At 62.3% G+C, this 111976-nt stretch carries 108 protein-coding genes, 2 pseudogenes and 1 riboswitch (2 of these 111 running past the window's edge); of the genes and pseudogenes, 55 read left to right on the top strand and 55 right to left on the bottom strand.

The annotated features are described in order from the left end of the window. A protein-coding gene (locus tag LOY67_RS26585) for a class I SAM-dependent rRNA methyltransferase (protein WP_265065113.1) crosses the window boundary here: on the bottom strand, positions 1–582 show its 5' portion. The gene continues 615 nt to the left of window position 1, outside the view; the window shows 582 of its 1197 coding nt (coding positions 1–582); it begins with the start codon at positions 580–582; the stop codon falls past the left edge of the window. 282 nt (positions 583–864) lie between these two features. Here LOY67_RS26585 and LOY67_RS26580 point away from each other — a divergent pair, with 282 nt between their 5' ends. The 3 genes from LOY67_RS26580 to LOY67_RS26570 are packed head-to-tail and all read left to right on the top strand — an operon-like array spanning position 865 to position 2897. Then, positions 865–1680 (top strand): HDOD domain-containing protein, encoded by an 816-nt coding sequence (locus LOY67_RS26580; protein ID WP_265067831.1) that lies wholly within the window; start codon positions 865–867, stop codon positions 1678–1680. 29 nt (positions 1681–1709) lie between these two features. After that, positions 1710–2522, top strand: coding sequence for a bifunctional DNA-formamidopyrimidine glycosylase/DNA-(apurinic or apyrimidinic site) lyase (mutM, locus tag LOY67_RS26575; protein ID WP_265065112.1), 813 nt, complete (start codon positions 1710–1712; stop codon positions 2520–2522). A gap of 54 nt (positions 2523–2576) precedes the next feature. Further along, positions 2577–2897, top strand: coding sequence for a multidrug transporter (locus tag LOY67_RS26570; RefSeq protein ID WP_265065111.1), 321 nt, complete (start codon positions 2577–2579; stop codon positions 2895–2897). 159 nt (positions 2898–3056) lie between these two features. Here the strand turns inward: LOY67_RS26570 and LOY67_RS26565 are convergent, their stop codons facing one another. The 5 genes from LOY67_RS26565 to LOY67_RS26545 all read right to left on the bottom strand — a co-directional run bounded on the left by LOY67_RS26565 (position 3057) and on the right by LOY67_RS26545 (position 7783). Beyond that, positions 3057–3308 (bottom strand): YfhL family 4Fe-4S dicluster ferredoxin, encoded by a 252-nt coding sequence (locus LOY67_RS26565; protein WP_003206534.1) that lies wholly within the window; start codon positions 3306–3308, stop codon positions 3057–3059. A 135-nt stretch (positions 3309–3443) separates the two neighbouring features. Beyond that, entirely contained in the window at positions 3444–3923 is a 480-nt protein-coding gene (coaD, locus tag LOY67_RS26560; protein ID WP_040071510.1) for a pantetheine-phosphate adenylyltransferase, read from the bottom strand. 115 nt (positions 3924–4038) lie between these two features. Further along, positions 4039–5634 (bottom strand): GMC family oxidoreductase, encoded by a 1596-nt coding sequence (locus LOY67_RS26555; protein WP_265065110.1) that lies wholly within the window; start codon positions 5632–5634, stop codon positions 4039–4041. A 146-nt stretch (positions 5635–5780) separates the two neighbouring features. Then, positions 5781–6326: a twin-arginine translocation pathway signal protein gene (locus tag LOY67_RS26550; RefSeq protein ID WP_265065109.1), complete on the bottom strand. Its 546-nt coding sequence runs from the start codon at positions 6324–6326 to the stop codon at positions 5781–5783. Positions 6327–6352: 26 nt separating this feature from the next. Then, entirely contained in the window at positions 6353–7783 is a 1431-nt protein-coding gene (locus tag LOY67_RS26545; RefSeq protein WP_265065108.1) for a coniferyl aldehyde dehydrogenase, read from the bottom strand. Positions 7784–7929: 146 nt separating this feature from the next. Between LOY67_RS26545 and LOY67_RS26540 the strand changes: the two genes are divergently transcribed. Then, positions 7930–8601, top strand: coding sequence for a TetR/AcrR family transcriptional regulator (locus tag LOY67_RS26540; RefSeq protein WP_265065107.1), 672 nt, complete (start codon positions 7930–7932; stop codon positions 8599–8601). A gap of 50 nt (positions 8602–8651) precedes the next feature. Continuing rightward, positions 8652–9506 carry a sulfurtransferase gene (locus tag LOY67_RS26535; protein ID WP_265065106.1) on the top strand — a complete coding sequence of 285 codons (855 nt, stop codon included), beginning with the start codon at positions 8652–8654 and terminating at the stop codon, positions 9504–9506. Between the two features lie 194 nt (positions 9507–9700). Here LOY67_RS26535 and LOY67_RS26530 read toward each other — a convergent pair whose 3' ends face one another. Genes LOY67_RS26530 through LOY67_RS26515 form a run of 4 tightly spaced genes read right to left on the bottom strand, consistent with a single transcriptional unit; the run spans position 9701 to position 14180 of the window. Beyond that, positions 9701–10699, bottom strand: coding sequence for a hydrolase (locus LOY67_RS26530; RefSeq protein ID WP_265065105.1), 999 nt, complete (start codon positions 10697–10699; stop codon positions 9701–9703). Between the two features lie 31 nt (positions 10700–10730). Then, complete coding sequence (gene rsmD / locus LOY67_RS26525) at positions 10731–11342, bottom strand: 16S rRNA (guanine(966)-N(2))-methyltransferase RsmD (RefSeq protein WP_265065104.1); 612 nt, start codon at positions 11340–11342, stop codon at positions 10731–10733. After that, positions 11342–12832 carry a M16 family metallopeptidase gene (locus LOY67_RS26520; protein ID WP_265065103.1) on the bottom strand — a complete coding sequence of 497 codons (1491 nt, stop codon included), beginning with the start codon at positions 12830–12832 and terminating at the stop codon, positions 11342–11344. Before LOY67_RS26520 ends, rsmD begins: the two co-directional genes overlap by 1 nt. Then, entirely contained in the window at positions 12825–14180 is a 1356-nt protein-coding gene (locus LOY67_RS26515; RefSeq protein WP_265065102.1) for a M16 family metallopeptidase, read from the bottom strand. Before LOY67_RS26515 ends, LOY67_RS26520 begins: the two co-directional genes overlap by 8 nt. 345 nt (positions 14181–14525) lie before the next feature. Between LOY67_RS26515 and ftsY the strand changes: the two genes are divergently transcribed. The 4 genes from ftsY (at position 14526) to rpoH (ending at position 18593) form a co-directional block, all read left to right on the top strand. Next, positions 14526–15938 (top strand): signal recognition particle-docking protein FtsY, encoded by a 1413-nt coding sequence (gene ftsY / locus LOY67_RS26510; protein WP_265065101.1) that lies wholly within the window; start codon positions 14526–14528, stop codon positions 15936–15938. After that, positions 15935–16606 carry a cell division ATP-binding protein FtsE gene (gene ftsE, locus LOY67_RS26505; protein ID WP_024778908.1) on the top strand — a complete coding sequence of 224 codons (672 nt, stop codon included), beginning with the start codon at positions 15935–15937 and terminating at the stop codon, positions 16604–16606. Before ftsY ends, ftsE begins: the two co-directional genes overlap by 4 nt. Next, positions 16603–17625, top strand: coding sequence for a permease-like cell division protein FtsX (gene ftsX, locus LOY67_RS26500; RefSeq protein WP_265065100.1), 1023 nt, complete (start codon positions 16603–16605; stop codon positions 17623–17625). Before ftsE ends, ftsX begins: the two co-directional genes overlap by 4 nt. A gap of 113 nt (positions 17626–17738) precedes the next feature. Next, complete coding sequence (rpoH, locus tag LOY67_RS26495) at positions 17739–18593, top strand: RNA polymerase sigma factor RpoH (protein ID WP_024778906.1); 855 nt, start codon at positions 17739–17741, stop codon at positions 18591–18593. Positions 18594–18779: 186 nt separating this feature from the next. Here rpoH and mtgA read toward each other — a convergent pair whose 3' ends face one another. Further along, on the bottom strand, positions 18780–19502 hold the full coding sequence (mtgA, locus tag LOY67_RS26490; RefSeq protein ID WP_265065099.1) for a monofunctional biosynthetic peptidoglycan transglycosylase: 723 nt from the start codon (positions 19500–19502) through the stop codon (positions 18780–18782). Between the two features lie 73 nt (positions 19503–19575). Here mtgA and LOY67_RS26485 point away from each other — a divergent pair, with 73 nt between their 5' ends. The 4 genes from LOY67_RS26485 (at position 19576) to trmB (ending at position 21819) form a co-directional block, all read left to right on the top strand. Next, positions 19576–19947 (top strand): DUF423 domain-containing protein, encoded by a 372-nt coding sequence (locus LOY67_RS26485; RefSeq protein ID WP_265065098.1) that lies wholly within the window; start codon positions 19576–19578, stop codon positions 19945–19947. A 90-nt stretch (positions 19948–20037) separates the two neighbouring features. Then, positions 20038–20238 (top strand): sulfur carrier protein ThiS, encoded by a 201-nt coding sequence (thiS, locus tag LOY67_RS26480; protein WP_265065097.1) that lies wholly within the window; start codon positions 20038–20040, stop codon positions 20236–20238. A 51-nt stretch (positions 20239–20289) separates the two neighbouring features. Next, positions 20290–21084, top strand: a complete 795-nt coding sequence (locus LOY67_RS26475) for a thiazole synthase (protein WP_003177480.1) — start codon at positions 20290–20292, stop codon at positions 21082–21084. 9 nt (positions 21085–21093) lie between these two features. Then, entirely contained in the window at positions 21094–21819 is a 726-nt protein-coding gene (trmB, locus tag LOY67_RS26470; RefSeq protein ID WP_265065096.1) for a tRNA (guanosine(46)-N7)-methyltransferase TrmB, read from the top strand. Between the two features lie 130 nt (positions 21820–21949). On the opposite strand, the gene LOY67_RS26465 is transcribed toward trmB, so the two are convergent. From LOY67_RS26465 to metX, 6 genes are read right to left on the bottom strand one after another with little or no spacing between them, the layout of a single operon-like run. Beyond that, complete coding sequence (locus LOY67_RS26465) at positions 21950–22273, bottom strand: DUF3392 domain-containing protein (protein WP_024778900.1); 324 nt, start codon at positions 22271–22273, stop codon at positions 21950–21952. An 18-nt stretch (positions 22274–22291) separates the two neighbouring features. Beyond that, the gene (hemW, locus tag LOY67_RS26460; RefSeq protein WP_265065095.1) at positions 22292–23491 is read right to left on the bottom strand and encodes a radical SAM family heme chaperone HemW; all 1200 of its coding nucleotides are present in this window, start codon (positions 23489–23491) and stop codon (positions 22292–22294) included. Further along, positions 23488–24084, bottom strand: a complete 597-nt coding sequence (gene rdgB / locus LOY67_RS26455) for an RdgB/HAM1 family non-canonical purine NTP pyrophosphatase (protein ID WP_265065094.1) — start codon at positions 24082–24084, stop codon at positions 23488–23490. The genes hemW and rdgB overlap by 4 nt, the downstream gene beginning before the upstream one ends. Continuing rightward, positions 24081–24515 (bottom strand): DUF4426 domain-containing protein, encoded by a 435-nt coding sequence (locus tag LOY67_RS26450; protein WP_265065093.1) that lies wholly within the window; start codon positions 24513–24515, stop codon positions 24081–24083. Before LOY67_RS26450 ends, rdgB begins: the two co-directional genes overlap by 4 nt. Positions 24516–24541: 26 nt before the next feature. Further along, the gene (gene metW / locus LOY67_RS26445) at positions 24542–25162 is read right to left on the bottom strand and encodes a methionine biosynthesis protein MetW (RefSeq protein WP_265065092.1); all 621 of its coding nucleotides are present in this window, start codon (positions 25160–25162) and stop codon (positions 24542–24544) included. Between the two features lie 7 nt (positions 25163–25169). After that, positions 25170–26309 (bottom strand): homoserine O-succinyltransferase MetX, encoded by a 1140-nt coding sequence (metX, locus tag LOY67_RS26440; RefSeq protein ID WP_265065091.1) that lies wholly within the window; start codon positions 26307–26309, stop codon positions 25170–25172. Positions 26310–26586: 277 nt separating this feature from the next. Between metX and LOY67_RS26435 the strand changes: the two genes are divergently transcribed. Then, on the top strand, positions 26587–27756 hold the full coding sequence (locus LOY67_RS26435) for an IS4 family transposase (protein WP_265064268.1): 1170 nt from the start codon (positions 26587–26589) through the stop codon (positions 27754–27756). A 61-nt stretch (positions 27757–27817) separates the two neighbouring features. On the opposite strand, the gene LOY67_RS26430 is transcribed toward LOY67_RS26435, so the two are convergent. The 3 genes from LOY67_RS26430 to LOY67_RS26420 are packed head-to-tail and all read right to left on the bottom strand — an operon-like array spanning position 27818 to position 29966. Further along, positions 27818–28408 (bottom strand): YggT family protein, encoded by a 591-nt coding sequence (locus LOY67_RS26430; protein ID WP_265065090.1) that lies wholly within the window; start codon positions 28406–28408, stop codon positions 27818–27820. A gap of 10 nt (positions 28409–28418) precedes the next feature. After that, on the bottom strand, positions 28419–29237 hold the full coding sequence (gene proC / locus LOY67_RS26425; RefSeq protein ID WP_265065089.1) for a pyrroline-5-carboxylate reductase: 819 nt from the start codon (positions 29235–29237) through the stop codon (positions 28419–28421). Between the two features lie 36 nt (positions 29238–29273). Then, positions 29274–29966 carry a YggS family pyridoxal phosphate-dependent enzyme gene (locus LOY67_RS26420; protein WP_265065088.1) on the bottom strand — a complete coding sequence of 231 codons (693 nt, stop codon included), beginning with the start codon at positions 29964–29966 and terminating at the stop codon, positions 29274–29276. A 56-nt stretch (positions 29967–30022) separates the two neighbouring features. Between LOY67_RS26420 and LOY67_RS26415 the strand changes: the two genes are divergently transcribed. After that, positions 30023–31057 (top strand): type IV pilus twitching motility protein PilT, encoded by a 1035-nt coding sequence (locus LOY67_RS26415; RefSeq protein WP_265065087.1) that lies wholly within the window; start codon positions 30023–30025, stop codon positions 31055–31057. 147 nt (positions 31058–31204) lie between these two features. Here LOY67_RS26415 and LOY67_RS26410 read toward each other — a convergent pair whose 3' ends face one another. From LOY67_RS26410 to LOY67_RS26400, 3 genes are read right to left on the bottom strand one after another with little or no spacing between them, the layout of a single operon-like run. Next, a complete protein-coding gene (locus tag LOY67_RS26410; RefSeq protein WP_265065086.1) occupies positions 31205–31657 on the bottom strand; it encodes a transposase in 453 nt (150 codons plus the stop codon). Positions 31658–31716: 59 nt separating this feature from the next. Further along, positions 31717–32436 (bottom strand): IS4 family transposase, encoded by a 720-nt coding sequence (locus LOY67_RS26405; protein ID WP_265065085.1) that lies wholly within the window; start codon positions 32434–32436, stop codon positions 31717–31719. 55 nt (positions 32437–32491) lie between these two features. Next, positions 32492–33103 (bottom strand): C40 family peptidase, encoded by a 612-nt coding sequence (locus tag LOY67_RS26400; protein ID WP_265065084.1) that lies wholly within the window; start codon positions 33101–33103, stop codon positions 32492–32494. A gap of 249 nt (positions 33104–33352) precedes the next feature. On the opposite strand from LOY67_RS26400, the gene LOY67_RS26395 reads away from it, so the two are divergent. After that, positions 33353–33781 (top strand): NINE protein, encoded by a 429-nt coding sequence (locus LOY67_RS26395; RefSeq protein ID WP_265065083.1) that lies wholly within the window; start codon positions 33353–33355, stop codon positions 33779–33781. Positions 33782–33904: 123 nt separating this feature from the next. Here the strand turns inward: LOY67_RS26395 and LOY67_RS26390 are convergent, their stop codons facing one another. The 7 genes from LOY67_RS26390 to gshB form a co-directional block, all read right to left on the bottom strand. After that, on the bottom strand, positions 33905–35176 hold the full coding sequence (locus LOY67_RS26390; RefSeq protein ID WP_265065082.1) for a dihydroorotase: 1272 nt from the start codon (positions 35174–35176) through the stop codon (positions 33905–33907). Beyond that, positions 35173–36177: an aspartate carbamoyltransferase catalytic subunit gene (locus LOY67_RS26385; RefSeq protein ID WP_003177495.1), complete on the bottom strand. Its 1005-nt coding sequence runs from the start codon at positions 36175–36177 to the stop codon at positions 35173–35175. Before LOY67_RS26385 ends, LOY67_RS26390 begins: the two co-directional genes overlap by 4 nt. Positions 36178–36201: 24 nt before the next feature. Next, entirely contained in the window at positions 36202–36708 is a 507-nt protein-coding gene (pyrR, locus tag LOY67_RS26380; RefSeq protein ID WP_265065081.1) for a bifunctional pyr operon transcriptional regulator/uracil phosphoribosyltransferase PyrR, read from the bottom strand. An 82-nt stretch (positions 36709–36790) separates the two neighbouring features. Continuing rightward, entirely contained in the window at positions 36791–37228 is a 438-nt protein-coding gene (ruvX, locus tag LOY67_RS26375; RefSeq protein WP_265065080.1) for a Holliday junction resolvase RuvX, read from the bottom strand. Then, entirely contained in the window at positions 37228–37797 is a 570-nt protein-coding gene (locus LOY67_RS26370) for a YqgE/AlgH family protein (protein ID WP_265065079.1), read from the bottom strand. Before LOY67_RS26370 ends, ruvX begins: the two co-directional genes overlap by 1 nt. A gap of 184 nt (positions 37798–37981) precedes the next feature. Then, positions 37982–38878, bottom strand: coding sequence for an energy transducer TonB (locus LOY67_RS26365; RefSeq protein WP_265065078.1), 897 nt, complete (start codon positions 38876–38878; stop codon positions 37982–37984). Positions 38879–38954: 76 nt separating this feature from the next. Further along, positions 38955–39908 (bottom strand): glutathione synthase, encoded by a 954-nt coding sequence (gene gshB / locus LOY67_RS26360; RefSeq protein WP_139640867.1) that lies wholly within the window; start codon positions 39906–39908, stop codon positions 38955–38957. A gap of 222 nt (positions 39909–40130) precedes the next feature. Here gshB and LOY67_RS26355 point away from each other — a divergent pair, with 222 nt between their 5' ends. The 17 genes from LOY67_RS26355 to madM all read left to right on the top strand — a co-directional run bounded on the left by LOY67_RS26355 (position 40131) and on the right by madM (position 58909). Next, complete coding sequence (locus tag LOY67_RS26355) at positions 40131–40559, top strand: response regulator (protein WP_265065077.1); 429 nt, start codon at positions 40131–40133, stop codon at positions 40557–40559. A 48-nt stretch (positions 40560–40607) separates the two neighbouring features. After that, positions 40608–40973, top strand: coding sequence for a twitching motility response regulator PilH (gene pilH / locus LOY67_RS26350; RefSeq protein WP_024778880.1), 366 nt, complete (start codon positions 40608–40610; stop codon positions 40971–40973). A gap of 10 nt (positions 40974–40983) precedes the next feature. Next, positions 40984–41523, top strand: a complete 540-nt coding sequence (locus tag LOY67_RS26345; RefSeq protein WP_265065076.1) for a chemotaxis protein CheW — start codon at positions 40984–40986, stop codon at positions 41521–41523. A gap of 135 nt (positions 41524–41658) precedes the next feature. Beyond that, positions 41659–43713: a methyl-accepting chemotaxis protein gene (locus LOY67_RS26340; protein ID WP_265065075.1), complete on the top strand. Its 2055-nt coding sequence runs from the start codon at positions 41659–41661 to the stop codon at positions 43711–43713. 126 nt (positions 43714–43839) lie between these two features. Continuing rightward, complete coding sequence (locus LOY67_RS26335; protein ID WP_265065074.1) at positions 43840–49785, top strand: Hpt domain-containing protein; 5946 nt, start codon at positions 43840–43842, stop codon at positions 49783–49785. Continuing rightward, complete coding sequence (locus tag LOY67_RS26330) at positions 49778–50239, top strand: chemotaxis protein CheW (RefSeq protein ID WP_265065073.1); 462 nt, start codon at positions 49778–49780, stop codon at positions 50237–50239. The genes LOY67_RS26335 and LOY67_RS26330 overlap by 8 nt, the downstream gene beginning before the upstream one ends. 92 nt (positions 50240–50331) lie before the next feature. Beyond that, complete coding sequence (locus tag LOY67_RS26325) at positions 50332–50961, top strand: nucleotidyltransferase domain-containing protein (protein ID WP_265065072.1); 630 nt, start codon at positions 50332–50334, stop codon at positions 50959–50961. After that, complete coding sequence (locus tag LOY67_RS26320; protein ID WP_265065071.1) at positions 50924–51349, top strand: hypothetical protein; 426 nt, start codon at positions 50924–50926, stop codon at positions 51347–51349. The genes LOY67_RS26325 and LOY67_RS26320 overlap by 38 nt, the downstream gene beginning before the upstream one ends. 290 nt (positions 51350–51639) lie before the next feature. Then, positions 51640–53310: a malonate decarboxylase subunit alpha gene (gene mdcA, locus LOY67_RS26315; RefSeq protein ID WP_265065070.1), complete on the top strand. Its 1671-nt coding sequence runs from the start codon at positions 51640–51642 to the stop codon at positions 53308–53310. Then, positions 53310–54185: a triphosphoribosyl-dephospho-CoA synthase gene (locus LOY67_RS26310; RefSeq protein ID WP_265065069.1), complete on the top strand. Its 876-nt coding sequence runs from the start codon at positions 53310–53312 to the stop codon at positions 54183–54185. The genes mdcA and LOY67_RS26310 overlap by 1 nt, the downstream gene beginning before the upstream one ends. Further along, positions 54185–54484, top strand: a complete 300-nt coding sequence (locus LOY67_RS26305; protein ID WP_003206454.1) for a malonate decarboxylase subunit delta — start codon at positions 54185–54187, stop codon at positions 54482–54484. Before LOY67_RS26310 ends, LOY67_RS26305 begins: the two co-directional genes overlap by 1 nt. Then, complete coding sequence (locus LOY67_RS26300) at positions 54477–55328, top strand: biotin-independent malonate decarboxylase subunit beta (protein ID WP_265065068.1); 852 nt, start codon at positions 54477–54479, stop codon at positions 55326–55328. The genes LOY67_RS26305 and LOY67_RS26300 overlap by 8 nt, the downstream gene beginning before the upstream one ends. Then, positions 55325–56128 (top strand): biotin-independent malonate decarboxylase subunit gamma, encoded by an 804-nt coding sequence (mdcE, locus tag LOY67_RS26295; protein ID WP_265065067.1) that lies wholly within the window; start codon positions 55325–55327, stop codon positions 56126–56128. The genes LOY67_RS26300 and mdcE overlap by 4 nt, the downstream gene beginning before the upstream one ends. Next, positions 56122–56745, top strand: coding sequence for a malonate decarboxylase holo-ACP synthase (locus LOY67_RS26290; RefSeq protein ID WP_265065066.1), 624 nt, complete (start codon positions 56122–56124; stop codon positions 56743–56745). The genes mdcE and LOY67_RS26290 overlap by 7 nt, the downstream gene beginning before the upstream one ends. Next, positions 56742–57662, top strand: a complete 921-nt coding sequence (mdcH, locus tag LOY67_RS26285; protein ID WP_265065065.1) for a malonate decarboxylase subunit epsilon — start codon at positions 56742–56744, stop codon at positions 57660–57662. The genes LOY67_RS26290 and mdcH overlap by 4 nt, the downstream gene beginning before the upstream one ends. 64 nt (positions 57663–57726) lie before the next feature. Continuing rightward, positions 57727–58143, top strand: coding sequence for a malonate transporter subunit MadL (madL, locus tag LOY67_RS26280; protein ID WP_265065064.1), 417 nt, complete (start codon positions 57727–57729; stop codon positions 58141–58143). Between the two features lies 1 nt (position 58144). Then, entirely contained in the window at positions 58145–58909 is a 765-nt protein-coding gene (gene madM / locus LOY67_RS26275; protein WP_265065063.1) for a malonate transporter subunit MadM, read from the top strand. 108 nt (positions 58910–59017) lie between these two features. Here the strand turns inward: madM and LOY67_RS26270 are convergent, their stop codons facing one another. After that, entirely contained in the window at positions 59018–59938 is a 921-nt protein-coding gene (locus LOY67_RS26270; RefSeq protein ID WP_258628886.1) for a LysR substrate-binding domain-containing protein, read from the bottom strand. A gap of 160 nt (positions 59939–60098) precedes the next feature. Between LOY67_RS26270 and trhA the strand changes: the two genes are divergently transcribed. Further along, on the top strand, positions 60099–60716 hold the full coding sequence (gene trhA, locus LOY67_RS26265) for a PAQR family membrane homeostasis protein TrhA (protein WP_041021146.1): 618 nt from the start codon (positions 60099–60101) through the stop codon (positions 60714–60716). Here the strand turns inward: trhA and LOY67_RS26260 are convergent. Continuing rightward, the gene (locus tag LOY67_RS26260) at positions 60713–61630 is read right to left on the bottom strand and encodes a LysR family transcriptional regulator (RefSeq protein WP_265065062.1); all 918 of its coding nucleotides are present in this window, start codon (positions 61628–61630) and stop codon (positions 60713–60715) included. The two genes, trhA and LOY67_RS26260, sit on opposite strands and share 4 nt — an antisense overlap. Before the next feature lie 105 nt (positions 61631–61735). Here LOY67_RS26260 and LOY67_RS26255 point away from each other — a divergent pair, with 105 nt between their 5' ends. Continuing rightward, complete coding sequence (locus LOY67_RS26255; RefSeq protein ID WP_265065061.1) at positions 61736–62977, top strand: D-amino acid dehydrogenase; 1242 nt, start codon at positions 61736–61738, stop codon at positions 62975–62977. 24 nt (positions 62978–63001) lie between these two features. Beyond that, on the top strand, positions 63002–63904 hold the full coding sequence (locus LOY67_RS26250; protein WP_265065060.1) for a transporter substrate-binding domain-containing protein: 903 nt from the start codon (positions 63002–63004) through the stop codon (positions 63902–63904). Between the two features lie 135 nt (positions 63905–64039). On the opposite strand, the pseudogene LOY67_RS26245 reads toward LOY67_RS26250, so the two are convergent. Next, positions 64040–64750 (bottom strand): annotated as a pseudogene (locus tag LOY67_RS26245) (16S rRNA (uracil(1498)-N(3))-methyltransferase); the annotation flags it as partial. Between the two features lie 198 nt (positions 64751–64948). Continuing rightward, positions 64949–66355 carry an adenosylmethionine--8-amino-7-oxononanoate transaminase gene (locus LOY67_RS26240; protein WP_265065059.1) on the bottom strand — a complete coding sequence of 469 codons (1407 nt, stop codon included), beginning with the start codon at positions 66353–66355 and terminating at the stop codon, positions 64949–64951. Between the two features lie 211 nt (positions 66356–66566). Here LOY67_RS26240 and LOY67_RS26235 point away from each other — a divergent pair, with 211 nt between their 5' ends. The 3 genes from LOY67_RS26235 to LOY67_RS26225 all read left to right on the top strand — a co-directional run bounded on the left by LOY67_RS26235 (position 66567) and on the right by LOY67_RS26225 (position 69816). Then, positions 66567–68318, top strand: a complete 1752-nt coding sequence (locus LOY67_RS26235; protein WP_265065058.1) for a flavin monoamine oxidase family protein — start codon at positions 66567–66569, stop codon at positions 68316–68318. Between the two features lie 317 nt (positions 68319–68635). After that, complete coding sequence (locus LOY67_RS26230) at positions 68636–69187, top strand: cytochrome b (protein ID WP_265065057.1); 552 nt, start codon at positions 68636–68638, stop codon at positions 69185–69187. 32 nt (positions 69188–69219) lie between these two features. After that, positions 69220–69816: a YceI family protein gene (locus tag LOY67_RS26225; protein WP_265065056.1), complete on the top strand. Its 597-nt coding sequence runs from the start codon at positions 69220–69222 to the stop codon at positions 69814–69816. Between the two features lie 206 nt (positions 69817–70022). On the opposite strand, the gene LOY67_RS26220 is transcribed toward LOY67_RS26225, so the two are convergent. From LOY67_RS26220 to ahcY, 5 genes are all read right to left on the bottom strand, one after another. Beyond that, positions 70023–71876: a DEAD/DEAH box helicase gene (locus tag LOY67_RS26220; protein ID WP_265065055.1), complete on the bottom strand. Its 1854-nt coding sequence runs from the start codon at positions 71874–71876 to the stop codon at positions 70023–70025. A gap of 258 nt (positions 71877–72134) precedes the next feature. Then, positions 72135–72893: a substrate-binding periplasmic protein gene (locus LOY67_RS26215; protein ID WP_265065054.1), complete on the bottom strand. Its 759-nt coding sequence runs from the start codon at positions 72891–72893 to the stop codon at positions 72135–72137. Between the two features lie 79 nt (positions 72894–72972). Beyond that, a complete protein-coding gene (locus LOY67_RS26210; RefSeq protein WP_265065053.1) occupies positions 72973–74055 on the bottom strand; it encodes a hypothetical protein in 1083 nt (360 codons plus the stop codon). Between the two features lie 69 nt (positions 74056–74124). After that, positions 74125–74970: a methylenetetrahydrofolate reductase [NAD(P)H] gene (gene metF, locus LOY67_RS26205; RefSeq protein WP_265065052.1), complete on the bottom strand. Its 846-nt coding sequence runs from the start codon at positions 74968–74970 to the stop codon at positions 74125–74127. A 147-nt stretch (positions 74971–75117) separates the two neighbouring features. Further along, entirely contained in the window at positions 75118–76527 is a 1410-nt protein-coding gene (gene ahcY / locus LOY67_RS26200; protein ID WP_265065051.1) for an adenosylhomocysteinase, read from the bottom strand. A gap of 23 nt (positions 76528–76550) precedes the next feature. Beyond that, a riboswitch (S-adenosyl-L-homocysteine riboswitch) is annotated at positions 76551–76656 on the bottom strand. 190 nt (positions 76657–76846) lie between these two features. On the opposite strand from ahcY, the gene LOY67_RS26195 reads away from it, so the two are divergent. The 4 genes from LOY67_RS26195 to LOY67_RS26180 all read left to right on the top strand — a co-directional run bounded on the left by LOY67_RS26195 (position 76847) and on the right by LOY67_RS26180 (position 79746). Then, on the top strand, positions 76847–77251 hold the full coding sequence (locus LOY67_RS26195) for an acyl-CoA thioesterase (RefSeq protein WP_320109997.1): 405 nt from the start codon (positions 76847–76849) through the stop codon (positions 77249–77251). Positions 77252–77432: 181 nt separating this feature from the next. Further along, complete coding sequence (locus LOY67_RS26190) at positions 77433–78314, top strand: formate/nitrite transporter family protein (protein WP_265065050.1); 882 nt, start codon at positions 77433–77435, stop codon at positions 78312–78314. 163 nt (positions 78315–78477) lie between these two features. Beyond that, positions 78478–79311: an EamA family transporter gene (locus LOY67_RS26185; RefSeq protein WP_265065049.1), complete on the top strand. Its 834-nt coding sequence runs from the start codon at positions 78478–78480 to the stop codon at positions 79309–79311. A gap of 51 nt (positions 79312–79362) precedes the next feature. Further along, positions 79363–79746: an MAPEG family protein gene (locus LOY67_RS26180; protein WP_265065048.1), complete on the top strand. Its 384-nt coding sequence runs from the start codon at positions 79363–79365 to the stop codon at positions 79744–79746. A 151-nt stretch (positions 79747–79897) separates the two neighbouring features. Here LOY67_RS26180 and LOY67_RS26175 read toward each other — a convergent pair whose 3' ends face one another. Continuing rightward, complete coding sequence (locus LOY67_RS26175; RefSeq protein WP_265065047.1) at positions 79898–81085, bottom strand: murein transglycosylase A; 1188 nt, start codon at positions 81083–81085, stop codon at positions 79898–79900. A 125-nt stretch (positions 81086–81210) separates the two neighbouring features. Between LOY67_RS26175 and LOY67_RS26170 the strand changes: the two genes are divergently transcribed. Then, a complete protein-coding gene (locus LOY67_RS26170) occupies positions 81211–81660 on the top strand; it encodes a c-type cytochrome (RefSeq protein WP_265065046.1) in 450 nt (149 codons plus the stop codon). A 25-nt stretch (positions 81661–81685) separates the two neighbouring features. Here LOY67_RS26170 and LOY67_RS26165 read toward each other — a convergent pair whose 3' ends face one another. Together LOY67_RS26165 and ligB are read right to left on the bottom strand one after the other, a co-directional pair. After that, entirely contained in the window at positions 81686–82081 is a 396-nt protein-coding gene (locus LOY67_RS26165; RefSeq protein ID WP_265065045.1) for a DUF1090 domain-containing protein, read from the bottom strand. A gap of 90 nt (positions 82082–82171) precedes the next feature. Further along, positions 82172–83845, bottom strand: a complete 1674-nt coding sequence (gene ligB / locus LOY67_RS26160; protein ID WP_265065044.1) for an NAD-dependent DNA ligase LigB — start codon at positions 83843–83845, stop codon at positions 82172–82174. A 205-nt stretch (positions 83846–84050) separates the two neighbouring features. On the opposite strand from ligB, the gene LOY67_RS26155 reads away from it, so the two are divergent. Then, positions 84051–84671 (top strand): LysE family translocator, encoded by a 621-nt coding sequence (locus LOY67_RS26155; RefSeq protein WP_265065043.1) that lies wholly within the window; start codon positions 84051–84053, stop codon positions 84669–84671. Positions 84672–84755: 84 nt separating this feature from the next. On the opposite strand, the gene metK is transcribed toward LOY67_RS26155, so the two are convergent. Beyond that, on the bottom strand, positions 84756–85946 hold the full coding sequence (gene metK, locus LOY67_RS26150) for a methionine adenosyltransferase (RefSeq protein WP_047702401.1): 1191 nt from the start codon (positions 85944–85946) through the stop codon (positions 84756–84758). A 19-nt stretch (positions 85947–85965) separates the two neighbouring features. After that, a complete protein-coding gene (locus tag LOY67_RS26145; RefSeq protein ID WP_265065042.1) occupies positions 85966–86961 on the bottom strand; it encodes an ArsR/SmtB family transcription factor in 996 nt (331 codons plus the stop codon). Positions 86962–87217: 256 nt separating this feature from the next. Between LOY67_RS26145 and tkt the strand changes: the two genes are divergently transcribed. From tkt to fba, 6 genes are all read left to right on the top strand, one after another. Continuing rightward, positions 87218–89215, top strand: a complete 1998-nt coding sequence (gene tkt / locus LOY67_RS26140) for a transketolase (protein ID WP_265065041.1) — start codon at positions 87218–87220, stop codon at positions 89213–89215. A 149-nt stretch (positions 89216–89364) separates the two neighbouring features. Beyond that, positions 89365–90441 carry an erythrose-4-phosphate dehydrogenase gene (epd, locus tag LOY67_RS26135; protein WP_265065040.1) on the top strand — a complete coding sequence of 359 codons (1077 nt, stop codon included), beginning with the start codon at positions 89365–89367 and terminating at the stop codon, positions 90439–90441. Positions 90442–90465: 24 nt separating this feature from the next. Further along, positions 90466–91629 (top strand): phosphoglycerate kinase, encoded by a 1164-nt coding sequence (locus LOY67_RS26130; RefSeq protein WP_265065039.1) that lies wholly within the window; start codon positions 90466–90468, stop codon positions 91627–91629. Positions 91630–91660: 31 nt separating this feature from the next. Beyond that, complete coding sequence (locus tag LOY67_RS26125) at positions 91661–91882, top strand: hypothetical protein (protein WP_265065038.1); 222 nt, start codon at positions 91661–91663, stop codon at positions 91880–91882. Positions 91883–91939: 57 nt separating this feature from the next. Continuing rightward, a complete protein-coding gene (locus LOY67_RS26120; RefSeq protein ID WP_265065037.1) occupies positions 91940–92272 on the top strand; it encodes an MliC family protein in 333 nt (110 codons plus the stop codon). A 257-nt stretch (positions 92273–92529) separates the two neighbouring features. Then, the gene (gene fba / locus LOY67_RS26115; protein WP_024778835.1) at positions 92530–93594 is read left to right on the top strand and encodes a class II fructose-bisphosphate aldolase; all 1065 of its coding nucleotides are present in this window, start codon (positions 92530–92532) and stop codon (positions 93592–93594) included. 238 nt (positions 93595–93832) lie between these two features. Here the strand turns inward: fba and LOY67_RS26110 are convergent, their stop codons facing one another. The 3 genes and pseudogenes from LOY67_RS26110 to LOY67_RS26100 all read right to left on the bottom strand — a co-directional run bounded on the left by LOY67_RS26110 (position 93833) and on the right by LOY67_RS26100 (position 96199). After that, positions 93833–94117: a fructose-bisphosphate aldolase gene (locus LOY67_RS26110; RefSeq protein WP_265065036.1), complete on the bottom strand. Its 285-nt coding sequence runs from the start codon at positions 94115–94117 to the stop codon at positions 93833–93835. 456 nt (positions 94118–94573) lie between these two features. Further along, positions 94574–95241: pseudogene (locus tag LOY67_RS26105) on the bottom strand (polysaccharide lyase family 7 protein). A gap of 286 nt (positions 95242–95527) precedes the next feature. Beyond that, a complete protein-coding gene (locus tag LOY67_RS26100; protein ID WP_265065035.1) occupies positions 95528–96199 on the bottom strand; it encodes a polysaccharide lyase family 7 protein in 672 nt (223 codons plus the stop codon). 312 nt (positions 96200–96511) lie between these two features. On the opposite strand from LOY67_RS26100, the gene LOY67_RS26095 reads away from it, so the two are divergent. Genes LOY67_RS26095 through LOY67_RS26085 form a run of 3 tightly spaced genes read left to right on the top strand, consistent with a single transcriptional unit; the run spans position 96512 to position 99482 of the window. Then, the gene (locus LOY67_RS26095) at positions 96512–98635 is read left to right on the top strand and encodes a putative bifunctional diguanylate cyclase/phosphodiesterase (protein ID WP_265065034.1); all 2124 of its coding nucleotides are present in this window, start codon (positions 96512–96514) and stop codon (positions 98633–98635) included. A 42-nt stretch (positions 98636–98677) separates the two neighbouring features. Then, entirely contained in the window at positions 98678–99181 is a 504-nt protein-coding gene (locus LOY67_RS26090; protein ID WP_265065033.1) for a M48 family metallopeptidase, read from the top strand. A 4-nt stretch (positions 99182–99185) separates the two neighbouring features. Beyond that, the gene (locus tag LOY67_RS26085) at positions 99186–99482 is read left to right on the top strand and encodes a winged helix-turn-helix domain-containing protein (RefSeq protein ID WP_265065032.1); all 297 of its coding nucleotides are present in this window, start codon (positions 99186–99188) and stop codon (positions 99480–99482) included. A 97-nt stretch (positions 99483–99579) separates the two neighbouring features. On the opposite strand, the gene LOY67_RS26080 is transcribed toward LOY67_RS26085, so the two are convergent. Next, a complete protein-coding gene (locus LOY67_RS26080) occupies positions 99580–100032 on the bottom strand; it encodes a GNAT family N-acetyltransferase (RefSeq protein ID WP_265065031.1) in 453 nt (150 codons plus the stop codon). Between the two features lie 255 nt (positions 100033–100287). Here LOY67_RS26080 and LOY67_RS26075 point away from each other — a divergent pair, with 255 nt between their 5' ends. Continuing rightward, complete coding sequence (locus tag LOY67_RS26075; protein WP_265065030.1) at positions 100288–101025, top strand: substrate-binding periplasmic protein; 738 nt, start codon at positions 100288–100290, stop codon at positions 101023–101025. 119 nt (positions 101026–101144) lie between these two features. On the opposite strand, the gene yccS is transcribed toward LOY67_RS26075, so the two are convergent. The 7 genes from yccS to LOY67_RS26040 all read right to left on the bottom strand — a co-directional run. Beyond that, a complete protein-coding gene (gene yccS, locus LOY67_RS26070) occupies positions 101145–103328 on the bottom strand; it encodes a YccS family putative transporter (RefSeq protein WP_265065029.1) in 2184 nt (727 codons plus the stop codon). Between the two features lie 216 nt (positions 103329–103544). Beyond that, on the bottom strand, positions 103545–104723 hold the full coding sequence (locus LOY67_RS26065) for an NAD(P)/FAD-dependent oxidoreductase (RefSeq protein WP_265065028.1): 1179 nt from the start codon (positions 104721–104723) through the stop codon (positions 103545–103547). Positions 104724–104874: 151 nt separating this feature from the next. Next, complete coding sequence (gene dbpA / locus LOY67_RS26060) at positions 104875–106212, bottom strand: ATP-dependent RNA helicase DbpA (RefSeq protein ID WP_265067830.1); 1338 nt, start codon at positions 106210–106212, stop codon at positions 104875–104877. A 320-nt stretch (positions 106213–106532) separates the two neighbouring features. Then, a complete protein-coding gene (mdtD, locus tag LOY67_RS26055) occupies positions 106533–107960 on the bottom strand; it encodes a multidrug transporter subunit MdtD (protein WP_265065027.1) in 1428 nt (475 codons plus the stop codon). 237 nt (positions 107961–108197) lie between these two features. After that, complete coding sequence (locus LOY67_RS26050; RefSeq protein WP_265064183.1) at positions 108198–109529, bottom strand: IS110 family transposase; 1332 nt, start codon at positions 109527–109529, stop codon at positions 108198–108200. Between the two features lie 280 nt (positions 109530–109809). Further along, entirely contained in the window at positions 109810–111147 is a 1338-nt protein-coding gene (locus LOY67_RS26045; RefSeq protein ID WP_265065026.1) for a TldD/PmbA family protein, read from the bottom strand. After that, on the bottom strand, positions 111147–111976 hold the 3' portion of the coding sequence (locus tag LOY67_RS26040; protein ID WP_265065025.1) for a TldD/PmbA family protein. 613 nt of this gene lie beyond the right edge of the window; 830 of the gene's 1443 nt are visible here — the last part of the coding sequence; the start codon falls outside the window, past its right edge — the gene reads right to left on this strand; its stop codon occupies positions 111147–111149. Before LOY67_RS26040 ends, LOY67_RS26045 begins: the two co-directional genes overlap by 1 nt.

Genomic DNA, 111976 nt, shown 5'->3' with positions numbered 1-111976 from the left:
TGCTTCGAATTTCACCCCGTTCTCTTCCAGGGCAACCCATTCCGGCACCAGGCCGAACACGGTTTCGACGTAGCGCTCCAGGCCTTCGGCGTCGCGGGCGGCGGAGTCGTTCTTGAACAGAATGCCGCTGGGCTTGAGCACCTGGGTCAGGGCGGCGATCACGTCGTCCTTGTGGGCTTCCATGGTAGCGGAGGCGATCTGCACCACCAGGATGTCGCCAAAACGGTCGACCACCAGGCCCGGCAACAGGTCGGAGTCGCCGTAGACCAGCCGATAGAACGGCTTGTCGAACAGCCGCTCGCGCAAGGACAGCGCTACGTTGAGGCGATGCACCAGCAAGGATTTGTCCAGCGGCAGCTTCGCGTCACGGGACAGCAGGCGGGCGCAGATCAGGTTGTTGGGGCTCATCGCGACGATGCCCAGCGGCTTGCCGCCGGCGGCTTCGAGGAGCGCCTGGTCGCCAGCCTTGAAACCGTGCAGCGGGGTGGCGGCCACGTCGATTTCGTTACTGTAGACCCACAGGTGACCGGCGCGCAGGCGACGGTCGGCGTTGGCTTTGAGGCGCAGGCTGGGCAGGGACATGACGTCGCTCCGAAAAAAAGAGCGGGAGTATACCGTGTTGAGGTGATCGACGGGCCTGGAGGTCGATATGTGGCAGCCGGTCGCCGGGATGAAAAATCTGCTCAAGCTCAATGGGATGATTGCCGACTCAAGCGTGAGTCGTCATGAAAGTTTCGCCGATCTGCCCAGGCGGTGTGTCGGACCCGTCTTTCAGGGTTAGAATCCCTGCCTGTCCCAGAGTGTGTGCCCATGTCCAACGAGCTTTCCGCCGAACAGATCCAACAGTCCCTGCAAGGCATCAGCGTGCCGCCCCAGCCGCAGATCATGGTGGATCTGCAGATGGAGCAGTACATGCCCGATCCGGACCTGGAGACCATCGCCAAGCTGATCTCCCAGGACCCGGGCCTTTCGGGGGCGTTGCTGAAAATCGTCAACTCGCCGTATTACGGCCTGCGCAACAAGATCACCTCGATCCAGCGTGCGGTGAACCTGTTGGGCAGCCGTTCGATCATCAACCTGATCAATGCGCAGTCGATCAAGGGGGCGCTGCACGACGACGCCATCGTCACCCTGAACCGCTTCTGGGACACGGCCCAGGACGTGGCGATGACCTGCCTGACCCTGGCCAAGCGGGTTGGCGTGGAGAATGGCGATGAAGCCTATGCCCTGGGGCTGTTCCACGATTGTGGCGTGCCGCTGATGCTCAAGCAGTTTCCCAACTACATGGGCGTGCTGGAGGAGGCTTACGCCAGCGCGAGCGCCGAGTGTCGGGTGGTGGACACGGAGAACCGTGTGTTCAACACCAACCACGCCGTAGTCGGCTACTACACCTCCAAATCCTGGCGCCTGCCGGATCATGTCAGCCAGGCCATTGCCAACCATCACAATGCCCTGGCGATTTTCAGCGACGAGTCTTCACGCAACAATTGCCCGCTGAAGAACCTGCTGGCGCTCCTGAAGATGTCCGAGAATATCTGTGCGTCCCACCGGGTGCTGGGCAATCAGGCCGAAGACCATGAATGGGAGTGCGTCGGCCCCTTGGTGCTCGACTATATCGGCTTGTCGGAATACGACTTCCAGACCCAGAAACAGGAAATCCGCGACCTCGCCACTCGTTGAGTGCCCAGCTCGCCTGACTCGAGAGCCTCATGCCAGAACTGCCGGAAGTCGAAACCACCCGCCGCGGAATCGCGCCACACCTTGAAGGGCAACGGGTCAGCCGCGTGGTCGTGCGCGACCGCCGCCTGCGCTGGCCGATCCCGGAAGACCTCGATGTGCGCCTCTCGGGCCAGCGTATCGTCCAGGTGGAGCGGCGAGCCAAGTACCTGCTGATCAATGCCGAGGTCGGCACCTTGATCAGCCACTTGGGCATGTCCGGCAACCTGCGGTTGGTGGAGGTGGGCCTGCCTGCCGCCCGGCACGAGCATGTGGACATCGAGCTGGAGTCCGGCCTGGCCTTGCGTTACACCGATCCGCGACGCTTTGGCGCGATGCTCTGGAGTCTCGACCCGCTCAACCATGAATTGCTGGTGCGCCTCGGGCCGGAGCCGTTGACCGATCTGTTCGATGGCGAACGCCTGTTCCAGCTCTCCCGTGGGCGTTCCATGGCGGTCAAGCCGTTCATCATGGACAACGCGGTGGTCGTGGGCGTGGGCAATATCTATGCGACCGAAGCGCTGTTCGCCGCCGGTATCGACCCGCGTCGGGCGGCCGGAGGCATCTCCCGGGCGCGGTACCTGAAGCTGGCGATCGAGATCAAACGCATTCTCGCCCATGCCATCGAGCGCGGCGGTACCACGCTACGGGACTTCATTGGTGGCGATGGCCAGCCCGGGTATTTCCAGCAGGAACTGTTCGTATACGGCCGGGGTGGGGAGCTGTGCAAGGTCTGTGGTACGAGGCTGCGGGAAGTCCGCCTGGGCCAGCGCGCCAGCGTCTGGTGCCCGCGCTGTCAGAGCTGATTTGTCCTACGGTCTATAGTCAGTAGTCATACTGATCAGCCGAAGGATCGCCCCATGAATCTGCTTCGACCTGTTGTCCTTGTTCTGCTGCTGAGTGTCGGTTTGCCTGCCCTGGCGAACAGCGGCAGCGGCGACCCACGCTACACCATCCAGAATCCGCCTGCCTACGCCATGATCGGCGACCTGCTGATTGCCCGTCCCTTGCTGCTCGCCGCCACCGTGATCGGGGCGGGGGCGTTTGTGGTGTCGCTGCCCTTTACCGCGCTCGGCGGTGGGGTGGGTGATGCGGGGAAGGCGCTGGTGGTGGACCCGGCCAAGGCCACCTTTGTGCGGTGCCTGGGGTGTGTTGGGGAGGGGTTTGAGCAGCAGGAGTGAGGCTGTGAGGTGGATGGTGGTGCTGATGGCCTCATCGCGAGCAGGCTCGCTCCCACAAGGGATTTGCATCAGGCCCAAATGCTGTGAGCACAGCGAATCCACTGTGGGAGCGAGCCTGCTCGCGATGGGGGCGGTACAGGTGCTACAAGCCTTCCGGGCTCAAGCCTTGCCGGTAATCTTGCGATACTTCGCCATCAACTGTTCTTCGGTTTCCGGATGGGCTTCGTCCAGCGGAATGCAATCCACCGGGCAAACCTGCTGGCACTGGGGTTCGTCGTAATGACCGACGCACTGGGTGCACAGGTTCGGGTCGATGACGTAGATCTCTTCGCCTTGGGAAATGGCCTCGTTCGGGCACTCGGGTTCGCAGACGTCGCAATTGATGCAGTCGTCGGTGATGATCAGGGACATGCAGGCTCCTGCCGGGGCGTTGGGCCCGGGCATCTGAAAACGAATAGGCGCAATTGTGCCGCATTGGCGAGCGCAGTGCACGCGGGGGCGATGGACTGCGCTCGCTGTGCCGCGAAGTGGGTCGCAGCCGGCGGACTACTTCTTGAAGCGCAGGGTCAGCGCATCGGCCACGGCCGGATGGACGAACTTGGTGATGTCGCCGCCCAGGGCTGCAATTTCACGCACCAGGGTCGACGAGATGAACGAGTAGCGCTCCGACGGTGTCAGGAAAAGACTTTCGACGTCCGGGGCCAACTGGCGGTTCATGTTGGCCAGCTGGAACTCGTATTCGAAGTCCGAAACCGCCCGCAGGCCGCGCAGGAACACGTTGGCATTCTGTTCTTTGGCAAAGTGCGCCAGCAGCGTCGAGAAGCCGACCACTTCCACGTTGGGCAGATGCTTGGTGACCTCACGGGCCAGCTCCACGCGTTGTTCCAGCGGGAACAGCGGGTTTTTCTTCGGGCTGGCGGCAACGGCAATGATCACATGATCGAACAGGCGCGCGGCGCGTTCGACCAGATCGCCATGGCCCTTGGTAATAGGGTCGAAGGTACCTGGGTACAACACTCGGTTCATCGCGTCGTCCTGGCGGGAGTCCGTTGGGGAGTCGGATGGTATCGCAGCCTTCTCGGTCGGCCAAGTCGGCTGTGGGATAAGAAAGCACTATAGACGCTGCGAATAATCCGCATATTCATGGTTTTCCCAGGCGTTCGGCCAGGGATGTCGCCAGTTTTGCCGTCAGCCCATACACCGACAATTGCGGGTTGGCGCCGATGCTGGTGGGGAACAGCGAGCCGTCGTGGATCGACAGGTTGCTGAGCTGATGATGACGGCCAAGGCTGTCAGCGACAGCGTTCTGCGGCGCTTCGCCCATCGCACAGCCGCCCATCACGTGGGCGCTGCCCAGGCGCGTGCGATACAAGGCGAGGTCCAGCCCGTCGATCAGGGTTCGGGCTTCGGCCAGGGTTTTCACGTAGCGGGCATCGCTGTGCAACGGCATGACGGCCCTGGCACTGCCGGCGAACTGAATTTCGGCCATGCTGTGGAACGCACGGCGCAAGCCGTCCCAGGCGTAGGCTGACACGCTGTAGTCGAGCACCGGCGTGCCATCGCTGCGCAACTCGACGCTGCCGCCAGGGCTGTCCGGGTGAAAACCGTCGCGCAGCAAGGCCAGCATGGCGTGGGTATGGGGCAGTTGCGCCATGCGATCGGCGTTCTGTGTGCCGAAACCGCCCAGCAGCGTGGCGGCAAGGGCGGGATGCAGCGGTGGTACCTCGAGTTTGTAGGACATCTTGCCGGTAGCGCCGTCCTGCCATTGGAAGTGATCCGAATAGATCGACTGTGGCGCGCCGTAGAAGGGGTTGATGACTTCATCGAACTGCCCGGCCGACATGTTCGCCAGATGCAGGAATGTCCGCTTGCCCAGGCGTTGGTTGGGGTCTGGCGCATTGGAGCGCAGCAACAAGGCCGGGCTGTTGATGCCGCCGCCGGCCAGTACGTAGTGTCGCGCCTTGACGGTAATGCGCCGTCCGGTCGGCGTCACACAGCGCTCGTCCATGGCCAGGCATTGCAGGTCGACGACGGTATCGTTCTTGAGGGTCAGGCGCTCGGCCCGCGCCAGGTAAAGCAGTGTGCCGCCCTTGTCGAGCATGGCCGGGATGGTGGTGACCAGCATCGATTGTTTGGCGTTGGTCGGGCAGCCCATGCCGCAATAACCCAGGTTCCAGCAGCCGCGCACGTTGCGTGGGATGACGTGCCAGCTATAACCCAGTCGTTCACAGCCTTTGCGGATGACGTCGTTGTTGGCATTCGGCGGAATCAGCCACGGAGCCACGCCCAGGCGTTGTTCCATCCGTTCGAACCAGGGCGCCATTTCGGCGGGGCTGTGCCCCTTGACGTTGTGCTCGGCCGCCCAGTGATCCAGGGTCTGGTCCGGTGTGCGGAAGCTCGAGGTCCAGTTGATCAGGGTCGTGCCACCCACGGCCCGACCCTGGAGGATGGTGATGGCGCCGTCCTTGCTCATGCGGCCCAGGCCTTCCTGGTAGAGACTGGTATAGGCCTGGTCCTCGAGCAGCTTGAAGTCGCTGCTGGTCTTGAGCGGGCCTTCCTCGATCAGCAACACGTTGTAGCCGGCAGCGCTGAGGATTTCCGCCGTGGTCCCGCCACCCGCGCCGCTGCCGATGATTGCCACGTCTGCTTCCAGGGTCAGGTCCTGGGTCAGTTGAGCGCCGTTGCAGGTGGTCCAGCCGCGGGCAAGACCCTCGCGGAAGAGATCGGGTACGGGCATGTTCAGGTTCTCTTGTTGTTATGGATTGGCGATGGCCCCCTGTGGGAGCGAGCTTGCTCGCGAAAGCGGTGTGTCAATCAACAGCAATGTTGCCGATCTACCGCCATCGCGAGCAGGCTCGCTCCCACAGGGATTTCGGTTGGGTCTCAAACCGTGGGCGGTCCCGGATACCCGCAATGCGCCCAGGCCTCGGCCCGGCTGTACCACGCTATCATCACCATTTGCAGCAACGAGCTGTGGCCTTGGCGCAGCAGGTCCAGCGAGCTGTTTTCCCAGCGATCGAGAAACTGGCGGAGGTCATCGGCGCTGGCGTTTTCCCACGAGCCCCAGACGCCGGTCAGCGGTCCGCGGGTAATGCCCAGGGTCAGCACGTCGAACAGTTGGCGGGTGAGTTTGAGCATCGGCGGGGAAAAGTGGGCCAGCCCGCTATCCAGGTTGCCCAGGGTGGCGTCAGCAGCGGCTGGAAGTTGTTCGACCGTCACGGCGCCCTCCAGCATCACCGGGATGACGGCGCGTAAAAACGGTAGATCACTGTCCCGCAGGGCCGCAAGCCCCTTGGCCGGTTGACTTGGCGAACAGCCGCTCAGGCTGGCCCCCAGCCCGACGGTGCCGAGGAATATGCTGGCGCCGAGGCTGAATTTCAGCAGGCCGCGCCGTGACAGCGCGGGCGTATCGGTCAGGCTTGGGTTCACTATTGTTATTACCCGATCAGGTACTGTTAACGGACAAATAGCTTCTGGATCAACTTCTGGAGCGGTTTGCCATAGGGCGGATAAATCAGTTTGGCGGCGTTGAAGCGTTGCTTGCTCAGCACGCCCTTGGCTTTGCTGAAGGTCAGGAAACCTTCGTGCCCGTGGTAATGCCCCATCCCCGACGGACCAATGCCACCGAATGGCAGGTCATCCTGGGCAACGTGCAGCAAGGTGTCGTTCAGGCAGACGCCGCCGGAATGGGTCTCGTGGAGGACGCGATTCTGCTCGACCTTGTTGTAGCCAAAATAGTAGAGCGCCAACGGACGAGGCCGCTGATTGATGTAGGCAAAAGCCTGGTCCAGGTCGTCATAGGGCACGATAGGCAGCAGCGGGCCGAAGATCTCGTCCTGCATGACGGTCATGTCGTCGTTGACGTTGAGCAGCAAGCTGTGGGGCATGCGTCGTCCCTGGCCCAGCTCGAACAGCTCGATCAACAACCCGCCCTTGCTGGTGGCGTCGCTGATGTAGCCGTTGAGCCGTGCCAGTTGTCGTTCGTTGATGATCGCGGTGTAGTCCGGGTTGTCAGCCAGCGTCGGATAAAGCCTGCGAACCGCCTCGCGATAGGTATCGACGAATTCGCCGACGCGGTTCTGCGGCACCAACACATAGTCGGGCGCGACACAGGTTTGCCCGGCATTCAGCATCTTGCCGAAGGCGATGCGCTCGGCGGCATCCTTCAGGGGCACATCGGTGGACACGATAGCGGGCGACTTGCCACCCAGTTCCAGGGTGACGGGGGTCAGGTTCTCGGCGGCGGCTCGCATGACGTGCCTGCCGATGCTGGTGGCGCCGGTAAACAACAGGTGATCGAACGGCAACCTGGAAAAAGCCACGCCGACATCCGCCTCGCCAAGCACCACGCACACCAGGTCCTGGGGGAAGACCCGCGCCAGCAGTTGCTTGAGCAGCAGTCCGGTGGCGGGTGTGGCTTCGCTGAGCTTGAGCATTACCCGGTTGCCCGCCGACAACGCTCCGACCAACGGCCCGATGGCCAGGAACAAGGGGTAGTTCCAGGGCACGATGACCCCGACCACGCCCAGCGGCTGGTAGATCACTTTGGCCGAAGCCGGCTGGAAGGCCATGCCTACCTTGCGTCGGGATGGTTTCATCCAGCCCTTGAGGTGTCGGCTGGCGTAATGGATGCCGTGCAGGCTCGGCATCAATTCGGCCAACAGCGTTTCGTCGGCGCTGCGGTGGCTGAAATCCTCGCTGATGGCGTCGATCAGGGCCTGTCGTTCGCTGCTCAGCAGCTCCCGAAGGGACTTGAGCCATTGTTGGCGCTGCTCGGCCGCCGGCATCGGATGAGCGGCGTAGGCCTGGCGCTGCGCCTCGAAGAGTGACTGCAGCTCATCCAGTTGCTGTTGGGAATCGCGCAGATAAGCTATGTCGGCAGGCATCGTCAGGCACCAGTTCTTATTAGAGTGAGTGTTTTTAGAGCTTATACTCTAAAAAGTCAAATGACATCCTTGATGGCTTTGGGGTTGTCCTCCGGGCGATAGGTCGTAAGATGCCGGAATGCTTTCCTCGAATTAAAGCCCAAGCCATGGTCACACGAATGAAAACCAGCGAGCGCATCGTGCAAAACAGCCTCGAGCTGTTCAACCAGCAGGGCGAGCGCAGTGTCAGCACCAACCACATTGCCGCCCACATGGACATGTCACCGGGCAACCTCTACTACCACTTCCCTAACAAGCAGGCGATCATCGCCGTGCTGTTCAGTGAATACGAAAACCTGGTGGACAGTTTCCTGCGCCCGCCCCAGGGCCGGGCGGCCACGGTGGAGGACAAGCGCTTTTACCTGCAGGAGCTGCTGTCGGCGATGTGGAGTTATCGCTTCCTGCACCGGGACCTGGAACACCTGCTCGACAGCGATCCGGACCTCGCGGCTCGCTATCGGCGGTTTTCCCAGCGCTGCCTGATCCACGGGACCGCCATCTACGAGGGCTTCGTCGCGGCCGGCATCCTGAAGATGGACCGGGTGCAGATCGAGTCCCTGACCCTCAATGCCTGGATCATCCTGACGTCTTGGGTGCGGTTCCTGTGCACCACGCGGGAAAACTTCAATCATTTGAGTGAGCAGGCCATCAAGCGCGGGGTGTACCAGGTGTTGGTGCTGGAGGCCGGTTTCGTGACCGATCAGGCCCGCGAAGCGGTGGACGCACTGTTCAAAGAGTATTACGTCCCTCTGCCCCAGACCCTGGAGGAAGGGCAGTAGGATTCGGATCTGAGCCATATAGGCCACTCATTCCGCCACAGGAGCTCGCCATGCCCATTGCGCAACTCATCAGCCCTCAAGCCCTCGAGCAGAGGAGGACACAGCCCGGGCTGGTGATCCTCGATTGCCGTTTTGCTCTGGATGACCCGGATTACGGCCAGCGCAGCTACGCCGAGGGGCATATTGCCGGTGCATCGTTCGCGGACCTTGAGCGCGACCTGAGTGGCCCGGTGACCAAGGGTGTGACCGGGCGCCATCCGCTGCCGGCGCCCGAAGCGCTGATCGAACGCCTGCGGGCTTGGGGAATCAGCAACGACAGCGACATCGTGCTGTACGACGATGGTCCCGGTGCCTATGCGGCCCGGGCCTGGTGGTTGCTGGCCTGGCTGGGCAAGCGCGAGGCTGTGTACCTTCTCGACGGCGGTCTCAAGGCCTGGCATGCCAGTGGTTTGCCCTTGAGCCTCGATCCGCCGCTGGGCACTCGCGGGACGTTCAGCGGTTCGCCGGATGAGGCCCTGTTGCTCGACGCCCAGGCGTTGCAACAACGCCTCGGCCAGCCGGACATGACGCTTCTGGATGCTCGCGCGTTGCCGCGTTTCAAGGGCGAAGTCGAGCCGATCGACCCGGTGGCCGGACACATTCCGGGCGCACAATGTGCGGCATTTACCGACAACCTTGGCGCTGATGGCTGTTTTTTGCCGGCAGATCGGCTCAAGCAGCGTTTTGCCGGGAAATTGGGTGAGCGTTCGCCGACTGAGCTGGTGGCCTATTGCGGCTCCGGCGTCACGGCGTGCCATAACCTGTTTGCCTTGTGTCTGGCGGGGTATCCGTTAGGGAGGCTTTACGCGGGTTCGTGGAGTGAGTGGATCAATGATCCGCAGCGTGGGGTGGCAACGGGTGAATAACGCTGAATGGGTGTGAGGGCAAAGCTTGCTCGCGAGGCGGCCTTACAGCCGACCTGTTCCTTCCGGCTATACCTCAGTCCCCTTGTGGGAGCGAGCCTGCTCGCGATAGCGGAATGTCAGTCACTGCAAATGTAGTCTGACCTGACGCTATCGCGAGCAGGCTCGCTCCCACAGGGGCTTGTGTTGGCTGTAGTTCATCCGGGTCTCAGGCTCGCCAGCCAGCGGGGAATGCGCCGCTCCAGGTAGTATCCGGGCGAGCGCATGGTGCCTTCGACAAATCCCACATGGCCGCCCTTTGCATGCAGCTCAAGCCGGGTGGTGGCGGACAGTTCGTTGGGCTCGGGCAGGCTGTGGGGAAACACGAAAGGATCATCGGCGGCCTGGATGACCAGGGTCGGCGTGCTGATTTCGCTCATGAAATAGCGGCTGGAGGCGCGGCGGTAATAGTCCGAGGCATCGGAAAAACCGTGCAGCGGCGCCGTCACCCGGCCGTCGAAATCCCAGAAGGTGCGCATGTTTTCCAACGGACCCAGCGCCGTCAGGGTGGCCAGGTCTTCATGACGCCCGTCGTGCTCGAAGCGGTGTTGCTTGTTGCGCACGTAGGCCACCAGCGCACGCATGAAATGCGCCTGATAGAACCTGGAAAATCCTTGTCCGATGCGGTCGGCGCACTGGTCGAGACGAAACGGCACCGAAACCGCCACCGCTCCGAGCAGTTGGCTGTTGCTGCCGGTTTCTCCCAGATGCTTGAGCAGCACGTTACCGCCCAGCGAATAACCCACTGCAAACAGGGGCGCCAGGGGGCGTCGTGCCCGCAGGTGGGTAATGGCGGCAGCCAGGTCTTCGCTGACGCCGGAGTGGTAGCTGCGGGGCAGCAGGTTCGGCTCACCCGAACAGCCGCGCCAGTTCAGTGCGACACTGGCCCAGCCCTGATGGCCGAGGGCTTGTTGCAACCCGGCCACGTAAGGCGAGTTGGAGGAGCCGGTCAGCCCGTGAAGCACCAGCACCAGTGGCGCCTTGGCGCTATGGGGGCCATGCCAGTCGAGATCGAGAAAATCGCCGTCAGCCAGCCATAGCCGCTCGCGTTCACGCACGATGTGCGTGGTCTTGCGCCATAGCGGCCCCCACAAGGTCTGCAAGTGCGGGTTGCCAAGGCCCCGGGCCGGGACGAATCGTTCAGATGCGGCGGACATTATTATTGTTCTCGATACACCGGCCAGCCGTTCAGCCGACGGTTTCGGCCATACGTTGCCACAACGCGTAATACACCCGTCCGGATTTCTGTTCGCGATGCAAACGCCAATTACCCGGCAAACCGAGAGTGGACGGAGCGGTCTCGCTTTCAGTGTAGACCCAGGCATCCACGGCCAGCCACTGGCGTTCCTCGAGCAAGGCGCAAACCGACGGCAGGAGGTTCTGGTTGAACGGCGGGTCGAGGAATACCAGGTCGAAGGGGCTGGCCGGCTGGCTGTCCAGGTAGCGTAAGGCATCGGCCGTCTGCACCTGACCGACGGTGCAGCGCAGGGTGCCCAGGTGTTCTTTCAGGCTGGAGACCGCCAGGCTGCTGGCGTCCAGTGCCTGGCCCATGGCTGCACCACGGGACAGGGCTTCGAGAAACAGCGCGCCACTGCCGGCAAACGGGTCGAGCACCCGGGCGCCTGCCACGTAGGGCGCGAGCCAGTTGAACAGGGTTTCACGCACCCGGTCCGGCGTCGGGCGCAAGCCCGGGGCGTCGGGGAAGCTCAGGCGCCGGCTGCGCCATTCGCCGCCGATGATGCGCAACTGGTTGATGCCGTTGTGGGCGGGTTTCTTGCTGGAATTCGATGGACGGGCCATTAGTGCTCCGGAACCCCGAGCGGTTGCTCGGCAGGTTTGTCAGTGGGGGCCGGCAACGGCTTTTGCGGCACAGTCGGACCAGCGGTGACGATGACCATCCTGTCGGTGCTCAGGTGCTTGTTCAACGCGGTCTTGACCTGTTCGACCGTCAGTGCCTGGGACTGGCGCATGAAATCTTCCAGGTAGCTCAGCGGCAGGTCATAGAAGCCCATGGCCCCGAGTTGGCCGACAATGTCGGCGTTGCTGGCGGTGGACAGCGGGAAACTGCCGGCCAGTTCACGCTTGGCGTCATCGAGTTCCTTCTGGGTCGGACCGTTCTTCAGGTAGTCGGCGAACACATCTTGCACCAGCTTGAGTGTGCCTTCGCTCATTTCGGCGCGGGTCTGCAGGTTGATCATGAACGGGCCGCGGGCTTGCATCGGCGTGAAACCGGAATACACGCCGTAGGTCAGGCCACGTTTTTCCCGTACTTCAGTCATCAGGCGCGTGCCGAAACCGCCGCCGCCGAGGATCTGGTTGCCCAGGGACACGGCCGCATAGTCCGGGTCATCCCGGTCGATACCCAATTGCGCGAGCATCAGGTTGGTCTGTTTGGACGGGTATTCAATGTGGTTGACGCTCGCCTTCGGCTCCGTTGGCGATGGGGTTTTCACCAGGGCCGGCCCTTTGGGCAGTGCGGCGGACACCTGATTGGCAATCGCCTCGGCCTCGACGCGGGACAAGTCGCCTACCAGCGCAATCACTGCGTTACCGGCAGCGTAGGCCTTGGCGTGAAAGGCCCGGGCCTGGGCCAGGGTGATCGGTGGAATGCTTTCTGCGGTGCCATCGCTGGAGTGGGCGTAAGGATGGTCACCGTACAGGCGCTTCATCAGTTCCAGGCCCGCCAGTTTGCCCGGGTTCTGTTTCTGGTATTCGAAGCCGGCGAGCATCTGGTTCTTGATGCGGGCGAAGGAGTCGGCGGGGAAGGTCGGCTTGCCGACCACTTCGGCGAACAGCTTCAGTGCCGGCTCACGCTTGGCCACTGCGCTGAGGCTGCGCAGGGACGCAATGGCCATGTCCCGATAGGCGCCGTTGCCGAAGTCCGCGCCGAGGCTTTCGAACCCTTCGGCAATGGCGCTGACATCCTTGCCGGCCACGCCTTCGTTGAGCATGGCGTTGGTCAGCAGCGCCAGGCCGGGGGCGTTGCCGTCCTGGCTGCTACCGGCGGCGAAGGTCAGGCGCAGGTCGAACATCGGCAGTTCACGGGCCTCGACGAACAGCACCTTGGCGCCGTCAGCGGTTTTCCAGGTTTGCACATCGAGCTGGCGGTGGCCGGGTGCCTTGCCGTCCAGTTCCGCCAGCGATTGCAGCTTGTTGCCGGACTTGGCGTTATCCAGGGCCTGGCTGGCGGTGACGTCAGTGGCGGGGGATAGATAGACGGCCAGGGCAGCGACCAGGGCGATGAACACCAGGCCGATCAGTAGCAGGCGTGATGATTTGCGCTCACTCATGAGCTTTCTCCTCGGGCAGGACGTGCGCGACGCTCAGGCGCGAGCGGGTGAAATACAGCTGGGCTGCCTTCTGGATGTCTTGCGGGGTCACGCTTTGCAATTCGGCGAGCTCGGTGTCCATCAGCTTCCACGACAAGCCGACGGTTTCCAGCTGGCCGATGGCGGTGGCCTGGCTGGTGATCGAATCGCGCTCGTACACCAGGCCGGCGATTACCTGGGCGCGGACGCGTTCCAGCTCTTCGGCGGTCGGGGCGGTGGTTTTCAGTTGCTCCAGCAAGCGCCACAGGCCGGCTTCGGCCTGGGCCATGGTCTTGTTCTTCTGGGTGTTGGGCGCCGCCGACAAGGTGAACAGGGTATCGCCACGGGTGTAGGCGTCGTAGCTCGACGAACCGCCGGACACCAGCTCTTCGCCGCGCTCCAGCTGGGTCGGGATTCGGCCGCTGTAGCCGCCATCCAGCAAGGCCGAGATCAGCCGCAGCGCATTGACCGAACGCTTATCCGTCGCGGTGGCGATGCTCGGCACGTTGAAGGCCAGCATCAGGCTGGGCAGTTGGGTCTGCACATGCAGGGTGATCTGCCGCTCGCCGGGTTCGGCCAGCTCCAGGGGAATCTTCGCCGTCGGCACCTCACGTCGGGCAATCGGGCCGAAATAACGCTGGGCCAGGGCCTTGACCTCGTCCGGTGTCACGTCGCCGACCACCACCAGGGTGGCATTGTTCGGCGCGTACCAGGATTCGTACCAGTGGCGCAGTTCCTGGACGGTCATGCGGTCCAGGTCGGCCATCCAGCCGATGGTGGGCGTGTGGTAGCCGCTGGCCGGATAAGCCATGGCCTTGAAGCGCTCGAAAGCCTTGGACATCGGCTTGTCGTCGGTGCGCATGCGGCGCTCTTCCTTGATGACTTCGATCTCCCGGCTGAACTCTTCAGGGGGTAGGCGCAGGCTGGCCATGCGGTCGGCTTCCAGCTCGAAGGCCACGCCCAGGCGATCCCGGGCCAGCACCTGGTAATAAGCCGTGAAGTCATCGCTGGTGAAGGCGTTTTCCTCGGCTCCCAAGTCACGCAGGATCAGCGACGCTTCGCCGGGGCCGACTTTTTCGCTGCCCTTGAACATCATGTGTTCCAGGGCGTGGGACAAACCGGTCTGGCCCGGTGTTTCATAACTGGAGCCGACCTTGTACCAGACCTGGGAAACCACCACCGGCGCCCGATGATCTTCGCGCACGACGACCTTCAGGCCGTTATCGAGGGTGAATTCATGGGTGGGTTGTGGATCGGCAGCCAAGGCTGAAAGGGGCAGACAAACTGTGCTGAACAGCAGGCCTGCAACGCGGCGGGCAAGAGCATTCATTCGTGTTTAAACCTGTTGGGCTGCCCGCTAGGTCTTAGCGTCGGCGGGCGAGAGGGTGCTAGGATACTGATCCGTTTTACTGGCGGCCACGCCTATCGGGCCTTTTATCGGCCCAGGGTTGCCTGGGTTTTGCGCGCAACCGTAGGGTTTTCCCGTGGATCCCTGCGTTTTCGCCGACGATGCCTTGCCAGTCCTTCGAAAAAAATCGACGATGAGGTGTCACTGGGACATTTCGACAATCTGTTGCGCGTGAACAAGCTGGATGAAACGCAGTCTGTTCAGCATCGAATATTCATCACCGAGGCGCCCTCGTGGCGCGTCGCTACCGTGAGATAGCCGTCCTCCATGTTTGGTTCCAACGACGACAAGAAGACCCCAGCTGAGGCTGGCGAGAAAAAAGGCCTGTTCGGATGGCTGCGCAAGAAGCCGCAGGAAACCGTCGTCGAGCAGCCGCAACCGCTGCCCGAGCCTGCCGCTGAGGCCGTAGCCGAAGACGCTGCGCCGATCGTTCTGCCGCTGGCCGAGCCGGTGCTGCAACCGGCCGAGTCTGAGCCCGTTGTCGAGCCGGTGACCGAGCAGCCGCTGACGCCGCCCGTCGGGCAAAGCCCCTGGCTGACCCTGCCGGTGGCGGAAGAGCCGGTGGCACTGGTCGAGGATGCACAGGCCCTCCATGTCACACCGCCGATTCCAGCCCCGACGCAACCTGTCGTGGAGCCGGTCGTCGCGACGCCGCCAGTCGTGGTTGCGCCTATCTCTCCCCAGGCAGAAACGATCGTGGTTGAGGCACCGGCCGTCGCCGAGCCTGCCCTTTCTTCCGAACCAGGCAAGGTCGGTTTCTTCGCCCGCCTCAAGCAAGGCCTGTCCAAGACCAGCGCCAGCATCGGCGAAGGCATGGCCAGCCTGTTCCTGGGCAAGAAAGTCATCGACGACGAATTGCTGGATGACATCGAAACCCGCCTGCTGACCGCCGATGTCGGCGTCGAGGCGACGTCGGTGATCATCCAGAGCCTGACCCAGAAGGTCGCACGCAAGCAGTTGACCGATGCCGACGCGTTGTACAAATCCCTGCAGGGCGAGCTGGGCAACCTGCTCAAGCCTGTGGAGCAGCCGCTGGTGATCGCTTCGCAGAACAAGCCGTTCGTGATCCTGGTGGTCGGTGTCAATGGCGCCGGCAAGACCACCACCATCGGCAAGCTGGCGAAGAAGCTGCAACTCGAAGGCAAGAAAGTCATGCTCGCCGCCGGCGACACCTTCCGCGCCGCCGCGGTCGAGCAACTGCAAGTGTGGGGCGAGCGCAACAAGATCCCGGTGATCGCCCAGCACACCGGCGCCGATTCCGCTTCGGTGATCTTCGACGCCGTGCAGGCCGCCAAGGCCCGTGGCATTGATGTGCTGATCGCCGACACGGCCGGTCGCCTGCACACCAAAGACAACCTGATGGAAGAGTTGAAGAAGGTTCGCCGGGTCATCGGCAAGCTCGATGCCGACGCGCCCCATGAGGTGCTGCTGGTGCTGGACGCCGGCACCGGCCAGAACGCCATCAACCAGGCCAAGCAGTTCAACCAGACCGTCGAACTGACCGGGCTGGCGCTGACCAAGCTCGACGGCACCGCCAAGGGTGGGGTGATCTTCGCCCTGGCCAAGCAGTTCGGCCTGCCCATCCGCTACATTGGCGTGGGCGAAGGCATCGACGACCTGCGTACCTTTGAAGCCGAGCCTTTTGTCCAGGCGCTGTTTGCCGAGCGGGAGCATTCATGATTCGTTTCGAACAGGTCGGTAAACGCTATCCGAACGGTCACGTCGGCCTGCATGAGCTGAGCTTTCGGGTACGTCGGGGCGAGTTTCTGTTTGTCACCGGGCATTCCGGCGCCGGTAAGAGCACATTGCTGCGCCTGTTGCTGGCAATGGAACGGCCCACCACCGGCAAGTTGCTGTTGGCCGGCCAGGACCTGAGCACCATCAGCAATGCCCAGATTCCCTACCTGCGGCGGCAGATCGGCGTGGTGTTCCAGAATCACCAGTTGCTGTTCGATCGCACCGTGTTCAACAACGTGGCGTTGCCCTTGCAGATCCTCGGCCTGTCCAAGGCCGAGATCAACAAGCGGGTGGATTCGGCCCTGGAGCGGGTGGCCCTGTCGGACAAGACCGACCTGTACCCAGGCGACCTGTCCACCGGCCAGCAACAGCGCGTCGGCATCGCCCGCGCCATCGTTCACCGCCCGGCCTTGCTGCTGGCGGATGAACCCACCGGTAACCTCGACCCGCGTCTGGCGGCGGAAATCATGGGCGTATTCGAAGACATCAACCGTTTGGGCACCAGTGTGCTGATCGCCAGTCACGACCTGGCCCTGATCGCCCGCATGCGCCACCGCATGCTCACCTTGCAGCGCGGTCGTCTGATCGGTGACGGGGAGGCTGGCGTATGAGCGCAACCCGCAGCCCGAAAGTGGCCGAGCGTGTGGCCCCGAAAGCCTCCGATCCGCAGCCGCAAAAGAAAAAACGCGACGATGACGATGGCCCGGACTTCGCCACGCTGCTGCACGCCTGGATCGAAAGCCATCGCGCCAGTCTGCTCGACAGCCTGCGGCGCCTGGGTAAGCAGCCGATCGGCAGTTTCTTCACCTGCATGGTCATGGCGGTCGCCCTGAGCTTGCCGATGGGCCTGTCATTACTGCTGAATAATGTGGAGCGCCTGGGAGGCTCCTGGCAGCGCGCGGCGCAGATTTCCCTGTACTTGCAACTGGAGGCGACGCCGGGCGAAGGCCAGGCGTTGCGCGAGCAGATCCAGGCCATGCCGGGCGTGGCCGATGCCGAATATATCGGTCGCGACCAGGCGCTCGAGGAGTTCCAGCAGCAGTCCGGCCTGGGCGAGGCGCTCAAGGAACTGCCGGAGAACCCGCTGCCGGGGGTGGTGCTGGTGACGCCGAAAGAGGTCGACAAACCGACCCTTGAAGCATTAAGACAAAGACTTTCCGAATTACCGAAGGTACAACAGGCGCAACTTGATCTAGTCTGGGTCGAGCGTCTGGCGGCGATCCTCAAGCTTGGCGACCGGTTTGTCTTCGGTCTGACGGTGCTCCTGGTGTCTGCATTACTTTTGGTGATAGGCAATACCATTCGTCTTCATATTGAAAACCGCCGCACCGAGATAGAAGTGATTAAACTCGTCGGCGGCACGGACAGCTATGTGCGCAGGCCCTTCCTTTATATGGGCGCGCTGTATGGCTTCGGTGCCGGGATCCTGTCCTGGGGTGTATTAGCGTTCGGCCTGGACTGGCTGAACGATGCGGTGGTGGGGCTGGCCGGTTTGTACGGCAGTGATTTCGCGCTGGCCGGCGTGCCAGTCGCCGACGGTCTGTCGCTCTTGCTTGGCGCGGTGCTGTTGGGTTATATCGGTGCATGGATTGCGGTCGCACGCCACTTGCGTGAGCTTGCGCCAAAATAGAGTCTTTTTGCGCGTATTGACCTTTCAGTTTTTATGGGAACTTGTCTTTTGGTTCCCGGTCAATTTTCGCAGTGCTGAACTGCACGAGTTATGTGAGTCGGAGGTTTTTTCGTATGACCACTTCTTTGCAACCTGCGTATGCTCTGGTCCCGGGTGCGAACCTGGAGGCCTATGTGCACACGGTGAACAGCATTCCCTTGCTGACACCCGAGCAGGAGCGTGAACTGGCCGAGAGTCTCTATTATGAGCAGGATCTTGAGGCGGCTCGGCAAATGGTGCTCGCCCACCTGCGTTTTGTCGTACATATCGCCCGCAGCTATTCCGGCTACGGGCTGGCCCAGGCCGACCTGATCCAGGAAGGCAACGTTGGCCTGATGAAAGCGGTCAAGCGCTTCAACCCGGAAATGGGTGTGCGCCTGGTATCGTTCGCGGTGCACTGGATCAAGGCGGAAATCCACGAGTTCATCCTGCGCAACTGGCGCATCGTGAAGGTCGCGACCACCAAGGCCCAGCGCAAGCTGTTCTTCAACCTGCGCAGCCAGAAGAAGCGCCTGGCCTGGCTGAACAACGAAGAAGTCCATCGGGTAGCCGAGAGCCTCGGTGTGGAGCCTCGCGAAGTCCGCGAAATGGAAAGTCGCCTGACCGGTCAGGACATGGCCTTCGACCCGGCCGCCGAAGCGGACGACGACAGCGCCTTCCAGTCGCCGGCCAACTACCTGGAAGACCACCGGTATGACCCGGCGCGTCAGCTGGAAGACGCCGATTGGAGCGACAACTCCAACACCAACCTGCACGAAGCCCTGGAAGTGCTGGACGAGCGCAGTCGTGACATTCTCTACCAGCGCTGGCTGGCCGAGGAAAAGGCCACGCTGCATGACCTGGCGCAGAAGTACAACGTGTCGGCGGAGCGAATTCGCCAGCTTGAGAAAAGCGCGATGAACAAGCTCAAGCTGTCGATTGCGGCTTAATCAGGCGCAATAGCAATAAAAAACGCCCCGATCAGTGATGGTCGGGGCGTTTTCATTTCAGATCTGGGGCAGAACCTTGTGGGAGCGAGCCTGCTCGCGATAGCGGTATACCTGATACATGACTGCTGACTGACACACCGCTATCGCGAGCAGGCTCGCTCCCACAAGGGAACTGTGGTGTGGCGGCTATTGAGCCCAAGGCGCCCGTCGCGAATCGTTGAGCCCCAGCAGGTAACTGTCGCCCCCCAGTTGGCTCATCTGCTGACGGATCCAGCTTGCCCGTCGCAGTACATACGGACTTGGCCGGCTGGCGCTCCATTTGCGAGGGTTGGGCAACACCGCCGCCAGCAGGCTTGCCTGCTGCCGGGACAGGGCAGCCGCGCCAACGCGGAAATGATGTCGCGCCGCAGCTTCGGCACCGAACACGCCGTCATCCCACTCGACGCTGTTGAGGTACACCTCAAGAATCCGCTGCTTTGGCCAGAACACTTCGATCAGCGCGGTGAACCAGGCTTCGAAGCCCTTGCGCAGCCAGCTGCGGCCCGACCACAGGAACAGGTTCTTGGCGACTTGCTGGCTGAGGGTGCTGGCGCCTCGAATCGAACCGCCGCGGCCGTTATGGGCGAATGCGGCCTGGATCGCGCCGAGGTCGAAGCCCCAATGTTCAGGGAATTTCTGGTCTTCGCCGGCAATCACCGCGACCTTGAGGCTGTCGGAGATCTGGTCCCAGGGTTGCCAGGTGCGTTGCAGGTCAATCGGTTCGCCGTCGACCCAGGACTCAACCTTGCGCTCGATCATCAGCGCCGTGAACGGCGGCGGCACCACGCGAAACAGCAGCACCAGGACAACGCTGCCAACGGCGAACCAGAGCAGGGCTTTGAGGAATCGTCGAAACAATGAACGCAGCATAGAGATGGCTTGGCCGAACCGGTCGAGCGGGCCATTATACAGACCCTGTCCACCGAGTCTGACTGGAGTTCTCATGCTGCGTAGTTTTCTGATGCTGGCTGCCTTTTTCGGCTTCACCGGCGTGGCGCTGGGGGCTTTCGCTGCCCATGGCTTGAAGAACCGCCTGAGCGCCGACTACCTGGCGATTTTCCATACGGGCGTGACCTATCAACTGGTGCACACCCTGGCGTTGCTGGGCGTAGCGCTGCTGGCCACGCACATTCCCGGTCGCATCGTCACCTGGGCCGGGATTTCGTTTGTGCTCGGCATCCTGTTGTTCTCCGGCAGCCTCTACCTGCTGACCCTCACCGGCATCAGCAAGCTTGGCATCATCACCCCGTTCGGCGGCCTGGCATTCCTGATCGGCTGGCTGTGCCTGGGTATCGCCGCCTGGCGGCTGGGTTGACCGGCCGGTCCATTTCATGACGAATGGCTTGGGTCCCCCAGACTGATCGGGCTAGAATGCCAGCCCCTAAAAATGATGGCGGCATCCGGCATGCGCATTCAGTTGAATGGCGAACCCCTTGAATTGCCCGACGGTGAAACCGTTGCGGCCCTGCTGACCCGTCTGGACCTCGCCGGACGCCGTGTCGCGGTGGAGCTCAACCTGGATATCGTCCCGCGCAGCCAGCATGCCGACACCACCCTGAACGATGGCGACAGCGTCGAAGTGGTCCACGCCATCGGCGGCGGCTAGAGCCGGTTTCGCAGTATTTCGCAAGAACCTCACCCCAACAGAGGATTTCCCATGAGCATCGTTCGTAGCGACAAGCCCTTCGTCCTGGCCGGTCGTACCTACCAGTCGCGCTTGCTGGTAGGCACCGGCAAATATCGCGACATGGAAGAAACCCGCCTGGCCATCGAGGCTTCGGGCGCCGAGATCGTCACCGTCGCGGTGCGCCGGACCAACATCGGCCAGAACCCGGGCGAACCGAACCTGCTGGATATCCTGCCGCCGGATCGCTACACCATCCTGCCGAACACCGCCGGCTGCTTCGACGCCATCGAAGCCGTGCGCACCTGCCGCCTGGCCCGTGAGCTGCTCGACGGCCACAATCTGGTGAAGCTGGAAGTGCTGGCGGACCAGAAGACTCTGTTCCCCAATGTGATCGAAACCCTCAAGGCCGCCGAAACCCTGGTCAAGGAAGGTTTCGACGTGATGGTGTACACCAGTGATGACCCGATCATCGCCCGGCAACTGGCGGAAATCGGCTGCATCGCGGTCATGCCGCTGGCCGGCCTGATCGGCACGGGCCTGGGGATCTGCAACCCATACAACCTGCAGATCATCCTCGAAGAAGCCAAGATCCCGGTGCTGGTGGATGCCGGTGTCGGTACCGCGTCCGACGCCACCATCGCCATGGAGCTGGGCTGCGAGGCGGTGCTGATGAACTCGGCCATCGCCCACGCCCAGCAACCGATCCTGATGGCCGAAGCGATGAAGCACGCCATTGTCGCCGGGCGCCTGGCGTACCTCGCCGGCCGCATGCCGAAAAAACTTTACGCCAGCGCCTCCTCGCCGCTGGATGGTCTGATCAAGTAAGAGCCATTGATGACTGAATCGAACGACACGCCTGTCCAGCCGGACGAAGGCGAAGAGCGCCAACACCGCCGCATCAAGAGTTTCGTGATGCGCGCCGGGCGCATGACCGAAGGCCAGCAACGCGGCCTGGAGCAGGGCACGCCTCTGTTTGTCCTGCCCTTGGCCGATGCGCCGGTGGACTTCGACCAGGTGTTCGGCCGCTCGGCCCCGCGCTCCCTGGAAATCGGCTTTGGCATGGGCCACTCGCTGCTGGAAATGGCCGCCGCAGCGCCGGAACAGGATTTCATCGGCGTGGAAGTGCATCGCCCTGGCGTCGGCGCGCTGCTCAACGGCGTGCTTACCCAGGGGCTGACCAACCTGCGGGTCTACGATTGCGACGCCATCGAAGTGCTCAACCGTTGCGTGGCCGACAACAGCCTGGACCGGCTGATGCTGTTTTTCCCGGACCCTTGGCACAAGAGCCGTCACCACAAGCGCCGCATCGTCCAGGCTTCGTTCGCCGAGCTGGTGCGCAGCAAGTTGAAGGTCGGCGGTGTGCTGCACATGGCCACCGACTGGGAGCCCTACGCCGAATACATGCTGGAAGTGATGAACGTCGCGCCGGGTTATCGCAACCTCGCCGAAGACGGCAAGTGCGTACCGCGCCCGGCCGAACGGCCGATTACCAAGTTCGAGCGCCGGGGTGAGCGGCTTGGGCATGGGGTTTGGGATCTGAAGTTCGAGAAGCAGTCCTGAGCCATAAAGCAATTCAATGTGGGAGCGAGCCTGCTCGCGATAGCGGCCTGACAGTCAACATTGATGTTGGATGTTAAGGCCTCATCGCGAGCAGGCTCGCTCCCACAGTTGTTTTGGGGTGTGGCAGGGATCAGCGACGATCCGCCACCACCCCGATCAACACCAGCACCACCAACAAAACCGGCGCCAGGCTGTAGTTGTTGAACTGGCTCAACCCCCGAACCACCCACGGCGTGGCATAAATCAGCGCCGCGCCGCTGCCGATCATGCACAGCAGGGCGATCAATGGGACGCGCAACGCGCCGGCGATGCTGCCCAGGCGTTGTTCGACCCAGGCCTTGATGTCCGCGCCGAACAGCACCAGCAGGCAGCCCACCAGTGCCAGGGAGATTTCCGACAGGTTGCTGCGGCTCCAGCGGGACACGGTGGCGAGCAGGTCGAGTACCAGATCCATTCGATTTCCTTGTATTGATCAGCTCAGAAATTTCTGCAGCAAGTCATTGAGAAACAGCTGTCCGCGCTCGGTGGCCGCCAGACGTGACGGTTCGACCTGCAACAGCCCGCTTTGTTCGGCCTCGCGGCGGCCCTCGGCCAGGCTTTGCAGGGGCAGGCCGGTGCGCTCCGGGTACAGTCGCGCTTCCACGCCTTGGGTCAGGCGCAGGGCGTTCATCAGGAACTCGAAGGGCAGCTCTTCGTTAGCCAGGGTTTTCTCACCGGCCAGGAAGCGTTTGGCCGGGTTGAGGTAGTCCTTGGGCAGGCGAGTTTTCCAGGTGCGCACGATGCGCCCGTCCGGATGGCTGAGCTTGCCATGGGCGCCGGCACCGATGCCGATGAAGTCGCCGAAGCTCCAGTAGTTGAGGTTATGCCGTGCCGCCCGACCCGCTTGGGCGTAGGCCGACACTTCGTATTGGGCATAGCCGTGCTCGGCCAGCAGCGCTTGTCCAGCTTCCTGGATATCCCACAACGTGTCGTCTTCCGGCAACGTTGGCGGCTGGTTCCAGAACACCGTGTTCGGCTCCAGCGTCAGCTGATACCAGGAGAGATGGGTCGGCTTCAGCGCGATGGCCTGGCGCAGGTCGCTCAAGGCGTCGTCGAGGGACTGGTCGGGCAGGCCATGCATCAGGTCCAGGTTGAAGTTATCGAACCCGGCCTGGCGGGCCATGCCGGCGGCGCGTACCGCTTCGTCACCGTTGTGAATCCGTCCCAAGGCTTCGAGCTTGGCCTGCTGGAAACTCTGGATGCCGATGGACAGGCGATTGATGCCCAATGCCCGGTAAGCGACGAACTTCTCTTGCTCGAAGGTGCCGGGGTTGGCTTCCAGGGTGATTTCAATGTCGTGGGCGAACGGTATGCGTGCTTCGACCCCCTGGAGCAACCGGCCCAGGGCCTGGGCGCTGAACAGACTGGGGGTGCCGCCGCCAAAGAAGATCGAACTCAGTTCCCGGCCATACACCCCATGCAGGTCTTGATCAAGATCGGCCAGCAAGGCGTCGACGTATTCCTCTTCCGGCAGCTGCGGGCTGGCGGTGTGGGAGTTGAAGTCGCAATACGGGCATTTGCGCACGCACCACGGGATGTGGATGTACAACGCCAAGGGCGGCAATACCGGCAGCGGCGCCCGAGGCGTGTGTGCGCCGCCATGAATCAGCGGCGCGGGCACGTCATTGCTCATGGAAGGTCCAGGCGTTGACGCAGCAGGGCCATGGCGCGGGCGCGGTGGCTCAGTTGATTCTTTTCCACCGGGCCCAGCTCGGCGCTGGAGCAGTTGCGCTCCGGCACCCAGAACAGCGGGTCGTAACCGAAACCGTGCTCGCCGCTGGCCTCAGTGAGGATGCGCCCGTGCCACAGGCCTTCGCAGAGGATCGGCAATGGATCGTCGGCATGCCGCACCAAGGCCAGGACGCAAACGAACTGTGCGCCACGCTCGGCTTCAGGCACGTCCCTGAGGGCGTCGAGCAGCTTGGCGTTGTTCGCTGCGTCACCCTTGCCGTCGGCGTAGCGGGCCGAATAGATGCCCGGCGCGCCGCCGAGGAAGTCCACCGCCAACCCGGAATCGTCCGCCAGGGCCGGCAGGCCGGAGATGCGCGCGGCGTTGCGAGCCTTGAGAATGGCGTTCTCGACGAACGACAGGCCGGTTTCTTCCGGCTCCACCTGGCTGAACTCACCAATCGAGCGCAACTGCACCGACCCGCCGAGCATGGCCTGGAGTTCCTTGAGTTTGCCGGCGTTGTGGCTGGCGAGTACGAGTTGGGTGAGGTTCATCATTCGCCGGGGAACAGTTCCTGGTTGAAGTTGAGGGTGTTGACCTTGTCACCCGTCTTCACCTTGATCTCGAAGGTGCGGGTTTCCTGCTGGTTCACCGGATACTGGGCAATGTAGTAGATCGCGCCTTGTTCGTTGATCTGGCGGAACGTCAGCGGGTCCGTCTTGCTGGTCAGGTCCTTGATCGTGCCGCTGACCTCGGCCGCCAATGGCTTGCCATCCTTGATCACCGACACATTGATCACGCCCTGGTTCTTGCTGCGGACCAGTTCGGCGGCCTTGGCGATGTCCGGCGTCAGGAAGGTGGAATTGAAGGTGTTGTAGTGCACGGTGACGTCTCCGAACACTTCCTTGCGCTCGGCCTTGATGACATTCGCTGCCATGGCTGCGACGCTCAGGCAGGCGGTGATGAGAAACAACGCGAGACGTTTCATGGTGTGACTCCTGATAGGGTCGCGGTTCACACGGCGACCTGATGATCGGCAAGGCCTGGGCTGCTGACCCGATAGATGCCTATTTCACCTAACAGATTAGGCCATAGCTTGCTGGCCCACCCGTGGCGGTGCTGCTGATCCACCGCCAGGCGATCGATGACCTTGGCCTGGCGCTCGCGGCACAGCGCTTCGAAATCCGCGAAGGTGCAGAAGTGGATGTTCGGCGTGTTGTACCAGGTGTAGGGCAGGAACTCCGAGACCGGCATGCGCCCTTTGCTCGCCAGATACCAGCGGCAGCGCCAGTGCCCGAAGTTGGGGAAGGTGATGATGCACTGGCGCCCGACCCGGAGCATTTCGTCGAGGATCCTGTCCGGGTAGTGCACCGCTTGCAGGGCCTGGGTCATGACCACGATGTCGAAGCTGTTGCTGGCGAAGTTGCCCAGGCCCTTGTCCAGGTCCTGCTCGATGACGTTGATGCCCTTGGCAACGCACTCGGCGATGTTGTCCGGGTCGTTTTCCAGGCCGTAGCCGGTGACCTGCTTGTTGTCCCGCAGCCAGGTCAGCAGCTCGCCGTTGCCGCAGCCCAGGTCGAGCACGCGGCTGCCGGCGGGGATCCATTCCTGGATGATGTCCAGATCGGCTCTCATGGCGTCCTCACAGCGTAATACGGTTCATATAGTTGCCGAACGCCTGCAGGTAGCGCGGGATCGGAATCAGAAAGGCGTCGTGGCCCTGGGGCGCGTCGATTTCCAGGTAGCAGACGTCCTTGCGCGCGGCCATCAGCGCGTCCACCAGTTCCCGCGAGCGCGCCGGGGAGAAGCGCCAGTCGGTGGTGAACGACATTACGCAGAACCTGGCCGTGGCATTGGCGAAGGTTTTCGCCAGGTCATCGTCGAAGTTCGCCGCCGGATCGAAGTAATCCAGGGCCTTGGTCATCAGCAGGTAGGTGTTGGCGTCGAAGCGCCCGGAGAATTCCTCACCCTGGTAACGCAGGTAGCTTTCCACCTGGAACTCGACGCTGTGGAAGTCGTAGTTGAGCTTTTCGCTCTTGAGGCCACGGCCGAATTTCTCGCCCATGGAGTCGTCGGACAGGTAGGTGATGTGCCCGACCATCCGCGCCAGCATCAGCCCGCGCTTGGGGATCACGCCGTGTTCCTGGAACGAGCCGCCGTGGAACTCCGGGTCGGTGAGGATCGCCTGGCGCGCCACTTCGTTGAAGGCGATGTTCTGTGCCGACAACTTGGGGGCCGAGGCGATTGCCAGGCAATGGCGCACGCGGTCCGGGTAGGTGATGGTCCATTGCAGGGCCTGCATGCCGCCCAGGCTGCCGCCGATCACCGCCGCCCACTGGCCGATGCCGAGGCGGTCGGCCAGGCGCGCCTGGCTGTGGACCCAGTCTTCCACGGTCAGCACCGGAAAATCGGCGCCGAACGGCTTGCCCGTGTCCGGGTTGAGGCTGCTGGGGCCGGTGGAACCGTTGCAACCGCCGAGGTTATTCAGGCTGACCACGAAAAACCGGTTGGTGTCGATCGGCTTGCCGGGGCCGATGCAACTGTCCCACCAGCCGGGCTTGCGGTCGTCGACGCTGTGGTAACCGGCGGCATGGTGATGCCCCGACAAGGCGTGGCAGATCAGCACGGCATTGCTCGCCGTGGCGTTCAGCGTGCCGTAGGTTTCGTAGATCAGGTCATAGGCTGGCAACGAACGACCGCAGGCCAGGGCCAGGGGCTCGCTGAAATGCGCCATTTGCGGCGTCACCAGACCAACGGAATCGGCGGGAAAGGCAGCTGGCATCGACCCTGCTCTCGTTGAAATGAGGCGTAAGTCTAAAGACCGCTGGGGTTAGCGGCAACCAAGGAAATCGCCGACTGACGCCGATCGTTCCCACGCTCTGCGTGGGAATGCATCCCCTGACGCTCTGCGTCACCCCAAGGCAGAACGCGGAGCGTCCTTGGCAGCATTCCCACGCAGAGCGTCACTAGTGTCCGGTAAAAACTGAAGGGGGAGCTTGCTCCCCCTTGCTGTACCTGCCTTTGAGCGATACTCGGCTTTTTCAGACTCGATTCCGGCTATGTTCAGCAGCACTCGCTTTTCACAAATGCTCCAAGCACTCCCTCATCAGTTGTTCAAAAATGCAGTCAAACGCTGTGGCGCTGATCGTTATGCCAAGCAATTCAGCTCTTGGGATCTGCTCGTCACGCTGATCTTTGGTCAGATAACACAAGCCAGCAGCCTGCGCGCCTTGGCGACAGCATCGCAATCGCTGGAACCTCACCATTATCATCTCAACGCTCGCAGCATGGTTCGCTCAACGCTTTGTGATGCCTTGAGCAAACGCAGTTCAGAGCCTTTTCGGCTGGCCTGCGAGCACTTGCTGCAGGGCGTTGGCCGCAAGCAGCGCAAGTCCCTGGAAGCGATGGTCACGCTGATCGACTCGACCTCAATCACCTTGCGCGGTCCCGGCTTCGACGACTGGACCGCTGCGACGAAAACCCGCATAACACAAGGCCTGAAGGTGCATGTGGCAATTGATCCACGACAAACAGCACCCACTTACGTGAACATCACTGCCGCCAACGTCAATGACCTGAGTGACGCCCTGACCATGCCGCTTGAAGCAGGCATCACGTACGTTTTCGACAAGGGATACTGCGATTACAACTGGTGGCACCAGATTGATCAGGTGGGGGCGTTCTTCGTCACACGACTCAAAAAAAATGCCAATGTGAATCACGTAGAGGATCTGAACAGAGGGGAAAATGCCGACTTCATAGAGTCGGACGAAGCCGTGCGATTTGGCAAAAAACACCTGAATACACGACGGTTAAATCACTATCACGACCAAACCGTACGTCGGGTCCAGGTTCGTCGAGATGATCACGAAACGCCGCTGATCCTGGTGACTAATGATTTTTCACGCTCAGCTGAAGAAATTGCCGACCTGTACAAGCAGCGCTGGCAGATCGAGTTGTTCTTCAAGTGGATCAAGCAAAAACTCAAGCTCAAACGGTACTTCGGATTCTCTGAAAACGCGGTGCGTCTACAAATCTACAGCGCGCTGATCACATACCTTTTGCTGCTCCTGTATCAACAACGCTCGGCCTGCTCAGACTCACTTTCAAACTTCACTATCCGGCTGGCTCATAGCTTGTTTGAGCGCCCGCTCAGCGACACACACCGCGGATATCGAAGGCAAGAACGAACAGAGCTGAAGGCTGCCCAGGGTAGCCTTCAGCTATGAAAAGGTTTTACCGGACACTAGTGACGCAGAGCGTGGGAACGGATCAGGCCACAGGGTCAGGTCAGATCAGGACGCGCAGGATATCCGGCATCATGGTCATCGCCGCGAGGTTGTTGATCACCAGCATGTCGAGCAGCTTGAGCACCATGAACGCCAGGATCGGCGAGATATCCAGGCCGCCGAGGTTCGGCACGATACGGCGGAACGGCGCCAGGGCCGGTTCGCAGACCTGGTTCACCAGCTCGGCGCCCGGGTTGTGGCTGCCCGGGGCGACCCAGGACAGGATCACGCTGATGATCAGGGCGAAGAAGAAAATTTTCAGGAACAGCGCGGTCACGCCGATGATCGACCAGATCAGCAGTTGCAGCGGGTTGCCGGTGGTGCCGTAGGTCAACAGCAGGGTCAGGGCCATCAGCGCCATTTGCACGAGGATTGCCAGGACCAGCGACGACATGTCCAGGCCGAACAGGCTCGGGATGATCCGGCGCAGGGGCTTGAGCAACGGCTGGGTGGCCTTGACCACGAACTGGCACAGCGGATTGTAGAAGTTGGCGCGGACCAGTTGCAGCACGAAACGCATCAGCACGATCAGCAGGTACAGGCTGCCAAGGGTTTGCAGCACGTAGACCGCTGCGGTGTTCAATCCAATCATGAATGGCTCCTTATTGGCCCAGTTGTTCGGCCATTTCGGCCGAGCGGTGCGCGGCGGCGCCGAGTGCTTTTTCTACCAGGGCTTCGAAACCCCCGGCCTGGAACGATTTGATGGCGGCTTCGGTGGTACCGGCCGGCGAAGTCACACGGCGGCGCAGCTCAGCCGCATCGACGTCGCTGGAGGTCGCCATGTGGGCTGCACCGAGGGCCGTCTGCAAGGTTAGCTGCGCGGCAATCTCACGGGGCAGTCCCAGTTTTTCGCCGGCGGCGGTCATGGCTTCGATCAGCAGGAAGAAGTACGCCGGGCCTGAACCGGAAACGGCAGTGACCGCGTCCAGTTGCTGCTCGGTCTCCAGCCACAGCGCCAGGCCCACGGCCGACAGCAGCTCTTCGGCCTGCTGGCGTTGTCCGGTGCTGACCTGTGGGGTGGCGAACAGGCCGCTGACGCCCTGACGCAACAGCGCCGGGGTGTTGGGCATGCAGCGCACGATGGGCTGCTCGCCGAGCCACTTGTTCATGCTGGCGCAGGTGATGCCGGCGGCGATCGACACCACCAGTTGATGAGGTTTGAGGCTTGGGCGAAGGGCTTCGCACACGGCTTTCATCGCTTGCGGCTTGACCGCCAGCACGACGACGTCCGCGCCATCGATGGCCTGGGCATTGTCGGCAAAGGTTTCGATGCCGTGCTCACTGCTCACCCGGGTCCGGGTATCGACACCCGGATCGCTGGCGCGGATCTGCGCAGCCTCCAGGCCCTTGGCCCGCAGGCCACCGATCAGGCTGGCGGCCATGTTGCCGGCACCGATAAAGGCAATACGCGTGTTGCTCATGACAGGTCCTTGATTAAAGAGTTGAGTCGGCATGGCTTACGACGGGTTAGCGCTGTAGTCGCGAGCACCAAACAGGGCGGTACCGATCCTGACCCAGGTAGCGCCTTGGGCAATGGCGGATTCGAGATCGTGGCTCATGCCCATGGACAGCGTGTCCAGCGGCAGGGCCAGGCTGGCTTGCAGGCGCTGGACGGCGGCGAAGGCGGCGTCCTGGGCGGCGCGTTCCTCGGTCGGCTCGGGGATGGCCATCAGTCCGCGTAGCGTCAGGCGTGGCAATGCGCTGATGGCATCGACCAGGGCCGGCAGATCCTCCGGCGTGCAACCGGATTTGCTGGCTTCACCGCTGACGTTGACCTGAATGCAGATGTTCAGCGGCGGCAACCCGGCCGGACGCTGCTCGGACAGGCGTTGGGCAATTTTCAAGCGATCCACGGAATGCACCCAGTCGAAATGTTCGGCGATAGCGCGCGTCTTGTTCGATTGAATGGGGCCGATGAAGTGCCAGATCAAGGGCAGGTCGGTCAGTGCGACCTGCTTGCCCAGCGCTTCCTGCAGGTAGTTCTCGCCGAAGTCCCGCAGGCCGGCGGCGAAGGCTTCGCGCAGGGCCTGGGCGGGCTTGGTCTTGCTCACGGCCAGCAGTTGGACACTGTCTGCGGCGCGGTGGGCGGCCTGCTCCGCAGCGCGGATGCGCGATCTAACCTGAGCGATGTTGTCTGCTATCGTGGACATTAAAGAAGCGCCGGCGGTCTGAGGTTCGCGGCATTCTACTGGAATTGGGGAGCGCTATGGATATCACTGAACTGTTGGCGTTCAGCGCCAAACAGGGGGCATCGGACCTGCACCTGTCGGCCGGGCTGCCGCCGATGATCCGCGTGGATGGCGATGTGCGGCGGATCAACCTGCCGGCACTGGACCACAAACAGGTTCATGAACTGATCTACGACATCATGAACGACCGGCAACGGGTAGATTACGAAAAGTTTCTGGAAACCGACTTTTCCTTCGACGTACCGGGCGTGGCACGGTTCCGGGTCAATGCGTTCAACCAGAATCGTGGCGCGGGGGCGGTGTTCCGGACCATTCCGTCGAAAGTCCTGACCATGGAAGACCTGGGCATGGGCGAGGTGTTTCGCAAAGTGACCGAGGCCCCTCGCGGGCTGGTGCTGGTGACCGGGCCGACCGGTTCCGGCAAGTCCACCACCCTGGCGGCGATGATCGATTACCTCAACACCCATAAGCACCACCACATCCTTACCATCGAGGACCCCATCGAGTTTGTCCACGAACCGCGCAAATGCCTGATCAACCAGCGCGAAGTGCACCGCGACACCCAGGGTTTTTCCACGGCCCTGCGCTCGGCCCTGCGCGAAGACCCAGACGTGATCCTGGTGGGGGAGATGCGTGACCTGGAAACCATCCGCCTGGCGCTGACCGCCGCCGAAACCGGGCACCTGGTCTTCGGCACGTTGCACACCACTTCGGCGGCCAAGACCATCGACCGGGTGGTGGACGTGTTCCCGGGGGACGAGAAGTCCATGGTGCGCTCGATGTTGTCGGAATCATTGCAGGCGGTGATTTCCCAGACGCTGATCAAGAAGATCGGCGGCGGCCGGGTTGCGGCTCACGAAATCATGCTGGGCACGTCGGCGATTCGTAACCTGATTCGCGAGGACAAGGTGGCGCAGATGTACTCGGCGATCCAGACCGGCGGCTCCCTGGGGATGCAGACACTGGACATGTGCCTGAAGGATCTGGTGACCAAGGGCTTGATCAGCCGTGAACATGCGCGGGAGCGGGCGCGTACGCCGGATAGTTTCTGAAAATGCTGGCGCGGACCCTTGTCCGATCGTTCCCACGCTCTGCGTGGGAACGCAGCCCGGGACGCTCCGCGTCCCCTGAGAGCCGAACGCAGAGCGTCCGCAGAGGCATTCCCACGCAGAGCGTCACTAGTGTCCGGTAAAACCTTTTCATAGCTGAAGGCTACCCTGGGCAGCCTTCAGCTCTGTTCGTTCTTGCCTTCGATATCCGCGGTGTGTGTCGCTGAGCGGGCGCTCAAACAAGCTATGAGCCAGCCGGATAGTGAAGTTTGAAAGTGAGTCTGAGCAGGCCGAGCGTTGTTGATACAGGAGCAGCAAAAGGTATGTGATCAGCGCGCTGTAGATTTGTAGACGCACCGCGTTTTCAGAGAATCCGAAGTACCGTTTGAGCTTGAGTTTTTGCTTGATCCACTTGAAGAACAACTCGATCTGCCAGCGCTGCTTGTACAGGTCGGCAATTTCTTCAGCTGAGCGTGAAAAATCATTAGTCACCAGGATCAGCGGCGTTTCGTGATCATCTCGACGAACCTGGACCCGACGTACGGTTTGGTCGTGATAGTGATTTAACCGTCGTGTATTCAGGTGTTTTTTGCCAAATCGCACGGCTTCGTCCGACTCTATGAAGTCGGCATTTTCCCCTCTGTTCAGATCCTCTACGTGATTCACATTGGCATTTTTTTGAGTCGTGTGACGAAGAACGCCCCCACCTGATCAATCTGGTGCCACCAGTTGTAATCGCAGTATCCCTTGTCGAAAACGTACGTGATGCCTGCTTCAAGCGGCATGGTCAGGGCGTCACTCAGGTCATTGACGTTGGCGGCAGTGATGTTCACGTAAGTGGGTGCTGTTTGTCGTGGATCAATTGCCACATGCACCTTCAGGCCTTGTGTTATGCGGGTTTTCGTCGCAGCGGTCCAGTCGTCGAAGCCGGGACCGCGCAAGGTGATTGAGGTCGAGTCGATCAGCGTGACCATCGCTTCCAGGGACTTGCGCTGCTTGCGGCCAACGCCCTGCAGCAAGTGCTCGCAGGCCAGCCGAAAAGGCTCTGAACTGCGTTTGCTCAAGGCATCACAAAGCGTTGAGCGAACCATGCTGCGAGCGTTGAGATGATAATGGTGAGGTTCCAGCGATTGCGATGCTGTCGCCAAGGCGCGCAGGCTGCTGGCTTGTGTTATCTGACCAAAGATCAGCGTGACGAGCAGATCCCAAGAGCTGAATTGCTTGGCATAACGATCAGCGCCACAGCGTTTGACTGCATTTTTGAACAACTGATGAGGGAGTGCTTGGAGCATTTGTGAAAAGCGAGTGCTGCTGAACATAGCCGGAATCGAGTCTGAAAAAGCCGAGTATCGCTCAAAGGCAGGTACAGCAAGGGGGAGCAAGCTCCCCCTTCAGTTTTTACCGGACACTAGTGACGCTTCCGCGTGGGAACGATCATCAGCGCTGGACGACCCGCATCCCGCCCGGCTCTTTCGGCAACACCCGCTTGGCAACCACGTAGTGGGTGTCCCAGTACGGTTTGTTCAGGGTGTCGATGGTCACCGACTTGCCACGACGCGGTGCGTGGATGAAGCGGTCGTTGCCCAGGTAGATGGCCACGTGGTTGACCCGGCGGCTCTTGAGCTTGAAGAAAATCAGGTCGCCGGGCTTGAGGTCCTTGCGCTCGACTTTCTCACCGTGACCGGCTGCCATGGCATTCGAGGTGCGTGGCAGGTCGAAAGTGGCGTCGTTGAAGGCGTATTTCACCAGGCCGCTGCAATCGAAGCCTTTACTTGGGCTGCTGCCGCCCCAACGATAAGGTGTGCCGAGTACATTCACGGCACGGCTCAATACGTTGCTGCTCGCCTTGGTCGCCATGGGCGGAACCAGCTTGCTGTTGCCAGTGTTCGTATACTGGACGCTTGGCTTGTTCTTGCTCGAAGAAGCAGAAACATGGGATTTGGGGGTGTAGCCGTTGACGTTGGGAAGACGTTGCTCACGATTGGTGGCGTGGGCGGCCAGGGGCAATAATAGGCAGATGGTTAGCCATGTCTTGAAAAATGGACGCATTAGGCAGGGCTCTTAAAGGTTAGCGCGCAACTTTATAACAGCTTTTTTTGCGATTCCGAGGCCGTTGGTCGATTCGAAACCCTGGGTACAACCCCTGAAGTTGCGCCACTTTGACCCGACTGTCCGACACAGGCCCCGGAATACGGGGCTTCGCCACGCTCAAGTCGCCCAGGACCGCTTGTCGGCCAGACACACAAAAGTCACAAATAAACTGAACAAATTTATCTATCGAGGCAAAAGAGGCCATTCATGAACAGCTATCAGCTGGATGCCACCCGCGATACCCACAGCAAAATCATCGGGTATCTGCTCTGGATTTTCGGTTTCACCGGGGCCCATCGTTTCTACTACGGCAAGCCCGTCACCGGCACGATCTGGTTCTTCACCTTCGGCCTGCTGGGCATCGGCTGGCTGATCGACCTGTTCCTGATTCCAGCCATGGACCGCGAAGCGGACCTGCGCTTTATCCCGGGCCCCATCGAATACACGGTGGCGTGGATCCTGTTGACGTTTCTCGGGGTGTTCGGCGTGCATCGCATGTATCAGGGCAAATGGCTCAGCGGGATCATTTACCTGCTGACCGGCGGGGTGTTTTTCCTGGGGGTGCTGTATGACTTCTGGACGCTGAACGACCAGGTTTCGATTCGCAATGCGCAGAAGCGGGGGGCTTTTCAGTAAGGCCGGGTTGCGCCCATCGCGAGCAGGCTCGCTCCCACAGGGATCTCCAGTGCCCACAGTATCGTGTGAGCACCTCAAATCCAATGTGGGAGCGAGCCTGCTCGCGATAGACGCGACAGGGTGTCAGGCCTGGTGAGTAACCCGCCCATCCATCAGGGTATAACGCACCACACCCGGCAGGCTGTGGCCCAGGAACGGGCAGTTGTCGCCCTTGGAGCGCCAGGCCTCGCCGGCCACGGTGGAGGCCGCTGGATCAAACAGCACCAGGTCCGCTGCCGCACCCACCGCCAGCTTCCCAGCAGGCAATTGCAGCGCATTGGCCGGGCCGGCGCTCAGGCGCGCCAGCAGGGTCGGCAGGTCGAGCAGGCCGTCTTCCACCAGTGTCATCGCCAGCGGCAGCAGCAGTTCGACGCTGCTGATGCCCGGTTCGGTCGCGCCGAAGGGGGCCAGCTTGGCATCGCGCTCGTGGGGTTGGTGATGGCTGGAGATGGCTGAGATCACCCCGGATTTCACCGCCTCGCGCAAGCCATCCCGGTCGGCACGGGTGCGCAGCGGTGGCTGGACGTGGTAGACGCTGTTGAAATCGATCAGCGCTTCGTCGGTCAGAATCAGTTGGTACAGCGCCACATCGGCGGTGACCGGCAGGCCGCGGGCCTGGGCCTGGGCAATCAACGCTGCGCCGCGGGCACTGGTCAACTGGCTGAAGTGCGCACGCACGCCGCTTTGTTCCACCAGCAGCAGGTCACGGGCCAGGGCCACGGTCTCGGCGGTTTCCGGAATGCCCGGCAGGCCGAGGAAGCTGGCGGTCGGGCCTTCGTGGGCCAGGCCACCTTCGGCCAAGTCGTGGTCCTGGGAGTTGAAGATCACCGTCAGGCCGAAGGTCGCTGCGTATTCCAGGGCGCGGCACAGGGTACGGGTGTTGCGGAAGCTGTTCAGGCCGTTGCCGAATGCCACGCAACCGGCGTCACGCAACGCTATCAGCTCTGCCAGTTGCTCGCCGTCGAGGCCTTTGCTCAACGCGCCGATCGGGAAAACCTTGGTGTTGCCGGCCTCGCGGGCGCGGTCGAGGATCAGTTCGGCCACGGCCGAGGTGTCCAGCACCGGTTTGGTCTGCGGCGGGCAGCACAGGCTGGTCACGCCACCGGCGGCCGCTGCCCGGGTTTCGCTGACGATGCTGCCCTTGCGGCTGTAGCCGGGTTCGCGCAGGGCGACGTTCAGGTCGACCAGGCCGGGGGCGGCCACCAGGCCTTGGGCGTCGAGGGTTTCGACCGCCACGAAGCCGGCGGGTGCGACGCCCAGGGCGACGATCTTGCAGGCATCGATATGAATGTCAGTCACTTGATCCAGGCCGCTGGCCGGATCGATCACGCGTGCGCCGAGAATGCTGAGCTTCACTGGGCGTTCTCCTGGTCGAATTGGCGCTGGGCCGTTTGCCCGCTCATGGCCATGGACAGCACGGCCATGCGGATGGCGATGCCGTAGGTCACCTGGTTGAGGATCACCGAATGCGGCCCGTCGGCCACCGCCGACTCGATCTCCACGCCGCGGTTGATCGGCCCCGGGTGCATGACGATGGCATCCGGCTTGGCCCCGGCCAGGCGGGCGGTGGTGAGGCCGAACAGGCGGTAGAACTCGCCTTCGCTGGGCAGCAGGCCACCGGTCATCCGCTCACGCTGCAGGCGCAGCATGATCACCACGTCGACATCCTTGAGGCCTTCGGTCATGTCGGTGTAGACCTTCACGCCGTACTGCTCGACGCCGATGGGCAGCAGGGTCTTCGGTGCGATCACGCGGATGTCCGGGCAACCGAGGGTCTTGAGGGCGAGCATGTTCGAGCGAGCCACCCGCGAGTGCAGGATGTCGCCGACGATGGCCACCGAGAGGTTTTCGAAGCTGCCCTTGTGCCGGCGGATGGTCAGCATGTCGAGCATGCCCTGGGTCGGGTGGGCGTGACGGCCGTCGCCGCCGTTGATGATCGCCACCTGCGGGCAGACGTGCTCGGCAATGAAGTGTGCGGCGCCGGAGTCACCATGACGCACGACAAACATATCCGCGGCCATGGCTTCGAGGTTGCGCAGGGTGTCGAGCAGGGTTTCGCCCTTGCTCGCCGAGGACGTCGATACGTTGAGGGTGATCACGTCCGCCGAAAGCCGCTGGGCCGCCAGTTCGAAGGTGGTGCGGGTGCGGGTGGAGTTTTCGAAGAACACGTTGCACACGGTCTTGCCGCGCAACAACGGGACTTTCTTCACCGCCCGGGCGCCGACTTCGAGGAACGAGTCGGCAGTGTCGAGGATTTCCGTCAGCAGTTCGCGGCGCAGGCCGTCGAGGGACAGGAAGTGCCGCAGCTGGCCCTGATCGTTGAGCTGCAGCGGGCGCTTGGTTTCGAGAGGCGTCATCGCGATGGACTCTTACAAGGGCAGTTAAAGGGCAAGGTCTTGCAGTTCGAGTTGCAGCGGCGCGGGGCCGGAGAGCTTGACCCGCTGATGCGCGGCCAGTGCCAGCGTCGCGCCGACCACGTCCGGGCGGATCGGCAACTCGGCGGCGTCCAGGTCCAGCAGGCACACCAGGGTCACGCTGGCCGGGCGGCCGTAGTCGAACAGCTCGTTCATGGCGGCGCGGATGGTCCGCCCACTCATCAGCACGTCGTCGATCAGGACCAGGTGCTGGCCCTCGATCTCGAACGGCAGCGCCGAAGGACGTACCTGCGGGTGCAGGCCGTTCTGGCTGAAGTCGTCGCGATAGAAAGACACGTCCAGGGTGCCCAGCGGTGCTTGGCTGCCGAGTTCCTCGAGCAAGGCCTGGGCGATCCAGACGCCGCCGGTGCGAATGCCGATGTAGCGCGGTTCGCTGATGCCGCGTTGTTCCAGGTGTGCCGTGAGACGGATCGCCATCTGGCTGATCAGTTCGGCAGGATTGGGCAGGCTCATGCTGGCTCCTTCAGGTTCCCGGGCCGGTGGTGGAAGGCCCGGTCTATCGCTAAAAGAAAGCGCCTTGGCGGCGCTTTCAAAATCAGGTGTCGAACAGGGCGGTATTGGCATCTAGCCAGCCCTGCAGCAGCAGGGCGGCGGCGATGGCATCCACCGGGTTGTCGCGGTAACTGCCTTTCTGCCCGCCACGCTCCAGGCGTTCACCCTTGGCTTCGAACGTGGTCAGGCGCTCGTCGTGGGTGTAGAAGGGCAGGTTGTAGCGGCCATTGAGCCGGCGGGCGAATTTTTCCGCGCGCAGGCACATGTCGCTGGGTGTGCCGTCCATGTTCAGCGGCAGGCCGACCACCACGGCGTCGGGTTTCCATTCCTTGATCAGCGCTTCGACCTGGTTCCAGTCCGGAACGCCATTCTGCGCTTTGAGCGTGCACAGCTCGCGGGCCTGGCCGGTAACGACCTGGCCGACCGCGACGCCGATCTGTTTGGTGCCGTAATCGAAGCCCAGCAGCAAGCGCAGGGCCATCAGGCGTGTCCTGCCTGGCTGGTAAGCAGGCTGAGGTTGATCCCCAGGCGGTTGGCCGCCGCTTCCAGGCGCAGTTCGCTGCTGGTGTTGAACAGGATGTCGGCGTCGAACGGGCAGGTCAGCCAGGCGTTGTCGGCCAGTTCGGCCTCCAGTTGCCCGGCTTCCCAACCGGCGTAGCCGAGGGCGATCAGGCTTTTCTCCGGGCCGACGCCGTCGGCGATGGCGAATAACACGTCCTGGGAGGTCGACAGGGACACACCGTTGAGGTCCACGGTGGCCTGGTAGCTCGGCCCTGATGGGTGGAGTACGAAACCGCGGTCGGTCTGCACCGGTCCGCCGATGAAAATCGGCACGTGCTGGCACAGGACTGGCGGCTCTACCTCCGGGCGCAACTGCTCGAGAATGTCCGCCAGGTTCAGCTCCTGCGGGCGATTGATCACCAGCCCCATGGCGCCATTGGCCGTGTGCTCGACGATGTAGGTCAAGGTATGGGCGAAGTTCGGATCGGCCATGTGCGGCATGGCGATCAGGAAATGATGCTTGAGGTAGGTGGGGCTGACGTTTTTCATAGGCGATAGTGTGGCGGCGCAGGGGCGAACTGACAAGCTGGGGATGTGCAGGAAATGCCTGAGATGGGTGCAGAACCCCTGTGGGAGCGAGCCTGCTCGCGATAGCGGTCTGTCAGTCGACATTTATGTTGGATGATCAATAGCTATCGCGAGCAGGCTCGCTCCCACAGGGATTGGTGGTGTGTCAGTTGCTTGAGAGACGATCGCCCCGGGAGAATTTCCAGGTGCGGATGATCTCCAGCCGGTCGATGTCCGACAGGTCCCCGGTAAACGGCGCGAACGGCGCGGCCAGGCGCACGATGCGCTGGGCGGCCTGGTCCAGCAGCGGCTGGCCGGAGGACTCCAGCACCAGTACTTCATACAGGGAGCCGTCGCGGTTGATCGAGACCATCAGCCGCAGGTTGCCGTAGATCTGCTTGCGCCGGGCTTCGTCGGGGTAATTGAGGTTGCCGATGCGCTCGACCTTCTTGCGCCACTCGTCCTTGTACCAGGCGCCCTTGTCGCGCATGGTCGAGGCGGCGCTCAGACGGTGGATACGCGGGCGCTTGGCATAGAGCTGCTGTTCCTGGGCCAGTTCGGCTTCCAGGCTGGCGATGTCGCTGGATAATTGGGAGCTGTCGAAAGTCGGTGCCGGGGCCTTGGGTTTGGGATCGGGCTTGACCTCTTCCTTGACCGGGGCTTTTTTCGGCTTCGGCGCCACCGTGGTCACGGCGGCCTTGGGGGCGGTTTCCTGCACCTCGGGCTTGGCGGCCGGGGGCGGGGTGGCTTTCTGAACCTGGTTGTCCTGGAATGGAGCGATCTCGGTGGTCTTGGGAACCGCCTTCTTGTCCAGGGTGCCGCTGCCTTGCTGGTTGTCCTGGGCCAGGAAGTCTGCCTGTTTCGGCTTGGCTTCGCTCTTGAAGGTGGCCAGGGTGATTTCCAGGGTCTGGCTGATCTGCCTGGGCTCGACCGTGGCAAATCCGACGCCCAGCAGCAGGGCCAGGTGGATCAGCGCCGCCAGGAACAGGGTAAAACCGAGGCGATCGGCCGGGCGCACGCCACGATGGGCGAGCTCTAGGGGCAGATCGGACGGGAGGGTCATGACAAGGAAACCAACATCGCGTTTTTTTCAGGCCGGGCATGATAACGCAATGTGGGTTCCCTTCATCAGATCTGGATCAACGAGCCTTGAGCTTCTGATCGATGGCATCCATCAGCATCCCGCCGATGTCGGTGCCGAAGGCGTTGTCGATCTCGCGGATGCAGGTCGGGCTGGTGACGTTGATTTCCGTCAGGTGCTCGCCGATTACGTCCAGGCCTACGAACAGCAGGCCTTTTTCCCGCAGGGTCGGGCCGACCTGGGCGGCGATCCAGCGGTCCTTCTCGGTCAGCGGGCGGGCTTCGCCACGGCCGCCGGCGGCCAGGTTGCCGCGGGTTTCGCCCGCTGCCGGGATGCGCGCCAGGCAATAGTCCACCGGCTCGCCGTCGATCATCAGGATGCGTTTGTCACCATCGACGATGGCCGGCAGGTAACCCTGGATCATGATCTGCTGCTTGCCGTGCAGGGTCAGGGTTTCCAGGATCACGGAGAGGTTAGGGTGGCCGGCAGTGTGGCGGAAGATCGAAGAACCGCCCATGCCGTCCAGGGGCTTGAGGATCACGTCGCCGTGATGATCGGCGAACTCGCGCAGTACATCCGGGCGGCGGCTGACGATGGTTGGTGGCGTGCACTGCGGGAACAGCGTGGCGAACAGTTTCTCGTTGCAGTCGCGCAGGCTCTGGGGCTTGTTGACCACCAGCACGCCGGCGGTTTCGGCTTGTTCCAGCAGGTAGGTGGAATACACGAACTCCATGTCGAACGGCGGATCCTTGCGCATCAGGATCACGTCCAGGTCGCTCAGCAGCGCGTCGTTCTCGTCACCCAGTTCAAACCATTTTTCCGGGTTGGCGAAGACTTTCAGTGGTTTCATGCGCGCCCGGGCCTGGCCTTCGGCCTGGTAGAGGTCGCGCTGTTCCATGTAGAACAGTTCCCAGCCGCGCTTTTGAGCGGCCAGCAGCATGGCCAGCGAGCTATCCTTCTTGTAGGAAATGCTGGCGATAGGGTCCATGACAATGCCGACGCGTACGCTCATGGCTTGGTTCCTCGAAATCTGATGGGCACAAATGGCGTGAAAAAGTGGCGTCAGAGTGGCGCCCGGCGGATTCGCGGTCAAGGAAAAACCACCATGCCGCCCGGCCGATAGCCCGGCGCTGGAGACTGTGCTAAAAAGGCTGCCATGTGGCGCGCGGGCCTTGAACATCAAGGGCTTGCGCCGTCGGTCGCATTTACGCGTTTAAACCGGTTCGCAGTGGCAATGGCAGAGCATCTTACGCAGCAGCAACCCAGCGCCTTGAAGGTCATGGTCATCGACGACTCGAAGACCATTCGCCGTACCGCCGAAACCTTGCTGCGCAACGTCGGTTGCGAGGTGATCACGGCGGTCGACGGCTTCGATGCCCTGGCCAAGATTACCGATCATCATCCGGGCATCATCTTTGTCGACATCATGATGCCGCGTCTGGACGGTTACCAGACCTGCGCCCTGATCAAGAACAACAGCGCCTTCAAGGCCACGCCGGTGATCCTGCTGTCGTCCCGGGACGGACTGTTCGACAAGGCCAAGGGGCGCATCGTCGGTTCCGATCAGTTTTTGACCAAGCCTTTCAGCAAGGAAGAACTGCTGGGCGCGATACAAGCTCATGTTCCGGGCTTTGCCGCCGTCCAGCCGCACCAGGCACATTAAATGACGCCCGGCCGCAGAGCCTGGGGGTCGACAAGAATGGGGAACACCATGGCACGAATTCTGATCGTCGATGATTCGCCGACTGAAATGTACAAGCTGACCGGCATGCTGGAAAAGCACGGTCACCAGGTCCTCAAGGCCGAGAACGGCGCCGACGGCGTGGCCCTGGCCCGCCAGGAAAAGCCCGACGCGGTATTGATGGACATCGTCATGCCCGGCCTCAACGGTTTCCAGGCCACGCGCCAGTTGACCAAGGATCCGGAAACCGGCCACATCCCGGTGATCATCATCACCACCAAGGACCAGGAAACCGACAAGGTCTGGGGCACGCGCCAGGGCGCCAAGGACTACCTGACCAAGCCGGTCGACGAAGAAACCCTGATCAAGACCCTGAACAACGTCCTGGCGGGTTGACGGCGCGGCCATGAGCCCATCCCTGACCGCGTTCGAGCTGCTGCTGCAGATCGATCGACGCTGCCGGTCGCTGGCAGCGGACCTGCCGTCCCAACCGACCCACCGTCATGCCTGGAGCGGTATCGGCTTTCGCCTGGGCGAACGCTGGTACGTAGCGCCCATGGAAGAAGTCAGCGAAGTGCTGCACGAGCCACGCCATACGCATTTGCCCGGGGTCAAGCCGTGGGTTCGGGGCGTGGCCAACCTGCGCGGACGCTTGTTGCCGTTGATGGACCTGGGCGGTTTTTTCGGTCATGAACTGTCGACGGTGCGCAAGCAGCGGCGGGTACTGGTGGTGGATCATGGCGAGGTGTTCGCCGGGTTGCTGGTGGATGAGGTCCTCGGGCTGCAGCATTTCGCCCAGGACAGCCTGGAGCCGATGCACAAAGGCGACCTGGACTGCCCGGAAGCGGCCTTCGTCAAGGGCCGCTTCCGTGGCGAGCGGCAGTGGCAGGTGTTCAGCCCGGTTGCGTTGACGCAGTCGACGGGGTTCATGGATGTGGCGATTTAACAGACACAGCGCAGCCTCCTGTGGGAGCGAGCCTGCTCGCGAAAGCGATGTATCGGACACATGGATGTTGACTGATATACCGCTATCGCGAGCAGGCTCGCTCCCACAAAAAAGCAGTGGCGAGTTGGAGAACCGATGATCAAAGCAAACACAGGCAAGCCATTGGAAGCGTCGCGCAGTCGTTCGCAGATCATCGTGCTGTTCGTCGCGCTGATCGTCTTCATCATGCTGCTGTTCGCCAATTTCGCGTACCTCAACACCCAATCCACTTACGATAAACAGTACATCGGTCACGCTGGTGAGTTGCGGGTGCTGTCCCAGCGCATTGCCAAGAACGCCACCGAGGCGGCCGCCGGCAAGGCTGCGGCGTTCAAGTTGCTGAGCGATGCTCGCAACGATTTTGCCCAGCGCTGGGGCTACCTCAAGCAAGGTGACCCGGTGACCGGCCTGCCGCCGGCGCCCTCGACCCTGCGACCGCAGATGCGCGCCGTGCAACTGGACTGGGAACGCCTGCTCAAGAACACCGACGCCATCCTGTCCAGCGAGCAGACCGTGTTGTCGCTGCATCAGGTGGCGGCGACCCTGGCCGAAACGGTGCCGCAATTGCAGGTCGAGTACGAAAAAGTCGTCGAGATCCTGCTGCAACGGGGCGCGCCCGCGGCCCAGGTGGCCATGGCCCAGCGCCAGTCGCTGTTGGCCGAGCGCATACTCGGCGCGGTGAATACCGTGCTCGCGGGGGATGAAAACGCCAGCCAGGCCGCCGATACCTTTGGCCGCGATGCCGCGCGTTTCGGCCAGGTGCTCAACGGGATGTTGCAAGGCGACCCGGCCTTGAAGATCTCCCAGGTCCAGGATCGCGATGCCCGGGCGCGCCTGAGCGAAATCAGCGAACTGTTCGAGTTCGTCTCGGGCTCGGTGGACGAAATCCTCGAAACCTCGCCGGAGCTGTTCAAGGTCCGCGAGTCGGCGGGCAACATTTTCAACCTGTCGCAGACCCTGTTGGACGAAGCCTCGCACCTGACCACGGCACTGGAGAACCTGGCCGGCGGCCGCTCCGTCCACGCCATTGGCGGTTACGTGCTGGGGCTGCTGGCGCTGATGTCGATCATCCTGATCGGCCTGGTGATGGTGCGTGAAACCAACCGCCAGTTGCATGAAACCGCGGAGAAGAACGAGCGCAACCAGAACGCGATCATGCGGCTGCTGGACGAAATCGCCGATCTGGCCGACGGCGACCTGACCGTCACCGCTTCGGTCACCGAGGACTTCACCGGCACCATCGCCGACTCGATCAATTATTCGGTGGACCAGTTGCGTGACCTGGTCGCCACCATCAACCTCACCGCCGGCCAGGTCGCCGCCGCGGTGCAGGAAACCCAGGCCACTGCCATGCATCTGGCCCAGGCTTCCGAGCACCAGGCCCAGCAAATCAGCGAAGCTTCGACTTCAATCAATGAAATGGCCCAGTCCATCGATCAGGTATCGGCCAATGCCGCCGAGTCGTCGGCGGTGGCCGAGCGTTCCGTGGAGATCGCCAACAAGGGCAACGAGGTGGTGCACAACACCATTCATGGCATGGACAACATTCGTGAGCAGATCCAGGACACCGCCAAGCGCATCAAGCGCCTGGGCGAGTCGTCCCAGGAAATCGGCGACATCGTCAGCCTGATCGACGACATTGCCGACCAGACCAACATCCTGGCCCTCAACGCCGCGATCCAGGCGTCCATGGCCGGTGATGCCGGGCGCGGGTTCGCGGTGGTGGCCGATGAAGTGCAGCGGCTGGCGGAGCGCTCTTCGGCGGCGACCCGGCAGATCGAGACGCTGGTGCGGGCGATCCAGGCCGATACCAACGAAGCGGTGATCTCCATGGAACAGACCACCAGCGAAGTGGTGCGCGGCGCCCGGCTGGCCCAGGATGCCGGCGTGGCCCTGGAAGAGATCGAGGGCGTGTCCAAGACCCTGGCGGCGCTGATCCAGAGCATTTCCAACGCAGCGCAGCAGCAGACCACCTCGGCGGGGCAGATTTCCCTGACGATGAACGTGATCCAGCAGATCACCACACAGACCTCGTCCGGCTCCACCGCCACTGCCGAGAGCATTGGCAACCTGGCGAAAATGGCCAGCCAATTGCGTCGTTCGGTGTCGGGTTTTACCTTGCCGGCGGTTAAAAATGAGGATTCGGCGTGAACGGTGGTGTAGGCGCTGCCGAAGGCTGTGATCTTTTGATCTTTCGCTTGAGACTCAATTGTCAGGGGAAAGATCGCAGCCTCGTTGCACTCGGCAGCTCCTACAAGGGGCTGATTTGGAGCGGTTATGGGTGATCGGCACGACTATGTGGCCCTGGAATGGGTCAAGGGCGAGATTGCCGAAACGCTGAAGCAGGCCCATCTGGCCCTCAACCGGCTGGTGGATGATCCGCAGGCGGTGGATGCCCTTGAGCAATGCCTGGCCTGCATTCATCAGGTGCATGGCGGCCTGCAGATGGTCGAGTTCTATGGCGCGGCCTTGCTGGCCGAAGAAATGGAGCAACTGTGCAGCGCGCTGCAGGACAACCGCATCGCCCATCGCGACGAAGCCATCAGCCTGTTGAGCCAGGCCTTGGGCCAGTTGCCGATGTACCTGGACCGCATCCAGAGCGCCCGCCGCGACCTGCCGTTGGTGGTCTTGCCTTTGATCAACGACCTGCGCAGTGCCCGGGGCGAGAGCCTGTTGTCGGAAACCAGTCTGTTCAGCCCCGAACTGCCGGATATCGCGCCCCTCGGCGACGTGGTGCTGAAGCGGCTCGAGCCGGCGGACCTGCCCGGCACCTTGCGCAAATTGCGCCAGACCTTGCAAATGGCCCTGGTGGGTCTGCTGCGCGAGCAGGATGACGCCACCCACCTCGGTTACCTGGCCAAGGTCTTCCATCGCCTGGAAGGGCTCTGCGCCGACGCGCCGCTCAGTGCCTTGTGGCAGGTGGCCTCGGCGCTGGTCGAGGGCATGCGCGACGGACGCATCGCCAACAGCCCGGCGTTGCGCAGCCTGTTCAAGGAAGCCGACAAGGAGCTCAAGCGCCTGTTGGAGCACGGCATGCCGGGTATCAATGAACCGGCACCGCCGCACCTGCTCAAGAGCTTGTTGTTCTATATTGCCAAGGCCGAACACCCCAGCGGGCAAATGCAGATCATGAAAGAACGCTACTCACTGGACGACGCGCTGCCCGACAGCGCCATGCTCGACGAAGAACGTGCGCGTCTGGCCGGGCCTGACCGCGATGCCATGCGCTCGGTGCTCACCGCGCTCTGCGAGGAGCTGGTGCGGGTCAAGGAGCGGCTGGACCTGTTCGTGCGCAGCGACCGCCAGCACGCCTCGGAGCTGGACAGCCTGCTGGCGCCCCTGCGGCAGATCGCCGATACCCTGGCGGTGCTCGGTTTCGGCCAGCCACGCAAGGTCATCATCGATCAGTCGGCGGTGGTGCTGAGCCTCGCCCAGGGCCAGCGCGAGCCTGATGACGCGACCCTCATGGACGTCGCCGGTGCCTTGCTCTATGTCGAGGCCAACCTGGCCGGCATGATCGGCACCGTCGAACCTGAAAGTCGCGAAGACAGCCCGCTGCCCACCACCGACCTGACCCAGATCCACCAGATCGTCATCAAGGAAGCCCACACCTGCCTGCAACAGGCCAAGGACATGATCGTCGACTACATCGACGCCGACTGGAACAGCGAGCAATTACAGACCCTGCCCACCTTGCTGACCCAGGTCCGCGGCGCGCTGGCGATGATCCCCTTGAGCCGCGCCGCCGGCCTGGTGGAAGCCTGCAACGGCTTCATCCGCGACCACCTGCTGCTGGATCAGGCCCGGCCGGATTGGGAAGAGCTCGACCATCTGGCTGACGTGATCACCGGTCTCGAATACTACCTGGAGCGTCTGAGCGAAGACCCGGAGACCCCCGGTGAACCGTTGTTGGACGTGGTTGAGCGGAGCCTGGCCGCGCTCGGCTACTTCCCCGATGAAGCCCGGGTGCCGCTGCTCGATGATGTGCTCAGCCCCAACGAAGCCCAGGTCATGCAGGACTTGCAGGAGCTGGATGATCCGCAGACCGTGCAGTCCCTCGCCGACATGCTGGCCAGCCCGGTCTCGGCGGTCAACCCGCCGGCCAGGAGCACGCCGGGCAGCCTGCTGCCGCCCCCGCAGGATGAGCATCCGGTCGACGACGAGTTGCGCGAAGTCTTCCTTGAGGAAACCGGCGAGGTGCTGGAGGTGCTGCACGAGTACCTGCCGCGCTGGGCTGCTCACCCCGCTGACCAGGTCGCCCTGGGCGAAGTGCGCCGGGCTTTCCACACCCTCAAGGGCAGCGGCCGCATGGTCCGGGCACTGGTGCTGGGTGAGCTGGCCTGGGCGGTGGAGAACCTGCTCAATCGGGTACTGGAGCGCAGCGTCGAGCCGGGTACTGCGGTCCTGCAACTGGTGGACGACACGGTGCGGCTGCTGCCCGCGCTGGTCGCCGATTTTGCTGCCCATCACCAGCGCCAGCGTGACGATGTCGACCGGTTGGCCGCACGCGCGCACGCCCTCGCCAAGGGCAATGATGAACTCGATGAAGACGAACGGGACGTGGCTGCCCTCGACCCGCTGTTGTTGAAGATCTTCGACAATGAAGCCCAGGGTCATCTCGCCAGCCTCAACCGTTTTCTCGACCAGGCCGCCGAACACCTGCCCTTGCAGGCCAGCGACGAATTGCAGCGTGCCCTGCACACCCTCAAGGGCAGCGCATCGATGGCTGGCGTGCTGCCGATTGCCGAGCTGGCCGGGGCGATGGACCAGTTGGCCCGGGAATACCGGGTGCACCTGATTGCCCTCGACCTGGATGAAGTCGAATGCCTGCTGGAAGCCGAGGGCCTGCTGCGCCTGGGCCTGCGTCAGTTGCACGGCGACCCGTTGGCGCCGATTCCCGGGGCCGCGGACTTGATCCAGCGAGCCCAGGCCCTGTTGACCGAGCGTCTGCAGGCGGCCAACGACACCTCGGACAACGGCTCGCGGAACAAGCGCGACCCGCAACTGATCAACGATTTCCTGGCCCAGGGCATGGACATCCTGCTGGACGCCGAAAGCCTGCTGCAACGCTGGCAGCAGCACCCTGGCGAGGGCCAGGAGCTGAGCGCGCTGCTGGATGAATTGACCACCCTCGGCGAAGGGGCACACCTGGCTGACCTGCACCCGGTGGACGAACTCTGTGAAGCCTTGCTCGATCTCTATGGCGCGGTGGAAGAAAGCAGCCTGGCGGTCAGCGACGAATTTTTCCAGCAGGCGCAACGTGCCCATGAAGCGCTGATCGACATGCTCGACGAGTTGGCGGCCGGGCAACATGTGCATCCCCAGCCCGAGCGGATCCAGGCCCTGCACGCCTTGCTCGAGGCCGGTCTCGACCCGTCGGCCACGGGCCTGATCCGCAGCGACGGCAGCCGCACCTTAAGCATCCGCGAGCTGGGTCACGCCACCGCCGAGCTTGAACGCGACGTTCCCGCTGACACCTCGATGGACGACGACATTACTTCGATCTTCCTCGAAGAGGCCCAGGACATCCTGGAAAGCGCGGCCCAGGCCCTGCACCGCTGGCTGGACGACCCGGACAACGGGGCGCCGCTGTCCTCGTTGCAGCGGGACCTGCACACCCTCAAGGGTGGCGCACGTATGGCCGATATCCGGCCAATCGGCGATCTGGCCCAGGAACTGGAAAATCTCTACGAAGGCCTGGTGGATCGCCGCTACAGCTACAGCGATGAACTGGCGCACCTGCTCAACGGCAGTCACGAACGCCTCGACCTGCTGCTCGGGCAATTGCAGCAGGGCCAGACGCTGGGCGATCCGGTTTCGCTGATCGACGCCATTCGCCGGTTCCGTCAGGACAAGCCGAACGCTATCGAGGGCTCTGGCTCGACCCCGGGCGACGCCGCCGGTCATGATCCAGAACTGTTGGAAATCTTCCTCGAAGAAGGCTTCGACATCCTCGAAAGCTCCGGCGCGGCCTTGCTGCGCTGGCAGGCCGAACCGTCGAATCGCCAGGCAGTGGAAACCCTGCTGCGGGACCTGCACACCCTCAAGGGCGGTGCACGGATGGTGGAAATCGGGCCCATTGGCGACCTGGCCCATGAGCTGGAAAACCTCTATGAAGGCTTGTCCGCAGGCCTGCTGCAACCGACTCCGGCGCTGTTCGTCCTGCTGCAGAGCAGCCATGACCGCCTGGCCCACATGCTCGACGCGGTACGGGCCGGCCTGGCCTGCCCGCCGGCGGACCGGCTGATTGCGCAGATCCAGGCGGTCAATCACCCGCAGGACAGCGAAACGCCCGAAACCATCACGGCTCCGGAGCCCACCGTGATCCCGGCGCTGCCCGTGAGTGCGGCTCCGACGCCCGCGCCCGTCAAGCCCGAGCCAGGCGCATCGAGCGACGGCGCGGACATGGTCAAGGTGTCCGCCGAACTGCTGGACGAGCTGGTGAACCTCGCCGGTGAAACGTCGATCTTCCGTGGCCGTATCGAACAGCAGGTCAACGACGCACACGTGGCCCTGAGCGAGATGGAAACCACCATCGAGCGCATGCGCGACCAGTTGCGACGCCTGGACACCGAAACCCAGGGGCGGATCCTCAGTCGCCAGCAAGTGGAGGCCGAGCGCCTGGGCTACGAAGAGTTCGACCCGCTGGAGATGGACCGTCATTCCCAGCTGCAACAGTTGTCCCGGGCGCTGTTCGAATCCGCCTCGGACTTGCTCGATCTCAAGGAAACCCTGGATCGCAGCAACCATGACGCCGAGAACCTGCTGCAACAGCAGCGGCGCATCAACACCCGGCTCCAAGAAGGCCTGATGCGCACGCGCATGGTGCCGTTCGAGCGCATGGTGCCGCGGCTCCAGCGCATCGTCCGGCAGGTGGCGCAGGAGCTGGGCAAGGATGTGGAGTTCGTCGTCGATAATGCCGAAGGCGAGATGGATCGCAACGTGCTGGAGCGCATGGCCGCGCCGCTGGAACACATGCTGCGCAACGCCGTCGATCATGGCCTGGAGCCGGCCGACGTGCGCATCGCCGCGGGCAAGCCGGCCCGTGGACGGATCAGCCTCGACTTGTCCCGGGAAGGCGGCGACATCGTCTTCGACATCCGCGACGACGGTGCTGGTGTGCCGCTGGACGCGGTGCGGCGCAAGGCGATCAAGCGCGGGCTGCTGGCGCCGGACAGTGACATCAGCGACCGCGACGTGCTGCAGTTCATCCTGCAACCGGGGTTCTCCACCGCCGAAAAAATCACCCAGATCTCCGGGCGCGGTGTCGGCATGGACGTGGTCCACGAAGAAGTCCGGCAACTGGGTGGCAGCATGATCATCGACTCGACACCGGGGCAGGGCGTGCACTTCCGTATCCGCTTGCCCTTCACCGTGTCGGTCAACCGAGCCCTGATGGTGCAGTCTCACGAGGACCAGTACGCGATCCCGCTGAACACCATCGAAAGCATCGTGCGGGTGCTGCCCGCCGAGCTGGAGGCTTATTACCAACTCGATCCACCGACCTACACCTACGCCGGGCAGCGCTATGAATTGTGCTATCTGGGCGAGTTGCTGAAAACCGCTCCCCGCCCGAAACTGCTGGGCCAGAACCAGTCCTTGCCGCTGTTGCTGATGCAGTGCAACGAACGGCATATCGCGGTGCAGGTGGATGCTACGGTCGGAACCCGGGAGATCGTGGTCAAGAGCCTCGGCCCGCAATTCTCGGCGGTCCAGGGCTTGTCCGGCGCGACCATCCTCGGCGACGGCCGGGTGGTGCTGATTCTCGACCTGTTGGCGCCGATCCGCGCCATGCCCAGCCAGGCCCCGCGCGGCCCGGTACTGACCGACGGCGAGGGCGAGCATCTGCGGCCGTTGCTGGTGCTGGTGGTGGACGACTCGGTGACGGTGCGCAAGGTCACCAGCCGCTTGCTCGAACGGCATGGCATGCACGTGCTGACCGCCAAGGACGGCGTGGACGCCATGGCCGTGCTGGCCGAACACACCCCGGACCTGATGCTGCTGGACATCGAGATGCCACGCATGGACGGCTTCGAGGTCGCTTCGCAAGTACGCAACGATCCGCGCCTGGCGCACCTGCCGATCATCATGATCACCTCCCGCACCGGCCAGAAACACCGCGACCGGGCCATGGCCATCGGCGTCAACGACTACCTGGGCAAACCCTATCAGGAGTCGGTGCTGCTCGAGAGCATTGCCCACTGGAGCAAGACCCATGCATGACCACCGCACCCGCTACCTGACCGGGCTGCTGTTGCCCCTGGCCGACCGCTACCTGGTGCTGCCCAACGTGGCGGTGGCCGAGCTGATCGACTACCAGAGCGGCACCTTCGATATGGACACCCCGCCGTGGTTCCTGGGTTGGGTCACCTGGCGTGAACGGCAGATCCCGTTGTTGAGCTTCGAGTCGGCCTGCGACCAGAAAACCGTGATCGGCGAACGCGCCCGTATCGTCGTACTCAACGCCCTGGGCGGCCGTGCGCAACTGAAGTTCATCGCCCTGCTGGTGCAAGGCATCCCGCGCTCCTACAAGCTCGATAGCCAGTTGAGCTACGTCGACGTGCCGCTGTGCGGGCTGGAGCAGGCGGCTGTGCAGGTGGGCGAGCATGTGGCAAAGGTGCCGGATCTGTTGGCGTTGGAAGAACTGGTGATCGCCGCCGGGCTGGTAAAAGCCTAAATCAGACGCAGCCCCTGTGATGCCTTAATAAGGCTTGATAAGTCCCAAAAAGGGACTTATCGTTCCCTTTTTGGGACTTGTGGTTGCTCCTAATGAATTATCTCTCTCTCAGTGATGCGCTCTTCACGGCTACTCAGCAGCGGATCCTGGGTCTTTTGTTTGGGAAACCGGATCAGAGTTTCTACACCAATGAGATTGCTCGCTGGGCTCAAGTGGGCAAGGGCAGTCTGATGCGTGAGCTAGAGCGTTTGCATGGCTCTGGCGTTCTGATGATGACTCGTCAGGGTAATCAAACCCATTACCAGGCCAATGCACGCTGTCCGATTTACCCTGAACTGTTGGGCATCGTTCGAAAAACCATTGGTATGGCCGAGCCGATTCGCCAGGCATTGGAGCCTTTTTCCAGGCAGCTAAGGTGGGCGTTCGTTTACGGCTCTATCGCCAAAGACCAGGCAAACGCATTCAGTGACATAGATCTCATGCTGATCGGCGAGGGTCTGCACTACAGTGAGGTGATGGAGCGGCTCATGCCCCTGGAAGAGCAACTGGGCCGTCCTCTCAACCCTACGCTCTACACGCCTCAGGACTGGGTCGCAAAATTTGCAGCGGGCCACAGCTTCGTGACGCGAGTGGCGCAACAGGACAAGATCAACCTGCTGGGTGAAGACCCTTTGGAGTCCAAGGATGGGTTACCAGGAAAACCTGGAGAATCTGTTACGTAGTGGCGGCCTCAAGGCCGAACCGCCTAATCGCCAGGAATGCGAGGGCTTGATGCGCTCGGCAGTGGCTCGCCTGAACGATGCACAAACGCTGTCTCTTTCATTCGCCAGCCGCTTTGACCTGGCGTACAACGCGGCTCATGCTCTGGCGCTTACGGCACTGCGTTTGAGTGGCTATCGTTCGGACAAGCGTTATCTGGTTTTTCAATGCCTGATTCATACGGCAGACGCCAGCAAGCTTCAGGTCCGCATATTTGCGCTTTGTCATGAGCGGCGCAATCTTGCCGAGTACGAGGGCTATATGGATGAAGATCATGCGCTTCTTATTCAACTGATCGAGAGTGCTGCGGAACTGCTCGAGCGGGTCCGGCGACTTATGGACGCTTGCTGATCCTGGCGTAAGCCGCAAAATCTGAACTCAACTACAAACCCGGTGGGAGCGAGCCTTCTCGCGATAGCTGCGGCCCATTCAGAACAGATACAAGCTGACGCACCGCCATCGCGAGCAGGCTCACTCCCACAGGGGCTCGCGCCATGCAGGAATACCGCGTACACCAGCTCCCACACAGATTCATTTTCAACCATTACTCCAAGCGTAACGATCCGCCGTCCAGCTTGATTGATGTCCTCGCCTCATCACTCCTAAGGTAACCCCCACGACAGCGAACCCGTGGAGTGGTCATGACAACAACAATATCCCCCGACTCGCGCTGGACGCGGCGGCGCGGCGAGAAGCAGCGGCGGCTCGAACAGGTGAAGGGCATGGTCGATGGTGTGGTGTTGCCCACCGACCGGATCGTCGAGGCGTTGCAGCTTCTGATCGAGCCCGGCGACCGTGTGGTGCTGGAAGGCAACAACCAGAAGCAGGCGGATTTTCTCTCGCGTTCCCTGGCCAAAGCCGATTCTTCGAAGCTGCACGACCTGCACATGATCATGCCCAGCGTCGGCCGCTCCGAGCACCTGGACCTGTTCGAGCGCGGCATCGCCCGCAAACTCGATTTTTCCTTCGCCGGTACCCAGAGCCTGCGCATCAGCCAGTTGCTGGAAGACGGCTTGCTGGAAATCGGCGCGATCCACACCTACATCGAACTCTATGCCCGACTGGTGGTGGACCTGATTCCCAATGTGGTGCTCTCGGCCGGTTTCATGGCTGACCGCGCCGGCAACATCTACACCGGTCCGAGCACCGAGGACACTCCAGCGTTGATCGAGCCGGCGGCCTTCAGCGACGGCATCGTCATCGTCCAGGTCAATCAGTTGGTGGATGACGTCAGCGACCTACCGCGCGTGGACATCCCGGCGTCCTGGGTGGATTTCGTGGTGGTGGCCGACAAGCCGTTCTACATCGAGCCGCTGTTCACCCGCGACCCACGCCACATCAAGCCTGTGCACGTGCTGATGGCAATGATGGCGATCCGTGGGATCTACGAAAAGCACAACGTCCAGTCCCTCAACCACGGCATCGGTTTCAACACCGCCGCCATCGAGCTGATCCTGCCGACCTACGGTGAATCCCTCGGTCTGAAGGGCAAGATCTGCCGCAACTGGACCCTCAATCCGCACCCGACGTTGATCCCGGCCATCGAAAGCGGCTGGGTCGAGAGCGTGCATTGCTTCGGCACCGAACTGGGCATGGAGCATTACATCGCCGCCCGGCCGGACGTGTTCTTCACTGGCCGCGATGGCTCACTGCGCTCCAACCGCATGGTCTGCCAACTGGCCGGCCAGTACGCGGTGGACCTGTTCATCGGTGCCACCTTGCAAGTGGACGGCGACGGTCATTCCTCCACGGTCACCCGAGGCCGACTGGCCGGTTTCGGTGGTGCGCCGAACATGGGCCATGATCCGCGCGGTCGCCGCCACGGCACCCCGGCCTGGCTCGACATGCGCCATGGCGACGGCGAGGCCCCTCTGCTCGAGCGCGGCAAGAAGCTGGTGGTGCAGATGGTCGAGACCTTCCAGGAGGGCGGCAAACCGACGTTCGTCGACACCCTCGATGCGGTGGACGTGGCGAAGAAAGCCGGCATGCCCCTGGCGCCGATCATGATCTACGGCGACGACGTCACCCATCTGTTGACCGAAGAGGGCATCGCCTATCTGTACAAGGCCCGCTCCCTGGAAGAGCGCCAGGCGATGATCGCAGCGGTTGCCGGGGTCACTGCCATCGGCCTGCGCCACAACCCGAAAGATACCGCCCGCATGCGCCGCGAAGGGCTGATCGCCTTGCCCGAAGACCTCGGCATCCGCCGCACCGACGCCACCCGTGAGTTGCTCGCCGCCAAGAGCGTGGCCGACCTGGTGGAGTGGTCCGGTGGCCTCTACAACCCGCCCGCCAAGTTCAGGAGCTGGTAATGCACGCACTCAACCTGCAACCGAACACCCTGAGCCTGGCCGAACGGCTGGCGGACCTGGCGGTGGACGCACTGATCGACGAAGCGGACCTGTCGCCCAAACCGGCGCTGGTGGACCGCCGTGGCAATGGCGCCCACACCGACCTGCACCTTGGGCTGATGCATGCATCGGCGCTGTCCTTATGGCCGGCCTTCAAGGAAATGGCTGAAGCGGCCATCGAGTCCGGCGAAGTGGGCCTGTCGTTGCGCGAGGCCCTCGGGCGGATCGGCCGTGAAGGTGAAGCGGCGATGCTCGCCACGACGGGCGGCGTGAATACCCATCGAGGGGCGATCTGGGCCTTGGGCCTGCTGGTGGCCGCCGCAGCGCTGGAACCTGAATCCAGCACGGCCAGCGCCGTCACTTTGCGCGCCGCACGCCTGGCGCTGCTTGAAGATCGCTACGCGCCAAGCCCCTTCAGCCATGGCGCCCAAGTGGCCCAACGCTACGGCGCACGCGGCGCAAAGGAAGAAGCGCAACTTGGCTTCCCGGCGGTGGTGCAGCGTGGATTGCCACAACTCAAGCGCAGTCGCACCCAAGGGCATGGTGAGCAGAACGCCCGGCTCGACGCCTTGCTGGCGATCATGACCCAACTGGCGGACACCTGCGTGCTCTATCGCGCCGGCGAGCCCGGCTTGCAGGCCATGCAGGCCGGTGCCCAAGCGGTACTGGATGCCGGTGGCAGCGCGAGTCTCGACGGCCGCCGCCGATTGCACGCGCTGGACCAACAACTGATTGCATTGAACGCCTCACCCGGAGGCGCCGCCGATCTGCTCGCGGCTTGCCTGTTCATCGACCGCATCGAGTCGGGTGACAGCGTCATCCAGGGAGTTTGCTGATGGAAACCTTATCCTTTGAATTCCCCGCCGGGCAGCCGCCACGGGGGCGGGCGCTGGTGGGCTGTGTCGGCTCGGGCGACCTGGAGGTGCTGATCGAGCCGGGGCTGGCGGGCAAATTGACCATTCAGGTGCAGACCTCGGTCAATGGCAGCGAGCAACGCTGGCAGCATCTGTTCGCCCGGATGTTCGACGGCCAGACCCCGCCGGCGCTGTCCATCGACATTCACGATTTCGGCGCCACCCCCGGCGTGGTGCGTCTGCGCCTGGAGCAAGGCTTCGAGGAGATCGGCCATGACTGACAGCGCAGCGTTGCTCAACAAGCACAGCTTCGTCGAACTCGGTGCCCGGCAGCGGGCGAAAGCCTTGCTCGATGACGGTACGTTTCGCGAACTGCTCGACCCGTTCCAGCGCGTCATGTCGCCGTGGCTGCTGCGTCAAGGCGTGGTGCCGCAAAGCGACGACGGCGTAGTGATCGCCAAAGGCGGCATCGACGGCCTGCCGGTGGTGATCGCCGCCATCGAGGGGGCGTTCCAGGGCGGCAGTCTCGGCGAAGTGGGTGGGGCGAAGATCGCCGGCGCCCTGGAGCTGGCCGCCGAGGACAACCGCAAAGGCATCCCGACCCGTGCGGTGCTGCTGCTGGAAACCGGCGGTGTGCGTTTGCAGGAAGCCAATCTGGGGTTGGCGGCCATCGCCGAGATTCATTCGGCCATTGTCGACCTGCGCCAGTATCAGCCGGTGGTCGGTGTGGTGGTCGGCAGTGTCGGCTGCTTTGGCGGCATGTCCATCGCCGCTGGGCTGTGCAGCTATCTGCTGGTGACCCAGGAGGCGCGGTTGGGCCTGAACGGCCCGCAAGTGATCGAGCAGGAGGCCGGAATCGAGGAATACGACTCCCGGGATCGCCCGTTCATCTGGAGCCTGACCGGCGGTGAGCAGCGTTTCGCCACGGGATTGGTGGATCGCTACGCGGCCGACGATGTGCAGCAGATCCGCCAACAGGTCAGCCAGTTGTTGCACCTGGGCGTGCCCGCCGAACACCGCAGCGGTCAGGCCGAGCTGTTCCTGCAACACCTGGCCCGATTGGACACTGACGTGCAGATCGAACCGGCAGCGGTTCGCCAGCTGTATCAGGGAGAACGCCCATGACTTCGTATTCATTGAGAGGCTTGCGTTGGTTCGAAGCCTTGAGCGGCGGCGCCAGGCCGCTGGCAGGATTGCCCGCTTCGGTGAAAGTCGCCGACGCCAGCTTGGGCGGGCAGACCGTGCGCCTGCTGGCGGTGGTGGCCGATCCCGAGAACCGCTTCCCCCGCGCTCGCAATGGCGAAGTCGGCTTGCTGGAAGGCTGGGGCCTGGCCAAGGCTGTGGACGAGGCCATCGCTGCGGACCGCGAGGCGTCCAGCAAGCGTGCGCTGATCGCCATTGTCGATGTGCCCAGCCAGGCTTATGGTCGTCGGGAAGAGGCCCTGGGCATCCATCAGGCGCTGGCCGGCGCGGCCGACAGTTACGCCCGTGCGCGATTGGCCGGCCATCCGGTGATCGGGCTGCTGGTGGGCAAGGCGATGTCCGGGGCGTTCCTGGCCCACGGCTACCAGGCCAACCGGCTGATTGCGCTGCGCGATCCGGGGGTGATGGTCCACGCCATGGGCAAGGCCTCGGCGGCACGGGTGACCCTGCGCAGCGTCGAAGAGCTCGAAGCCCTGGCCGCCAGCGTGCCGCCGATGGCCTATGACATCGACAGTTATGCCAGCCTGGGACTGTTGTGGGAAAGCTTGTCGGTGGAGCAGATCGAACAGCCGTCAGCAGCCGATCTGTCCCGGGTCAGCGATTGCCTGCAACAGGCGATCAACGCTGTGGCCGGTGCGCCTCGAAACCTGAGCAGCCGCCTGGGCGCGCCCCATCGGGCCGCATCCAGCCATGTTCGCCAGTTGCTGAGCGCGCAGTGGTGAGCAGCTTCCTGGCCCACGACCTGCTGTGGGGGATGACCCCGGAGCAGTTACCGGCGGATGCGCCGGTGTGGGCGGTCGAAGCCCTCGGCCTCGGGCAACCGGTGGTGGTGCGGCGGGCGCTGGCTGCGTCGGGGCAGGTTGCGGTGGGCGTGCGGGGGCGGGCAAGGGAGCAGCGGTACGCCACGTCGATGCCGTTGTCGGCGATCCTGCGTCTGGTGCATCCGGAAGACCTTTGCCACGTCGAGTGCCAACGGGACTTGCCGGCCCTGCAAGCGCTGTCCCGCCTGCGCTCGATGCTCGACGCCAGTGGCTGGACCTGGGGCATCAGCGGTAGCGCCGGGTTCGAACTCGCCAGCGGCATCGAGGCCCTGCATGAGCGCAGCGACCTGGACTTGATCCTGCGCACGCCGCAGGCGATGGATCGCCTCCAGGCCAGGCACTTGTTGGCGCAACTGGATGGCTCGGTGTGCGTTGTGGACATGCAGTTGCAGACCCCATTCGGCGCTGTTGCCCTGCGCGAATGGGCGGGCTCGTCACGTCGGGTCCTGCTCAAGGATGACCTCCAGGCCCGGCTGGTGAGCAATCCCTGGCAGCCGTCGCTGGAGCAGGTCGCATGAGCAGCCTCCTGGTATTCCCCGGTCAGGGCGCGCAGCGGGCGGGCATGCTCCATGGCCTGGCGCCGCAGGTGCTGGCCGAGGCGAGTGATATCCTCGGCGAAGACGTATTGCAACTGGACAGCGCCGAGGCCTTGCAATCGACCCGCGCCGTACAGCTATGTCTGTTGATCGCCGGCGTGGCGGCGTCCCGCCGCTTGCTGGAACAGGTGCCTGCGCCGGACTACGTGGCGGGGCTGTCCATCGGCGCGTATCCGGCGGCGGTGATCGCCGGTGCGTTGCGGTTCGAGGATGGGTTGCGGCTGGTCAGCCTGCGGGGCGAATTGATGCAGCAGGCCTATCCGCAAGGCTACGGCATGACCGCTATCCTCGGCCTGGACCTCGCTGCCGTGGAAGGGTTGCTGGCTCAGGTGCACAGCGACGCGACGCCGGTGTACCTGGCCAACATCAATGCCGATAATCAGGTGGTCATCGCCGGCAGTGACGAGGCCATGGCGGTCGTCGCCAGCCACGCCCGCAGCCAGGGCGCCGGCAAGGCGTGTCGCCTGGCGGTGAGCGTGCCGTCCCATTGCCCATTGCTGGAGGCGCCGGCGCGAGCATTGGCCCAGTCGTTTGCCGACGTACCCTTGCAAGCCCCCACGTTGGGTTATCTCAGCGGCAGCCGCGCCCGGCCGGTGACCAGTACAGAAGCCTTGCGCGACGACCTGGCCTTCAACATGTGCCGCGTCGTCGATTGGCGCGGCACGGTGCAAAGTGCCTATGAGCGAGGCGTGCGCCTGCAGATCGAACTGCCACCCGGTGCGGTGCTGACCGGACTGGCGCGCCGGGTGTTCGAGCAGGGCACCGTCATTGCCTTCGACGGCGCCCGGCTCGACACCTTGCAGGCGTTGCTCGCAGAGGAGGGCCGCCGCCAACCCTAGACCCGACTCAGGCTTCGAACGACAAGAACAACAATCCCGACGATGCATTTTGAGGACTACGACAATGATTATTTACGGTGTGGCGCTGTTGGCGATCTGTACGCTGACAGGGGTGATCCTGGGCGACATGCTCGGTGTGTTGCTGGGAGTGAAATCCAACGTCGGCGGGGTCGGCATTGCGATGATCCTGCTGATCTGCGCGCGCTTGTGGATGCAAAAGCGCGGCGGCATGACCAAGGATTGCGAGATGGGCGTGGCCTTCTGGGGCGCCATGTACATTCCAGTGGTGGTGGCGATGGCTGCGCAACAGAACGTCGTCACGGCCTTGCATGGCGGTCCGGTGGCGGTATTGGGCGCGATTGGCTCGGTGCTGCTCTGCGGCGTGACCATTGCCCTGATCAGCCGGACCCACAAAGGCGAACCCTTGCCTGACGAGCCGGCCGAAGTGACGCCGCTCGGCACCCCAGTGGGAGGCCGCTGACATGTGGGATCTCATCGAGAAGGGCCTGGAACATAACGGCTTGATCACCGCGTTCGCATTCGTGGGCGTGATCATGTGGGTATCGGTGGTGCTGTCCAAGCGCCTGACGTTTGGACGCATCCATGGCTCGGCGATCGCGATCGTCATCGGCCTGGTGCTGGCCTGGGTGGGCGGCACCATGACCGGTGGACAGAAAGGCCTGGCGGACCTGTCGCTGTTTTCCGGCATCGGCCTGATGGGTGGCGCGATGCTGCGGGACTTCGCCATCGTCGCCACGGCGTTCGAGGTGCAGGCCACCGAGGCGAAGAAGGCCGGGATGATCGGCGTCATTGCGTTGTTGCTGGGCACGATCTTGCCATTCATTGTCGGCGCGAGCGTGGCCTGGATGTTCGGTTATCGCGATGCGGTGAGCATGACCACCATCGGCGCTGGCGCCGTGACCTATATCGTCGGGCCGGTGACCGGTGCGGCGATTGGCGCCACGTCCGATGTCATGGCATTGTCGATTGCCACCGGGTTGATCAAGGCGATCATCGTGATGGTCTGCACGCCCGTGGCGGCGCGCTGGATGGGCCTGGATAACCCACGCTCGGCCATGGTGTTCGGCGGGCTCGCCGGAACAGTGAGTGGCGTGACAGCAGGCCTGGCCGCGACGGATCGGCGACTGGTGCCCTATGGTGCGTTGACGGCGACCTTCCATACCGGACTGGGCTGTTTGCTTGGGCCGTCGTTGCTGTACTTCATTGTTCGCGGGATTGTCGGCTGATTGATCGTTCCCACGCTCTGCGTGGGAATGCCTTTTTTGACGCTCCGCGTCATGCTTTTGGGACGCGGAGCGTCCCGGGCTGCATTCCCACGCAGAGCGTGGGGACGATCATGGGATGGCTTGGCGATTGGCATACATCCGGCACTCGGCAAGCAACGCCAGCAGGTTCGGATCGCGCTCCTTGGCCTTGAGGAACACCACGCCGATGTGCTGTTGCAGGCGATACTTTTCCTGCAACGGGATCAGCTTCACCCGGTTCTCGTACACCGCCGCAATCCTGCCCGGCAGCAAGGCATAACCCACCCCGGAGCTGACCATGCTCAGCAGGGTGAAGATGTCGTTGACCTGCATCGCCACCTTCGGCTCGAACCCCGCCTGGCGGAATACTCGGATCCCGTCCTGATGTGTGGCGAAGCCCTGGGTCAGGGTGATGAACGTTTCGTCGCGGACTTCGGCCAGGTCGACTTCGCTGCGCTGGGCAAACGGTGAGTCGGCCGGCGTGGCGAGGAAGATGTCGTCGGAAAACAGCGCGATCTGCTCGCAGTCCGGGTCGTTGACGCTGTCGTCCAGGGACACCAGGATCGCATCGACTTCCATGTTCTTGAGCTTGTACAACAGGTCGATGTTCGAGCCCATGATCAGGTCGATGTTGAGTTCGCTGCGGCGGATTTTCAGGCCCATGATCAGCTGCGGCACGGTCTTGACCGTCAGCGAGTACAGCGACCCCAGCTTGAAGCGCTCGGCGGAGAACCCGGCGGCTTCGCGGGTCAGGCGCACGCTTTCGACCACGTCCTGGATCAACTTCTGCGCTCGCTCCTCCAGCACATAGGCGCTTTCCAGCGGTGTGAGGTTGCGGCCCTCGTGCTTGAACAGCGGGCAGCGCAGGGCGCTTTCCAGCGAATGAATGGCCCGGTGCACGCTGACGTTGCTGGTCTGCAACTCCGCCGCCGCCCGCGCCAGGTTGCCGGTGCGCATGAAGGCCAGGAACACCTCGAGTTTCTTCAGGGTCAATTCTTCGTCGATCAACATGGGGCGGGCTCTTATTCGTGTCATCCGATTGTGCCTCAATGAATTTGGTAGCGAGGAGATTTACTGTGGCGAGGGGATCGCAACGCACAGCAAACCATTGCACTTTTGCGCCGAAGGCCTGAGCCTTGGCGGCTGTTTCGTCATGGAGGGTCAAGAATCGATGTATCACGGGGAACGACTCAATGCATGGACCCACCTGGTGGGGGCGATCGCGGCGTTTATCGGTGGGGTGTGGCTGGTGGTGCTTGCCGGGCTGACCGGCGACCCATGGAAGATCGTCAGCGTGGCGATCTACGGGTTTACCCTGCTGGTGCTGTACAGCGCCTCGACCGTTTACCACAGCGTGCGCGGGCGCAAAAAAGCGATCATGCAAAAGGTCGATCATTTTTCGATCTACCTGCTGATCGCCGGCAGCTACACGCCATTCTGCCTGGTGACCCTGCGCGGGCCGTGGGGCTGGACGTTGTTCGGGATCGTCTGGGGGCTGGCGCTGATCGGCATCCTGCAAGAGATCAAGCCGCGCTCCGAAGCGCGGATCCTGTCGATCGTGATCTATGCCGTGATGGGCTGGATCGTGCTGGTGGCGGTCAAGCCGCTGCTGGCGGCCCTGGGCAGCACCGGGTTTGCCTGGCTGGCTTCGGGCGGCGTGTTGTACACCGTGGGCATTATCTTCTTCGCCCTCGATAAACGGCTGCGCCATGCCCACGGAATCTGGCACCTGTTTGTGATCGCCGGCAGCCTGCTGCACTTCGTGGCGATTCTGTTCTATGTCCTTTAACTGACAGCAGTGAACAGCCGATCCAGTTGCTCCTGGGCCTGATTGGCAAAAATTTCCAGCAGGGCACCCAGGGTATGCGCGGGCGCTTCATTGGCCCGGGTCACGGCGTAAAGCGAGATGGGCAGTGGTGGCGACAACGGTCGGATCGCCGTGCAGGTCTTCGAGGCACCGAGGGCCGTGAACGGGTCGATCACCGCCATGCCGGCACCGGACTCCACCATGGCCCGGGCCAGGGAATAGGTCTGCACGGCGATGCTGATGCGTGGCGGTGGCGCCACGGCTTCGAGATAGCCGTCCAGCCTGGCCGAGAGCGGGTCGGCGCTGGACAGGCCGATCAGGGGCGCGCCGGCCAGTTCCTGCAACGACATCGGTTTACCCACGGCAGCGTCGCTCCAGTGCCCCTTCGGCGCCAGCGCCACCAGCACGCCGCTGGCCAGGGCCTGGGCCTTGAGCCCCGGGTGATCGGGTGGCTGCAAGGTCAGGGCAACGTCGATCTCGCGCATCAACAGGTTCTGCACCAATTCACGGCTGTGGGCGCTGGACAGTTCACAGACAATGTCCGGGTGGCGCCTTGTCCATTGATGAATGGCCGCCGGCAGCAGCGACAGGGCCAGGGCCGGGGTCGCGCCGATGCGCAGGTTGTGACCGGGCTCGCGGCGCAGGCTCTGGGCCAGTCGCCGGACGCCTTGCAGGCTTTCGCTGACCTTGTCGACCTCACGCTCCAGCTCCAGGGCTTCGGGAGTGGCCTGCAACTTGCCGCGCACCCGCAGGAACAGGGCAAATCCCAGCTGCTGCTCGGCGTGCTGCAGTACCTTGGTCACCGCCGGTTGGGAGACGTGCAGCAACTGCGCGGCGCCGCTGATGGAACCGGCCTGGCGTATGGCCTGGAAAATCTCGATGTGACGAAGGCGCATGGCGAGCCCATAACCTTTGTTTATAGGTGCCCCATCTTTATTCATTGTTCCGACGCTGTCACCTGCCCCTAACCTCAGCCTATTGGAAACGGATGCGAGGCGGACATGGGGCAACGGGTGTGCATCATCGGCGGTGGCGTGGTCGGGTTGGCGACGGCTTATGCGCTGGTTCGCGACGGCGTCGACGTGACGCTGGTGGAGGCCAGGGACGCGCTGGGCAGCGAAACCAGTTTTGCCAATGGCGGCCAGTTGTCCTATCGCTACGTCGCCCCCCTGGCTGATGCCGGAGTGCCCTGGCAGGCACTCGGCTGGATGTTGCGCGGGGATTCGCCACTCAGGTTGCGACCCCGCCTGGACCCGGCCCAGTGGCGCTGGATGGCTGCGTTCATTGCGGCGTGCCGGACATCGATCAACCGGCGCAACAGCGCTCATCTGTTACGCCTGGCGCTGCTGAGCCAGGCCACCCTGCAGGGCTGGCGCGAAGACGATCGCCTCGAGGGCTTTGGCTGGCGACGCAACGGCAAGCTGGTGACATTTCGTGACGCCACCCATTTCCAACACGCCCGGCAACGACTGACGGACAACGTGCACCAGCAGGTGCTCGGGTCCGCCGAATGCGCGAGCCTGGAGCCGGCGCTGGCGGGCGTGCCATTTGTGGGCGGGATCTACACGCCAGACGAGGAGGTCGCTGATTGCCACGCTTTCTGCCAACAACTGGCCGCTCGCCTGCAGGCTTCGGGGCGCTGCGAATTCTTGTTGGGGCAGAGGGTGACCGGCATTTGCCATACCAATGGGCAAGTGCACGCCATTGCGCTGGGCGGGCAGCGCTTGCCGGTGGACAACCTGGTGATTGCCGCCGGTCACCGCAGCGCCGCCCTGGCATTGCCGGGGGTGCGGATGCCGCTGTATCCGCTCAAGGGTTACAGCCTGACCGTGCCTATTGGCGCAGCGCATCGGGCACCGGACCTGAGCATCACCGACTATGACCGCAAGATCGTCTATGCGCGAATCGGCGAACATTTGCGGGTGGCGGCGATGGTGGATATCGTCGGCTTCGACCCGACGCCGGATCCGCGGCGCCTGGCCCTGATCCGGCGCCAGGCCCGGGACACCTTTCCCTTGGCCGGGGATTACGAACACGCCGTCGAATGGGCCGGCATGCGCCCGGCCACCCCCAGTGGCGTGCCGCTGATCGGCGCCACTCGTTATCGCAACCTGTGGCTCAACCTCGGCCATGGCGCGCTGGGCTTCACCCTGGCGTGTGGCAGTGGTCGCTTGCTCAGCGAACTGATCCGCCAGCGTACACCGTCCATTGATTTGCAGGGCCTTGCGCCCCGCGCCGCCTGACCCCACCCGCAACGGAGAATAACAATGCAGAAAATCACGTTGATCGGCTGCACCCTGAGCCTGTTGTTGAGCGCCCCTGTCCACGCCACGCAAGCGGCTCCGGCCGGCACGCTGGAAAAAATCGCCAGCACCCATGGCATCACCCTGGGGTATCGCGACGCGTCGGTGCCGTTTTCCTATATAGGTGACAGCAGCGGCAAACCGATGGGTTACTCGGTGGACCTGGCAAACAAAATCGTCGAACGGATCAAGACCCAGCTGGCGCTGCCGCAACTGGAGGTGAAGTACAACCTGGTCACTTCCCAGACCCGCATCCCGCTGGTGCAGAACGGCACCGTCGACCTGGAGTGTGGCTCCACCGGGGTGACGGCCGAGCGGCAGAAGCAAGTGGCGTTTTCCTACGGTTTCATCTACGTGAAAGGCCAGTTGCTGACGGCCAGGGACAGTGGCATCCACAGCTTCGCCGACCTGCGCGGCAAGAACGTGGTGACCACCGCCGGTACCACCAACGAACGTTTCCTGAAAAGCTACAACCAGGACAACAAGGCCGATATGTCCGTCATCAGCGCCAAGGACCACGGCGAAGCGTTCCAGATGCTCGAGACCGGCCGGGCGGCGGCGTTCTACATGGACGATGCGCTGCTCTATGGCGAACGGGCCAAGGCCCGCGACCCACATAACTGGGTCGTGGTGGGCGAGGAGCAATCGCGGGAAATCTACAGCTGCATGGTGCGCAAGGACGATCCGCAGTTCCTGGCGCTGGTCAACGAGACGCTGGGGGATCTGTACAAGTCAGGTGAGATCAACGCTATCTATGAGCGCTGGTTCCAGAAACCGATCCTACCCAAGGGCCTGAACCTGGAGTTCCCGATGACCAGCGAGTTGAGGGCGATTATCGCCAGGCCGGTGAGCGATCCGGTGCAATAACCGGCATCACCAACAACCATTGTGGGAGCGAGCCTGCTCGCGAAGGCGGCGTGTCAATCAGCAGGTGGTTGACTGATACACCGCTATCGCGAGCAGGCTCGCTCCCACAAGTAAGACTTCAGCGGATCTAGAAATCCCCCACAACTGCTGTGCCACCGCCAGCGCCACCACCGGCGCGGTTTCGGTACGCAGCACCCGGGGGCCGAGGCGGGCGGCGTGATAACCGGCGCTCCTGGCTTGTTCGACTTCGGCATCGGACAAACCGCCCTCGGGGCCGATCAGGAACGCCAGCGTCGAGGGCCGGGCATGGCTGACCAGTGGTTCGGCCACCGGGTGCAGCACCAGTTTCAGCTGCGCGTCGGTCTGCTTCAGCCAGTCGGCCAGCAGCAACGGCGGGTGGATCACCGGCACGGTCGAGCGCCCGCACTGCTCACAGGCGCTGATTGCTACCTGACGCCAATGCAGCAGGCGTTTGTCGGCGCGCTCGTCCTTGAGGCGCACTTCGCAGCGTTCGCTGAAAATCGGTGTGATCTCGCTGACGCCCAGTTCTGTGGCTTTCTGGATGGCCCAATCCATGCGCTCGCCCCGGGACAGTCCCTGGCCGAGGTGGATGCGCAACGGCGATTCCACCTGGCCGGCGAATTGCTCGTCCAACTGCACCCGCACGCGCTTTTTGCCGACTTCGGCCAGGGTACCGCGAAATTCCTGGCCGGAGCCGTCGAACACCTGCACCGCATCGCCCTCGGCCATGCGCAGCACACGGCCGATGTAGTGGGCCTGGGCTTCGGGCAACTCGTGGTCGCCGAGGCTCAGGGGGGCGTCGATGAAGAAGCGGGACAGTCTCATTTCGAATCTCTGAAAAATTAACGGTGCAATGTGCTTTTGTGGCGAGGGGATTTATCCCCGTTGGGCTGCGAAGCAGACCCAAATGCAGCCGGCGCAATTTGCCTGAAACACCGAAGTGTCTGTTTTTAGGACTGCTCCGCAGCCCAGCGGGGATAAATCCCCTCGCCACAACAGTGTTCCAACTGGAGCATCGGGGTTTCAGCCCGGATCACGGTAGCCCGGATGAAAGTCCTTCGGCACCGCCACGCTGACCGTGTCCCGCGTGGCGATATCGATACCTTCGCTGGCGACTTCGGCGAGGAAATCGATCTGCTCCGGAGTGATGACATAGGGCGGCAGGAAATACACCACGCTGCCCAGCGGCCGCAGCAACGCACCGCGCTCCAGGGCGTGCTGGAACACGCTCAGGCCGCGGCGCTCCTGCCAGGGATAGGCGGTCTTGCTCGCCTTGTCCTTGACCATCTCGATGGCCAGCACCATGCCGGTCTGGCGCACTTCGGCCACGTTCGGGTGATCGGCCAGGTGCGCGGTGGCGCTCGCCATGCGCTGGGCCAGCGCCTTGTTGTTTTCGATGACGTGGTCTTCTTCGAAGATATCCAGCGTCGCCAGGGCCGCCGCACAGGCCAGCGGGTTACCGGTGTAGCTGTGGGAATGCAGGAAGGCGCGCAGGGTCGGGTAGTCGTCGTAGAACGCGCTGTAGACCTCATCGGTGGTCAGGCACGCCGCCAGCGGCAGGTAACCGCCGGTCAGGGCCTTGGACAGGCAGAGGAAGTCCGGCGTGATGCCGGCCTGCTCGCAGGCGAACATCGTCCCGGTACGGCCGAAGCCGACGGCGATTTCGTCATGGATCAGGTGCACGCCATAGCGGTCGCAGGCTTCGCGCAGCAGCTTCAGGTACACCGGATGGTACATGCGCATGCCGCCGGCGCCCTGGATCAGCGGCTCGACGATCACCGCCGCCACGGTGGCGTGATGTTCGGCGAGGGTCTGTTCCATGGCGGCGAACATCGTGCGCGAGTGCTCCTCCCAGCCCATGCCCTCGGGACGATGGTAGCAGTCGGGGCTCGGCACCTTGAGGGTGTCCAGCAGCAATGCCTTGTAGGTTTCGGTGAACAGCGGCACGTCGCCCACCGACATCGCCGCGATGGTTTCGCCGTGGTAGCTATTGCTCAGGGTGACGAAGCGCTTCTTGTCGGGTCGACCGCGGTTGACCCAGTAATGAAAACTCATCTTCATCGCCACTTCGATGCAGGACGAGCCGTTATCGGCGTAGAAGCACCGTGTCAGGCCTTCCGGCGTCATCTTCACCAGGCGCTCGGACAGCTCGATCACGGGCTGATGGCTGAAACCGGCGAGGATCACGTGCTCCAACTGGTCGACCTGGTCCTTGATCCGCTGGTTGATGCGTGGGTTGGCGTGGCCGAACACGTTGACCCACCAGGAGCTGACGGCGTCGAGGTAACGCTTGCCTTCGAAGTCTTCCAGCCACACGCCCTCACCGCGCTTGATGGGGATCAGTGGCAGTTGTTCGTGGTCTTTCATCTGGGTGCAGGGATGCCACAGCACCGCGAGGTCGCGTTGCATCCACTGGTTATTCAGGCCCATCTACAGTCTCCTCGAGGCGGCTCGCGGCGGGCGCGGGCAAAACAATCGGGCAAGCCTATGCAATGGCGGCCCCGGGGACAACCCATTGTCGTTGTAGCGAGGCGATAGACGTCGCTGGCGGCGTTTTGATGGCTGACGTATTCTTCGCGGTTCTCAGGGCCGCCTGGTCCGAAAACTGAAATTTTTCCTGTTTTATTCCGGAGTTCGCTGAATGTCTGCTGGTTGGCTGCGCGCTTGTGCGCTGGTGGTGATAGGGCTGTTCAGCGTTACGGCGCTGGCGAAGGACAAGCAACCGACGGCCATCGTCATCGGTGGCGGTCTGGCGGGGCTCACGGCGGCCTATGAGTTGCAGAACAAGGGCTGGGCGGTGACCCTGCTGGAAGCCAAGCCCAGCGTGGGCGGTCGTTCGGGCATGGCCACCAGTGAATGGATCGGCAATGAAAAGACTCAGCCGGTGCTGAACAAATACGTCTCGACCTTCAAGCTGGGCACCACTCCGGCACCCGAGTTCGTGCGCACTCCCAGCTACCTGATCGACGGCACCTACTTCACCGCCGCGGATCTGGTCGCCAAGCAGCCGGCCACCGCCGAAGCCATCAAGCGCTACGAAACCACCCTGGACGATCTGGCGCGCTCCATCGAAGACCCGCTGAATCCGACGGCCACCAGTACGTTGCACGCACTGGACCAGATGACCGTGTCCGCCTGGCTCGATCGCCTGCAACTGCCGGCCACCGCACGGCAACTGGTGAATCAGGAGATTCGTACCCGTTATGACGAGCCTTCGCGGCTGTCGCTGCTGTATTTCGCACAGCAGAACCGCGTCAATCGCGGCGTCTCCGACCGTGACCTGCGGGCTTCGCGCCTGCTCGGCGGCAGCCAGGTGCTGGCCCAGGCTTTCCTCAAGCAGCTGAAAACCATCAAGACCGATTCTCCGGTGTCGGCCATTTCCCAGGACAAGGACGGCGTGACCGTCAAGGTCGGCAGTGTCGGCTACCAGGCCGATTACGTGGTGCTGGCCGTGCCGCTGCGCGCCCTGAACAAGATCCAGCTGACCCCGGCCCTGGACGCCCAGCACCTTGGCGCGATCAAGGGCACCAACTATGGCTGGCGCGACCAGATCATGCTCAAGTTCAAGACCCCGGTCTGGGACAGCAAGGCGCGCATGTCGGGTGAGATTTTCAGCAACACCGGCCTGGGCATGATGTGGATCGAGCCGGCCCTGAAGGGCGGTGCCAATGTGATCATCAACCTCTCGGGCGACAATGCCCGGGTGATGCAGGCTTTTGGCGACAAGCAGATGGTCGACCAGGTGCTGATCCGCCTGCACGCGTTCTATCCACAGGCCCGTGGGGCCTTCACCGGTTACGAAATCCGCCGCTACAGCACCGACCCGTCCATGGGCGGTTCGTACCTGGCCTTTGGTCCGGGCCAGATCAGCAAGTACTGGCGGCTGTGGGAAAAACCATTGCAGCGTGTAGCCTTTGCCGGCGAACACACTGACGCCTTGTACCCGGGCACCCTGGAAGGCGCGTTGCGCAGCGGTCAGCGGGCGGCCAGCCAGGTACAGGACCTGGCGGCGGGCAAGTCGTTCGAACCGGCCAAGGTCGTACCGGCCGCAACGGCGGCTGCCGCGGGTGCGGTGGCGGCGAAGAAAGGCAACTTCTTCAGCAACCTGTTTGGTGGTTCGGATGACGAGAAGAAGCCAGAGCCGGTCAAGGCACCCGAACCGGTCACTCCGCCAGCACCGGCGCCTGCTCCCGCTCCCGCGCCAGTTTCGGTAGAACCGCCGGCCCCTGCAGCCCCGGCGAAGGTTGAACCGGCGAAAAAAACGGTCGCCAAGCCGGCCGCTAAAAAGCCTGCGGCGAAGACTCCAGCCAAGAAAGCCCCAGTGAAGAAAGCAACGCCGGTGAAGAAACCGGCCGCAACAACGCCGGCGACGACTGAGACCAAGGCTCAGTAAAAGGCTCGGGTGATAAAAAAGCGCGGCGTATCAGCCGCGCTTTTTTTTGCCTGTCTGTCCGCCTATCGCGAGCAAGCTCGCTCCCACAAGAGGTCATGTTCTACCAGACATCGCCATCCAATGTGGGAGCGAGCTTGCTCGCGATGAGGCCGTCCCTGACACACGTCATAACACGAATCGTATTCCCTTTAATCTTTCCTTAACCCACCCCACCCAGACTGATGATCGTATTTCTCGATATTTCAAAGCAAAAATTTCCGCTTTAAATCGATAGATAACTCGCTAGTCTTGGTCGCAGTTTTTACAGGATATGAGCAATGCAGCTACGCAACTCTTCTTCTCGCTATGGCTGGGTCAGCATCGTCATGCACTGGGGCGTTGCGCTGGTGGTGTACGGGCTGTTCGCCCTGGGGCTGTGGATGGTCGGACTGGATTACTACAGCACCTGGCGCAAAGACGCGCCGGACCTGCACAAAAGCATCGGCCTGGTGCTGCTGGCGTTGATGCTGCTGCGGGTGATCTGGCGTTTTGTCAGCCCACCGCCGCCGACCCTGGAAACCTATGGGCGCATGACCCGTGTGAGTGCAAAGCTCGGCCATAGTGCCCTGTATCTCGGGTTGTTCGCCGTGATGGTTGCCGGTTACCTGATTTCCACCGCAGACGGTGTCGGGATTCCGGTGTTCGGTTTGTTTGAAGTACCCGCGCTGGTGTCCGGACTGCCCGATCAGGCAGACGTCGCCGGCCAGATCCACCTGTACCTGGCATGGGCGCTGGTCGTTTTCTCCGGCCTTCATGCATTGGCAGCACTGAAACACCATTTTATCGACCGTGACGCGACCCTCAAGCGAATGCTGGGGCGCCAAGCCTGATGTTCAACCTAGACTCCAAAGGAATAGAAAGCATGTTGAAAAAGACGCTCGCCGCCCTGGCAATCGGTTCTGCACTGTTGTCGGCCGGCCAGGCCATGGCTGCCGACTACGTGGTCGACAAGGAAGGCCAGCACGCCTTCGTCGACTTCAAGATCAGCCACCTGGGCTACAGCTACATCACCGGTACTTTCAAGGACATCGACGGCAAGTTCAGCTTCGACGCGGCCAAGCCTGAAGACAGCAAGGTTGAGTTCAACGTCAACACCGCCAGCGTGTTCACCAACCACGCCGAACGTGACAAGCACATCGCCAGCGCCGACTTCCTGAACGCGGGCAAGTTCGCCAAGGCCACCTTCGTTTCCACCAGCGTCAAATCCACCGGCAAAAACGCCGATGGCAAGGAAACTGCCGACGTCACCGGCGACCTGACCCTGCTGGGCGTGACCAAGCCAGTGGTGGTCAAGGCCACGTTCCTGGGCGAAGGCAAGGATCCATGGGGCGGCTACCGTGCCGGTTTCGAAGGTACCACCAGCATCAAGCGTTCCGACTTCGGCAAGCAAAAAGACCTGGGCCCGGCGTCCGACGCGGTCGAGCTGTACGTCAGCTTTGAAGGTGTCAAAGCGAAGTAACATGCGCGTCTGACAAAAAACGCCCCCGATCTTGCGATCAGGGGCGTTTTTTATTGCGCGGATGTGGGAGCGAGCCTGCTCGCGATAGCGATGCGTCAGTCAGTCGGATTGCTATCGCGAGCAGGCTCGCTCCCACAGGGGATTTGTGGTGACCAAAAAAATGCCCCTGATCGTGAGAGCAGGGGCATTTCATGGTTTGGAAAAACTCAGCGATTGCGGGTCAGCAACGCAGGTTTTTCGCCCCGTGGGCGGCTTGGCAGTTGGTCCAGTTGCTCAGGCGTCGGGAAACGATCGAGCTTCGATTCCTTGTGCATGATTTTCGGCTGGTTGCCGCGAGGGTTCTGCACCGCAGGTTCCTGGCTCGCCTGGTCATCGCGGGCCGGGCGACGAGGGCGGGAGTCTTCGCGCCGCGCCTGACCGTCACGAGGGCCTCCGTTGCGTGGGCCGTTGCGCTTGGCTGGCGGGGTACCGGTGGACGAGCCGTTGCTGTTGCGCGGACCGTTTTGGCGCCCCTGGGACTGACCACGGGGAGCACCTGCGCCCGCGCCTTGTGCTGGGGCACCCGGACGGCGACCACGACCCTGGGCCGGTTTCTGCTGCGGTACGTAGTCTACGCGGTTGCCGAAGTTGTCGACATCGTCGTCCAGGAACTCATCCGGGGCGCGATCAGCAGCGGCACGCGGGGCTGGGCGCTGTTGCTCACGGGCTGGTGTACCTTCGCGAGGCTTCTGCTCGCGCGCCGGGCGTTCGCCACGACTGCTGCCGGCCGGCTTTTCCTTGCCTTTGTCCTTGCCCTTGTCCTTGCGACCGCCACCGCCGCCATTCGGACCGTCGCCCCGCGGACCACGGGGATTGCGCGGGTTGCGCACGTCCGGACGCTCACGCACTTCAGGCTTCTCGGCCTCGATGGTGCTGGCATCAAAGCCCATCAGGTCGCCGTCAGGAATCTTCTGCCGGGTCATGCGCTCGATGCTCTTGAGCAGCTTCTCTTCGTCCGGCGCGACCAGCGAGATCGCTTCGCCCGAGCGACCGGCCCGGCCGGTACGACCGATACGGTGCACGTAGTCTTCATCGACGTTCGGCAGCTCGAAGTTGACCACGTGGGGCAACTGGTCGATGTCCAGGCCGCGGGCGGCGATGTCGGTGGCAACCAGGATCCGCACTTCGCCGGCCTTGAAGTCGGCCAGGGCCTTGGTGCGGGCGTTCTGGCTCTTGTTGCCGTGGATCGCAACAGCCGGCAGGCCATGCTTGTCCAGGTACTCGGCCAGGCGGTTGGCGCCATGCTTGGTGCGGGTGAACACCAGGACCTGTTCCCAGGCGCCGGTGGTGATCAGGTGCGCCAGCAGGCTGCGCTTATGGCTGGCCGGCAGGCGGAACACGCGCTGTTCGATGCGCTCGACCGTGGTGTTCGGCGGCGTGACTTCGATGCGTTCCGGGTTGTGCAGCAGCTTGCCGGCCAGGTCGGTGATGTCTTTGGAGAACGTTGCCGAAAACAGCAGGTTCTGACGCTTGGCGGGCAGGCGGGCGAGAACTTTCTTCACGTCATGGACAAAGCCCATGTCGAGCATGCGGTCGGCTTCGTCCAGAACGAGGATTTCGACGTGGGACAGATCGACGCTGCCCTGGCCGGCCAGGTCCAGCAGGCGGCCGGGGCAGGCCACCAGTACGTCGACGCCGCGGGCCATGGCCTGGACCTGGGGATTCATGCCGACGCCGCCGAAAATGCAGGCGCTGACGAATTTCAGGTCACGGGCGTAGATCTTGAAGCTCTCGTGGACCTGGGCAGCCAGTTCCCGGGTCGGGGTCAGGACCAGTACGCGTGGTTGGCGCGGGCCGTGACGCTGGGATTTGTCCGGGTGACCGTTGGGGAACAGCCGCTCCAGGATCGGGAGGGCGAAACCGCCGGTTTTACCAGTACCTGTCTGCGCTGCGACCATCAGGTCGCGACCTTGCAACACGGCGGGAATGGCCCGCTGTTGCACCGGGGTAGGCTCGGTGTAGCCGGCGGCTTCGATGGCGCCGACTAAAGCCTCGGAGAGACCGAGGGAAGCAAAGGACATGAGTAATCCTGTTTTAGTGAGGGCCTGGCCCAATGGGATAGTCTTGCCTGGCGCGAATGACGTTCAAAAAGACGTCACCCCGTCCGGTCCTGCCGGGTCTGGAAGACAGCTCCGGACAAGGCTCGCGCTGGCTGGAAGCTGCGCTGTAGCGGTGTCGGGATGCCTTTTGCAAGACCGGGCGTCCGGGCGTGAGCCTGGCGGGAAGGCGGGAGTATAACAGAGCAAACGCCGTGCGCCGCTTTCCTGCTGCTCAACGGTTTATTTCAGCCTTGCACCGGCTGGCGTGGCGCCATAGCGAGCGCTCAGCTCGGCATAGGCCGGTTCGCGCTTGAAACGCTTGAGTTCGGCACTGAAGCGTTGCACCAGTAAATCCATCCCGGCCTTGCGCCGTACTGCCAGGTATTGGCTTTGACGGCTCACGACGATGGGGTTCTCGCTGATCTGGTCGCCCAGTTGCATCTGCTTGAGCAAGTGCCGGCCCACCCGGCGATCGGTGATGAGCAGATCGATCCGGCCCAGTTGCAGTTTGCCGAAGTTGGCTTCGTGGGTGGGCGCCGTTTCACGCTTGAACAGGGTCGAGTCCCGGAATTCCGGGCTGTAGAGATAACCGGGCGATGTGCCGACGGTCAGGCCGCTCAGGTCCGCGAGGGTGCGAAATGGATGGGGCCTGGCGTTGGCATGGAACGTCACGAATTCCACCTCCGACAGCGGTTCGCTGGGGTAGAGCAACATGGCGTCGCGTTCGTCGCTGTGAAAAATGTCCAGTGCTCCATCCGCCAACCCCTGTTCCAGCATCGCCAGGCAACGTTTCCAGGGCAGGAGCTGCCATTCGACATCGATGCCCAGGCGTTTGAACACGATGGCCGTGGTTTCGTAGTCCAGGCCCAGGATCCTGCCGTCCTCCTCAAAGACATAGGGTGCCCAGGGCTCGGTGACGATACGCAACTTTTCGGCCCGGGCGGCGAGGCTCAGGCACAGGAGAAGAAGGGCGGTCAGTAATTGGGCGATGACGGGCATGGCCTGAGGTTACGACGAGTACGGATCAAATAGCCAGAGCGCTCTGGCTCGCAGTCTAGTGGCCTGTACGTACAGGCCACTAGTTGTCCTTTGCTTGCATCAGGTGCGAGTAGATGGCTTGGCGGCGGCGACCCAGTACCAGGCGAATCAGCGGATGGTTGAGCCAGCTTTTGAGCTCGTGGTCTTCCAGCGGTTTTTTCAGGCGGTGCTCGACGTTCTCCAGGGCCTTTTCCCACCAGACCGGGGCGCAGGCCTGGTCGAACTGATTGGCATGGCGGTAGCAGCCGTAGAGAATTTCCCGCATGAATTGTCGCTTATGGCCGGGCAGCGCCGCGGTGACGAGTTTATAGGCCAGGCGCTGCAACGTTGGGGGGCGGGGCAGGGTCGCGGTGACCAGCCGGGTTTCATCCAGGGCCTGTTGGCCGACGGGGTCGGCGTGGTGTTTATCCAGCCAGGCTTTGGTCTTGGCGCGAAACAGCTGCTTGCGGCTCCAGTAATGGTGGATCAGATCCGGGCATTCGCGTACCTGCATCCCCTGATAGGCCGCCACCGAAAGGCAGAACTCCTCCAGGGTGTAGGCCCCTTTCGCCAGGGGATAAAGCTCATCCATCAGGGCAATCGAACGGTCCAGCACGGCCGCGTCGCTTGAATGAAGACCGATCACCCCGGAATTCAGCAGTGACATGTTGTCGTCTGCCAGTTGGCGTTGCTGAAGAACCTGCGCCAGGGCCACGTAAAGCTCGGCGTCCTTGTTGGCGCCGTAGTTCAGGGTGATGGCGTTGCAGAGCAGCGTACCGGGCTGGATGCGCCGAAACAGCACCAGCGGGGAGCAATGGAAGAAGGTGTCGGTGTCGATCAGCAGGGCCAGCTCGCTTTCCTCGAGCACTTTTTGCATGACCACATGCTTGGCACGGAAGTGATAACCGTGGGGCTGGATCCAAGCCTGACGGGTCTCGTTGTCCAAGGGGCGCAAGCGCACCGGTAGCCCGTCGTAGGGCTTGGAGTTGTCAGTGAATACCTGGATGTCCAACGCTTCACCCGGGGTTTCGCGCAGGCCGGCGAGGGCGCTGGCGATACTGAACACGGCTTCCTGGTGATAGGTTTCGGCCCCATAGACCAGATAGATGAGCTGTGGGGTCGGCGACCTGTGGTCGTTTGGCATCACTGCAATCCTTTGAACATCATTGGATAGTAAAAGGCCCTGGCTTTCGCCAAGGCCTTCTTGTCACGTCTAACGTGGCAAGTTGAGGTTGTTCCAGACCGCGAGACTGGGTTCGGCCTGGTTCAGCGTATAGAAATGCAGCCCCGGTGCGCCGCCTTGTAACAAACGCTCACACATTTGTGTGATCACTTCCTCACCGAAGCGCTGGATGCTGGAGGTGTCGTCGCCGTAGGCTTCCAGCTGTTTGCGGATCCACCGTGGTATTTCCGCACCACAGGCATCGGAAAAGCGCGCCAGCTTGCTGTAGTTGGTGATCGGCATGACTCCCGGCACGACGGGAATGTCCACACCCATCTTGCGCACGCGCTCGACGAAGTAGAAATAACTGTCGGCGTTGAAGAAGTACTGGGTGATCGCACTGTTGGCGCCGGCGTTGGCCTTGTTGACGAAATTGCGTAGATCGTCTTCGAAGTTGCGTGCCTGGGGGTGCATTTCCGGGTAAGCGGCGACTTCGATGTGGAAGTGCTCGCCGGTTTCTTCACGAATGAAGCTTACCAGGTCGTTGGCATGGCGCAGCTCGCCGCTGGCCATGCCCATGCCCGAGGGCAGGTCACCGCGCAGGGCAACGATACGCTGGATACCCGCGGCCTTGTATTTGGCCAGCAGGGTGCGCAAATCGTCCTTGCTGTCGCCTACACAGGACAGGTGAGGGGCGGCCGGGATTTTCACTTCACTTTCCAGCTGCAGCACGGTGTTCATCGTGCGGTCACGGGTCGAACCGCCGGCGCCATAGGTGCAGGAGAAGAAGTCGGGGTTGTAGCTCGCCAGCTGACGGGCAGTGGCGATCAGTTTTTCATGTCCAGCATCGGTCTTCGTCGGGAAGAACTCGAAACTGTAGCGACGGTCTTGGGACATGGTCATATCCTTGGAAACTCGTAAGCCGAACGCTGCCTCCTGTAGGAGCTGGCGCAGCCTGCGATCTTTCCAGGTTCGCTTGAGTCTCAAGCGAAAGATCAAAAGATCGCAGGCTGCGCCAGCTCCTACAGGGGCATGCAGTGCCTGTCAGTACCGGTAAGCGTGCGGCTTGAACGGGCCTTCCACGGTCACGCCGATGTAGTCAGCCTGTTGCTTGGTCAACTGGGTGACCACGCCGCCGAAACCGCGGACCATTTCCAGGGCCACTTCTTCGTCGAGCTTCTTCGGCAGTACTTCCACGGTCAGGCGCTCGGCTTTCTGGGCCGGCGACAGGTCGGCGTACTTCTGGCCGAACAGGAAGATCTGGGCCAGGACCTGGTTGGCGAACGAACCGTCCATGATCCGGCTCGGGTGACCGGTGGCGTTGCCCAGGTTAACCAGGCGGCCTTCGGCCAGCAGGATCAGGTAGTCGTCGTTCTGTGGGTCGAAGCTGCCGGTGCCGGTGCGGTGAACCTTGTGGACCTGCGGCTTCACTTCTTCCCATGCCCAGTGCTTGCGCATGAAAGCGGTGTCGATTTCATTGTCAAAGTGACCGATGTTGCACACCACGGCGCGCTTCTTCAGGGCCTTGAGCATGTTGGCGTCGCAGACATTGACGTTGCCGGTGGTGGTCACGATCAGGTCGATCTTGCCCAGCAGTGCCTTGTCGATGCTGGCTTCGGTGCCGTCGTTGATCCCGTCGACGAACGGCGAAACCAGCTCGAAACCGTCCATGCAGGCTTGCATGGCGCAGATCGGGTCGACTTCGGAGACCTTGACGATCATGCCTTCCTGACGCAGGGACTGGGCCGAGCCCTTGCCCACGTCACCGTAGCCGATCACCAGCGCCTGCTTGCCCGACAACAGGTGGTCGGTGCCGCGCTTGATGGCGTCGTTGAGGCTGTGACGGCAGCCGTATTTGTTGTCGTTCTTGCTCTTGGTCACCGAGTCGTTGACGTTGATGGCCGGGATCTTCAGTTCGCCCTTGGCCAGCATGTCCAGCAGGCGGTGCACGCCGGTGGTGGTCTCTTCGGTCACGCCGTGGACCTTGTCCAGTACGGCCGGGTATTTCTTGTGCAGCAGTTCGGTCAGGTCGCCGCCATCGTCGAGGATCATGTTGGTGTCCCACGGCTGGCCATCCTTGAGGATGGTCTGCTCCAGGCACCACTCGTACTCTTGCTCGGTCTCGCCTTTCCAGGCGAATACCGGGATACCGGCGGCGGCGATGGCGGCAGCGGCCTGGTCCTGGGTCGAGAAGATGTTGCAGGACGACCAGCGCACTTCGGCACCCAGAGCGACCAGGGTTTCGATCAGTACGGCGGTCTGGATGGTCATGTGGATGCAGCCGAGGATCTTCGCGCCCTTGAGCGGTTGCTCACCGGAGTACTTGCGACGCAGACCCATCAGGGCCGGCATTTCGGATTCGGCGATGATGATTTCGCGACGGCCCCAGGCAGCCAGGGACATGTCGGCGACTTTGTAATCGGTAAAATCTGCAGGCGTGATAACAGCGCTCATGAAGAGCCTCCATTCGTAATGTATGCGAATGGGCGCCGTTGTGCGTTTAGTGTCCGTGCGGGAACCCCGTACGAACAACGCCCCATCCGAGCCTGACAGGTCTTGCCTGCTGCAGCGCCCCTCGGACAGGTGGCGGGAACGGTCCAAAGCGTGGACCGGGTAAAGCGAGGGCGATTATAGCGGGCTAATCGGATCTTCCAAAGGGTTTCTGTCGGCAAATCAAAATTGCCGATGACCGTTATTGAACCAGCGGCGTAGAGCCTGCCTGCCCGGTCTGCCATCATGCAGGCATTCATCGGCCAGACGCTCAGGAGTGATCATGAATTTCCACACCCGCAAATGGGTCAAGCCCGAAGACCTCAACCCCAACGGCACGCTGTTCGGCGGCAGCCTGCTGCGCTGGATCGACGAAGAAGCGGCGATTTACGCCATTGTCCAGTTGGGCAACCAGCGCGTGGTCACCAAATACATCTCGGAAATCAACTTCGTCAGCGCCTCGCGCCAGGGCGACATCATCGAACTGGGCATTACCGCGACCGAATTCGGCCGCACCTCCATTACCCTGACCTGTGAAGTACGCAACAAGATCACCCGCAAGAGCATCCTGACCGTGGAGAAAATGGTTTTCGTCAACCTTGGCGAGGATGGCCTGCCGGCGCCTCATGGGCGGACGGAGATCAAGTACGTGAAGGATCAGTTCCAGGACGATATTGCCAGCGAGTGAGATCAGCGTCGCGCCCATCGCGAGCAGGCTCGCTCCCACAGGGGAACGCGGACTCCTGTGGGAGCGAGCCTGCTCGCGAAGGCGGTCTTGCAGACCGCTCCGGTTTGAGCGACACCTCGCCACTGAACAGCTCCGAACGCCACGTGTCGTAGTTTCATCACGTCACCGGTTCAGGAGCCCTATGGACACCCACGACGACGGCAAGACCCCCGACCTTTCCGCCCAGGAAAAGCACGAAGTCGACCGTAACCAGCCGCCGCGGGCTGCGGTGCTGCATGAAATCATCCGCACCCAGGGCAATCAGGAGCTGGAACGCAGTGTCGCCGCGCTCTGGTGGTCGGCCCTGGCGGCCGGGTTGACCATGGGCCTGTCGCTGATGGCGATGGGACTGCTCAATTCCCGGTTGCCCGAGGGCGAGGCATTCAAGGTGATTGCCAGTTTCGGTTACTGCGCCGGTTTTCTCGCGGTGATCCTGGCCCGCCAGCAATTGTTCACTGAAAACACCCTGACCGCCGTGCTGCCGATCATGAGTAAGCCCACCCTGGGCAATTTCGGTCGGCTGTTGCGGCTATGGGGTGTCGTGTTGGTGGGCAACCTGTGCGGTACCTTGCTGGTGGCCTACGTGATGCTGCACCTGCCGATCTTTGATCGGCGCACCGACCTGGCTTTCCTCGAGATCGGGCGCAAGGTCATGGAAAACGACACCGGGCAGATGTTCGCCAAGGGAATCATCTCCGGCTGGATGATCGCTACCATGGTCTGGATGATCCCCTCCATGGAAAGCGCCAAGATGTGGATCATCATCCTGATCACTTACCTGATGGCGCTTGGGGACTTCACCCACATTGTCGTCGGCTCCGCCGAGGTCTCGTACCTGGTATTCGCCGGGCAGTTGTCGTGGGAAGATTTCTGGCTGGTATTCGCCGCGCCGACCCTGGCGGGCAATATCATCGGCGGCAGCTTCATCTTTGCGCTGCTCAGCCACGCGCAGGTGCGCAGCGAGAGCGGCACGCCTAATCGGTCTCGCCTACCGGAGCGTCCAGGCGACGTTGGTGATGAATGAAGTACAGGGCCGTCGGCACGGTCAATCCGCCGCCCAGGGCCCCGGTCAGGGAATAGGCTGATGCGCAACTGAGCGTGGTGTGGTCGTTTGCAGTATAAACAGCTGCTGATGGATCACGAATCCGTTCATCGCCCCGCTGCGCCGTGGGACTAAGGAGTGTGCCGTGCTTGCAACGGCCTTGGTGTTGGTGGCTGCGTTGCTGCATGCCGCCTGGAATACGCTGATCAAATTCAGCGGTGAGCGTCTTCTGGTGGTGGCGTGCATGGACAGCGTCGCGCTGTTGTTCGCCGTGTCGGCCGTGGGCTTCGTGGCGCTGCCGCCGATGGACATCTGGCCGTGGATCCTGGCGTCGGCGGCCTTTGAGCTGTTGTATCGCTATTTGCTGATCCAGGCGTATCGGGTCGGGGACCTGGGGCTGGTCTATCCATTGATGCGTGGCTTGTCGCCGCTGGTGGTATTGGCCCTGACGCTGGTCTTTGCCGGCGAAGTGCTGACGACTCAGCAAACCCTCGGCATTTTGCTGATCCCGTTCGGCATGCTGTGCCTGTTGTGGCAGGGGGGTGGTGGCGAGCGGCTGCCCTGGTCGATGCTGCCGGTGGTGGTGCTGATTGGCCTGTGTATCGGCTGCTACACCTACATCGACGGCCAGGCCCTGCGACGTTGGTCCCATCCGCTGGACTACCTGGTCTGGATCACCCTGTTCTGCGCCTGGCCATTCCCGCTGTTGGCCGTGGTGAGCAAGCGACCGGCGTTCGTGCGGTTCTGGCGCGAACAGTGGCGGCTCGGGTTGGCGGTCGGGCTCTGTGTCTTGTTCAGCTACGCTCTGGTGCTCTGGGCCATGCAACTGGGTTCGATCGCCGAAGCGGCGGCGCTGCGGGAGATCAGTGTGATCCTGGTGGTGCTGTTCGGCATGCGCTACCTGAAAGAACCTTTCGGCCGGCCGCGGCTCTTAGCCTGCGGGCTGGTACTGATTGGCATGCTGGTGATGAAATTCTGAGCGACTCCCCGATTTTCGATTCCCCCTGAAACTCAAAGAAGGAACTGCGTCATGACGGTTGCCCTGTGGTGTATTTTGATCGCGATCATCCTGCCTTACCTGTGTATCGCCATCGCCAAGATCGGCGGAAGATACCGGCTGCAAGACAACCACGATCCTCGGGACTTCCTGGAAACACTCGAGGGTTTTCCCCGGCGCGCGTATGCCGCGCAGCTCAACAGTTTTGAAATTGCCCCGGCGTTCGCTGCCGCGGTGATCGTTGCGCACCTGGCCGGCAATGCCGAGCTGGTGACCATCAACGTGCTGGCGGTGTTGTTCATCACCAGTCGCCTGCTGTACATCATTTGCTATCTGGCGGACTGGGCGATCCTGCGCTCGCTGGTGTGGTTGGTGGGGGCGGGGCTGGTGGTCAGTTTCTTCTGTGTTTCTGTCTGAGCCTGGTTATTGAATCCTGGGGCTGTGCTGGCCCCTTCGCTAGCAGGCTCGCTCCCACAGTGGATCTCCAGTGGACATTTATTTTGTGAGCACCGAAATCAATGTGGGAGCGAGCCTGCTCGCGAAGGCGTCGGCATAGGCAACGCCCTGCTCAGGGATTGGCGGTGACCGCATTCGCCACCTGCGGCACTTGCGGCAATACCATACCCTTGGGCCACAACATCCAGATCTGCCCCTGCTGCTTCATGTCCCCGGCCAATTGCCCCGCGGCTTCGCCGGTGCCCCAGAACAGGTCCGCCCGTACTTCACCGGCAATGGCGCCACCGGTGTCCTGGGCCGCGACCGGTCGGTTCAATGGGCTGCCGTCGGGGCGGGTCGTGGATAGCCACAACAGGCTGCCCAGCGGAATGACCTTGCGATCCACCGCCACGCTATAGCCGGCGGTCAACGGTACATTCAACGAGCCCCGGGGGCCTTCGTTGCTGTCGGGGTTGCGGTTGAAAAACACATAGCTGGGATTGCTGCCCAGCAATTCGGGTATCCGGGTCGGATTGGCCTTGGCCCAGGCACTGATGGCGCCCATGGTCACGTCTTCTTTCTTCAGTTCGCCCTGTTCGACCAGCCAGCGTCCGATCGGCCGGTAAGGGTGGCCGTTCTGGTCGGCATAGCCGATGCGCAACTGGCGACCGTCATCGAGCCGAATACGACCCGAGCCCTGGATCTGCAGGAACTGCAGGTTCATCGGGTCTGTCAGCCAGGCGATCACGGGCGCCTTCACGCCGTTGGTTTCGATAGTGGAGGCGTCGTCGTAGGGCTTGAGCACCCGGCCTTCGAGGCGACCGCGCAGGCGTTTGCCCTTGAGCTCGGGGTAGAGGCTGTCCAGCGCCACGATGATCATGTCCTCCGGTACGCCGTACACCGGGACGTTGGCGCTGGCGGTCTGGGTGAGGCTGCCCGGGTAGACCGGCTCGTAATAGCCGGTGATCAGGCCATTGGGGCTGTTGTCCCCCGAGCGCAGGCCATAGACGTCGAGGTTCTGTTTCAGGAAGTTGCGCATAGCTTTAGCGGTCTGCGGCACATTGGCTGCCGCGGCGCAGGTCGGGCCCCAGGTCACATCAGCCTTGAGCCGGGTGCACGCGCTGCGCCAGGAGCGGAAACCGGCCAGCAGGTCTTCATCGGATACCGCCGGCAGCGCTTCCCAGGGTGTACTGACATAAGTGGCGAGGGCATGAGTCTGCGGCTCTTCGACCTTGTCGCCGCGATTGCAGCCGGCCAACAGGGCGATCAGCGGTAGGGTCAACGCCAGGCCTTTGTGCCAGGTCTTGAAACGGCTGTTCATGAAATTTTTCCTTGCAGTCGTTCGAGCGCTGTCACGCCTTCGAACAACCCGTATTGTGAATAAGGCCATTGGTCTTTACCGATGACCCGAGGATACTAACCGCCGTTTCCTGTCCCGAGGCCAAGATGTTTGTAAAACGATTTTCCATGGTCATGCTGGCCTGCCTGATGTTGTCCGCCTGCGGCGGTGTCGATCCCAACTCCCCGCTGGGCCAGCGCAAGGCGATTTTCAAGCAGATGCTCAAGACCAACGAGGAGTTGGGCGGCATGCTGCGTGGCCGGGTTCCGTTCGACGGTGCGCGCTTCGCCGAGGGGGCCGTGCGGCTTGACCAACTGTCTCGCGAACCGTGGAAACATTTCCCGCCAGTACGCGAGCAGGAGCACACCAGCGCCCGGGATGAAGTCTGGCAGAAACAGGCGCGCTTCCAGGAACTGGCCCACAGTCTTGAAACGGCCACCGGCGAGTTGGTGACGGCCAGCAAGGTCCAACCCTACAGCGCCAGTTACCTGGGGCCGGCGGTGCAGAAAGTCGAGGATGCGTGCAGTGCCTGTCATAAGGAATTTCGGGATCATTGACGTAGGGCCGCTTCAAGTTGCGAGCTTATTTGTCCAACTCATCCACCGCCTCCTGCAGTTCCTTGCGGGAGGCTGCCAGCTTGTCCTTGCGCTTGTTGATGCGCTCGGGGTCGCCTTTTTTCATGGCCTTTTCCAGGTCGGCCTGGCGACGGCTGACTTCGTGCTTGGCGTCGAGCACCTTGGTTTCACGTTCCTTGCGCAAGGATGCGTCGGTGCAATGGGTGGTGACTTCATTGAGGGCGGTTTCCAGGCCTGCTTGCTGGTCCGCATTGCCTCGGGACTTGGCCAGTTCGATCTGGTTGATGATGCCCTGGCGCTTGGCTGCGCAGCCGGTCAATTCCGGGGTTTGCTCGTCCGCCATCAGGGGCGTGGCCATGGCGGTGCACAAGACCAGCAGGGCAAGGGGGGGCAGGAAATTCATAGCAACTCCGTAAAAAGCTCGCGAGCGGTCGGTCCAGATGCGCTGTTGGAACGCATGTCCGCCCCTTGGGTTCAACTGCGCGGGACAATGTCAGAAACCTTCGACCCCGGCAGTGCGTAATACTTCACTCAACGCCAGCACTTGCGGGTCGCGAAAAAAAGCGCTCAGTTGCGCGGCGCGTCCCGGCCCTATGCCGGCTTCGGCTTGCCATTGTTCGGTCGTTCGTTCGGCCAGCACCTGCCACGGCCCATCCAGGCGGGCCTCCCCGGTGGGTGGCAGCCCTAGGCCCTTTAGCCATTGATCGAACGGGCGTTGTCGGGCGCTGTGCAGGCTGGCGAGCAGACGGGTGCTGCTGCGCTCGCCGAAGCCGGTCATGTTAGCAAGCTCGGCGGCATCGAGGGTCATCCAATCCAGCAATCCGTCAAGTCGGCCCGCAGCAAGGAGTTTCTCCCAGGTCCCGGGGCCGACATGGGGCAGGGCGAGGCCGTGCTTGCCGCTGAGCCAGTTCAGGCGTGCGAGGAATTGGCTTTCGCAGCCGGGCGTCGGTTGCCAGCAACTCAGCGGATGATAATCCGCCGCCACGGGGACAGTGATGTCCGCTCGTTCGACACCGCGCAGCACGACGCCATCGAGACGTGGGATGGTCAGCCCGGCGAGGCTGATGGCTACCCGGTCTCCGGGGCGGATGTCCATGGCCTCCCAACGCTTGAGGGAGCTGACGCTTACCCGGCGGATCTGTCGGTCGTCGAGCATCACCGGCTCAAGTTCCAGCAGCGGTGTGATGCGTCCGGTGCGCCCGATCTTGAAGTGCACCTTGCGCACCTGTGCCAGTGCCTGGGCGTAAGGGTATTTCCAGGCCACGCTCCAGAACGGCGCCTTGGCCTGCCAGCGGTCGGCCGGCGGTCGATGACTTTGGCGCAGGACGATCCCATCGCTGGCGAATGGCAGCGGCGTGCGATACCAGTGGTCGCGCCAGCGCTCGGCGTCGGCCAGCACCTGGACAGGCTGGCTGTAGTCGCGGGTGTCGGCGAAGCCCAGTGCAGCCAGTGCGGCCTCCCGTTCAGGCAGGGTAGCCGGCCCTTCGGGCCAGTCCCAGGTGAACAGGCCGATGCCTGACGCTTCTTCAGATGTCAGCTCCTTGCGGGCCATCAACCCCGCCACGGTTGCCCGGGCATTGAGACTGCCACTTCTGGCCTGCACATGATCGTTCAGTCGCCAGTACAACTCGCCCTGAACGAGCAGGTCCGAAGGTCGCCGCAGGCGCTGGGGAATGGCGCCGATCTTGCGCGCCGTCGCCGTCCAGTCATGTCCTTGAACGCCATCGCCGCGGCTGATCGCCTGATGCAGCCGACCTTCGCGATAGATCAGGGTGACCGCCACACCGTCGACTTTCGGCTGGGCCCAGATGCCCTGCCGATTTTGCAGCCAGGCCCGCACGGCAGCCGTATCCTTCAGTTTATCCAGGCCGGTGTGAGCGACCGGGTGCGGCACTTTCCCGCCCGTCGAGCGCAGCGGGTCAGCGGGTGGAGGCAGATCAAAACAGCTGCGCCATTGGCTCAGTTGCGTGCGGAACTGATCGTAAAGCTCATCGGCCACCAGCGACCGGCCGAGACGGTGATAGCTGTCGTCCCACGCGTCGATCTGCCGCTGCAAGGCCGCAACCTCCAGCCCGGCACGTTCGTTGGGCCAATCGGGGCAAGGCGCCGCAATAGCGGGGGTGGGGGCGAGTATCAAAAAGGCGAGTACACACAATAACGGCAGCATCGAAGCATCCTTGCTGGGTGATGTGCTGAAGGCTAGTCACTGAAGCAGAGGGTGCCAGGGCCGGATGGTTACCGGATTTTGCCGAGCCTGATGGCACTACTGCGGCGGTACAGTGGAGTGCGATTTGATCGGGTAACTGTCTCTTGAACCCATTGCTGGCCGGTGCAGAATGGACCTCCGATCCGCGCTGCCAGGAGTGCCCCCGATGGACCTGACGACACTCGCTGTTTTCATTCCGGCCTGTTTCGCCCTGAACATGGCGCCAGGACCGAATAACCTGTTGTCCATCAGCAACGCCTCGCGTTATGGCTTCGTCCGGGCGTGCAGCGGTGGCATGGGCCGGCTGCTGGCGTTCGCGATCATGATTGCCCTGGCGGCGGTGGGCCTGACGGCTGTGCTGCATACCTCGGAATTGTTGTTCCTGGGGATCAAGCTCGTGGGTGCCGGGTATCTGTTCTACCTCGCCGTGCAACTGTGGCGGGCCCGACCCGAGGCCGGTGGTGAAGCTGCGATGGGCTCGAAGGGCATGGGGCAACTGGCGCGCCAGGAATTCCTGGTGGCGATCGGCAATCCCAAGGCAATCCTGTTGTTTACCGCGTTTCTACCGCAGTTCGTCGACCGCTCCGGTACGGTCACCCAGCAGTTCGCCGTGCTGGGCGGGCTGTTCCTGGCGTTGGAGTGCATCGCCATCGGGTTGTATTGCTACATGGGTATCTATGCGCGCAAGCTGTTTGCCCAACCCAGTGGCAAGCGCTTGTTCAACCGGATGTGTGCAGGACTGTTGGCGAGCGCGGCTTCGTTCCTGCTGGTGGCGCGGCGTTCCTGAAGTTTCGGCGGCAGACTTGTGCAACCAAGCATGAAAAAGCCCCTGGCGACCAAGTCGCCAGGGGCTTTTTCATAGCAGCGGGTATTACAGGCCGGCAGCGGCGCGCAGGGCGTCGGCGCGGTCGGTTTTTTCCCAGGTGAAGGTGGTGAACGTGTCGCCACCGACAGTCTTGGTTTGCGGCGTGCGACCGAAGTGGCCGTAGGCTGCGGTTTCCTGGTACATCGGGTGCAGCAGGTCGAGCATGGTGGTGATGGCGTATGGACGCAGGTCGAACACCTCACGGACCAGCTTGATGATCTTGTCGTCGCCGATCTTGCCGGTGCCGAAGGTGTTCAGCGAGATCGACGTAGGCTGGGCAACGCCGATGGCGTAGGAAACCTGGATCTCGCAGCGCTCGGCCAGGCCGGCGGCGACGATGTTCTTGGCCACATAGCGACCGGCGTAGGCCGCCGAGCGGTCAACCTTCGATGGATCCTTGCCGGAGAATGCACCACCGCCGTGACGGGCCATGCCGCCGTAGCTGTCGACGATGATCTTGCGACCGGTCAGGCCGCAGTCGCCCACCGGGCCACCGATGATGAAGTTGCCGGTCGGGTTGATGTGGAACTGGGTGTCCTTGTTCAGCAGCTCGGCAGGCAGCACGTGCTTGACGATCAGTTCCATCACGCCTTCGCGCAGGTCTTTGTAGGACACTTCAGGGTTGTGTTGGGTCGACAGCACGATGGCGTCGATACCCACCACCTTGCCGTTTTCGTAACGGCAGGTGACCTGGGACTTGGCATCCGGACGCAGCCACGGCAGCAGGCCGGATTTACGGGCTTCGGCCTGGCGCTGCACCAGTTGGTGCGAGAAGGTGATCGGAGCCGGCATCAGCACGTCGGTTTCGTTGCTGGCGTAGCCGAACATCAGGCCCTGGTCGCCGGCGCCCTGGTCTTCCGGCTTGCTGCGGTCAACGCCTTGGGCGATGTCCACCGATTGTTTGCCGATGATGTTCATCACGCCGCAGGTCGCGCCGTCGAAACCGACGTCGGAGCTGTTGTAGCCGATGCCCAGGATGACGTCACGGACGATCTGTTCCAGGTCGACCCAGGCCGAGGTGGTGACTTCGCCGGCGATGATCGCCACGCCCGTTTTCACCAGAGTCTCGCACGCCACGCGGGCGAACTTGTCTTCAGCAATGATGGCGTCCAGCACCGCATCAGAAATCTGGTCGGCGATTTTGTCCGGATGCCCTTCAGACACGGACTCGGAGGTGAAAAGGGAGTATTCGCTCATCTCGATGTTTTCCTACAAGTTACCGATGGTGAGTGTCGCCAGCCGGTCGCTGAAAATGGCGAACCTGGATCTGGAAACCATTACGTAAGCCTACATAGAGGCTTTCCCCGGGCACGAGGCCCGCAGCGGTGGCCCAACGGGCCAGATCGTCCTGTTCAAACCCCAGCCAGAGATCACCGCAGGCCTCCCTGGCCCAACTCTGGTTGTGGCTGCATAACTCTGTCACCAACAGGCTACCGCCTGGTTGCAGCAGGCCGGCCATGTGCCTGAGCGCATCGGCCGGTGCGGCGAAATGGTGCAGTACCATATTCAATACAACGCAATCGGCCTGCAGGTTCACGCCCTCCAAGGCATCGGCCAATTGCAGGCTGACATGAGTCAGCTTTTCGCGTTCGCACACCTGGCGCGCCAGTTCGAGCATGGCCGGGCTGTTGTCCAGCGCCGTCACCTGGCTGAAGCGCCGCGCCAGTTCCGGCAGGAAGGCGCCGTCGCCGGGGCCGACTTCGATGGCGGTGGCGGCAGGCTCGAAGCTCAGCTTGTCGAGCAGCGCCACGACGCTCTCACGGTACTGCGGCAGTCCCGCGATCAGGTCCTGCTGGGCACGAAACTTCTCTGCCACCCGTGCGAAAAAGTCCTGGCTGGCAGCGGCTCGTTGCCCGTGTACCTGGGCGATGCGCGCCTGCACCTCGATCGGCAGGTCCAATTCGTCCACTTCGTCCAGCAATGCCGCGTGCAGCTTGCCACCCAACAGATCGGTATGGGGCAGGGCGCGGCGATAGAAAATGGCATTGCCTTCACGACGGGTTGCCACCAGGTCGGCCTGGGCCAGGACCTTGAGGTGATGGCTCATGCCGGACTGACCGATGCCGAAGATCTGCGCCAGTTCCAGTACGCCGAACGAGTCGTTGGCCAGGGCGCGCAATACATTGAGCCGCAACGGATCGCCGCCGGCCTTGCAAAGGGCCGCCAGCTCATCGCTGTCTTCATGGCGGATGGACGGCACGCGTAAGTTCATAGGGCGGCAGTCTAGTGATGGGTCTGGATCACCGCAAGTTCAATATCAAAAAGTTTTGATATTGCTCGATAAATGGCACTTCCCGAAACGGGCTTTACTCTACAAACCATCCGCGGAAAGGTTTCACCTGGCGAAAGCGCCTTTATCCACCGGAAAAACCGCTCTGTATGACTATCTGTCATTGCCCCGGGCCGGTGGGTGAGGGAAAATGCACGCCTTTTTTCAGTTTCGTTATTCAAACCCCAGGAGATCAGCGATGCCCAGCCGTCGTGAGCGTGCCAATGCCATTCGTGCCCTCAGCATGGATGCCGTGCAGAAAGCCAACAGCGGCCACCCAGGTGCCCCAATGGGCATGGCGGATATCGCCGAGGTGCTGTGGCGCGACTACCTCAAGCACAGCCCGAGCAATCCATCGTTCGCCGACCGTGACCGCTTCGTGCTGTCCAACGGTCACGGCTCGATGTTGATCTACTCGCTGCTGCACCTGACCGGCTACGACCTGTCGATCGATGACCTGAAAAATTTCCGTCAACTGCACAGCCGCACCCCGGGCCACCCGGAATACGGCTACACCCCGGGCGTGGAAACCACCACCGGCCCGCTGGGTCAGGGCCTGGCCAATGCCGTGGGCTTCGCCCTGGCGGAAAAAGTCCTGGCGGCGCAGTTCAACCGCCCGGGGCATAACGTTGTCGACCACCACACCTACGTGTTCCTGGGTGATGGCTGCATGATGGAAGGCATTTCCCACGAAGTCGCCTCCCTGGCCGGCACCTTGGGCCTGGACAAGCTGATCGCTTTCTATGACGACAACGGCATCTCCATCGATGGCGAAGTCGAGGGCTGGTTCACCGACGACACCCCCAAGCGTTTCGAAGCCTATAACTGGCTGGTGATCCGCAACGTCGATGGCCACGATCCGGAAGAGATCAAGACCGCCATCGAGACCGCCCGCAAGAGCAGCCAGCCGACCCTGATCTGCTGCAAGACCACCATCGGTTTCGGCTCGCCGAACAAGCAAGGCAAGGAAGACTGCCACGGCGCGCCACTGGGTGCCGAGGAAATCGCCCTGACCCGCGCTGCGCTGAAGTGGAACCACGGTCCATTCGAAGTTCCGGCGGACATCTACGCCGAGTGGGACGCCAAGGAAAAAGGCCGTGCCCTCGAAGCCGAATGGGACCAGCGTTTCGCGGCCTATTCCGCCGAATTCCCTGAGTTGGCCAACGAGTTGGTGCGTCGCCTGAGCGGTGAACTGCCGGCCGACTTCGCCGAAAAAGCCTCGGCCTACATCGCCGAAGTCGCGGCCAAGGGCGAAACCATCGCCAGCCGCAAGGCCAGCCAGAACACCCTGAACGCTTTCGGCCCATTGCTGCCGGAACTGCTCGGCGGTTCGGCCGACCTGGCCGGTTCCAACCTGACCCTGTGGAAAGGCTGCAAGGGTGTCAGCGCCGAAGACGCCAGCGGCAACTACATGTACTACGGCGTTCGTGAATTCGGCATGAGCGCGATCATGAACGGGGTTGCGCTGCACGGCGGCCTGGTGCCTTACGGCGCCACCTTCCTGATGTTCATGGAATACGCCCGCAATGCCGTGCGCATGTCGGCGTTGATGAAGAAGCGCGTGCTCTACGTGTTCACCCACGACTCCATCGGCCTGGGCGAAGACGGCCCGACTCACCAGCCGATCGAGCAACTGGCGAGCCTGCGTTGCACCCCGAACCTGGACACCTGGCGCCCTTGTGACGCGGTGGAATCGGCGGTGGCCTGGAAGTACGCCATCGAACGCAACGACGGCCCGTCGGCGCTGATCTTCTCCCGTCAGAACCTGCAGCATCAGGCTCGCGAAGTCAGCCAGATCGACGAGATCGCCCGTGGCGGCTATGTGCTCAAGGATTGCATCGGCGAGCCTGAGCTGATCCTGATCGCTACCGGTTCCGAAGTCGGCCTGGCTGTTCAGGCCTACGACAAGCTGACCGAGCAGGGCCGCAACGTGCGCGTGGTGTCCATGCCTTGCACCAGCGTGTTCGACGCCCAGGACGCCGGCTACAAGCAGGCGGTCCTGCCGTTGCAGGTCAGCGCCCGGATCGCCATCGAGGCTGCTCATGCCGATTACTGGTACAAGTACGTGGGCCTGGAAGGCCGCGTGATCGGCATGACCACCTACGGCGAGTCGGCACCTGCGCCGGCGTTGTTCGAGGAATTCGGCTTTACCCTGGAAAACATCCTGGGCCAGGCTGAAGAGTTGCTGGAAGACTGATCTGCAAACAGGCTGCTTGCTCTGACGCCATCGCGAGCAGGCTCGCTCCCACAAGGATCTCCACCGACCCCTGTGGGAGCGAGCCTGCTCGCGATGGCGTTGGTTCAGACGCTACTGTATTAACGGATTCAATCAGGCCAAAGACCCCTATGCTCCAACCGCGTCCCTACAAAGTTGCACTCAACGGCTACGGCCGGATTGGTCGTTGCGTCTTGCGTGCGTTGTTCGAGCGAGGGGCTGAGGCCGGTTTCGAGATCGTCGCAATCAACGATCTGGCCGACATGGCCAGCATCGAGTACCTGACACGCTTCGACTCCACCCATGGCCGGTTCCCCGGCGAAGTGCGGGTCGAGGGCGATTGTCTGCACATTAATGGCAACTGCGTGAAAGTCCTGCGCAGTGCCACTCCCGAAGGCATCGACTGGGCGTCCCTGGGCGTCGATCTGGTGCTCGAGTGCTCCGGGGCCTACCACACCCGCGAAGACGGCGAGCGTTTCCTTGCGGCCGGTGCGCCGCGAGTGCTGTTTTCCCAGCCGATGGCCAGCGAAGCGGATGTGGACGCCACCATCGTCTACGGCGTCAACCAGGATTGCCTGACCGGGCACGAACTGCTGGTCTCCAACGCGTCTTGCACCACCAACTGCGGCGTGCCGCTGTTGCGCCTGCTGGATCAGGCCATTGGCCTGGAATACGTGTCGATCACCACCATCCACTCGGCGATGAACGATCAGCCGGTGATCGATGCCTATCATCACGAAGACTTGCGCCGCACCCGTTCGGCGTTCCAGTCGGTGATTCCGGTGTCCACTGGTCTGGCGCGTGGCATTGAACGGCTGCTGCCGGAACTTGCGGGGAGAATTCAGGCCAAAGCCGTGCGAGTGCCGACGGTCAACGTGTCCTGCCTCGACATGACGATGCAGACCGTGAGCGACACCGACGCCACCGAGGTCAATCGGATCCTGCGCGAAGCCGCTACCAACGGCCCGCTCAAGGGCCTTCTGGCCTACACCGAGTTGCCCCATGCCAGTTGTGATTTTAACCATGACCCGCATTCGGCCATCGTCGATGCCAGCCAGACCCGTGTATCCGGCCCGAGGCTGGTGAACATCCTGGCCTGGTTCGACAACGAATGGGGTTTTGCCAACCGAATGCTCGACGTTGCCGAACATTATCTGCAAGCGGCGACTTCGCTGGCGGCCTCTGTTTCCAACAAACCTGCTCCCTAAACAGTTATCCAGGAATTGCGACCCATGACCGTGTTGAAGATGTCCGACCTCGATCTGCAAGGTAAGCGCGTACTGATCCGCGAAGACCTCAACGTCCCTGTGAAGGACGGTGTCGTCACCAGCGACGCGCGTATCCTGGCTTCGCTGCCGACCATCAAGCTGGCCCTGGAAAAAGGTGCGGCCGTGATGGTCTGCTCCCACCTGGGCCGTCCGACCGAAGGCGAGTTCTCGGCCGAAAACAGCCTCAAGCCCGTGGCCGACTACCTGAGCCGTGCCCTGGGTCGCGAAGTGCCGCTGGTGGCTGACTACCTGGGTGGCGTCGATGTGAAGGCCGGTGATGTCGTGCTGTTCGAAAACGTGCGCTTCAACAAGGGCGAGAAAAAGAACGCCGACGAGTTGGCCCAGCAATACGCCGCCCTGTGCGACGTGTTCGTGATGGACGCTTTCGGCACCGCCCACCGTGCCGAGGGTTCGACCCACGGCGTGGCGAAGTTCGCCAAGGTCGCCGCGGCCGGTCCGCTGTTGGCCGCTGAACTGGATGCACTGGGCAAGGCCCTGGGTGCGCCGGCCAAGCCGATGGCTGCCATCGTCGCCGGCTCCAAGGTTTCGACGAAACTCGACGTGCTCAACAGCCTGAGCCAGATCTGCGACCAGTTGATCGTCGGCGGCGGCATCGCCAACACCTTCCTCGCCGCAGCCGGTCACCCGGTCGGCAAGTCCCTGTATGAGCCGGATCTGCTGGACACCGCCCGGGCAATCGCCGCGAAGGTCAGCGTGCCGTTGCCGGTGGATGTGGTGGTCGCCAAGGAATTCGCCGAAAGCGTGGCTGCTACCGTCAAGGCCATCGCCGACGTGGCTGCCGACGACATGATCCTGGACATCGGCCCACAGACGGCGGCCAACTTTGCCGAATTGTTGAAATCCTCTAGGACTATCCTGTGGAACGGCCCGGTCGGTGTGTTCGAGTTCGACCAGTTCGGCAACGGCACCAAGGTCCTGGCCCAGGCCATCGCCGACAGCGCTGCATTTTCCATCGCTGGTGGTGGCGACACCTTGGCAGCCATCGACAAATATGGTGTGGCCGAACAGATCTCCTACATTTCCACCGGCGGCGGTGCGTTCCTCGAGTTCGTCGAAGGCAAAGTGCTGCCGGCGGTAGAAGTCCTGGAAAGCCGGGCCAAGGCCTGAGGCTGCATTGACCAGGCAAGGGAGTGTTTTTATGGTCAAGACGTGGACGCTTTTGTTGTTGACCGCGGCCCTGGCCGCTTGCGGGAGTCACCCGCAAGCGACGCCGGAACCGGCCGCCAGCGATCCGGAGCCAGGCTGCTACCAGGCGGACTGGCAGGCGGAAACCAACCCGGTGCTGAACAAGCGCTCGGGGCCGGACGGTCTGGACAAATACGAAACGCAAACCCCGGCCAAGGAACATGGTTGTCCTTGACGGGTCTGACCCTTTAACTCATGGCTGGCGGCATGCGCCGTCGGTCGAGGAACACGGATGAAAGGCTTGATCGCCGTTGTGGCGTTGGCATTGCTGGCCGGTTGCGCGCAGTTGGGTTTATCCAGTGCTTCCGAGCCTGTGGCGGGTTGGACGACCTGGACCTGCGACAGCGAGGCCAAGGTGCTCTGGCGCTACACCGACGGCACCCGCACGGCAGTCGATGTGCGCCTCGGCGGGGCCGAGCAGGTTTACCACCTGAAGCAGGAGCCGGGTGCGTCGGGCGCGCTGTACAGCGACGACATGCTGGCGTTTCACATCAACGGTGACGAAGGCCTGGCGTACTGGGTTGCCACCAATGATTTGATTGGCCGGGGTTGCAAGGCGCAGTAAGAAGATTGAATGGATCCCCACAGATCCTGTGTGGGAGCGAGCTTGCTCGCGATAGCGGCGTATCAGGCAACATTAATGTTGAATGTGGCGTCCTCATCGCGAGCAAGCTCGCTCCCACAGGGGGTTCTCAGTTCTGTATTTTGTGACACCGAACACGCAGGCCGAGGCTAACCCCCCCGACCCGCAATGACTTGAATAGCCGCCGCCGCTACGGCAGGCTGGCACGATTAACGACCCTCGACCGGGAGAGACACACAATGGCACTTATCAGCATGCGTCAGATGCTGGACCACGCAGCCGAGTTCGGCTACGGCGTTCCAGCCTTTAACGTCAACAACCTTGAGCAGATGCGCGCCATCATGGAAGCCGCTGACAAGACCGACTCTCCGGTGATCGTCCAGGCCTCGGCCGGCGCTCGCAAATATGCCGGTGCGCCGTTCCTGCGTCACCTGATCCTGGCGGCAATCGAAGAATTCCCGCATATCCCGGTGTGCATGCACCAGGACCACGGCACCAGCCCTGACGTCTGCCAGCGCTCCATCCAACTGGGCTTCAGCTCGGTGATGATGGACGGTTCCCTGGGCGAAGACGGCAAGACCCCGACCGACTACGAATACAACGTGCGCGTCACCCAACAAACCGTGGCCATGGCCCACGCCTGCGGCGTCTCGGTGGAAGGTGAACTGGGTTGCCTGGGCTCGCTGGAAACCGGCATGGCCGGTGAAGAAGACGGTATCGGCGCAGAAGGCGTGCTGGACCACAGCCAGATGCTGACCGACCCGGAAGAAGCCGCCGACTTCGTCAAGAAAACCCAGGTCGACGCCCTGGCCATCGCCATCGGCACCAGCCACGGCGCCTACAAGTTCACCAAGCCGCCGACCGGCGACGTGCTGGCGATCGACCGCATCAAGGAAATCCACAAGCGCATCCCCAACACCCACCTGGTGATGCACGGCTCGTCCTCGGTGCCGCAGGAATGGCTGGCGATCATCAACCAGTACGGTGGCGACATCAAGGAAACCTACGGCGTGCCGGTCGAGGAAATCGTCGAGGGCATCAAGCACGGCGTGCGCAAGGTCAACATCGACACTGACCTGCGCCTGGCGTCTACCGGTGCAATGCGTCGTTTGATGGCGACCAACCCGAGCGAGTTCGATCCGCGTAAATTCTTTGGCGCGACAGTGACTGCGATGCGTGATGTGTGTATCGCGCGCTATGAGGCGTTTGGTACGGCGGGTAATGCTTCGAAGATCAAGCCGATCTCCATGGAAGCGATGTTCCAGCGTTATCTGAAAGGTGAGTTGAACGCCAAGGTCAACTGAGGCCTGAACGGAAAAAGCCCGCAGTGATCAATGCGGGTTTTTTTATGCGCGGGATTTATTTTTGACCTCCTCGTTTCGTGCTCATCTCTGTTGCAGCCGATGGCCTCTCGTACATAACCAAACTTGAAATGTCCGCCATAAAGGACCTGGCCAGGTTCAACCGGTGCGAGCTTGTTCGCGATTGCGCTGTGTCAGTTACCCTTCATGTTGCTGAACCAGCGCATCGCGAGCAGGGTTTTTATTTTCCTTCGAGCCCGCGTTGTTCAATCACCCCAAATACGTCGGTGACATCCTGAACCAGAATCCGGGCGACATTAGTGAGGGTATTGAAGTCGCCGGCGGCGGAGTCGCGCAGGGTGGCGCAGGCCATGAGCGTCAGGTAGTCGAGTGTGGCATGCAGGCGTTCGCTGGCGCAGGCGTGGAGTTCGGGGAGTGAGGCCGTGCTGTCGATGAACAGGACGGGTTCGGTGGTGGCGATTGGGGTTAGTGGAGTGAAGCGGTGGGGCGATTGTTCAGTGTTCATGATTATTTCCCAACTCAAACGAAGAAATTGCCGCCGTTTGCTGCGAAACAAATGGGTGGCAGCCGTATGCAGGTTCGCAGACCGAGGAGTTAGGAACTCGGCAGACCCGAGGATCTCCCACACACAGCCGCCATAAAAAGCCGAACGTAGGAAAATTGCCTATGTCGATTTTTGACGGTTGTGATTCTAACTCACCCGGGCTGCGAAACCCTGTCCCTGACCCAAAGCCAGCAGACGAACCGAACTATAGAAGGCGATTTTCGGCGCAACAACCGGCCTGTAGGACCCCCGCAACCCCCTTGGCGAGGGAGCTTGCTCCCGCTCGGTGGCGCAGCCGCCGTAAACCTTGGGCATGGGGTGGGTCTGACGAAAAGAAGGGGCTGCTTCGCAGCCCGACGGGGATAAATCCCCTCGCCACGAAGAGCGGATTCCTACGAGATTTTCGGAGCTGAAGATTCAGGTGTTGTGATCGATATCCAGCTTGCTGAACGTCACTTTCCCGCCTTCGCTGGTATAGCCCGTGTTGTCCTGCACATACACCCCGGCCTTGAAATACAGCGGTTTGACTCGCCAGGTGGAACTGATGGTGGTGTACCAGCTACGACCCGCCGCGGTGATGCCCAGGTCGCCGGTGCGATCCAGGTGGATCCGGTAAGAGAAGGCCTGGGCAAGTTTCACACCGCTGGCCACCGTAATGACCCGGCCCTCGCTGTCATCGGGGCGCATGCGGACCTTGGCGACGATGTCGCCGGTGTCGCTGGCGTCCTTGTACTGGTACTCCAGTTTCACCATGGGCTTGTTGCTGTCCTTTGCGTGGATCTGGCCGATCACCACCTTGCCGCTGCTGGGCACCTGGTTGACGGTCAGGGTGGCATTCAGATGATTGTCGGCATCGGGATACAACCAGTTGCGCAAGGTGCCGTCCTTGTAGGTCTCCCGCAGTTCACTGCGCGGATAGATCGCGTTCTCTGTCTTGGCGCCGGTGACCGGGGCCCAGAAATACACGGTGCTGCCTTCGGAGTTGAAGTACTTGTCCTTGAATCCATCTACCAGTCGCGGGGTTTCGATGGTTTTCGGGGGCTGCCTTCTGGAATGCTCAAGTTCCAGGTTGCAAGATCGACCATGTTTGGATCCTTTCTTCGAGTAGTAAAGCTGCAAGACCCAACCGGAGGCTCTATTCCAGGCATCTTGACGTGCCTTGAAAGCGCGGGAATCGAACGTTTTGCTGTTCGTCCGGCGGCGGGTTGGCGTCAACTGTCCGTCAGAGTGGTCTTCGCGGCTTTTGTGCCCGAGAGGGACGACCGTTAGTCGGCTACTTTGAAATTTGTCCGAACGGTGGCGATATGGCAGCGGTCGCTTTCAACGTCTGCGAAAGCAGCGATCCATGCTGCTGACGCCGTGAGTCCGCCATTAGAGGGTGGTGTGCTTGATTTCCAGCAGGCTGAACGTCACTTTCCCGCCTTCGGTGGGATAGCCGGTGTTGTCCTGCACATACACGCCCGCCTTGAAGTACAGGGGCTTGTCCTTCCAGCTCGGGTCGATGGTCGTTCTCCAGTTGTAACCCGCCGCGGTAATGCCCAAGGCACCTTTCGGGCTGAGGTGGATCATGTAGGAGAAGGCGCGGTCGAGCTTCACGCCGGTGGCGACGGTGATGACCTGGCCTGCTTCGTCATCGGGACGCATCCGTACCTTGGCGACGATGTTGCCGGTGGCGCTGTAGGCCTTGTACTGGTATTCCAGTTTCACCATGGGGCTGGTGCTGTTCTTGGTGTGGATCTGGCCAATCACGATCTTGCCGGTGCTGGGCACCTGGTTGACGGTCACCGTCGCCCGCAGGGTATTGTCCGCCGCCGAATACAGCCAGTTTCGCAGGGTACCGTCGCTGTAGGTTTCCCGCAGTTCGCTGCGCGGGTAAATCGCATTGGCGGTCTTTGTGCCGGTCACCGGGGCCCAAAAAAATACCGTGCCGGTTTCGGCGTTGAAATACTGATCCTTGAACCCTTGCGCCAGGCGAGGGGTTTCGATGGTCATCGCCGGGCTGCCTTCGGGGATGCTCAAATTCCAGGTGTTAAGGTCGATCATGTTCGGTTCCTGCAGTGAAATGTTAGGCGCAACAACGCGAGGCTCTGGCCCGCGAGTTGGGGCGTCCTGGTAGCACCGGTTTGAGCTTGTTGTCGTTATTGCGGCGGATGATTGACGTCAACTGATCGTCACTTTGGGTATTGCAGTTTCTGTGCCCGAGGTGGGTGACCGTTAGTCGGCTATTTCGGGCTTTGTCAGGATGATGGCGTGATGACACCTACTGCTTTTCAAAATCACGGTCTAGAGTGAGATCACAGTATTTGTCTGTTTTGCTACGTAAAACGGACATGGCGCCCCGATAAGAGAAGCAGCATGGAATGCGCGCAACCGACGCTTGTTGAAGACAGCTCTGTCCTTTTGATTGTTGATGATTACCCTGAAAACCTGCTCAGCATGCGAGCATTGTTGCAGCGTCAGGATTGGCAGGTCATGACCGCAGCCTCGGGTGTCGAGGCCCTTAACCTGCTGCTCGAACATGACATCGACCTGGTGCTGCTGGATGTGCAGATGCCGGACATGGACGGTTTCGAAGTGGCGCGCCTGATGCGCGGCAGCCAGCGCACGCGGCTCACGCCGATCATTTTCCTGACAGCCAATGAGCAATCCCAGGACGCGGTGATCAAGGGCTACGCCAGTGGCGCGGTGGACTACCTGTTCAAACCTTTCGATCCGCAGATCCTCAAGCCCAAGGTCCAGGCGTTGCTGGAGCACCAGCGCAATCGCCGGGCCTTGCAGCGCCTGAGCCAGGATCTGGAAGCGGCCAGGGCCTTCAACGCCTCGGTGCTGGACAATGCCGCCGAGGGGATTCTTGTGGTGGACGAGGACGGCTGCATCCGTTTCGCCAACCCGTCCACCTGTCGTCTGCTCAATGCTACGGCGGAGCAGTTGCAGGGGATGCCGTTTCTGGATTACCTGCAGAAGCCGCACATTCCACAGTGGGTCGACTCCGACATTCATGGCGCCTATTGCCGTGGCCAGACCTGGCGCCTGCACGATGCCGTCCTGCGCACCGCACCCGGTCAACAGGTGTCGGTGGCGCTGTCCTGCGCGCCGCTGCCCTCGGAGCAGAAGGCCATGGTGGTGACGCTCCAGGACATGTCGGTGGTCCGCCACCTGCACCAGCAACTGGAGTTCCAGGCTGTCACGGACCCGCTGACCGGTTTGCTCAACCGCAGGGGGTTTTATCAGACCGCCGAAAACCTGCTGATGCGCAGCGAGCGGTTGGAAAGCAACTGGGTGTTGCTGTACCTGGACCTCGACGGTTTCAAGCGCGTCAACGATTCGCTGGGTCACGATGCCGGTGACCGGGTGTTGCGCTGGGTCTCGGAGCAGTTGAAAGCCTGCCTGCGTCCCTTCGACATCCTGGCGCGGCTGGGCGGTGACGAGTTCACGGCGCTGCTGGACCTGGAGCTCCCGGAGCAGGCGGCCAAGATTGCGGAAAAGCTCATCGAACGGGTCGCAATCTGCCAGCAGATCGAAGGCATGGACGTGGCGCTGGGGGCCAGTATCGGCATTGCGACGTACCCGGATTGCGGCGCCAATCTCGACGGGTTGTTGCGCGCATCGGACATCGCCATGTACGAAGCCAAGCGTGCCGGCCGCCAGCAGTACCGTTTTTACGACCACGAAATGAACGGTCGAGCCCGTTCACGGCTGATGCTCGAGGAAAGCGTGCGCTCGGCCATTGAGAACCGTGACTTCAATATGGTCTACCAGCCTCAGGTGAACATCCGCGATGGGCGGATTCGTGGGTTCGAGGCGTTACTGCGCTGGCAGCACCCGAGCGTCGGCGATGTGCCGCCAGGCCTGTTCCTGCCCTTGCTGGAGGAAGCGCGGCTGATCAGCCGGCTGGGCAGCTGGATTTATCATCGCAGCGCGGCCCAGCGCAAAGTCTGGGAGCGAAATTTCACTGATGACCTGGTGCTGGGGGTGAGTCTGAGCAGTACCCAGTTCGGCATGCCGAACCTGGTGACCGAATTGCGCCAGGTGCTGGAGCGCCATGCCTTGAAACCCCGGCAACTGGAGGTCGAGGTGACCGAGGATGCGCTGATGCGCAATCCCGACGAAACCCAGAAACAACTGCGGCTGCTGCGCCACCTCGGAGTACGGGTGGCGCTGGATGACTTCGGCTCCGGACCCTGCTCGCTGGCGCATTTGCGCGACCTTGAGCTCGATACCCTCAAGCTCGACCGGCACCTGATCGCCCGGTTGCCGGATTCGCCCCGGGATGCTGCCCTGGCGGCCTCGGTGATCGATCTGTGTACGCAACTGGGTTTGCGGGTGATCGCCGAAGGTGTCGAAACCCTGGAGCAATATCGATGGCTGGAAACCCATGGTTGTGAGTACGTGCAGGGGTTCCTCGTGGCGCGACCCTTGATGGCCGAAGACACCGATGCGTTCGCCAAGCCCTTTGACTGGAGCGCGCTGACGGCCTGAGTTCGCTACACTGGCGACCTTTTCCCACAGTATTGCCGTTCGATGACCGTGCTCAAGTACCTCCAGGCCTATCCCGCCGCGCTGCAAGCCCAGGTGCAGCAATTGATCGCCCAGGATCGCCTGGGCGACTACCTGCACCAGCGCTATCCCGGCCGGCATCCGATCCAGAGCGACAAGGCTCTGTACAGTTATGCGCTGGAGCTCAAGCAACAGTACCTGCGTAACGCACCGGCCATCGACAAGGTGTTGTTCGACAACCGCCTCGATCTGACCCATCGCGCCCTCGGCCTGCACACCGCGGTGTCGCGGGTGCAGGGTGGCAAGCTGAAGGCGAAGAAGGAGATCCGCATCGCGTCGCTGTTCAAGGACGCAGCGCCTGAGTTCCTGAAGATGATCGTGGTGCACGAACTGGCCCACTTCAAGGAGTCGGACCACAACAAGGCGTTCTACCAACTCTGCGAGCACATGCTGCCGGGGTATCACCAACTGGAGTTCGACCTGCGGGTGTACCTGACCTGGCGCGATCTGCAACAACCGAAGGAATGACCGGATGGATGTCAGCAAGACCAAGAGCAGCTTCTACCGTCGTTTGTACGTGGCTTACCTGATCGACAGCGGCGTGGCCAGCAACGTCCCGGCGCTCACCGAAGCCACCGGTATGCCGCGACGCACCGCGCAGGACACCGTCGCGGCGCTGGCGGACCTGGACATCGTGTGCGAGTTCGAGCAGCAGGAGGGCGCTCGCAACCATGCCGGTGTCTATCGGATCCGCGATTGGGGGGCGATTGATCGGCGCTGGATCGAGGCCAATCTGCAGCGGATCAAGGCGGTGCTGGAGTACCCCTGATACTGATGGTGGCTGTACCGGCCTCATCGCGAGCAGGCTCGCTCCCACATTTGGAATGCATACCCCTGTGGGAGCGAGCCTGCTCGCGATAACGGCCTCAGGGCCGATGCATGCCGATGTGCGGAATACCGTCCTCCAGGTACTCGACCCCTACCACTTCAAACCCATACCGCCCGTAATATCCCTGCAGATGCGCCTGCGCCGACAATGAAATCGACGTGCCGGGCCAGTGCTTCTCGGCATGCCTGAGCCCGTGCTCCATCAAGGTGTGACCCAACCCCTGGCCCCGTGCCTCTGGGGCGATGATGACGCGGCCGATCACCACGTCGCTGTTCTGCGAGTGAGGATCGAGCAGGCGCAGGTAGGCCACGAGGTGGTTATCCCGCCAGGCCATCAGGTGGCAGGTATCGCCTTCCAGGTCCAGCCCGTCGACGTCCGGATAAGCGCAGTTCTGCTCGACGACGAACACGTCGGCGCGCAATTTGAGAATGGCGTACAGCTGTTCCTTGCTCAGGTCACTGTGGTGTTTGCAGACCCAATCGATGTCCATTTTCTGAATTTCCTGAGGAGCCCGATGCCGATATTAAGTGCGCTGTGTTCGGAAGTCTCTTTCTCGAGTGAGCGAAAATCTGTGACAAAGACCAAATTGCCATCATTCTTCCTTCGCAGCATTGTCGTCTTTATGTAATCTTCGCCACAGCGCTGCGCAGCGGTTTCAATGAGCTAATGTTAGGTCGGATGTCTCTGTTTATCCCCCGAGTTTCGGCTAAAAACATGGGCTTCGCACCCTTCAAGGATGTATGGCATGCCGCGATTGCATCGAGCTCTTGTTTTGATCGGGTTGCTGTTGCTGAGTCACAACGCCTGTGCGCAGAAACTGCGCCTGGTTGCGGATGGCTGGCCGCCTTTTACCGACTCCACGCTGGTCAATGGTGGCCTGGCGACCGATATCGTCAGCACCGCCCTGGCGCGGGCCGGCTATGCCACTGAGTTTGAGCAGGTGCCCTGGGCCCGGGCGATATTGGGTATTGGTGAAGGACGCTACGACGTGCTGATCAGCGCTTGGCACAGCGAGGAACGTACCCGCATCGGTCAGTTTTCGGCCGAATACCTGCTCAACCGCATCCGCTTCATCAAGCGCAAGGACGCGTCGGTCGAGTTCGATAACTTGCAGCAACTGCGTGCCTATCCTGTCGCCGTCGTTCGCGGTTACGCCTATTCCAGGGAATTCGATGAGGATCCGCAAATAGAAAAAGTCCCTGTGCGTGACTTTGCGATGGCTGCACGCATGCTCACCGCCGAGCGCGTGAAGCTGGCGGTGGAAGACGAATACGTCGCCCGTTATTACCTGGCCCGCGAATCGCCCAAGGTGCGCAATGCCGTTGAGTTCCTGCCCAAGCCGCTGAGCGAAAACAGCCTGCATATCCTGGTCAGCCTGAAGAACCCGGAGCATGAGCAGATCGTGGCGGGGTTCGATCGGGAGATCGCGGCGATGAAGGCGGATGGAAGTTATGCGCGGATCCTGGAGATGCACGGTATGTGAGCGAGTTTTGCGGTGCCCATGCTGGCCCCAATCGCGAGCAGGCTCGCTCCCACAGGGGTATGCATTCCAATGTGGGAGCGAGCCTGCTCGCGATAGGGCCGGACTGAACACCTCATTCCTCAGTCCTCGCTTGTATCCTTGATGAGATGCGCCGCCAGGGTCCGCAACGGTCCAAGCTGACGGCAGATCAACGCTAACTGAGTCTGCACCAGTCGTTGGCCTTCATCGATTTCATCAGGCATCTGCTCAAGCGCGTTGGCCAGGGCTTCTTCCTCGTCACTCTGGAGCAGGATCGACGTTTTGCTTGCCAGGCCCTGGGCGATTTCGTCGATGCTGGAGGCCAGCTTCGCCCCCGCGCCGTCGATCAACTGCTCGCGCACGTCCGTCGGCAGTTCGGTTCCCCGGTGGGCGCCCAGGCCCGACAGGTAGCTGAGCAGGGTGTGGGACAGCACCAGGAAGCGGAAACCGACGTCGGCTTCCTTACGGAAGTGCCCCGGCTCCATCAGCATGTTCGCCAGGGTTGTGGACAATGCAGCGTCGGCGTTGTGGGCGTTGCGTCGGGCCAGGCGATAGGCCAGGTCATCACTTTTGCCGGCGGCGTATTGCTGCATGATCTGGCGCAGGTAGATGCTGTTGCAGGTCAACGTGTTGGCCAGCACCTTGTTCAGTCGGCGGCCCTGCCAGTCCGGCAGGAAGAGGAGTACCGCGAGACCGGCGATCAGGCTGCCGAGCAGGGTATCCAACAGCCGTGGCAGCAGCAGCCCGTAGCCGTCGCCGACCTGGTTGAAGCAGAACAGCACCATGACGGTGATCGCGGCCGTCGCCAGGGTGTAGCGGGTCGTGCGGTTGGTGAAGAACACCACCCCGGCGGCAATGGCGAAGCACGACTGCACCAGCGGGTTGGGGAACAGGTCGAACAGCGCCCAGGCGACCGTCAGGCCAATGGCGGTGCCGATGATCCGCTGGCCGAGTTTGCGTCGGGTGGCGCCATAGTTGGGCTGGCAGACGAACAGGGTGGTGAGGACGATCCAGTAACCCTGGGACGGGTGGATCCAGTGCACCATCGCGTAGCCCACGCTCAACGCGAGGGGCAGACGCAGGGCATGACGGAACAGCAGCGAGGTTGGCGTGAGCTGCGTGCGCAGGCGTAGCCAGACATCCTTGAGGTTGCGCGGCGAGCGGTCCAGCAGGCTGCTGTCAGTGGCGTCGGCCAATGCATCGGGGTTGCTGGCGTCGCTGAGCAGGCGATCAAGGGTGCCGAGGTTCGCCGACAAGGCCCGCAACGAACGCAACAGGCCACGCCAGGCCGGGTTGCTCTGGATGCGCAGGTGTTCCAGAGACGCGTGCAGGTCGTTCAAGGCCTCGGCGAAGCGATCATCGTAGACGAACGGCTGGCGCATCTGGATCGACTCGGCCAGCGCCTGGCAGGCCTTGCCTTGCTGGCGCAGCAGGCGCTGGCAGCGGAACAGTACGTCGCTGTGGAAGAACGCCTCGGCCAGTGCGTTGTAGGGATAGTGGGAAGAGCTGGCACGCTCGTGGATGTCCTGGGCGAGGAAGTACAGCTTCAGGTAACGGCTGACCTTCGAGCCCGGCCGGCCATTGCCGACGCGGTGCAGGATGATTTCCTTCGCCGCGTTGAGGGCCGCCACCACGCGACCGTTCTGTTGGGCCAGTTCCAGGCGTCGGGCTTCGATATCCAGTTGGCGGACCGGCTCGAGCAGCGACGACTTGAGTTTCAGGTAACGCCCCAGCTCGCGGAATAATCGCGCCAGGCTCTGTTGCACCGGCTGGTTGGAAAACAATACGTGCCACAGCACCGAGAGCATGCCGTACCACGCGGCGCCGGCCACCAGCAGCAAGGGTTCGTGCCAGAAATCGGTGACCGCGCCACCACGCTGGTCCACGCCGATCACGGTGTAGACCGACAGGATCAAGGTGGCCGAGGCAATCGTGCCATAGCGCTCGCCCAAGGCGCCGAGCATGGTCAGGCCGAAACTCGCCAGGGCGAAGGCGACAATGAACAGGATGGGATAGGGAAACAGCAACTCCACCGACAGCGCCGCGACGGTGAAGCAGACCAGGGTCACGGCGAGCGCGTTGAGGCGGCCCTGCCAGTTGTCATCGGTCTCGGCCAGGGCACTGGCGATGATGCCCAGGAACAAGGGGATCAGCAGGGTCATCTCGTCCAGGTACCAGCACAGCGCCATGGTACCGGTCAGGGCGATGAACACCCGCACGCTATAACTGAATTTATCCAACGCCCAAAGGCGACGCAGAGACTGACGGAACGAGGTCGATGACATGAAATGCAAGGGCCTGACGGGCAATGACACTAAATTGAGGCAGTAATGACGCCGACGCAATGGCGGCGATCACATCCGGCAGCAAAAAGTGTTCCGTCATCTGACACGAACCCTGTGGGAGCGAGCCTGCTCGCGATAGCGGTGGTTCAGTTGCAAATGAATTGACTGGCACGCCGCTATCGCGAGCAGGCTCGCTCCCACAGGAGGCGTGGCGTGTCAGGCATATTGTGCGGCGGCATAGCCCGAAGCCCAGGCCCACTGGAAGTTGAATCCGCCCAGGTGGCCGGTGACGTCCAGCACTTCGCCGATGAAGTACAGCCCGGGGCTTTTCAGCGATTCCATGGTCTTGGACGAGACTTCCCGGGTGTCGACGCCACCCAGGGTGACCTCCGCGGTGCGATAGCCTTCGGTGCCGGCCGGGATGACGTTCCAGCACGCCAGTTTCTCGGCAATGTCCGCCAGTTCCGCGTGGGTGTACTGCTTCATGGGTTTGGAGGCGAACCAGGTATCGGCCAGCAGGTTGGCCATTTTCTTGGTGAACAACTCGCCCAAGAGGGTTTTCAGCTCACTGTTGGGGCGTTCGGCCTGTTGCTGTTGCAGCCATTGGGGCACGTCGTGGTCCGGCAGCAGGTTGATCTGCACCGTGTCCCCTGGCTCCCAGAACGACGAGATCTGCAGGATCGCCGGGCCGCTGAGACCGCGGTGGGTGAACAGGATGTTTTCGCGAAAGCTCTGCTCGTTGCAGCTCACCAGGCAATCGACCGACGTGCCCGAGAGTTCGGTGCACAAGGCCTTGAGCTGATCGGTAATGGTGAACGGCACCAGTCCGGCGCGGGTCGGCAATAACTGGTGGCCGAACTGCCTGGCGACCTGATAGCCGAAACCGGTCGCGCCCAGGGTCGGGATCGACAACCCGCCGGTGGCGATCACCAGGGATTGGCAGGCGATGGCGCCGAGGGTGGTTTGCAGCAGATAGCCGTCGGCGGTTTTCTCGATGTGCTCGATCGAGGTGTCCAGGTGCAGGTTGACCCCGACCTGGTCGCACTCATCCAGGAGCAGGCCGAGAATGTCGCTGGACTTGTTATCGCAGAACAACTGGCCGAGTTTCTTCTCGTGATAGGGCACGCCGTGCTTGGCCACCAGGGCGATGAAATCCCACTGGGTGTAGCGGGCCAGGGCCGATTTGCAGAAGTGCGGGTTCTGCGACAGGAAGTTGCCCGGCTCGGTGTACATATTGGTGAAATTGCAGCGTCCACCGCCGGACATGAGGATTTTCTTGCCGGCCTTGTTGGCATGGTCCAGCAACATCACCTGCCGCCCGCGCCCCGCAGCGGTCAGCGCGCACATCAATCCCGCGGCACCAGCGCCAATGATCACGACTTCGGTAGAGCGCAAAACGGTGTCCTCTTATGTGTCACCACAAAACCCATTGTGGGAGCGAGCCTGCTCGCGATGGCGGGCTGTCAGACAACATCAATGTTGAATGTTCCGGCTTCATCGCGAGCAGGCTCGCTCCCACAAGGAATCTCATTGAATCCAAGGTCGGTTACAGGATCCGCACCCGCAACGAGCGGCCCTTGATCTTGCCTTCGTTCAGGCGTTTGAGCGCCTGTTTGGCGATCCCGCGTTCCACGGCCACGTAGGCCTGGAAATCGAAAATTGCGATCTTGCCGACCTGGGTACCGGGGATGCCGGCGTCGCCGGTCAGGGCACCGAGGATGTCGCCGGGGCGAACCTTGTCCTTGCGCCCGGCGGCGATGCACAGGGTGCTCATGGCCGGCAGCAGCGGGCCGCCACCCTGGGGCTTGAGGTTGTCCAACTGGTCCCAGCTCAGCGGCGCCTTCTGCAGTTGCTCGATGGCCTGGGCGCGGTGGGCTTCGGACGGCGCTACCAGGCTGATGGCAACACCGGTTTCCCCGGCGCGGCCGGTACGACCGACGCGGTGGATATGGATTTCCGAGTCCCGGGCCAGTTCGACGTTGATCACCATGTCCAGGGCATCGATATCGAGGCCACGGGCCGCCACGTCGGTGGCCACCAGCACCGAGGTGCTGCGATTGGCGAACATCGCCAGCACCTGGTCACGGTCACGCTGTTCCAGGTCGCCATGCAGGCCGACGGCACTGATGCCTTTTGAGACCAGATGGTCGACGGTTTCCTGGACCTGCTGTTTGGTGAAGCAGAACGCCACGCAAGAGGCTGGGCGGAAGTGCGCCAGCACCTTGACCACCGCGTCCATGCGCTCCTCGGGAGAGATCTCGTAGAAACGCTGCTCGATCTGCGCGTCGGAGTGGAATGCCTCGGCCTTCACCTGTTGCGGATCGCGCATGAACTTGGACGACAGTTGCTTGATGCCCACCGGGTAGGTGGCGGAGAACAGCAGCGTCTGACGGCGCTCGGGGGTCTGCTGGATGATGTCTTCGATGGCATCGTAGAAGCCCATGTCGAGCATGCGATCGGCTTCGTCGAGGATCAGTGTGTTGAGGCCGTCGAGTACCAGGGAGCCTTTGCGCAGATGCTGCTGGATGCGTCCCGGGGTGCCGACGATGATGTGGGCGCCGTGTTCGAGGGAGGCGATCTGCGGACCGAAGGACACGCCGCCGCACAGGGTCAGGACCTTGATGTTGTCTTCGGCACGGGCCAAGCGCCGGATCTCCTTGGCCACCTGGTCGGCCAGCTCGCGGGTCGGGCACATCACCAGTGCCTGGCAGCCGAAGTAGCGCGGGTTGATCGGATTCAGCAGGCCGATGCCAAACGCCGCGGTCTTGCCGCTGCCGGTCTTGGCCTGGGCGATCAGGTCCAGGCCCTTGAGGATCACCGGCAAGCTCTGCGCCTGGATCGGCGTCATCTGGGCATAACCGAGTGATTCGAGGTTAGCCAGCATGGCGGCGGACAGCGGCAAAGTGTTGAAAGCGGTGGCAATGGTGGTCACGGGACAGGCCTGCAAAACAAAATGTCGCGCAGTGTAGCAGCCTCGTGCCACTTTCTTCGAAAGTTCTGGACGAGCTGTGCGGGGCCATGGGGCTTTCGGAAGGCTGGGCGGTTAACCTGTGGCGAGGGGATTTATCCCCGCTGGGTTGCGAAGCAACCCCTAAAATCGACACCTCGGTTTAACTGACTTATCGCATTAACTGCTTTGGGGTTGCTGCGCAACCCAGCGGGGATAAATCCCCTCGCCACAAAAGCCCTTCACCAAAAAACAGGCTAGTGCTCGATATGCTCATCGTGACGCTTCGCCCGCCGCCCATCCTGCGTCGACAACTGGGAAAAAATCGTCGCCGCCAGCATCGCCATGACCCCCACTGTCACGAATGTCAGCTGGAACGCGCCCAGCACCGTGTCGACCCCATCGTTACCCACCTGGGCCGTGAAGCCGCCGAGCAGGGCGCCGGCGCAGGCTACGCCGAGGCTCAGGGACAGTTGTGCCACCACCGACAGCAGGCTGTTGCCGCTGCTGGCGCTGGCATCGTCCAGGTCGATCAGGGTCACGGTGTTCATCGCGGTGAATTGCAGCGAGTTGATCGCCCCCAGCACTGCCAGTTGCGCCAGCAGCAGCCAGTACGGGGTCTGTTCGCTCACCAGCCCCATGCTCGCCAGCATCACGCCCAGGGCCAGGGTGTTGCCGGTCAGGACGATGCGATAACCCAGACGCTCGATCAACGGCCGGGCCACGGACTTTGCGACCATGGCCGCCGCCGCCAGGGGCAGCATGCTCATGCCGGCCTGGGATGGCGAATAACCCAGCGCCACTTGCAGCAGCAACGGCACCAGGAACGGCAGGGCGCCGCTGCCCAGGCGGGCGAACAGGTTGCCAAGGATGCCGACTGCGAAGGTCCGCGTCTTGAACAACGACGGCGCGAACAGCGGGTTCTCGACGTGCCCGGCCCGCAGCCAATAAGCCGCCAGGCAGGCCATGCCGCCGAACAGCAACAGCATCACCCGCAGGTGCGGCAAATGCAGTTCGCCCAGGCCTTCCATGGCGATGGTGATCAGCACCATCGCCGCGCCGAACAGCAGGAAGCCCACGCCGTCGAAGCGGGTGCGCTCGCTGCCGCGCAGGTCGGGGATGAATTTCCATACCGCGTAGCAGCCGATCACCCCCACCGGCAGGTTGATGATGAAAATCCAGTGCCAGGTCAGGTACTGCACCATCCAGCCGCCCATGGTCGGGCCGATCAGCGGGCCGAGCAGGCCGGGAATGGTGATGAAGCCCATGATCCGTACCAGTTCCGAGCGCGGATAGGCGCGCAGCACCACGAGCCTGCCCACCGGCAGCATCAGCGCACCGCCCAGGCCTTGGACTATCCGGGCGCCGACCAGCATGGTCAGCGAACTGGACAAGGCACACAGCAGAGAGCCGAAGCTGAACAACAGGATCGCGCCGAAGAAGATCTTCTTGGTGCCGAAGCGGTCGGCGATCCAGCCCGAGGCCGGGATCAGCAGCGCCACGGTGAGCATGTAGGCGATGATCACGCCCTGCATGCGCAGCGGGTTCTCCGCCAGGTCACTGGCCATGGCGGGCAGGGCGGTATTAAGGATCGTCCCGTCGAGGGATTGCATGAAGAAGGCAATCGCCACCACCCAAGGGAGCCAGCGGGCGGTGACGGCATCGAGCGGGGCGCGGTTGGGCATGGGGCCTCTTGTATGGCGTATTAACAGGGTGCAGTGATGCCTTTGTGGCGAGGGAGCTTGCTCCCGCTCGGCTGTGTAGGAGCTGGCGAAGCCTGCGATCTTTTGATCTTGATCTTTCACTCTCGACTCAATTGTCAGTGGAAAGATCGCAGCCTCGCTTCGCTCGACAGCTCCTACACAGCCCAGCGGGAGCAAGCTCTCATCAAACAAAATATAACCCATTGTTTTAATTGCCTTTTAAGCAACATCAACCAACCTCATGCCCAGCTTGGTCGCTTTGCGTTGCAAGGCTCTGAGCTGGCGATCACGACTTTTGGCTTCAAATTCTTCCATGCCTTGCTCCACATACGGCTGTCCTTTGGTCAGCATGGCGTAGATCAATCGGGCCAGTTGATGTGCGGTCGCTTTGATCGCGCATGAGGTATCCATACGGGCCAGTCGGGCGCGATGACTGGCACCGATGAAACTCTTGTCGTTACGAGCACTGGAAGCGGCCTGCTTCAGAGCCTGTGCCGCTCGGTTAAACACTTTCGCAACCTGACCGGGTAATGGCTTTCCCCCTGATATTCGGGTGGGGGGCGCCAGCCCCATCCATGAACTGAATTGCTGCTGAGTGGGAAAGCGCGACAAGTCAGGCCCGATTTCGCTTGCCAGAACCAAAGCACTTTCAATTCCAATGGTAGGAATAGCCGTCAGATCAACCCCCATGATTTTCACAAGCGCACGATGCAGGCTGGCCTGTTCATCTGCGGAGCGATGCGGGCTGCGTAATGGCTTGGTGGGCTGCGTGGGCACATCGTTCAACACAGGGAGTCGATCTAGAGCCTCGACGATGGCCTGGTCGCATTCGGTAATTTGCCCTTCCAGAAAGTCATGGGCGGCCACTTCCTGAGCCAGGGCATGCAGATGCTCGACTCGCCAGTTCCCATGCAAACTACGGGCAATGGTCTGGTGATCTGCCTTGATACGACCGTCTCGAAAGTTGGCCAGTACTTGAGGATCGCGCTCGCCGCCGATAATGGCCTTGATGATTTTCATACCGGTCAGGCCGGCGATATTGCTGATGACATTGGCCAACTGGATGTTCATCTGGGTCAGGGCTTTTTGCATACGATTGGTTTTGGCCTGATCGCGGACCTTCATGGCACGCTGACGAACCAAGGATCGCATCGAGCAAATATCATCAGCAGGCCGAAAAGCGCCTCTGAGCAAACCATGAGTCATGAGTTGCCAAATCCACTGACAATCCAGAACGTCAGATTTACGACCGGTGATCTGGCGGGTCGCACGAGAGTTGACCAGATACACCTCAAAGCCTCTCGAATCGAGAAGTTCGAATAGGGGTATCCAGTAAACACCGGTTGCCTCCATCGCCACGACCTTGATTTTCAGTGATTCCAGCCATTCGGCCAGTTTCACCAAATCTTCGGTAAAGGTCGAAAAGCAGCGAACCGGCGGATCGCTTTGATCAGGATGAACAGCGACCCAGTGCTCACGACTGCCAATATCGATACCCGCACAATGAGGGTGAATCACTTCAAAGCGTTTCTGTTGGTTCTTGCGCGCCATGACAATTCCTCGCAGGATTGAAAGGCGCGCGGGGAGCACGGTGGCGAACGGATTCACTCTCTCATACGTGGTCACAGCTTGCTGTGCCTACAACGACTCCACGCCGATACCGTGCGGACCACTCTCCCTCTCGGGTGCTGACACACCAGTGATGGCTACGGTCTCCATCCCCGCGCGCACCTCAATCTTAGGTCGGGCGCTTGTTTGCTGCGCGACAGCGCAGCGTCGAAGACGCGGCGGCCACTCCCTCGCCACAAGGGGTACAGCGTCGAGCTCTGTGTTAAAGGGTCAACGTCAGCCGCTTGACCAACGCCCCCGGCAACAGCATCGAAGCCGTGGCCCGCTGGCTGTAGGTACTGGCCGAGAGCAGAAGTTCCCGCTCCCGGGTCAGGCCTTCGAGTTGCGCGCCGAGCAGGCTGTAGACGCTGTCGTCGAAGCGCATGGTGCTGACCGGCGCCTGGATCTGGCCGTTCTCGACCCAGAACGTGGCGAAGCGGGTCATCCCGGTCATGCGCGCCGCCGGCTGGTCCGAGTAGTTCAGGTACCAGAGGTTGCTGATGTACAAACCGGTGCCAAGACGTTCGAGAATGTCTTTGTGTTCCAACTGGCCTTCCTGCATGACCAGCGCCGAGGGGTATTCGTAGCTGCTCGCACCGTTGGCGGTAAGGCCGTACTCGGCGGCGCTGCGTGAATTGATCAACCGGACGTTGGCGGTGCCCCTGGCGATCAGTGCCAGGTCATCGCGCGGATAACCTTCATCGGAAAACGCCGGGCTCAAGGAACCGCTGACCTGTTCGCGCAACCCCACGGCGGGGCTGAAGCTGGCTTCGTCAGCGTAGAACTTCTGCAACGGACTCTGCTTGCTGGCAATCGCCCGGGCCGAGAACCCGCCCCAACTGAGCATGCCCATGATCTCTTCCAGGGCAGCCGGCGCGAGGTAGGCGCGGTATTCACCGGGTGGCAGTGTGCGCAGCGGACGATCGAGAAACGCCAGTTGCTCGCGGGCTTGGGCAAACCGCTTGGCGAACCCTTCGCTGCTCCACTCATGGCCGGCGTAACTGGCCTTCACCGCCTGGCCGTTTTCATGGAACAGGCTGAAATCGAAGTTGAAGCTATTGGCCTGATGCCAACCGAACGCCCCCGAAGAACTGGCAAAACCGCTACTGATGGGGCCGGCGGCGTAGATCCCCACCAGGTCCAGGCCCTCGGCGGCGCGGCTGATTTCGGCCACGGCCTGCTCGGTTTCCGGCAGTGGATGGTCTTGCACGTTGTTGCTCTGCCAGTGGTTGTGGTTGAGCAGCAGATAAGGGTCGCGGGGCAGCAGCGGCAAGGTATCGCGCAGCTGTTGCAGGCCCTCGCCGAGGCGTTGCAGGTCGGTTTCGGTCTCGCCGGACAAGGTGATCTGCAGGTCGGCGTGGCGCCCGTCGTCGATCAGTTTGAAACTGACATTGGCCTGTTGCACCTGCCCGGCCTGACGGACCTTGGCATGGTTGAAGCGCACGAAAGCCGAGGATTCGGCGGTGTAGCCGAGGGTGAACTGTTCAGACTCATGCAGCGCCGCGCGCAGCCAATCGACCAGTGCCTTGAACGCTTCGGCCTGATTATTCACGGTACCCATCAGGCGTCTCCTCCAAACACGTCAACGTTGCTGAACACACAGGCCGGCGAGGCATGGCCGACGCGGATGACCTGGTTCGGTTCGCCCTTGCCGCAGTTCGGCGTGCCCAGCACCTGAGAGGTACTGGCATTGCCCACCGCTCGCAGGCTCTTCCAGAACTGCGCGGAAATGCCCCGGTAGTTGGGATTCTTCACCACGCCCTTGAGCTCGCCGTTTTCGATCAACTGACCCCACTCGCAGCCGAACTGGAATTTGTTGCGCGCGTCGTCAATGGACCAGGAGCGGTTGGTGCGCATCAGCACGCCGCGTTCGATGCCCTGGATCAACTGCTCCAGGGACTGATCGCCCGGCTCGATGTTCAGGTTCGCCATGCGGTCGATGGGCGGGCGGTTCCAGCCGCAGGCGCGGCTGTTGGCGACACCGGCAAGGCCCGCGCGAAATTGCGACAGCGCGCCGCCCAATGGACGCAGCAACAAGCCTTCGCGAATCAGGAACTGCTTGCTGGCGGCGCTGCCGTCGTCGTCATGGCTGTAGCTCGCCAGTTCCTCGGGAATGTCCGGGTCGAAGGTCACGTTCAGCAGGTTGGAGCCGTACTGCAAATGGCCGAAGTCGCTGGTCTTGACGAAACTGGTGCCGGCGTAGTTGCGCTCGTCTCCGAGGATGCGGTCCAGTTCCAGCGGGTGACCGATGGACTCGTGGATCTGCAACATCATCTGGTCGGGCATCAACAGCAGGTCCCGCGGACCTTGCGGGGTGTTCGGCGCCATTAGCAATTGCAGGGCCTGATCGGCGATTTTCGGACCGGCCCCGATCAGGCCGCAGCGGCTGA

Source organism: Pseudomonas sp. B21-056 (genome assembly GCF_026016325.1).
GTDB lineage: Bacteria > Pseudomonadota > Gammaproteobacteria > Pseudomonadales > Pseudomonadaceae > Aquipseudomonas.
This window is presented reverse-complemented; position numbering and strand designations above follow the sequence as displayed.

Excerpts from the sequence above, each read along its gene's own strand:
- fba (WP_024778835.1), top strand. The coding sequence starts at position 92,530 with ATGGCACTTATCAGCATGCGTCAGATGCTGGACCACGCAGCCGAGTTC.
- coaD (WP_040071510.1), bottom strand. The coding sequence starts at position 3,923 with ATGAACCGAGTGTTGTACCCAGGTACCTTCGACCCTATTACCAAGGGC.
- LOY67_RS26305 (WP_003206454.1), top strand. The coding sequence starts at position 54,185 with ATGGAAACCTTATCCTTTGAATTCCCCGCCGGGCAGCCGCCACGGGGG.
- pyrR (WP_265065081.1), bottom strand. The coding sequence starts at position 36,708 with ATGAGCCTGCCCAATCCTGCCGAACTGATCAGCCAGATGGCGATCCGT.
- LOY67_RS26080 (WP_265065031.1), bottom strand. The coding sequence starts at position 100,032 with ATGGACATCGATTGGGTCTGCAAACACCACAGTGACCTGAGCAAGGAA.
- LOY67_RS26365 (WP_265065078.1), bottom strand. The coding sequence starts at position 38,878 with ATGACCCTCCCGTCCGATCTGCCCCTAGAGCTCGCCCATCGTGGCGTG.
- LOY67_RS26515 (WP_265065102.1), bottom strand. The coding sequence starts at position 14,180 with ATGAATGCTCTTGCCCGCCGCGTTGCAGGCCTGCTGTTCAGCACAGTT.
- LOY67_RS26420 (WP_265065088.1), bottom strand. The coding sequence starts at position 29,966 with ATGTCCACGATAGCAGACAACATCGCTCAGGTTAGATCGCGCATCCGC.
- LOY67_RS26545 (WP_265065108.1), bottom strand. The coding sequence starts at position 7,783 with ATGCCTGCCGACATAGCTTATCTGCGCGATTCCCAACAGCAACTGGAT.
- LOY67_RS26075 (WP_265065030.1), top strand. The coding sequence starts at position 100,288 with ATGCCGCGATTGCATCGAGCTCTTGTTTTGATCGGGTTGCTGTTGCTG.
- metX (WP_265065091.1), bottom strand. The coding sequence starts at position 26,309 with ATGCCAGCTGCCTTTCCCGCCGATTCCGTTGGTCTGGTGACGCCGCAA.
- LOY67_RS26345 (WP_265065076.1), top strand. The coding sequence starts at position 40,984 with ATGAGCCCATCCCTGACCGCGTTCGAGCTGCTGCTGCAGATCGATCGA.
- LOY67_RS26260 (WP_265065062.1), bottom strand. The coding sequence starts at position 61,630 with ATGCGCCTTCGTCACATCGAGATTTTCCAGGCCATACGCCAGGCCGGT.
- metK (WP_047702401.1), bottom strand. The coding sequence starts at position 85,946 with ATGAGCGAATACTCCCTTTTCACCTCCGAGTCCGTGTCTGAAGGGCAT.
- epd (WP_265065040.1), top strand. The coding sequence starts at position 89,365 with ATGCTCCAACCGCGTCCCTACAAAGTTGCACTCAACGGCTACGGCCGG.
- ruvX (WP_265065080.1), bottom strand. The coding sequence starts at position 37,228 with ATGGCCCTGCGCTTGCTGCTGGGCTTCGATTACGGCACCAAACAGATC.
- rsmD (WP_265065104.1), bottom strand. The coding sequence starts at position 11,342 with ATGGCCCGTCCATCGAATTCCAGCAAGAAACCCGCCCACAACGGCATC.
- LOY67_RS26175 (WP_265065047.1), bottom strand. The coding sequence starts at position 81,085 with ATGAACAGCCGTTTCAAGACCTGGCACAAAGGCCTGGCGTTGACCCTA.
- ftsY (WP_265065101.1), top strand. The coding sequence starts at position 14,526 with ATGTTTGGTTCCAACGACGACAAGAAGACCCCAGCTGAGGCTGGCGAG.
- mdcE (WP_265065067.1), top strand. The coding sequence starts at position 55,325 with ATGACTTCGTATTCATTGAGAGGCTTGCGTTGGTTCGAAGCCTTGAGC.
- LOY67_RS26145 (WP_265065042.1), bottom strand. The coding sequence starts at position 86,961 with ATGAACTTACGCGTGCCGTCCATCCGCCATGAAGACAGCGATGAGCTG.
- LOY67_RS26170 (WP_265065046.1), top strand. The coding sequence starts at position 81,211 with ATGTTTGTAAAACGATTTTCCATGGTCATGCTGGCCTGCCTGATGTTG.
- LOY67_RS26565 (WP_003206534.1), bottom strand. The coding sequence starts at position 3,308 with ATGTCCCTGATCATCACCGACGACTGCATCAATTGCGACGTCTGCGAA.
- gshB (WP_139640867.1), bottom strand. The coding sequence starts at position 39,908 with ATGAGCGTACGCGTCGGCATTGTCATGGACCCTATCGCCAGCATTTCC.
- pilH (WP_024778880.1), top strand. The coding sequence starts at position 40,608 with ATGGCACGAATTCTGATCGTCGATGATTCGCCGACTGAAATGTACAAG.
- metF (WP_265065052.1), bottom strand. The coding sequence starts at position 74,970 with ATGTCCCAAGACCGTCGCTACAGTTTCGAGTTCTTCCCGACGAAGACC.
- metW (WP_265065092.1), bottom strand. The coding sequence starts at position 25,162 with ATGAGAGCCGATCTGGACATCATCCAGGAATGGATCCCCGCCGGCAGC.
- LOY67_RS26085 (WP_265065032.1), top strand. The coding sequence starts at position 99,186 with ATGGATGTCAGCAAGACCAAGAGCAGCTTCTACCGTCGTTTGTACGTG.
- LOY67_RS26235 (WP_265065058.1), top strand. The coding sequence starts at position 66,567 with ATGTCTGCTGGTTGGCTGCGCGCTTGTGCGCTGGTGGTGATAGGGCTG.
- LOY67_RS26400 (WP_265065084.1), bottom strand. The coding sequence starts at position 33,103 with ATGCGTCCATTTTTCAAGACATGGCTAACCATCTGCCTATTATTGCCC.
- mdtD (WP_265065027.1), bottom strand. The coding sequence starts at position 107,960 with ATGCCCAACCGCGCCCCGCTCGATGCCGTCACCGCCCGCTGGCTCCCT.
- LOY67_RS26100 (WP_265065035.1), bottom strand. The coding sequence starts at position 96,199 with ATGATCGACCTTAACACCTGGAATTTGAGCATCCCCGAAGGCAGCCCG.
- LOY67_RS26395 (WP_265065083.1), top strand. The coding sequence starts at position 33,353 with ATGAACAGCTATCAGCTGGATGCCACCCGCGATACCCACAGCAAAATC.
- LOY67_RS26255 (WP_265065061.1), top strand. The coding sequence starts at position 61,736 with ATGGGGCAACGGGTGTGCATCATCGGCGGTGGCGTGGTCGGGTTGGCG.
- LOY67_RS26330 (WP_265065073.1), top strand. The coding sequence starts at position 49,778 with ATGCATGACCACCGCACCCGCTACCTGACCGGGCTGCTGTTGCCCCTG.
- LOY67_RS26230 (WP_265065057.1), top strand. The coding sequence starts at position 68,636 with ATGCAGCTACGCAACTCTTCTTCTCGCTATGGCTGGGTCAGCATCGTC.
- LOY67_RS26385 (WP_003177495.1), bottom strand. The coding sequence starts at position 36,177 with ATGACGCCTCTCGAAACCAAGCGCCCGCTGCAGCTCAACGATCAGGGC.
- LOY67_RS26475 (WP_003177480.1), top strand. The coding sequence starts at position 20,290 with ATGAGCATCGTTCGTAGCGACAAGCCCTTCGTCCTGGCCGGTCGTACC.
- LOY67_RS26190 (WP_265065050.1), top strand. The coding sequence starts at position 77,433 with ATGGACACCCACGACGACGGCAAGACCCCCGACCTTTCCGCCCAGGAA.
- LOY67_RS26125 (WP_265065038.1), top strand. The coding sequence starts at position 91,661 with ATGGTCAAGACGTGGACGCTTTTGTTGTTGACCGCGGCCCTGGCCGCT.
- LOY67_RS26540 (WP_265065107.1), top strand. The coding sequence starts at position 7,930 with ATGGTCACACGAATGAAAACCAGCGAGCGCATCGTGCAAAACAGCCTC.
- rdgB (WP_265065094.1), bottom strand. The coding sequence starts at position 24,084 with ATGATGAACCTCACCCAACTCGTACTCGCCAGCCACAACGCCGGCAAA.
- mtgA (WP_265065099.1), bottom strand. The coding sequence starts at position 19,502 with ATGCTGCGTTCATTGTTTCGACGATTCCTCAAAGCCCTGCTCTGGTTC.
- LOY67_RS26210 (WP_265065053.1), bottom strand. The coding sequence starts at position 74,055 with ATGCCAAACGACCACAGGTCGCCGACCCCACAGCTCATCTATCTGGTC.
- LOY67_RS26530 (WP_265065105.1), bottom strand. The coding sequence starts at position 10,699 with ATGTCCGCCGCATCTGAACGATTCGTCCCGGCCCGGGGCCTTGGCAAC.
- LOY67_RS26355 (WP_265065077.1), top strand. The coding sequence starts at position 40,131 with ATGGCAGAGCATCTTACGCAGCAGCAACCCAGCGCCTTGAAGGTCATG.
- LOY67_RS26325 (WP_265065072.1), top strand. The coding sequence starts at position 50,332 with ATGAATTATCTCTCTCTCAGTGATGCGCTCTTCACGGCTACTCAGCAG.
- LOY67_RS26535 (WP_265065106.1), top strand. The coding sequence starts at position 8,652 with ATGCCCATTGCGCAACTCATCAGCCCTCAAGCCCTCGAGCAGAGGAGG.
- yccS (WP_265065029.1), bottom strand. The coding sequence starts at position 103,328 with ATGTCATCGACCTCGTTCCGTCAGTCTCTGCGTCGCCTTTGGGCGTTG.
- LOY67_RS26195 (WP_320109997.1), top strand. The coding sequence starts at position 76,847 with ATGAATTTCCACACCCGCAAATGGGTCAAGCCCGAAGACCTCAACCCC.
- LOY67_RS26370 (WP_265065079.1), bottom strand. The coding sequence starts at position 37,797 with ATGAAAAACGTCAGCCCCACCTACCTCAAGCATCATTTCCTGATCGCC.
- ftsX (WP_265065100.1), top strand. The coding sequence starts at position 16,603 with ATGAGCGCAACCCGCAGCCCGAAAGTGGCCGAGCGTGTGGCCCCGAAA.
- LOY67_RS26415 (WP_265065087.1), top strand. The coding sequence starts at position 30,023 with ATGGATATCACTGAACTGTTGGCGTTCAGCGCCAAACAGGGGGCATCG.
- proC (WP_265065089.1), bottom strand. The coding sequence starts at position 29,237 with ATGAGCAACACGCGTATTGCCTTTATCGGTGCCGGCAACATGGCCGCC.
- LOY67_RS26450 (WP_265065093.1), bottom strand. The coding sequence starts at position 24,515 with ATGAAACGTCTCGCGTTGTTTCTCATCACCGCCTGCCTGAGCGTCGCA.
- trmB (WP_265065096.1), top strand. The coding sequence starts at position 21,094 with ATGACTGAATCGAACGACACGCCTGTCCAGCCGGACGAAGGCGAAGAG.
- LOY67_RS26090 (WP_265065033.1), top strand. The coding sequence starts at position 98,678 with ATGACCGTGCTCAAGTACCTCCAGGCCTATCCCGCCGCGCTGCAAGCC.
- LOY67_RS26220 (WP_265065055.1), bottom strand. The coding sequence starts at position 71,876 with ATGTCCTTTGCTTCCCTCGGTCTCTCCGAGGCTTTAGTCGGCGCCATC.
- LOY67_RS26250 (WP_265065060.1), top strand. The coding sequence starts at position 63,002 with ATGCAGAAAATCACGTTGATCGGCTGCACCCTGAGCCTGTTGTTGAGC.
- LOY67_RS26045 (WP_265065026.1), bottom strand. The coding sequence starts at position 111,147 with ATGGGTACCGTGAATAATCAGGCCGAAGCGTTCAAGGCACTGGTCGAT.
- LOY67_RS26120 (WP_265065037.1), top strand. The coding sequence starts at position 91,940 with ATGAAAGGCTTGATCGCCGTTGTGGCGTTGGCATTGCTGGCCGGTTGC.
- mdcA (WP_265065070.1), top strand. The coding sequence starts at position 51,640 with ATGACAACAACAATATCCCCCGACTCGCGCTGGACGCGGCGGCGCGGC.
- ftsE (WP_024778908.1), top strand. The coding sequence starts at position 15,935 with ATGATTCGTTTCGAACAGGTCGGTAAACGCTATCCGAACGGTCACGTC.
- mutM (WP_265065112.1), top strand. The coding sequence starts at position 1,710 with ATGCCAGAACTGCCGGAAGTCGAAACCACCCGCCGCGGAATCGCGCCA.
- LOY67_RS26130 (WP_265065039.1), top strand. The coding sequence starts at position 90,466 with ATGACCGTGTTGAAGATGTCCGACCTCGATCTGCAAGGTAAGCGCGTA.
- ahcY (WP_265065051.1), bottom strand. The coding sequence starts at position 76,527 with ATGAGCGCTGTTATCACGCCTGCAGATTTTACCGATTACAAAGTCGCC.
- LOY67_RS26435 (WP_265064268.1), top strand. The coding sequence starts at position 26,587 with ATGTTCAGCAGCACTCGCTTTTCACAAATGCTCCAAGCACTCCCTCAT.
- LOY67_RS26300 (WP_265065068.1), top strand. The coding sequence starts at position 54,477 with ATGACTGACAGCGCAGCGTTGCTCAACAAGCACAGCTTCGTCGAACTC.
- rpoH (WP_024778906.1), top strand. The coding sequence starts at position 17,739 with ATGACCACTTCTTTGCAACCTGCGTATGCTCTGGTCCCGGGTGCGAAC.
- LOY67_RS26240 (WP_265065059.1), bottom strand. The coding sequence starts at position 66,355 with ATGGGCCTGAATAACCAGTGGATGCAACGCGACCTCGCGGTGCTGTGG.
- LOY67_RS26165 (WP_265065045.1), bottom strand. The coding sequence starts at position 82,081 with ATGAATTTCCTGCCCCCCCTTGCCCTGCTGGTCTTGTGCACCGCCATG.
- LOY67_RS26095 (WP_265065034.1), top strand. The coding sequence starts at position 96,512 with ATGGAATGCGCGCAACCGACGCTTGTTGAAGACAGCTCTGTCCTTTTG.
- LOY67_RS26110 (WP_265065036.1), bottom strand. The coding sequence starts at position 94,117 with ATGAACACTGAACAATCGCCCCACCGCTTCACTCCACTAACCCCAATC.
- LOY67_RS26270 (WP_258628886.1), bottom strand. The coding sequence starts at position 59,938 with ATGTTGATCGACGAAGAATTGACCCTGAAGAAACTCGAGGTGTTCCTG.
- LOY67_RS26430 (WP_265065090.1), bottom strand. The coding sequence starts at position 28,408 with ATGATTGGATTGAACACCGCAGCGGTCTACGTGCTGCAAACCCTTGGC.
- LOY67_RS26465 (WP_024778900.1), bottom strand. The coding sequence starts at position 22,273 with ATGGATCTGGTACTCGACCTGCTCGCCACCGTGTCCCGCTGGAGCCGC.
- LOY67_RS26050 (WP_265064183.1), bottom strand. The coding sequence starts at position 109,529 with ATGGCGCGCAAGAACCAACAGAAACGCTTTGAAGTGATTCACCCTCAT.
- thiS (WP_265065097.1), top strand. The coding sequence starts at position 20,038 with ATGCGCATTCAGTTGAATGGCGAACCCCTTGAATTGCCCGACGGTGAA.
- LOY67_RS26335 (WP_265065074.1), top strand. The coding sequence starts at position 43,840 with ATGGGTGATCGGCACGACTATGTGGCCCTGGAATGGGTCAAGGGCGAG.
- LOY67_RS26520 (WP_265065103.1), bottom strand. The coding sequence starts at position 12,832 with ATGAGTGAGCGCAAATCATCACGCCTGCTACTGATCGGCCTGGTGTTC.
- LOY67_RS26570 (WP_265065111.1), top strand. The coding sequence starts at position 2,577 with ATGAATCTGCTTCGACCTGTTGTCCTTGTTCTGCTGCTGAGTGTCGGT.
- ligB (WP_265065044.1), bottom strand. The coding sequence starts at position 83,845 with ATGCTGCCGTTATTGTGTGTACTCGCCTTTTTGATACTCGCCCCCACC.
- LOY67_RS26340 (WP_265065075.1), top strand. The coding sequence starts at position 41,659 with ATGATCAAAGCAAACACAGGCAAGCCATTGGAAGCGTCGCGCAGTCGT.
- LOY67_RS26215 (WP_265065054.1), bottom strand. The coding sequence starts at position 72,893 with ATGCCCGTCATCGCCCAATTACTGACCGCCCTTCTTCTCCTGTGCCTG.
- LOY67_RS26555 (WP_265065110.1), bottom strand. The coding sequence starts at position 5,634 with ATGCCCGTACCCGATCTCTTCCGCGAGGGTCTTGCCCGCGGCTGGACC.
- LOY67_RS26320 (WP_265065071.1), top strand. The coding sequence starts at position 50,924 with ATGGGTTACCAGGAAAACCTGGAGAATCTGTTACGTAGTGGCGGCCTC.
- LOY67_RS26180 (WP_265065048.1), top strand. The coding sequence starts at position 79,363 with ATGACGGTTGCCCTGTGGTGTATTTTGATCGCGATCATCCTGCCTTAC.
- trhA (WP_041021146.1), top strand. The coding sequence starts at position 60,099 with ATGTATCACGGGGAACGACTCAATGCATGGACCCACCTGGTGGGGGCG.
- dbpA (WP_265067830.1), bottom strand. The coding sequence starts at position 106,212 with ATGCTGGCTAACCTCGAATCACTCGGTTATGCCCAGATGACGCCGATC.
- hemW (WP_265065095.1), bottom strand. The coding sequence starts at position 23,491 with ATGAGCAATGACGTGCCCGCGCCGCTGATTCATGGCGGCGCACACACG.
- LOY67_RS26310 (WP_265065069.1), top strand. The coding sequence starts at position 53,310 with ATGCACGCACTCAACCTGCAACCGAACACCCTGAGCCTGGCCGAACGG.
- tkt (WP_265065041.1), top strand. The coding sequence starts at position 87,218 with ATGCCCAGCCGTCGTGAGCGTGCCAATGCCATTCGTGCCCTCAGCATG.
- mdcH (WP_265065065.1), top strand. The coding sequence starts at position 56,742 with ATGAGCAGCCTCCTGGTATTCCCCGGTCAGGGCGCGCAGCGGGCGGGC.
- LOY67_RS26485 (WP_265065098.1), top strand. The coding sequence starts at position 19,576 with ATGCTGCGTAGTTTTCTGATGCTGGCTGCCTTTTTCGGCTTCACCGGC.
- LOY67_RS26225 (WP_265065056.1), top strand. The coding sequence starts at position 69,220 with ATGTTGAAAAAGACGCTCGCCGCCCTGGCAATCGGTTCTGCACTGTTG.
- LOY67_RS26155 (WP_265065043.1), top strand. The coding sequence starts at position 84,051 with ATGGACCTGACGACACTCGCTGTTTTCATTCCGGCCTGTTTCGCCCTG.
- madM (WP_265065063.1), top strand. The coding sequence starts at position 58,145 with ATGTGGGATCTCATCGAGAAGGGCCTGGAACATAACGGCTTGATCACC.
- madL (WP_265065064.1), top strand. The coding sequence starts at position 57,727 with ATGATTATTTACGGTGTGGCGCTGTTGGCGATCTGTACGCTGACAGGG.